Origin of the sequence: Halomonas sp. IOP_31 (assembly GCF_021151495.1) — a bacterium.
Classification (GTDB): Bacteria; Pseudomonadota; Gammaproteobacteria; order Pseudomonadales; family Halomonadaceae; genus Modicisalibacter; species Modicisalibacter zincidurans.
Window position 1 is genome coordinate 1 of sequence record NZ_JAIRBP010000013.1, and the last position, 95,977, is coordinate 95,977.

86 protein-coding genes, 1 pseudogene and 1 riboswitch are annotated in these 95,977 nt (G+C 64.3%); of the genes and pseudogenes, 60 read left to right on the top strand and 27 right to left on the bottom strand.

Annotation, left to right across the window (positions count from 1 at the left end; all coding sequences use genetic code 11):
* The 5 genes and pseudogenes from K7I12_RS08620 to K7I12_RS08640 all read left to right on the top strand — a co-directional run.
* Positions 1 to 328, top strand: a 328-nt coding sequence (locus K7I12_RS08620) for a group II intron maturase-specific domain-containing protein (RefSeq protein ID WP_331460579.1), incomplete at its 5' end; no start/stop codon positions are given.
* Between the two features lie 509 nt (positions 329 to 837).
* Entirely contained in the window at positions 838 to 2,553 is a 1,716-nt protein-coding gene (locus K7I12_RS08625) for a sensor domain-containing diguanylate cyclase (protein WP_231663896.1), read from the top strand.
* An 8-nt stretch (positions 2,554 to 2,561) separates the two neighbouring features.
* A complete protein-coding gene (locus K7I12_RS08630) occupies positions 2,562 to 3,416 on the top strand; it encodes a dienelactone hydrolase family protein (RefSeq protein ID WP_031384288.1) in 855 nt (284 codons plus the stop codon).
* A 186-nt stretch (positions 3,417 to 3,602) separates the two neighbouring features.
* Positions 3,603 to 4,736, top strand: a complete 1,134-nt coding sequence (locus K7I12_RS08635) for a GNAT family N-acetyltransferase (protein ID WP_031384287.1) — start codon at positions 3,603 to 3,605, stop codon at positions 4,734 to 4,736.
* A gap of 27 nt (positions 4,737 to 4,763) precedes the next feature.
* Positions 4,764 to 4,916, top strand: a pseudogene (locus tag K7I12_RS08640) (fructosamine kinase family protein); the annotation flags it as partial.
* 146 nt (positions 4,917 to 5,062) lie between these two features.
* On the opposite strand, the gene K7I12_RS08645 reads toward K7I12_RS08640, so the two are convergent.
* Positions 5,063 to 5,677 (bottom strand): TetR family transcriptional regulator, encoded by a 615-nt coding sequence (locus K7I12_RS08645; RefSeq protein ID WP_231663897.1) that lies wholly within the window; start codon positions 5,675 to 5,677, stop codon positions 5,063 to 5,065.
* Between the two features lie 146 nt (positions 5,678 to 5,823).
* On the opposite strand from K7I12_RS08645, the gene K7I12_RS08650 reads away from it, so the two are divergent.
* The 3 genes from K7I12_RS08650 to K7I12_RS08660 all read left to right on the top strand — a co-directional run bounded on the left by K7I12_RS08650 (position 5,824) and on the right by K7I12_RS08660 (position 12,679).
* Entirely contained in the window at positions 5,824 to 7,122 is a 1,299-nt protein-coding gene (locus K7I12_RS08650) for an efflux RND transporter periplasmic adaptor subunit (RefSeq protein ID WP_231663898.1), read from the top strand.
* Positions 7,119 to 10,301 (top strand): efflux RND transporter permease subunit, encoded by a 3,183-nt coding sequence (locus tag K7I12_RS08655; RefSeq protein WP_231663899.1) that lies wholly within the window; start codon positions 7,119 to 7,121, stop codon positions 10,299 to 10,301. The genes K7I12_RS08650 and K7I12_RS08655 overlap by 4 nt, the downstream gene beginning before the upstream one ends.
* Before the next feature lie 107 nt (positions 10,302 to 10,408).
* Positions 10,409 to 12,679: a mechanosensitive ion channel family protein gene (locus K7I12_RS08660; RefSeq protein ID WP_231663900.1), complete on the top strand. Its 2,271-nt coding sequence runs from the start codon at positions 10,409 to 10,411 to the stop codon at positions 12,677 to 12,679.
* A 20-nt stretch (positions 12,680 to 12,699) separates the two neighbouring features.
* Here the strand turns inward: K7I12_RS08660 and K7I12_RS08665 are convergent, their stop codons facing one another.
* From K7I12_RS08665 to K7I12_RS08695, 7 genes are all read right to left on the bottom strand, one after another.
* Positions 12,700 to 13,119, bottom strand: coding sequence for a hypothetical protein (locus tag K7I12_RS08665; protein ID WP_231663901.1), 420 nt, complete (start codon positions 13,117 to 13,119; stop codon positions 12,700 to 12,702).
* Complete coding sequence (locus tag K7I12_RS08670; protein WP_231663902.1) at positions 13,103 to 13,999, bottom strand: DnaJ domain-containing protein; 897 nt, start codon at positions 13,997 to 13,999, stop codon at positions 13,103 to 13,105. Before K7I12_RS08670 ends, K7I12_RS08665 begins: the two co-directional genes overlap by 17 nt.
* 138 nt (positions 14,000 to 14,137) lie before the next feature.
* On the bottom strand, positions 14,138 to 14,560 hold the full coding sequence (gene cdd / locus K7I12_RS08675) for a cytidine deaminase (protein WP_231663904.1): 423 nt from the start codon (positions 14,558 to 14,560) through the stop codon (positions 14,138 to 14,140).
* Complete coding sequence (gene deoD, locus K7I12_RS08680) at positions 14,557 to 15,285, bottom strand: purine-nucleoside phosphorylase (protein ID WP_231663905.1); 729 nt, start codon at positions 15,283 to 15,285, stop codon at positions 14,557 to 14,559. Before deoD ends, cdd begins: the two co-directional genes overlap by 4 nt.
* Positions 15,286 to 15,395: 110 nt before the next feature.
* A complete protein-coding gene (gene deoA / locus K7I12_RS08685) occupies positions 15,396 to 16,745 on the bottom strand; it encodes a thymidine phosphorylase (protein ID WP_231663906.1) in 1,350 nt (449 codons plus the stop codon).
* The gene (gene deoC / locus K7I12_RS08690; RefSeq protein WP_231663907.1) at positions 16,745 to 17,524 is read right to left on the bottom strand and encodes a deoxyribose-phosphate aldolase; all 780 of its coding nucleotides are present in this window, start codon (positions 17,522 to 17,524) and stop codon (positions 16,745 to 16,747) included. Before deoC ends, deoA begins: the two co-directional genes overlap by 1 nt.
* An 88-nt stretch (positions 17,525 to 17,612) precedes the next feature.
* On the bottom strand, positions 17,613 to 18,875 hold the full coding sequence (locus tag K7I12_RS08695; RefSeq protein ID WP_231663908.1) for a NupC/NupG family nucleoside CNT transporter: 1,263 nt from the start codon (positions 18,873 to 18,875) through the stop codon (positions 17,613 to 17,615).
* Positions 18,876 to 19,121: 246 nt separating this feature from the next.
* Here K7I12_RS08695 and K7I12_RS08700 point away from each other — a divergent pair, with 246 nt between their 5' ends.
* From K7I12_RS08700 to cyoE, 9 genes are all read left to right on the top strand, one after another.
* Positions 19,122 to 21,821 (top strand): heavy metal translocating P-type ATPase, encoded by a 2,700-nt coding sequence (locus tag K7I12_RS08700; RefSeq protein WP_231663909.1) that lies wholly within the window; start codon positions 19,122 to 19,124, stop codon positions 21,819 to 21,821.
* Positions 21,822 to 21,858: 37 nt separating this feature from the next.
* A complete protein-coding gene (locus K7I12_RS08705; protein ID WP_231663910.1) occupies positions 21,859 to 22,617 on the top strand; it encodes a ZIP family metal transporter in 759 nt (252 codons plus the stop codon).
* Between the two features lie 183 nt (positions 22,618 to 22,800).
* Positions 22,801 to 24,339 (top strand): apolipoprotein N-acyltransferase, encoded by a 1,539-nt coding sequence (gene lnt, locus K7I12_RS08710; RefSeq protein WP_231663911.1) that lies wholly within the window; start codon positions 22,801 to 22,803, stop codon positions 24,337 to 24,339.
* A 56-nt stretch (positions 24,340 to 24,395) separates the two neighbouring features.
* Entirely contained in the window at positions 24,396 to 24,917 is a 522-nt protein-coding gene (lspA, locus tag K7I12_RS08715; RefSeq protein ID WP_269438610.1) for a signal peptidase II, read from the top strand.
* Positions 24,918 to 25,270: 353 nt separating this feature from the next.
* Entirely contained in the window at positions 25,271 to 26,188 is a 918-nt protein-coding gene (gene cyoA / locus K7I12_RS08720) for a ubiquinol oxidase subunit II (protein WP_031384268.1), read from the top strand.
* A gap of 4 nt (positions 26,189 to 26,192) precedes the next feature.
* Positions 26,193 to 28,211: a cytochrome o ubiquinol oxidase subunit I gene (gene cyoB / locus K7I12_RS08725; RefSeq protein ID WP_231663914.1), complete on the top strand. Its 2,019-nt coding sequence runs from the start codon at positions 26,193 to 26,195 to the stop codon at positions 28,209 to 28,211.
* A gap of 2 nt (positions 28,212 to 28,213) precedes the next feature.
* Complete coding sequence (gene cyoC, locus K7I12_RS08730; protein WP_231663915.1) at positions 28,214 to 28,834, top strand: cytochrome o ubiquinol oxidase subunit III; 621 nt, start codon at positions 28,214 to 28,216, stop codon at positions 28,832 to 28,834.
* On the top strand, positions 28,831 to 29,163 hold the full coding sequence (gene cyoD / locus K7I12_RS08735) for a cytochrome o ubiquinol oxidase subunit IV (protein ID WP_031384265.1): 333 nt from the start codon (positions 28,831 to 28,833) through the stop codon (positions 29,161 to 29,163). Before cyoC ends, cyoD begins: the two co-directional genes overlap by 4 nt.
* On the top strand, positions 29,156 to 30,064 hold the full coding sequence (cyoE, locus tag K7I12_RS08740; RefSeq protein WP_331460580.1) for a heme o synthase: 909 nt from the start codon (positions 29,156 to 29,158) through the stop codon (positions 30,062 to 30,064). The genes cyoD and cyoE overlap by 8 nt, the downstream gene beginning before the upstream one ends.
* A 144-nt stretch (positions 30,065 to 30,208) precedes the next feature.
* Here the strand turns inward: cyoE and K7I12_RS08745 are convergent, their stop codons facing one another.
* The 5 genes from K7I12_RS08745 to K7I12_RS08765 all read right to left on the bottom strand — a co-directional run bounded on the left by K7I12_RS08745 (position 30,209) and on the right by K7I12_RS08765 (position 35,426).
* Positions 30,209 to 31,261: a L,D-transpeptidase family protein gene (locus K7I12_RS08745; RefSeq protein WP_231663916.1), complete on the bottom strand. Its 1,053-nt coding sequence runs from the start codon at positions 31,259 to 31,261 to the stop codon at positions 30,209 to 30,211.
* A gap of 166 nt (positions 31,262 to 31,427) precedes the next feature.
* Positions 31,428 to 33,332, bottom strand: a complete 1,905-nt coding sequence (gene thiC / locus K7I12_RS08750) for a phosphomethylpyrimidine synthase ThiC (RefSeq protein WP_231663917.1) — start codon at positions 33,330 to 33,332, stop codon at positions 31,428 to 31,430.
* Between the two features lie 69 nt (positions 33,333 to 33,401).
* Positions 33,402 to 33,533: riboswitch (TPP riboswitch) on the bottom strand.
* A gap of 136 nt (positions 33,534 to 33,669) precedes the next feature.
* The gene (locus K7I12_RS08755) at positions 33,670 to 34,614 is read right to left on the bottom strand and encodes a lysophospholipid acyltransferase family protein (protein WP_231663918.1); all 945 of its coding nucleotides are present in this window, start codon (positions 34,612 to 34,614) and stop codon (positions 33,670 to 33,672) included.
* Positions 34,615 to 34,623: 9 nt separating this feature from the next.
* Entirely contained in the window at positions 34,624 to 35,004 is a 381-nt protein-coding gene (locus tag K7I12_RS08760; RefSeq protein WP_231663919.1) for a DUF4870 family protein, read from the bottom strand.
* 38 nt (positions 35,005 to 35,042) lie between these two features.
* Positions 35,043 to 35,426 carry a VOC family protein gene (locus K7I12_RS08765; RefSeq protein WP_031384259.1) on the bottom strand — a complete coding sequence of 128 codons (384 nt, stop codon included), beginning with the start codon at positions 35,424 to 35,426 and terminating at the stop codon, positions 35,043 to 35,045.
* 315 nt (positions 35,427 to 35,741) lie between these two features.
* Here K7I12_RS08765 and K7I12_RS08770 point away from each other — a divergent pair, with 315 nt between their 5' ends.
* Together K7I12_RS08770 and K7I12_RS08775 are read left to right on the top strand one after the other, a co-directional pair.
* Complete coding sequence (locus K7I12_RS08770) at positions 35,742 to 37,145, top strand: MFS transporter (protein WP_231663920.1); 1,404 nt, start codon at positions 35,742 to 35,744, stop codon at positions 37,143 to 37,145.
* A 90-nt stretch (positions 37,146 to 37,235) separates the two neighbouring features.
* Entirely contained in the window at positions 37,236 to 38,015 is a 780-nt protein-coding gene (locus K7I12_RS08775) for an enoyl-CoA hydratase-related protein (protein WP_231663921.1), read from the top strand.
* Positions 38,016 to 38,037: 22 nt separating this feature from the next.
* Here the strand turns inward: K7I12_RS08775 and K7I12_RS08780 are convergent, their stop codons facing one another.
* Positions 38,038 to 38,709, bottom strand: coding sequence for a 2OG-Fe(II) oxygenase (locus K7I12_RS08780; protein WP_231663922.1), 672 nt, complete (start codon positions 38,707 to 38,709; stop codon positions 38,038 to 38,040).
* An 8-nt stretch (positions 38,710 to 38,717) separates the two neighbouring features.
* A complete protein-coding gene (locus K7I12_RS08785) occupies positions 38,718 to 39,353 on the bottom strand; it encodes a CoA pyrophosphatase (protein ID WP_031384255.1) in 636 nt (211 codons plus the stop codon).
* Between the two features lie 89 nt (positions 39,354 to 39,442).
* On the opposite strand from K7I12_RS08785, the gene K7I12_RS08790 reads away from it, so the two are divergent.
* Complete coding sequence (locus tag K7I12_RS08790; protein WP_031384254.1) at positions 39,443 to 40,000, top strand: NUDIX hydrolase; 558 nt, start codon at positions 39,443 to 39,445, stop codon at positions 39,998 to 40,000.
* Between the two features lie 183 nt (positions 40,001 to 40,183).
* Here K7I12_RS08790 and K7I12_RS08795 read toward each other — a convergent pair whose 3' ends face one another.
* Both K7I12_RS08795 and K7I12_RS08800 read right to left on the bottom strand, forming a co-directional pair.
* The gene (locus tag K7I12_RS08795) at positions 40,184 to 40,714 is read right to left on the bottom strand and encodes a TspO/MBR family protein (protein WP_231663924.1); all 531 of its coding nucleotides are present in this window, start codon (positions 40,712 to 40,714) and stop codon (positions 40,184 to 40,186) included.
* Positions 40,711 to 41,022: a Nif3-like dinuclear metal center hexameric protein gene (locus tag K7I12_RS08800; protein ID WP_031384252.1), complete on the bottom strand. Its 312-nt coding sequence runs from the start codon at positions 41,020 to 41,022 to the stop codon at positions 40,711 to 40,713. The genes K7I12_RS08795 and K7I12_RS08800 overlap by 4 nt, the downstream gene beginning before the upstream one ends.
* A 133-nt stretch (positions 41,023 to 41,155) precedes the next feature.
* On the opposite strand from K7I12_RS08800, the gene ftsB reads away from it, so the two are divergent.
* The 12 genes from ftsB to lpxL all read left to right on the top strand — a co-directional run bounded on the left by ftsB (position 41,156) and on the right by lpxL (position 52,646).
* On the top strand, positions 41,156 to 41,482 hold the full coding sequence (gene ftsB / locus K7I12_RS08805; protein WP_031384251.1) for a cell division protein FtsB: 327 nt from the start codon (positions 41,156 to 41,158) through the stop codon (positions 41,480 to 41,482).
* Complete coding sequence (ispD, locus tag K7I12_RS08810; RefSeq protein WP_051907479.1) at positions 41,479 to 42,249, top strand: 2-C-methyl-D-erythritol 4-phosphate cytidylyltransferase; 771 nt, start codon at positions 41,479 to 41,481, stop codon at positions 42,247 to 42,249. The genes ftsB and ispD overlap by 4 nt, the downstream gene beginning before the upstream one ends.
* Positions 42,249 to 42,758: a 2-C-methyl-D-erythritol 2,4-cyclodiphosphate synthase gene (gene ispF, locus K7I12_RS08815; protein WP_031384249.1), complete on the top strand. Its 510-nt coding sequence runs from the start codon at positions 42,249 to 42,251 to the stop codon at positions 42,756 to 42,758. Before ispD ends, ispF begins: the two co-directional genes overlap by 1 nt.
* Complete coding sequence (truD, locus tag K7I12_RS08820) at positions 42,751 to 43,824, top strand: tRNA pseudouridine(13) synthase TruD (protein WP_031384248.1); 1,074 nt, start codon at positions 42,751 to 42,753, stop codon at positions 43,822 to 43,824. Before ispF ends, truD begins: the two co-directional genes overlap by 8 nt.
* A gap of 23 nt (positions 43,825 to 43,847) precedes the next feature.
* Positions 43,848 to 44,603, top strand: coding sequence for a 5'/3'-nucleotidase SurE (gene surE / locus K7I12_RS08825; RefSeq protein ID WP_031384247.1), 756 nt, complete (start codon positions 43,848 to 43,850; stop codon positions 44,601 to 44,603).
* Positions 44,604 to 44,619: 16 nt separating this feature from the next.
* Positions 44,620 to 45,255: a protein-L-isoaspartate(D-aspartate) O-methyltransferase gene (locus K7I12_RS08830; RefSeq protein ID WP_231663925.1), complete on the top strand. Its 636-nt coding sequence runs from the start codon at positions 44,620 to 44,622 to the stop codon at positions 45,253 to 45,255.
* 62 nt (positions 45,256 to 45,317) lie between these two features.
* Positions 45,318 to 46,247 (top strand): DUF368 domain-containing protein, encoded by a 930-nt coding sequence (locus K7I12_RS08835; RefSeq protein ID WP_031384245.1) that lies wholly within the window; start codon positions 45,318 to 45,320, stop codon positions 46,245 to 46,247.
* A 4-nt stretch (positions 46,248 to 46,251) separates the two neighbouring features.
* Positions 46,252 to 47,463, top strand: a complete 1,212-nt coding sequence (locus K7I12_RS08840; RefSeq protein ID WP_231663926.1) for a peptidoglycan DD-metalloendopeptidase family protein — start codon at positions 46,252 to 46,254, stop codon at positions 47,461 to 47,463.
* A 122-nt stretch (positions 47,464 to 47,585) separates the two neighbouring features.
* Complete coding sequence (gene rpoS / locus K7I12_RS08845) at positions 47,586 to 48,557, top strand: RNA polymerase sigma factor RpoS (RefSeq protein ID WP_031384243.1); 972 nt, start codon at positions 47,586 to 47,588, stop codon at positions 48,555 to 48,557.
* 198 nt (positions 48,558 to 48,755) lie between these two features.
* Positions 48,756 to 50,222 (top strand): TolC family outer membrane protein, encoded by a 1,467-nt coding sequence (locus K7I12_RS08850; protein ID WP_031384242.1) that lies wholly within the window; start codon positions 48,756 to 48,758, stop codon positions 50,220 to 50,222.
* 158 nt (positions 50,223 to 50,380) lie between these two features.
* Positions 50,381 to 51,484, top strand: a complete 1,104-nt coding sequence (alr, locus tag K7I12_RS08855) for an alanine racemase (RefSeq protein ID WP_231663927.1) — start codon at positions 50,381 to 50,383, stop codon at positions 51,482 to 51,484.
* 247 nt (positions 51,485 to 51,731) lie between these two features.
* The gene (gene lpxL / locus K7I12_RS08860) at positions 51,732 to 52,646 is read left to right on the top strand and encodes an LpxL/LpxP family Kdo(2)-lipid IV(A) lauroyl/palmitoleoyl acyltransferase (RefSeq protein ID WP_231663928.1); all 915 of its coding nucleotides are present in this window, start codon (positions 51,732 to 51,734) and stop codon (positions 52,644 to 52,646) included.
* Between the two features lie 117 nt (positions 52,647 to 52,763).
* Here the strand turns inward: lpxL and ettA are convergent, their stop codons facing one another.
* The 4 genes from ettA to K7I12_RS08880 form a co-directional block, all read right to left on the bottom strand.
* On the bottom strand, positions 52,764 to 54,425 hold the full coding sequence (gene ettA, locus K7I12_RS08865; RefSeq protein WP_231663929.1) for an energy-dependent translational throttle protein EttA: 1,662 nt from the start codon (positions 54,423 to 54,425) through the stop codon (positions 52,764 to 52,766).
* A gap of 289 nt (positions 54,426 to 54,714) precedes the next feature.
* A complete protein-coding gene (locus K7I12_RS08870) occupies positions 54,715 to 54,921 on the bottom strand; it encodes a PA3496 family putative envelope integrity protein (protein WP_031384238.1) in 207 nt (68 codons plus the stop codon).
* Positions 54,922 to 55,057: 136 nt separating this feature from the next.
* Positions 55,058 to 55,519, bottom strand: a complete 462-nt coding sequence (locus K7I12_RS08875; RefSeq protein ID WP_231663931.1) for a PAS domain-containing protein — start codon at positions 55,517 to 55,519, stop codon at positions 55,058 to 55,060.
* A gap of 237 nt (positions 55,520 to 55,756) precedes the next feature.
* Positions 55,757 to 56,749, bottom strand: a complete 993-nt coding sequence (locus K7I12_RS08880; RefSeq protein ID WP_231663932.1) for a zinc transporter ZntB — start codon at positions 56,747 to 56,749, stop codon at positions 55,757 to 55,759.
* Positions 56,750 to 56,860: 111 nt separating this feature from the next.
* Between K7I12_RS08880 and K7I12_RS08885 the strand changes: the two genes are divergently transcribed.
* On the top strand, positions 56,861 to 57,751 hold the full coding sequence (locus tag K7I12_RS08885) for a DMT family transporter (RefSeq protein WP_231663933.1): 891 nt from the start codon (positions 56,861 to 56,863) through the stop codon (positions 57,749 to 57,751).
* On the opposite strand, the gene K7I12_RS08890 is transcribed toward K7I12_RS08885, so the two are convergent.
* Genes K7I12_RS08890 through K7I12_RS08900 form a run of 3 tightly spaced genes read right to left on the bottom strand, consistent with a single transcriptional unit; the run spans position 57,748 to position 59,017 of the window.
* A complete protein-coding gene (locus K7I12_RS08890; protein WP_031384233.1) occupies positions 57,748 to 58,095 on the bottom strand; it encodes a type II toxin-antitoxin system RelE/ParE family toxin in 348 nt (115 codons plus the stop codon). The two genes, K7I12_RS08885 and K7I12_RS08890, sit on opposite strands and share 4 nt — an antisense overlap.
* Positions 58,092 to 58,355 (bottom strand): type II toxin-antitoxin system Phd/YefM family antitoxin, encoded by a 264-nt coding sequence (locus K7I12_RS08895; RefSeq protein ID WP_031384232.1) that lies wholly within the window; start codon positions 58,353 to 58,355, stop codon positions 58,092 to 58,094. The genes K7I12_RS08890 and K7I12_RS08895 overlap by 4 nt, the downstream gene beginning before the upstream one ends.
* A 41-nt stretch (positions 58,356 to 58,396) precedes the next feature.
* The gene (locus tag K7I12_RS08900) at positions 58,397 to 59,017 is read right to left on the bottom strand and encodes an arylesterase (protein ID WP_442908038.1); all 621 of its coding nucleotides are present in this window, start codon (positions 59,015 to 59,017) and stop codon (positions 58,397 to 58,399) included.
* Between the two features lie 145 nt (positions 59,018 to 59,162).
* Between K7I12_RS08900 and K7I12_RS08905 the strand changes: the two genes are divergently transcribed.
* From K7I12_RS08905 to K7I12_RS09010, 22 genes are all read left to right on the top strand, one after another.
* Positions 59,163 to 59,891, top strand: coding sequence for an ABC transporter ATP-binding protein (locus K7I12_RS08905; RefSeq protein ID WP_031384230.1), 729 nt, complete (start codon positions 59,163 to 59,165; stop codon positions 59,889 to 59,891).
* Positions 59,888 to 62,449 carry an ABC transporter permease gene (locus tag K7I12_RS08910; RefSeq protein WP_231663934.1) on the top strand — a complete coding sequence of 854 codons (2,562 nt, stop codon included), beginning with the start codon at positions 59,888 to 59,890 and terminating at the stop codon, positions 62,447 to 62,449. The genes K7I12_RS08905 and K7I12_RS08910 overlap by 4 nt, the downstream gene beginning before the upstream one ends.
* 75 nt (positions 62,450 to 62,524) lie before the next feature.
* Positions 62,525 to 62,761: an AbrB/MazE/SpoVT family DNA-binding domain-containing protein gene (locus K7I12_RS08915; protein ID WP_031384228.1), complete on the top strand. Its 237-nt coding sequence runs from the start codon at positions 62,525 to 62,527 to the stop codon at positions 62,759 to 62,761.
* On the top strand, positions 62,755 to 63,081 hold the full coding sequence (locus tag K7I12_RS08920) for a type II toxin-antitoxin system PemK/MazF family toxin (RefSeq protein WP_231663935.1): 327 nt from the start codon (positions 62,755 to 62,757) through the stop codon (positions 63,079 to 63,081). The genes K7I12_RS08915 and K7I12_RS08920 overlap by 7 nt, the downstream gene beginning before the upstream one ends.
* A 179-nt stretch (positions 63,082 to 63,260) precedes the next feature.
* Complete coding sequence (glyA, locus tag K7I12_RS08925; RefSeq protein ID WP_231663936.1) at positions 63,261 to 64,523, top strand: serine hydroxymethyltransferase; 1,263 nt, start codon at positions 63,261 to 63,263, stop codon at positions 64,521 to 64,523.
* A gap of 180 nt (positions 64,524 to 64,703) precedes the next feature.
* On the top strand, positions 64,704 to 65,108 hold the full coding sequence (locus K7I12_RS08930; RefSeq protein WP_231663937.1) for a nucleotidyltransferase substrate binding protein: 405 nt from the start codon (positions 64,704 to 64,706) through the stop codon (positions 65,106 to 65,108).
* Positions 65,108 to 65,404 carry a nucleotidyltransferase family protein gene (locus K7I12_RS08935; RefSeq protein WP_231663939.1) on the top strand — a complete coding sequence of 99 codons (297 nt, stop codon included), beginning with the start codon at positions 65,108 to 65,110 and terminating at the stop codon, positions 65,402 to 65,404. Before K7I12_RS08930 ends, K7I12_RS08935 begins: the two co-directional genes overlap by 1 nt.
* A 304-nt stretch (positions 65,405 to 65,708) precedes the next feature.
* Positions 65,709 to 67,502 (top strand): type I secretion system permease/ATPase, encoded by a 1,794-nt coding sequence (locus K7I12_RS08940; RefSeq protein ID WP_231663940.1) that lies wholly within the window; start codon positions 65,709 to 65,711, stop codon positions 67,500 to 67,502.
* Position 67,503: 1 nt separating this feature from the next.
* A complete protein-coding gene (locus K7I12_RS08945; RefSeq protein ID WP_231663967.1) occupies positions 67,504 to 68,871 on the top strand; it encodes an HlyD family type I secretion periplasmic adaptor subunit in 1,368 nt (455 codons plus the stop codon).
* 2 nt (positions 68,872 to 68,873) lie between these two features.
* Positions 68,874 to 70,397, top strand: a complete 1,524-nt coding sequence (locus tag K7I12_RS08950) for a TolC family protein (protein ID WP_231663942.1) — start codon at positions 68,874 to 68,876, stop codon at positions 70,395 to 70,397.
* A 72-nt stretch (positions 70,398 to 70,469) separates the two neighbouring features.
* The gene (locus K7I12_RS08955; protein ID WP_231663943.1) at positions 70,470 to 71,777 is read left to right on the top strand and encodes an undecaprenyl-phosphate glucose phosphotransferase; all 1,308 of its coding nucleotides are present in this window, start codon (positions 70,470 to 70,472) and stop codon (positions 71,775 to 71,777) included.
* A gap of 14 nt (positions 71,778 to 71,791) precedes the next feature.
* Positions 71,792 to 73,258: a mannose-1-phosphate guanylyltransferase/mannose-6-phosphate isomerase gene (locus tag K7I12_RS08960; protein WP_231663944.1), complete on the top strand. Its 1,467-nt coding sequence runs from the start codon at positions 71,792 to 71,794 to the stop codon at positions 73,256 to 73,258.
* A 40-nt stretch (positions 73,259 to 73,298) separates the two neighbouring features.
* On the top strand, positions 73,299 to 74,474 hold the full coding sequence (locus K7I12_RS08965) for a glycosyltransferase (RefSeq protein WP_231663945.1): 1,176 nt from the start codon (positions 73,299 to 73,301) through the stop codon (positions 74,472 to 74,474).
* A 7-nt stretch (positions 74,475 to 74,481) separates the two neighbouring features.
* Positions 74,482 to 75,696 carry a glycosyltransferase family 4 protein gene (locus tag K7I12_RS08970; RefSeq protein WP_231663946.1) on the top strand — a complete coding sequence of 405 codons (1,215 nt, stop codon included), beginning with the start codon at positions 74,482 to 74,484 and terminating at the stop codon, positions 75,694 to 75,696.
* Between the two features lie 31 nt (positions 75,697 to 75,727).
* On the top strand, positions 75,728 to 76,531 hold the full coding sequence (locus K7I12_RS08975; RefSeq protein ID WP_231663947.1) for an ABC transporter permease: 804 nt from the start codon (positions 75,728 to 75,730) through the stop codon (positions 76,529 to 76,531).
* A 154-nt stretch (positions 76,532 to 76,685) separates the two neighbouring features.
* Positions 76,686 to 77,933 carry an ABC transporter ATP-binding protein gene (locus K7I12_RS08980; RefSeq protein ID WP_231663948.1) on the top strand — a complete coding sequence of 416 codons (1,248 nt, stop codon included), beginning with the start codon at positions 76,686 to 76,688 and terminating at the stop codon, positions 77,931 to 77,933.
* Positions 77,930 to 79,492, top strand: a complete 1,563-nt coding sequence (locus K7I12_RS08985) for a class I SAM-dependent methyltransferase (RefSeq protein WP_231663950.1) — start codon at positions 77,930 to 77,932, stop codon at positions 79,490 to 79,492. Before K7I12_RS08980 ends, K7I12_RS08985 begins: the two co-directional genes overlap by 4 nt.
* Complete coding sequence (locus K7I12_RS08990) at positions 79,489 to 80,538, top strand: glycosyltransferase family 4 protein (protein WP_231663951.1); 1,050 nt, start codon at positions 79,489 to 79,491, stop codon at positions 80,536 to 80,538. The genes K7I12_RS08985 and K7I12_RS08990 overlap by 4 nt, the downstream gene beginning before the upstream one ends.
* Positions 80,535 to 83,006 carry a glycosyltransferase family 4 protein gene (locus tag K7I12_RS08995; RefSeq protein WP_231663952.1) on the top strand — a complete coding sequence of 824 codons (2,472 nt, stop codon included), beginning with the start codon at positions 80,535 to 80,537 and terminating at the stop codon, positions 83,004 to 83,006. The genes K7I12_RS08990 and K7I12_RS08995 overlap by 4 nt, the downstream gene beginning before the upstream one ends.
* A 786-nt stretch (positions 83,007 to 83,792) precedes the next feature.
* A complete protein-coding gene (locus K7I12_RS09000) occupies positions 83,793 to 86,618 on the top strand; it encodes a DUF4214 domain-containing protein (protein ID WP_231663953.1) in 2,826 nt (941 codons plus the stop codon).
* Positions 86,619 to 86,790: 172 nt separating this feature from the next.
* Positions 86,791 to 87,588: a SapC family protein gene (locus K7I12_RS09005; protein ID WP_231663954.1), complete on the top strand. Its 798-nt coding sequence runs from the start codon at positions 86,791 to 86,793 to the stop codon at positions 87,586 to 87,588.
* Between the two features lie 170 nt (positions 87,589 to 87,758).
* On the top strand, positions 87,759 to 88,058 hold the full coding sequence (locus tag K7I12_RS09010; protein WP_231663955.1) for a hypothetical protein: 300 nt from the start codon (positions 87,759 to 87,761) through the stop codon (positions 88,056 to 88,058).
* 41 nt (positions 88,059 to 88,099) lie between these two features.
* On the opposite strand, the gene K7I12_RS09015 is transcribed toward K7I12_RS09010, so the two are convergent.
* The 3 genes from K7I12_RS09015 to K7I12_RS09025 all read right to left on the bottom strand — a co-directional run bounded on the left by K7I12_RS09015 (position 88,100) and on the right by K7I12_RS09025 (position 91,003).
* On the bottom strand, positions 88,100 to 89,716 hold the full coding sequence (locus K7I12_RS09015) for a YfjI family protein (protein WP_231663956.1): 1,617 nt from the start codon (positions 89,714 to 89,716) through the stop codon (positions 88,100 to 88,102).
* Positions 89,717 to 89,869: 153 nt separating this feature from the next.
* Positions 89,870 to 90,262, bottom strand: a complete 393-nt coding sequence (locus tag K7I12_RS17670) for a hypothetical protein (protein WP_269438618.1) — start codon at positions 90,260 to 90,262, stop codon at positions 89,870 to 89,872.
* Positions 90,263 to 90,316: 54 nt separating this feature from the next.
* Positions 90,317 to 91,003, bottom strand: coding sequence for a YagK/YfjJ domain-containing protein (locus K7I12_RS09025; RefSeq protein ID WP_231663957.1), 687 nt, complete (start codon positions 91,001 to 91,003; stop codon positions 90,317 to 90,319).
* A 596-nt stretch (positions 91,004 to 91,599) separates the two neighbouring features.
* Between K7I12_RS09025 and K7I12_RS09030 the strand changes: the two genes are divergently transcribed.
* The 5 genes from K7I12_RS09030 (at position 91,600) to K7I12_RS09055 (ending at position 95,884) form a co-directional block, all read left to right on the top strand.
* Positions 91,600 to 91,932: a hypothetical protein gene (locus K7I12_RS09030; RefSeq protein WP_231663958.1), complete on the top strand. Its 333-nt coding sequence runs from the start codon at positions 91,600 to 91,602 to the stop codon at positions 91,930 to 91,932.
* Positions 91,933 to 92,052: 120 nt separating this feature from the next.
* Entirely contained in the window at positions 92,053 to 93,315 is a 1,263-nt protein-coding gene (locus K7I12_RS09040; RefSeq protein ID WP_331460581.1) for a YqaJ viral recombinase family nuclease, read from the top strand.
* Between the two features lie 134 nt (positions 93,316 to 93,449).
* The gene (locus K7I12_RS09045; protein ID WP_231663960.1) at positions 93,450 to 94,448 is read left to right on the top strand and encodes a recombination directionality factor; all 999 of its coding nucleotides are present in this window, start codon (positions 93,450 to 93,452) and stop codon (positions 94,446 to 94,448) included.
* Between the two features lie 155 nt (positions 94,449 to 94,603).
* Positions 94,604 to 95,413 (top strand): DUF932 domain-containing protein, encoded by an 810-nt coding sequence (locus K7I12_RS09050; protein WP_231663961.1) that lies wholly within the window; start codon positions 94,604 to 94,606, stop codon positions 95,411 to 95,413.
* A 21-nt stretch (positions 95,414 to 95,434) separates the two neighbouring features.
* Positions 95,435 to 95,884, top strand: a complete 450-nt coding sequence (locus tag K7I12_RS09055; protein ID WP_231663962.1) for a JAB domain-containing protein — start codon at positions 95,435 to 95,437, stop codon at positions 95,882 to 95,884.
* Positions 95,885 to 95,977 lie beyond the last annotated feature (93 nt).

Consider the following 95,977-nt stretch of genomic DNA (forward strand, 5'->3'; position numbering starts at 1 on the left):
TAGGAAGAGTCTCAGAGCCTTCAAGGACAAGGTGAGAAGCAAGACGCGGCGGACGGAAGGCAAGAGTCTGCGGCAGATCATCGCCTCACTCAATCCTCTGCTAAGAGGCTGGTTCGGCTACTTCCGACACGCCTATCGGACAACGTTCCGGCCGTTGGATGGCTTCATCCGCCGACGGCTTCGCGCCATCCTGCGCAAGCAGGAGAAACGCCCTGGGCGTGGCAACACCGGAACAGACACGCGACGTTGGCCCAATAGGTTCTTCGCCGCTGCCGGGCTTTTCACCCTAGCCGAAGCCTGGCAGCAAGCGAGCCAATCACGATGTTGAAACCATCGACTGGAGAGCCGTGTGCGGGAGAACCGCACGCACGGTTCGGAGGGCGGGGAGGCGAAGCCTTCCCGACCCCTATCTCGATGTGCTCGCGCATGACGCTCCGTGCCGTGCCGGTCTCGGGTTGGCGAAGGCTAAGTCCGGTTCGAGGACTCGGGGCTTGCCTGCTAAGCTTGCGTGTAACGTATCCCGTCGTGCCGGAGCAACCAGCCCATGCAGAGAAACCATGAACACAGGCATTGATCAGGCCCATCGATTGATCGCCGTACGGCCGCGGCCAGGCCTGAAGCGCCGCTAGCCCGGATGTTGCATCAGGTGCCATGATGATCGTGCAGATAATGGGTTTAACAGAGGTTTTTCTGATTGAGCGCCGTACCGGGGTGTGCGGTCGAGTGAGGAAGAATTGTCTGTGGAATCAAAGAGCAAGCGAGAGCGCGAGCGATCTGGTGCTATATTCGGGCTAGCAACGACGCGGTTACAGGGAACTCACGTGGGGGCCGCAACGCATGCCGGCATCGTCATTGCAACTATTGCCGCGCTTCATGGACGCGCTATTGGGTGCATCGCCCGCCGTGGTGTACGCCACCGATCGCGACTGGTGGCTGGGGCGGATGCATTACCTGAGCGTCAATGTTGCCGATCTGTGCGGTCTCGAGCGGCAGGCGCTGCGCGAACGGCCTCAGCTATGGCTCGAGCGGCTCGATGGCGACGCGCGGGACACGCTGTTGGCGCGCCTCGACGAGGCGCGCAGCAATGGCAAGCGCCAGTTGAGCCTGCACTATTCGCTGGCCCACCGCGACGGCAGCGTCTGCCACCTGCAGGACGACATTGTCTTGCACCGTGACGACGCCGGCGAGGTGACCGAACTGGTCGGGTCGCTGATCGATGTCACCGAGCGCCAGGCGCTGCTCGAACGTTTCGCCAAGCTCGGTGAACAGTTGCCCGGGGCGCTCTACCAGTGCCGCTTGAGCGCTGATGGCGAACTCAGTTTTCCGTTCGTCAGCGCCGGGGCCCAGCGTCTGTTCGGGTTGCCGGCGCAGGCCGTCATGAGCGATGCCTCGGCGGCCATCGGACGCGTCCATGGCGACGATCTCGAGGGCCTGTGGCATAGCGTCCATCGCAGTGCCCGGCGGCTGAGCGTCTGGCGCTATGAGTTTCGCTACCGCCATCCCGACGGCCATCCCCGTTGGGTCCAGGGGCGCGCGACCCCGGAGCGTCAGCTCGACACCAGCGTGCTGTGGCACGGTTTCTGCGAGGACGTCACGTTGCGCAAGCAGGCTCAGCTGGCACTGGCCGACAGCGAGCGCCGCTACCGTTTCATCGTCGAGAACGTCAGCGATCTGATCCTGCTGATCGATGCCGACGGCCTGTGCCGCTTCGCCTCGCCCTCGGTCGAACGCATCCTCGGCCATACCCCCGATACGCTGCAATTGTGCGCGCTGCTCGAGCTGTTGCCGCCCGATGATGCGCCGCATGTCCAGCGCCGCATCGCCGAGGCGATAGCCAGCGATCACGGGGCGCAACTCGAGATGCGTGCGCGTCACGCCCGGGGGCACTATGTGTGGCTGGAGGTCGGCTGTTCGCCCTACGTGAACTCGCTGAACGGCCAGCATGACTGGCTGCTGGCCGTCGCCCGCGACATTACCGAGCGCAAGCAGCGCGAGGTCAAGCTGCACGAGTTGTCGACCACCGACAGCTTGACCGGCGCGCTCAATCGCGGGGCCTTCCTGGGCTGCCTGCGCGGCGAGCTGGAGGGGGTGGAGCGTCGTGACACCCGGCTATCGCTGGTGTACTTCGACATCGACCATTTCAAGGCGATCAATGATACCTGGGGCCACGCCGCCGGCGATCTGGTACTTGCCAGCCTGGGGGAGATCTGCCGCAGCACGCTGCGCGCCGACGATCTTTTCGGGCGCATCGGCGGTGAGGAGTTCGCGCTGATGCTGGATGGCCAGTCGCTGGTCGAGGCGGCCATGCTTGCCGAGCGGCTAAGGGGCAAGTTCGAGAGCGTGCGGGTCGAGTTTCACGGCCATTGGCTGAATTTCACCGTCAGCTTCGGGGTTGCCGAGCGCCGCGACGATGAACCGCCTGACGCGCTCATGCATCGTGCGGATATGGGCTTGTACGAAGCCAAGCGCCAGGGTCGCAACCGGGTTCAGCAGGCGCTCGCCGAGCGGCGTGCGGCGCCTGAGCCCGTGCAGTCAGGCAAAGACCATAAATGAGGAAAGCTATGCGTAGCCTGTTCAAGCTGATGTGGTTGCTTCCCGCGCTGGCCCTTGCTCCGCTGGCGATGGCAGAGCAAGCGACCGGCGAAGCGGCCGCCGCACCCACCGTGGCCATCGACCAGGGGCCGCGGGTTCAGGGCGAAATTTTCGAGTACGCGACCGGCGGCAAGACCTACCAGGGCTACCTGGCGCGTAACGCCGCCGACTCGGAGCCGCGCCCGGCGGTGCTGATCGTCCATGAGTGGTGGGGGCTCAACGATTACGTCAAGCAGCGGGCCGACCAACTGGCCGCGCTGGGCTTCGTCGCCCTGGCGGTCGACATGTACGGCAATGGGCAGACCGCCAGCCGCCCCGACCGGGTGCGTGAGTTCTCCAGCCAGGTGATGCAGGATTGGCCGACGGCCCGCGCGAGCCTCGAGGCGGCGATGGCCAAGCTGCGCGAAAATCCGGCGGTCGACGGCGAACACATCGCGGCGATCGGCTACGGTTTCGGCGGCGGCGTGGTGATGAACATGGCGCTGGCCGGCATGCCCATCGACGCCGCGATCAGCTTTTATGGCAGCCCTACCCAGGCGGTTGATCAGCCGCAGCCCTTCGACGGCATCGTCCAGTTGTACAACGGCGCCGAGGATCCGCTGGTCAAGCGCGACGCGCTGAAGATCATGGCCGCCAAGCTCAAGGGTCAGGGCGCGACGGTCAAGGTCGTCAACTACCCGTACGCCAAGCACGCCTTCACCAATCCCGACGCCACCCAGCTAGGCCAGCAGAACGGCCTGCCGCTGGCCTACAATGCCGCGGCGGATGCCGCCTCCTGGCAGGCGGCGTTGCTGGCGCTGGACAAGGCGCTCAACGACAACTGATGCGCGAGGCGTCCGGCTAGCGATACGCCGTTACGATTCCCCCTCTCCCGAATCGCTCGCGCCACCTGGCGGCGGAGTTGGCGTCTGAGCGCGCGTGTCGTGGGGGCCCCTTATCATTGCCGGCGAAACGACAGCCGTGCAGCAAGCGTTCGTTACCAGGCGCAGTGCAGCGACAGGGAGGATGGGATGCAGTGGGAGATCGAAACGATCGCCGCCATGGAACAGGTGTCGGTCACGGATTGGAATGCGCTGGTGCCGGCCGATCAGCCTTTTCTGCGTCACGAATTCCTGCATGCCCTCGAGGCCAGCGAGGCGGTGAGTGCGGCGAGCGGCTGGACGCCGCGACACTTGCTGGTCCGGAGCGGCAGCGCGCTCGTCGCCGCGCTGCCGCGCTATCGCAAGGATCACTCCTATGGCGAATACGTCTTCGACTGGGCCTGGGCGGATGCCTGGGAGCGCGCCGGCGGCGATTACTACCCCAAGGGCCTGACGGCGATCCCCTTCACGCCGGTGCCCGGCCCGCGGCTGCTGCTGGCGCCGGGCATCGAACGCCAGGCGGTGATCGCGGCGCTGGCCGGGCACTGCTGTGACGATGCGCTGTCCAGCTGGCACCTGCTGTTCGCCGAGGACGACGAGGTCGACGCCTGGCTGGCGGTGCGCCCCGAATTGCTCGAGCGCCAGGCGCTACAGTTCCAGTGGCGGGATCGCGGCTTCGGCGACTTCGCGGGCTTTCTCGCCGCGCTGAGCGCCAAACGCCGCAAGGAGGTCAAGCGCGAGCGCCGACGCGTCGCCGAGCAGGGCCTGACCATGCGCCGGCTCTCCGGTCAGGCGATCGACACGGCCGCGCTGGCGCATTTCTATCGCTGCTACCAGATGACCTATTTCGAGCGTGGCCAGCAGCCCTACCTGACGCTGAATTTCTTCCGCCGTCTGCGCGCGACGATGCCCGAGGCGTTGCTGCTGATACAGGCGCGCCACGGCGAGCGACCGGTAGCCGCCGCGCTGTGCCTGCAGGGCAGCGAAACCCTCTACGGGCGCTACTGGGGCAGCGAGGTCGAAGCCGATTGCCTGCATTTCGAAACCTGCTACTACCAGGGCATCGAGCACTGCCTGGCTCACGGCCTGACGCGGTTCGACCCCGGCACCCAGGGCGAGCACAAGCTCAGCCGCGGATTCGCGCCGCGCCGGCTGCGTTCGCTGCACCATATTGCCCATCCCGGCTTTCGCCATGCTGTCGCCCGCTTCTGCGCCGAGGAGCGCGCGCATGTCGCCGCCTATCACCTGGCCGCCGAGGCCCGCCTGCCGTTTCGCCGCGATTGAGCGAGCGCCGCTGCCTGGCCGAGCGACTGGCCGCGCCGGCAGACGCTATTTCAACGCTATCCATTGCTCAACCATCTGCAAGTGTTCGGCGGCGGCTATCGCAGCACGGTGATGCGCAGCATCGCGAACTCGCCTGAGCGCTGGATGGGCTGGCTTGGCCTAGGAGCGCGTCGGACTTGACACTGACCTGCTGCGAATCCCGGCCTTTCGGCCAATTCCATCGATCCATTTCGTTAAATAGCGCGCTATTCGCCTCAATCGATCGATAAATTTGACTCGAAACCCGTGCTTCTCGTGACGATCGGCCAAGCCCGACAGACTCCTAGCTAGCCGGCGTCGTGGCGTATCAACTTGAACAGGGTGTCGACGATCGGCCCGCCGCGTTCGCGCAACGAGTGATTCTGCGGATCACGCAGCCAGTCGTGAAACAACCCGCCGAGACAGCACTGCAGCAGCTCCGTGGCCATCTCCGGCGTTATCGACGCTTCCAGTTGGTCGTATTGCGCGGCCTGCCGGAACTTCTCGCGCATCGCGCCGAAGCATTCGCGGCTCAGCCGGCGCTGCATCTCCAGGGGGTCGATGTCGCTGAAGAATTCGCAACGATGGATAAGGATCGAATGGATGCGCTGATAGCTGGGTTGTTCCAGACGCTGAAAACTCTCGTGACAGGCCAGGCGGATGCATTCCAGGGGCGAGGCGTTGCCATGGGCGGCCTCGATATCCTCGGTGAGTTCCTCGAAGGGTAATCGCACGCGCTCGAGCAGGGCGTGGAACAGATCCGCCTTGTTCTTGAAGTGCCAGTAGACCGCGCCGCGGGTCATGCCGGCGTGACGGGCGATCTGCTCAAGCGAGGTGCGTGCGACGCCCTTGCCGTGAAACAGCGCTTCGGCGGCGTCGAGCAGCGCCTCGCGTGTGGCTTCGGCTTTGGTGCGTCTGGGCATGGCGCTTACGTGCTCTGGGTTCGAAATGGGGGCGCTTTCTTGAAGTCAGTTTAACGTAACGGGCGAGTGTTTACATTCATGGTTGTATGGATGTACTCTTGCCACCATTCATAATCGATTCAAGGGACATTTCAATGGAAGCCGTGATGCTCCGGAGCCACAAGCGGTGGTTCCTGCCGCTCGCGCTCGTCGCTCTCCTGGCCCTGGCGGGGTGTGGGGAGGGTGACTCGGGCGGCCAGGGGAACGCCGCCCAGAACCAACAGTCACCGCCGCGACCCGCTCAGGCCATGACGGTGGCGCCGCGCGACCTGCAGCTCGACAGGCAGTATCCCGCCATGGTGCGCAGCAATCGCGAAGTCACCGTCATGGGACGTGTCGAGGGTATCCTCGAAGAGCGCCATTACCAGGAAGGCAGCCGGGTCGAGAAGGGGGATCTGCTCTATACCATCGAACCCGACTCCTATCAGGCGACGGTGCGCCAGCGTGAGGCCGACGTGCAGAGCGCCGAGGCCGAGGTCTATCGTACCCAGCGCGATGCCGAGCGTTATGAGCGCCTGTACAAGCAGAATTCCGTGAGCCAGCAGCAGCTCGATGACGCCAAAGCTAACCTGCGCTCGGCCCGGGCGACCCTGGCCCAGGCCAAGGCGGCGCTCGATGCGGCCAAGATCGACCTGAGCTACACCGAAGTGCGCGCGCCAGCGAGCGGCATGATCAGTCTCAGCCAGGTCAATGTCGGCAGTCTGGTCCAGCCCCCCGAGGCGTTGGCGACGATCACACCGCTCGATCCGCTGGACGTGCGCTTCTCGCTGCCCGCGATCGATGCCCTGGAATTGCGTCGTCAGCAGCGTCAGACGCCGGATCAAGCGATGGGCGCGGTGCTCACGGCCCCGGGGACCGGCGGAGCGAGCACGGAGCCCAACCAGTTGACCGGGCGCATCGACTTTCTCGGTTCGCGGGTCGACGAGTCCACCAGCACGGTCCAGGCCGAGGCCGAATTCGCCAATCCCGATTATCTCTTCCTGCCGGGCCAGTTCGTTCGCGTGTCGCTGACCGACGTGAAACGCTATGACGTCTTCGCCGTGCCCGCGGTGGCCGTGACCGAAGGACTCAAGGGTCCCCAGGTGCTGATTCTCGACGATCAGGACACCGCGCAGGCGCGCTTCGTCTCGTTGGGCCAGCGCTCCGATGAGTGGCAGATCATCACCGAGGGCCTGCAAAAGGGCGACCGGGTCATCGTCAGCGCCATCGGCAGCATCAGCCCGGGGGACAAGATCAAGCCTCAACCCTTCGATGGCGATCCCGAAACCGGTCAGGGTCAAGGCACCCAGGGCCAGGGCGGTGGCCAGACGGGCAAGGGTCAAGGCCAGGGTGCCGGCCAGAAAGGCGATCAAGCGTCCGGCGGCGACCAGACCTCGACGGATAGCGAGGGCGGAGACAACGGATGAATTTCTCCAGCGTTTTCATCAGGCGGCCGATCTTCGCCACCGTCATCTCGGTGATCATCACGCTCATCGGCATCATGGCGGTGCGGGTATTGCCCATCGAACAATACCCCCAGGTCGTGCCGCCGACGATCAGCGTCTCGACGACCTATCCCGGCGCCAGTGCCCAGACCGTCTCGGATACCGTGGCTTCGACGCTCGCCCAGGAGATCAACGGCACCGAGGACATGATCTACCTGACCTCGTCGAGCTCCGACAGCGGTCAGATGTCGATGAGCGTCTATTTCGAGATCGGTACCGATCCGCAGACGGCCCAGATCAATGTCAACAACCGCGTTCAGCAGGCGTTGTCGCAATTGCCCAGCGAGGTCCAGTCCCAGGGCGTGACGGTGGAGCAGCGCGCTTCCAGCGTGCTGATGTTCGTGGCCATCACGTCCAGCAGCGAGGCCTACGATTCGCTGTACCTGACCAACTACGCCAACATCAATATCACCGATTCGCTCAATCAACTGTCGGGGGTTGGGCAGGCGGAAGTCCTGGGTAGCCAGGAGTTCGCCATGCGCGTCTGGCTCAATCCGGACAAGCTGGCGCAATACGATCTGACACCGGCGGAAGTCTCCGCGGCGATTCGCGCCCAGAACTCGGTGGTGGCGGCCGGTAAGCTGGGCGCGGAGCCGCAGAGCGATCCCACGCCCTATACCTATACGATCACCACGGAAGGCCGCTTCGAGAACGTCGATCAGTTCCGCAACATCGTGCTGCGGACCAACCAGGACGGGTCGTCTCTGCGCCTGAGCGACGTGGCCCGGGTCGAACTGGGCAAGAACAGCTACGGCATTCAGGGGTACGTCAACAACAGCCCGATCGCGCCGATCGCCATCTATCTGCAGCCAGGCGCCAACGCGCTCGACGTGGCGGCCGAGGTGAAGGCGTCGATGGCGGATCTCAAGACCCGCTTCCCGCCGGGCCTGAGTTACGAGATTCCCTATGACACCACGCTGTTCATCGATGCTTCCATCGAATCGGTGGAACAAACCTTCATCGAGGCGCTGCTGCTCGTCGCGGTGATCGTGTTCGTGTTCCTGCAGAGCTGGCGCTCGACGCTGGTGGCGATGTCGGTGGTACCGATCTCGGTAGTAGGTACCTTTGCCGGCATGTACCTGCTCGATTTCTCGATCAACCTGCTTTCGCTTTTCGGCATGATCCTGGCGATCGGTATCGTCGTGGACGACGCGATCGTGGTCATAGAGAACGTCGAGCGCATCATGGAGGAAGACGAGGAGGCGACGCCATTCAGCGCCAGTCTCGAGGCGATGAAGGAAGTGTCCGGCGCGGTCATCGCCACGGCGTTCATCATGTCGGCGGTCTTCGTGCCGGTCGGCTTCATGGGCGGTCTGACGGGACAGATGTACCAGCAGTTCGCGATCACCATCGCCATCTCGGTGGCGATCTCGGCGATCGTGGCATTGACCTTCACGCCGGCGATCAGTGCCCTGTTCCTCAAGAATCAGGCGCGCATCCGGCAAGCGAAGCTGGTGCGGGTCATCAAGAAACCGTTCGATTGGTTCAACAAGGCCTTCGACAAGATCACCGATCTCTTCATGGCCATCACCCACTTCCTGATCCGCCAGCTCTGGCTCGCGGTGGTCGGGCTCGTGGCCGTCGGTGTCATCTCCTGGAGCATCTATGCGCAGTTGCCGAGTGGCTTGCTGCCGACGGAAGACCAGGGCGTGGCGATCGGCTCCGTATCGCTGCCCGCGGGATCCTCCTTCGCCAGGACGGAAACCTACGTACAGAAGCTCAGCCAGCGGCTGCAAGACGAGATTCCCGGCATCAACTACGTGGTGGGCATCCCGGGATTCGATATCCTGTCGAGTTCCGCCAACACGGCCAAGGGCACGATCTTCGTGACCATGAAGCCGTGGGCCGAGCGCGACATCACGGCCGACCAGTTGATCGGCAAGATGATGCAGTTCGGTGCCCAGATACCCGGTGGGCAGACCATGGCCTTCAACATGCCGCCGATCCAAGGGCTATCGCCGACCGGTGGTTTCACGGGCTACCTGCAGTCCTTCGAGGGGGACTCGCCGCAGGAATTGGCCCAGGCCGCCATGAAGGTGATGCAGGCGGCCAATCAGCGTCCAGAGATCGGTCAGGCCTTCTCGACGCTCGACGTCAACGTGCCGTCCTATTCGGCCAAGGTCGACATCGACAAGGTGCGTAGTCTCGGGGTCGATATCGACGATCTCAATACGACCCTGAGCAGTACCTTCGGTAGCTCGTTCGTCAATTACTTCACGCGGTCCAGTCGCAACTTCCAGGTCTACCTGCAGTCGGAGGACGATTTCCGCCGCCATCCCGATGACCTCAGCAAGGTCTATGTGCGCGGTGGTGACGGTCAGCGTATCCCGCTCTCCGAGCTGGTGACGCTGGAGCGCAGCAAGGCGCCGACCACCCTGCAGCGTTACGATACCTATCCGGCGGCACAGTTCTCCGGCGGACCCGCCCCGGGATACAGTTCCGGCCAGGCCGTGCAGGCGATGCAGGAAGTCGTCGATCAGACACTAGGGACGAATTACGCCATGGGCTGGTCCGGTGAGGCCTATCAGCAGGCCAATGTGGCGACGGGGGCGGCGCTGGCGCTGACCTTCGGCGTGATCATGATGTTTTTGATCCTCGCCGCTCAGTACGAAAGCTGGACCCTGCCGCTGGCGGTGGTGTCCGCCGTGCCCTTCGCCTTCATTGGTGCCGTGCTGGCGGTCCAACTGGCCGGCCTGACGACCAGCGTCTATCTGCAGATCGGCTTGCTGGTGGTGGTCGGCCTGGCGGCCAAGAATGCCATCCTGATCGTCGAGTTCGCCGAGCAGCAGCGCAAGCACGAGGGGCTGTCGATCGTCGAGGCCGCGCAGGTGGCGGCTCGCCAGCGTTTCCGGCCGATCGTCATGACCTCGCTGGCGTTCATCGGCGGCACCCTGCCGCTGGCGCTCGCCACCGGTGCCAGTGCCGCCAGCCGCAACCAGATCGGCACGCCGGTGGTCGGCGGGATGATCTCGATCACGCTGCTGGCGACCGTCTTCGTGCCGGCCACCTATGTCCTGATCATGAAAATCTCCCAGGCGCTGTCGCGCTGGGTCGGGCGTGACGTCGACAATGCTCGCACGGAGGTCGGCGAACGCGGTTGATCCGTGAATGATTGCCTCGTCACGCAAAGCCAAGGCCCTCGGGTCTTGGCTTTGTCGTTGACAGGCGTCAGGCTTCGGGATGCCGATGCACAGCCTAGGGAGGTGGCATGTCGTTGAAGCATCTGGGGCGGATGCTGTGTCTGCTGGGCGTCCTGGTGTGCCCCGCCGTGCTGGGCCAAGGGCTGCCCGGGGGCTTCGGGGGTGGGGGAACGTCGGCCGACTCGGCCCCCGATCCCCAGCAGCTGCGGGATTCTCTGGATCGGGTGATCGGCACCCTGGAGAGCGACGCCGGGCGCGGCCAACTGCTCGAGCAGCTCAAGGCCCTGCGCGAGACCACCGGTGCCGCCGCCGAGGAGGGCGAGGGAGAACGCCACCATGGCCTGCTCGGCGCCCTGGCCGATTCGCTCACCGACCTGGGCGAGCAGGCCGAGGCGGGGCAGTCGCCACTGGATATCTGGGGGCGGCGCAGCGAATGGGCGCTGGACGACCTGAGCGACCTGATCGCCGGGATGGGGCGCGGCGAGGCGATCCGCCAGGGCGTCGAGGCGGCGGTTCTCACGGCGATCTGGCTGGGACTGCTGCTTATGCTGATGGCAGCGGGGCGGCTGCTGGCACGACGCTACGACTGGCCGTTGAACCTGCCACCCGAGCCGCGCCCGGCGATGCTGGTGATGCATTTCCTGCGCAAGGTGCTGCCCTGGGCGTTGGCCTTCGGCGCCATGCTGGCCAGTCTTCGCTGGCTGACCCAGCCCAGTCCGGCGCGGGCCAGCGTGCTGGTCATCGCTTACGTGACGCTGTGTGGCCGGCTGTTGTCGACGGTGTTCGACGAGGTGATCTCGGTATTCACCCGCGGGCATCGCCGCGTGGCGGTGGCGGTCCTGCGCCGTCAGGCGCCGCGCCGGCTGTTCGTGATCGGCGCGCTGGCCGCGTTCGGCGACGCGGTCAACAGCGAGCGGTTGACGACGCTACTCGGCGGCGACCTGGCCAGTTGGCTGTCGGTGCTCGCCAACGTGCTCGCCGGGGTGATGAGCGGGGCGCTGGTGATCCGCCTGCGGCGCCCGGTCAAGCATCTGATCCGCAACCGGCCCTACGCCGAGCGTCGCGACCAGAGCTCGCTGCGCGATCTGGCCATTATGCTGGGCAATTACTGGCACATTCCCGCGCTGCTGTTGATCGGCGTCTCGCTGGCGGCGATCTTCGTCTCGGCAGGCGAGGCCGACGGCGCCTTCACCCGGGCGATCCTGGGCGCTGCGCTGCTGGTGCTGACGCTGGTCGTCAGCGGCGGGCTGCGCCGCCATGCCGAGCGGGTCGGCGCGGCCAAGCGCACCTCGCAGTACCGGCGTCGGCTCAAGCGCTTCTTCTCGACCCTGGCGCAGTTTTTGTGCTGGGTGCTGTTCGCCGAGCTGTCGCTGCGCATCTGGGGCTTCTCGCTTTTGGGGATCGGCGACGAGGGCGCGATCAGCGCGCGCATCGGCCAGGCGCTGCTGCGCATCGGACTGACCGTGCTGCTGGCCTGGCTGGTGTGGATCTTCGCCGATACCGCCATCCAGCGGGCGCTGCGCAGCGCCTCTGGCACGCGCGGACGGCGCATCAACAGTACCCGCGCCCAGACCATTACGCCGATGGTCCGCAACGTGGTGTTCTTCACCATTCTGGTGATCGCCTCGATCGTCGGGCTGGCCAATCTCGGCGTCAACGTCACGCCGCTGCTCGCCGGTGCCGGGGTGATCGGCCTGGCGATCGGCTTCGGCGCCCAGACGCTGGTCCAGGACCTGATCACCGGGCTGTTTATCCTCATCGAGGACTCGCTGTCGATCGACGACTTCGTCGATGTCGGCGGGCACATGGGCACGGTCGAGGGGCTCAGCTTGCGCACCGTGCGGCTGCGCGATCTCGACGGCATCGTGCACATCATTCCGTTCAGCCAGATCAAGGGCATCCAGAACTTCGCCCGTGAATTCGGCATCGCCCTGTTGCGCATCCGCATCCCCCACACCATGCCCATCGACGACGCCATCGCGCTGGTCCGCGAGGTCGCCGACGAGCTGCGCCAGGACCCGATGATGCGTCATCACATCTGGTCGGCGCTCGAGCTGCAGGGCATCGAAAGCTTCGACCAGGGCGCGGCGATCCTGCGCGTGCGCATGCGCACCAGCCCGCTGATGCAGTGGGACGTGGCACGGGCCTTCAACCTGCGCCTCAAGCAGCGCATGGACGGCGACGGCATCGAGCTGTCGCTGCCGCGGCTCAGCGTGATGTTCGAGAATCCGCCGTTCGGCGAGGGCGGCCCCGTGCGCGGCCCGTCGGCCGATGCCGCGCGGAGCATGAGCATTCCGGGGGAGACGTCCCGGGCCCAGGAGAGCGAGGCGCCCGAGTAGCTGGGGCGTCTCAAAGCGGCTCAGCCCAGCCAGCGGCCGGCGGCAAAGCCGCCAGCGGCGATCAGGCTGAAACCGGCGATGATCAACCACGGCATCAGGCGTCGCCAGCGCGCCAGCCGCGCCTGACCGGCCACCGCGGCGTCGAGCTTGGCGACCAGCTGGTCGTGACGCGACTGGGCGAGATCGGGCGTCAGCGAGAAGTCGTTGGCCACGTCGCCCCGCCAGTGCGCGCCATGGGTCAGTCCCAGCCGGGCGCGCAACCGGCCCAATTCGCTGAGCATGCCGTGCAGGCCGTCGTAGGCTTCGCGCCGGGCGCCGACGCGCAGCACCGCGGCGGCGTCGGCTTTCAGGGCGCTGTTGTCGCAGGCGTCGATGGCCGCGCCGATCGAGGCGTCGTCGGCGCTCGGTTCGACCCCCAGGCGTTTATACAAATCGCGCATCTTGCATCAAATACTCGTAGGCGTTCTTGATCCGCTGGAAACGCTGCGAGGCGGTCGCCATGCGCCGCTCGCCGTGGCTGTAGAAGCGATCCGGGTGGTGGGTCTGGGCGAGGCGCCGATAGGCCTTCTTGATGTCGCCGCGGGTGGCCCGGGCGTCGAGCCCCAGCACATGCAGCGCGCGCAGCGAGCGATCGCCCGGTGGCGGCCGGTCGTCCCGGTTGCGCTTGCCGCGATCATCGGCCCCGGCACCCTGGCGGCGCCAGTGGCGCTGGTATTCATGCTCCTCGCGCTCCCGACGCTGGCGCTCGTCCTGCTCATGGCGCTGACGCGACTGCTGTTCTCGCTCGCGTTCTCGCTCGCGTTCTCGCTCGCGTTCTCGCTCGCGTTGCGACTGCTGCTGACGGGCGTGTTCGCGAGCCTGCCAGTAATCGGCGCGACTGGGGTCCTCGGGGCTTGCCAAGGGGCGTCCGGCGACCTCCTGGAACAGCTGATTGAAGGCCGCCGGGGCGACGCCCAGCAGATCGGCGAGAAAGCGCAGGATATGGTTGTTGCTGGCGGCCAGCTGGCCGTTGCTGGTGGCCAGGCCGATGGCCTGGCGCAAAAACGCAAACGATTGCTCGTTCCACCAGTCCTTCTGCAGCACTTCGGCAGCCAGCTGGATGGCGCTCATGTCCTGGCCGCCGGCGATTTCGATCAGCGGGTCCAGGGCGTGGCCGTGGCGAAAACCGCTGGCCAGGGTCTCCAGGTAGTGCTTGTCCTCGGGCAGCACGTTGCCCTTGCTGACCATCACCCAGGCCAGCAGCAGCAGGGCCGCGGTGTCCGTCTGGTTGCGGCTCTTGAGCAGCAGCAGTTCGAACGGCGAGAAACGCGCTGAGACCATCGACGACTCCGGGCGGATTGCGGGTTAAGGCGAGCGAATCACGGAAGGCCGAGTATACCCAAGTGCTGCGTTGGATGGGCGGGGCGGCACTGCGCCGATGGTCTCACGCAGCGTCGCCGAAGCCGGTTCGCGGAGGTTTCAGTCGTGCATCGGCGAAGGCTTGCCGATGTTCTCGGGGCCGAACGAGTCGGGCAGCAGGGCGTCCATGGTGTAGCTTTTCAGCCACTGCCCGCGGCCGTCGAGGACGTGGATGCGCGTCGCCGGCGAGGCGAATTCGCGGATCCGCTGTCGGCAGTCGCCGCAGGGCGTGCACAGATGCTCGGCGGGGCCGATCACGTAGAGCGTGTCGATGCGCCGTTCGCCGTTGGCGACCATCGCGGCGATCGCCCCGGCCTCGGCGCACAGCCCCTTGTAGTTGGCGATCTCGACGTTGCAGCCGGCGTAGCGCTGGCCGGAGGCGGTCTCGATCAGCGCGCCCACCGGATGCTCGGAATAGGGGGCGTAGGCCTGGTCGCGGACCGCCAGCAGGCGCTCGACGACGCTCGGGTCGATGGCGCTCATTGCCGATCCTCCCTGTCATCCCTGAGCAGCCCTTCCAGGGTGATCGCCATCATCTCGGCAAAGCCGGTCTGGCGCGCCTGGGCGTCGAGCGCCTCGCCATCGAGGATGTGGTCGGAGACCGTGCACACGGTCAGCGCGCGGGCGCCGAATTCCGCGGCGACGCCGTACAGGCCGGCGGCTTCCATCTCGACGCCGAGAATGCCGAGGCGCTTCAGGGTCTGGAAGAACTCGATATCCGGGGTGTAGAAAAGATCCGCCGAGAACAGATTGCCGACCTTGACCTTGGTGCCACGCTCCCGGGCGGCGTCGACGGCATGCCGGGTCAGCTCGAAATCGGCGATGGCGGCGAAGTCGTGGCCGTTGAAACGCGCGCGGTTGACGCCGGAATCGGTGCACGCGCCCATGCCGACGACGATGTCGTTGACCGCGACGTCGTCGCGCACCGCGCCGCAGGAGCCGACCCGCACCAGGCGCTTGACGCCGTACTCGGTGATCAACTCCTTGGCGTAGATGGACAGCGACGGAATGCCCATGCCGCTGCCCATGACGGATAGCCGGCGTCCTCGGTAGGTGCCGGTGAAGCCGAGCATGTTGCGCACGCGGTTGACGCACTCGACCTCTTCGAGAAACGTCTCGGCGATGAACTGGGCGCGCAGCGGGTCGCCGGGCATCAGCACGGTATCGGCGAAGTCATCCGGCTGGGCGTCGATATGGGGGGTGGGCATGGGGCTTCCTCAGACGGTTCGTGACGCAACGGTGGGCTTGGCGCCAAACGCCGCGGCATCCGGCGCGTTGCCGATGCCGAAGAAATCGAGTACCAGCACGAGGGCGCGTTTCATGAGTATCCTCCGGGTTCGGTTACACGACCGTCGGGGCCGACGATGGCATGGATCAGCAGGCGCGGCGGGGGTGCCGCGCCGAGTTGCATGGCCGTGCGCAGGCTGGCCGCGGCGCGTTCGACGTCGGTCTCGCTGCGCGCGTGGACGACGGCCAGCGGCCGCTCGCCGTCGACACGCTCGCCGAGCGCGGCGATCTCGCTCAACCCTACCGCGTGATCGATCGCCGCGCCGGCCTGACGCCGCCCGCCGCCCAGTTCGACCACCGCCATGCCCAGCGCGCGGGTGTCCATGGCGGCGAGCTGGCCGCTCTCGCCCGCGTAGACCGGACGCACCATCGGCGCCTTGGGCAGGTAATGCTCGCTGCGCTCGACGATGTCCGCCGGGCCGCCGAGCCCGGCGACCATCCCCGCGAAGCGCTCGGCGGCGGTCCCCGAGGCGAGCGCCGTGTCGAGCCGGCTGGTTGCATCGGCATCGTCGCGGGCCAGTCCGCCGGCCTTGAGCATGGCCACAGCCAGCGCGTGGGTCACCCGATACAAGCGGCTGTCGCGTCGTTCGCCGCGCAGCACGGCGAGCGCCTCGGCGACCTCGACGGCGTTGCCGGCGCTGCCCGCCAGCACCTGATCCATGTCGGTGATCAGTGCGCGGGTCGGGGTGCCGGCGCCGGTGGCGATGGTGGCGATCGCCACCGCCAGCTCCTGGGAAGCGGCATGCGTGGGCATAAAGGCACCGCCGCCGGTCTTGACGTCCATCACCAGCGCATCGAGCCCGCAGGCGAGCTTCTTGCCGAGAATCGAGGCGACGATCAGCGGGATCGATTCGACCGTCGCGGTGACGTCGCGCACCGCATAGAAGCGCTTGTCGGCGGTGGCGAGATCGCCGGTCTGGCCGATGATCGCCACGCCGGCGTCCTTGACCAGCTGCCGGAACCGCGCGCTGGAGGGAGTGATATCGTAGCCGGGAATCGACTCGAGCTTGTCCAGCGTGCCGCCGGTGTGACCCAGCCCGCGCCCGGATACCATCGGCACGTGGCCGCCGCAGGCGGCGACCCAGGGGCCGAGGATCAGCGACACCACGTCGCCGACGCCGCCGGTGGAGTGCTTGTCGATCACCGGGCCGGGCAGGTCCATGTCGCGCCAGTCCAGCACCTCGCCCGAGTCGCGTATCGCCTCGGTCAGGGCGATGCGCTCGGCATCGTTCATGTCGTTGAGGAATACCGCCATGGCGAAGGCGCCGATCTGCTCGTCGCCCACGCTGCCGTCGGCGATACCGCTGACGAACTGGCGGATCGCTGACGCGTCGAGGGCCTGGCCGTCGCGCTTGGCGCGGATGATCTCCGAATTGAGCATCAGTAGCCTCCCGATGTCGTCTCGTCGCCGGGCTGGGCGATGTCGAGGATCTCGAGCAGATTGCCGAGCAGGCTCGAGGCACCGAAACGAAAATGCGCGGGGGCGACCCAGGCATCGCCCATCAGCCGCGCCGCCAGATCGAGATACTGGGCGGCGTCGTCGGCGCGGCGCACCCCGCCGGCGGCCTTGAAGCCGACCTCGCGACCGCTGTCGCGGATCGCGGTGAGCATGATCTCGGCGGCCTCGAGGGTGGCGTTGATCGTGACCTTGCCGGTGGAGGTCTTGATGAAGTCGGCGCCGGCGGCGATGGCGACCCGGCTTGCCCGGGCTATCAGCGCGGCATCGGCGAGTTCGCCGCTTTCGATGATCACCTTCAGGCAGCGCGCGCCGCAGGCCGCCTTGCAGGCTTCGACCAGCGCGTAGCCAATCGTTTCGTCGCCGGCCATCAGCGCGCGGTAGGGAAACACCACGTCGACTTCGTCGGCCCCGGCGGCGATCGCCTGGCGGGTTTCGGCCTCGGCGGCGGCGATATCGGCCGCGCCGTGGGGGAAATTGGTTACCGTGGCGATCGCGACCCGGCCGGCCAGTCCGGCATCGGCGAGCGCCTGGCGCGCGGTGGCGATGAACCGCGGGTAGATGCAGACCGCGGCCGGGTGGCCGGCGGGCGTTGCCGCCTGACGGCACAGGGCGACGATCCGCGCATCGGTGTCGTCGTCGTTGAGACTGGTCAGATCCATCAGGGCCAGGGCCCGGCGGGCGACGTCTTGGCGTACTGTCATCGTTAGGTCACCGTTGTAGAAAGAGCGTGCTGGGAACGGTGGCGAACCGAGCGCGCCGGGCGCCCGATCCGCCGACCCCGGCGGTGGTTCAGGCCAGGCTGATGAACAGCCCGGCGATCACCGCGGACATCAGGTTGGACAGCGTGCCGGCGAGCACCGCCAAGAGGCCGAAGCTGGCGATCTCGTGGCGGCGGTTGGGGGCCATGCTGCCCAGCCCGCCAAGCAGGATGGCGATCGACGACAGGTTGGCGAAACCGCACAGCGCGAAGGACAGCACCGCCTGAGTGTGCTCGCTCATCACCTGGCCGGTGGATGCCACCATCTGCTCGCCCTCGATGTAGGGGGCCAGATTGATGAAGGCGACGAACTCGTTGACCACCAGTTTCTGGCCGATGAACGAGCCGGCGACGATGGCCTCGTCCCAGGGAATGCCGAGCAGGAAGGCCAGCGGCGCGAACAGCCAGCCGAGAATCATCTCCAGGCTCAGGCTATCCATGCCGAACCAGCCGCCGATGCCGCCGAGCAGGCCGTTGATCAGTGCGATCAACGCGATGAAGGCGAGCAGCATGGCGCCGACATTGGCGGCCAGCAAAAGCCCCGAGGACGCCCCGCCGGCCGCGGCGTCGAGCACGTTGGAGGGTTTGTCCTCGGCCTCGATCTGCTCGACCTGCTGGGTGTCGTCGTTGGGCTTTTCGGTCTCGGGCATGATCAGCTTGGCGAACAGCAGACCGCCCGGGGCCGCCATGAACGAGGCCGCAACCAGATACTCCATGGGAATGCCCAGCGCGGCATAGCCGCCGAGCACCGAGCCGGCCACCGAGGCCAGTCCGCCGCACATCACCGCGAACAGTTCGGAGCGGGTCATGTTGGCGATGAACGGACGCACCACCAGCGGCGCCTCGGTCTGGCCGACGAAGATATTGGCGGTGGCCGACATCGACTCGGTCCGCGAGGTGCCCAGCACCTTCTGCAACGCGCCGCCGAGAAGGCGGATCACCCACTGCATGATGCCCAGGTAATAGAGCACCGCGATCAGCGACGAGAAGAAGATGATCACCGGCAGTACCTTGATGGCGAAGATGAAGCCCACGCCGCTGCCGGGGTCGGCGAGGCTGCCGAACAGAAAGCTGATGCCGTCGTCGGCGTATTGCACGACCTGGTTGACGGCGTCGGAGATGGTCTTGAGCACTGTCTGGCCAAACGGCACATAGAGCACGAAGGCGCCGATACTGGCCTGGATGACGAAGGCGCCACCCACGGTACGCAGCCGGATGGCGCGTCGGTTGCTGGAAAACAGCAGTGCGATCAGAATCAGTACCGCCATCCCGACCAGGCTCATGATAATGGTCATGGGGCTTCCTTTTGTTAACGTCTTGTCAGCTCGAACGGTTCGTCACGCGTCAATGACGACGAGGCTCGCCCATTAGGCCTCAAAGGAAGTTAAATTTCAGCGTGTAGAGGCATTCAGCAGGCTGTCGGACTCCTTGGATGGCAGCGGCTTTGTCAGTGCGCGCATGGCAGCAAGACGGTACGCCTTGATCCTGTAGCCACTAGAGGGTTTAGAGTCGACTCGATCAATGATTTCGAGGTGATTTTCATGACGGCTGAAGTTGGCAAGCAACCCGACAATACCTACCAGTGGACCGTTCAGGGCATGGACTGTCCAAGCTGCGCCGGCAAGATCCGAGGTGCGGTGGAACGCCTGAAAGGCGTTTCCGACGTTCAGGTTTCGGTGATGAAGGAAACGCTGACGCTTGGGCTGGACACGCAACGAACCTCGACGGAGCAAGTCGAGAAGACTGTCAAGCGGCTTGGCTATGGCGTCCAGTTCAAGCCCGCTGCCGCCGGACAGGACAGTGGTCCGGACGAGAGTCATTCACACGGCAGCTGTGACGGTAGCCACGACCACGCCCACGACCACGCCCACGACCACGACCACGACCACGACCACGACCACGACCACGACCACGACCACGACCACGCCCACTGTCATGGACATGATCACGACCATGACCACGATGTGACGATGGCGACAGCCGAGGAGGCCGATACCGAGGGCGCGCTCAGCTGGAAGGTCGGCGGCATGGACTGTGCCAGTTGCGCGGCGAAAATCCGGGGCGGTGTGGAGAAACTCCCGGGTGTCTCCGATGTCAAGGTGTCGGTGATGAACGAGACGCTCACGCTGAAGCTCGATGAGCAGCAGACCTCGCCGGACAGCGTCGAGAAGTCGGTCAAGCGGCTCGGTTACAGTGTGACGCCGCGCACCGCCACAACCGGTAATGGCTCGAATGGCGCCAGCACCACCGCTGACGAGGGCGCCGCCGAGGCGGCATCGGCACCCCCCAAGCGCTGGTTTCAGCATGGCAAGGGCCGGCTGGTGGTCATGACCGGGGCCGTCCTGCTGGCTGCCGTGGCGGTGCGCCTGGTGGTCTCGGAGTCGCTGGCTTATTGGGGCTTCGTCCTGGCCTGCCTGGTCGGGCTGGTCCCGGTCACGCAGCGTGCCTTCGCTGCCGCGCGCGCGGGCATGCCGTTCACCATCGAAATGCTGATGACCATCGCCGCCGGGGGCGCGCTGTTCATCGGTGCCGCCGAGGAAGCGGCGCTGGTGGTCTTCCTGTTCGCCGTCGGCGAAGTGCTTGAAGGGGTAGCGGCGGATCGCGCCCGCTCGAGCATTCGCGCGCTGGGCGACCTGGTGCCCAAGACGGCGCTGGTCGAAGACGCACAGGGGGCGACCCGCAAGGTCAATGCCGCGAATCTGAAGATCGGTCAGGTCGTCGTCGTGCGACCCGGCGACCGGATTCCCGCCGACGGGCAGATCATCGAAGGAACGTCGTCGATCGATGAATCGCCGGTGACCGGCGAATCGGTGCCCAAGAGCAAGACCACGGACGAGTCGGTGTTTGCCGGATCGATCAACAATGATGCCGTGCTGCGCATCGAGGTTACCAAGGCACCTGAGGACAATACCATCGCGCGGATCATTCGCCTGGTGGAAGAAGCACAGGAAGCCCGTGCGCCCACCGAACGCTTCATTGATCGCTTCAGCCGTATCTATATGCCTGCTGTGGTCGGTGTCGCGATACTCGTTGCGATCATTCCACCGCTGTTTTTCGGCGGCGTCTGGGGGGAATGGGTTTATCGTGCGCTGGCGCTGTTGCTGATCGGCTGCCCGTGTGCGCTGGTGATTTCGGTGCCGGCTTCGATCGCCTCGTCGCTGTCCACCGGGGCACGCCGCGGGCTGTTGATGAAGGGCGGTGCGGTGATCGAGTCCACCGCCAAGGCCAGCCTCGTGACCTTTGACAAGACCGGCACCCTGACCGCCGGGAAGCCGGTCGTTACCGACGTGATGGCGGCATCTGATGACCGCGAAGAAGCCGACGTCATTGCCTTGGCCGCCAGCGTCGAGGCCGGCTCCAGCCATCCACTCGCCGAAGCCGTGTTGAACCATGCCGAAGCGCGTCATATCACGTTTTCGCAAGGGACGGACGCGCGCGTCATCGCCGGCCATGGGGTCGAGGCAAGCGTTGACGGCCATCGCAGCTATGTGGGTTCGCCACGCTACGCCGAAGAGCAGGGTGTCCTGACAGAGGCTCTGAAGGCGCGTCTCGCAGCGTTGGAGGAACAGGGCAAGACCGCCGTGGTGGTGTTCCAGGACGGTGCAATCATCGGGCTGATCGCCATGCGCGACGAGCCGCGTGCCGATGCCGCCCAGGGCATCAAGGACCTCCAGGCGCTGGGCATCCGCTCGGTGATGCTGACCGGGGACAATCCGCGTACCGCCAAGGCCATTGCCGATCCGCTGGGCATCGAGTTCCAGGCGGGGCTGCTGCCTGACGACAAGGTCACGGCAATCAAGGGAATGGTCGCTGCGGACCGGGTGATCATGGTGGGCGACGGGATCAACGACGCACCCGCGCTGGCCACCGCCCACGTCGGCGTGGCCATGGGGTCGGGCACCGATGTCGCCCTGGAAACGGCCGACGGGGCCTTGTTGCGGAATCGCGTGACCGACATAGCGACCATGATTCGTCTGGCTCGCGCCTCCATGAACAACATTCGCCAGAACATCACCATCGCGCTGGGCCTGAAGGCGGTCTTCCTGTTGACGACCATGTTTGGCCTGACCGGGTTGTGGGTAGCCATCATGGCCGATACCGGCGCCACCGTGTTGGTGACACTGAATGCGCTGCGTCTGTTAGGCTTCGAGAATCGACAGGGCCCGACACGCGGCGGTGGAGCCTCCGTCAAGGTGTCGCCGGAAAGCTCGGCCCCGCCCGCTTCGCCGGCAAGCGCTTGAAGGCGGATAGCTAGACATCGAACCAGGGAAGGTGATCATGGATAGCATTTGGATGGTGCTTGGCCTGGCGTTGCTTCCAGCGCTGGGAAACTTCGGTGGCGGGCTGGTTGCAGAGCTCTCGCGGACGACCGGGGGGCGTCTCAATTACGCCCTTCATGGCGCCGCCGGCCTGGTCATTGCGGTGGTGGCGGTGGAGATCATGCCGCGTGTACTGGAGAGCCTCTCAGCCTGGCTGATTGCGCTCTCCTTCGCTCTGGGCGGCATTGCTTATATAGGCATCGAGAAACTCGTCGAGGCCATTCAAGGGCGGCAAGACCAGCAGGGAGATAGCGACCAGACGAGCGTCTGGATGATCTATATCGCCGTGTCCATCGACCTGTTCGGCGACGGCCTGCTGGTCGGAGCGGGGTCGGCGGTCTCGCTGTCGGTTGCCTTGATCCTGGCGGTGGGCCAGGTCCTCGCGGATATTCCCGAGGGCTTCACGGCAATTGCCAACATGAAGGACAAGGGGTTTCCGCGCAGCAAGCGCCTGCTGCTTTCTGCCTCCTTTGCGATTCCCGCTCTCTCGGCAGCCGTCTTTGCCTATTTCGTGCTCAGAAACCAACCGGAGGCGTTCAAGTTCGCGGCACTGACATTCACCGCAGGCCTTCTTACGGTTGCCGCCATCGAGGACATGATATCCGAGGCTCATGAAAGCGTCGACGACACCCACGCCTCGCCGCTGGCTTTCGTGGGTGGCTTCGTGCTGTTCGTTCTGGTCTCAGCGGGCCTGGAAGGGGTCTTGCCACAAGGCTGATGTGCCGCGATGGCGCTGCAGCACGACCAGGGTCGACTGACGCGAAGGTGATGCACTGGCGCAACAGCCCTCGCTGCGACATTACGCAGCCACTCCGGACAGCCGAGCGAATGAGTTGACGGGATTTGATCAAGCGGAGCAGAAGCATGAGTGACAGGATAGGTCTTGTCTGCGGAGGCGAGAATGGCTGACGATAACCGCGCGTTATTCTCTGGCCTCTACACGGGCGTGCGCGACAGGCCGCTGCTGAAAGGGCTGCTGGCACTGCTGGCAGGGGGCAGCCTGCCGCTTGCCTTTGCCCCTGTGGGCTGGGCGTGGTTGGCGGTGATCGCGCTGGCTGCGTTTTTTGCCCTGGCCGCGCAGCCTTCGAGGCGCCAGGCGTTGTGGTCGGCCTATCTCTTCGGCCTTGGTTACTTCGGCGTCGGTGTTTCCTGGGTCTTTGTCAGCATCAGCCAATACGGCAATGGCCCCGTGGTGGCCATGCTGGCCACGGCGGCTTTCGTCTCGCTACTCGCCCTCTTCCCCTGGTTTGCCGTGTATCTCGTGCGCCGCCTGTGTCCTGAAATGGATGGAATGGCGCTGTGGCTAGGGCTGCCGGCGGCATGGGTACTGAGTGAATGGATGCGCACCTGGTTCTTGACCGGCTTTCCCTGGTTGTTTGTCGGCTACAGCCAGTCCGATACTTCACTGGCGCTCATCGCGCCGGTGTTCGGGGTGCTTGGGGTAAGTCTTCTGGTGGCATTGCTCGCCGGCGGGCTTGCCTGGATCGTGCTGGGCCCCAGCCTGCGCCGTGTTACGCTGGTCGGTGGCGTGTTGGCCGCCGTTCTCGCCGGTTTGCAACTGCTGGACCGCGAGTGGACGCAGCCAGCCGGCGAGCCGATCGATGCGGCCCTCTTGCAAGGGAACATGGCGCAAGATAAGAAATGGGACCCGGATTACCGGAATGTCACGCTTGAACGCTATAAGGCGCTTACCGAGCAGCAACTCGGGGCCGATATCGTGATCTGGCCGGAAGCGGCGATTCCGGTATGGTATGACCAGGCCACAGAGTATCTGGCGGGACTCGAGGCACTCGCCGACCAGGCCGGCACATCGCTGATGGTAGGTGTTCCGGTACGCGAGGCGGATGGCCGCAACTACAACGCCGTGGTCAGCCTCTCCGATCCGCCGGGGTTCTACTACAAGCGCCACCTGGTGCCTTTTGGCGAGTATGTACCATTTCGGAACTTGTTGGGGTCGGCCCTCGACGTGCTCGGGGCGCCCATGTCCGATTTCACGCCGGGCCGGGAGGCGCCTGTGCTGCAAGCGGCAGGAGTACCCGTCGGGGCCTTCATCTGCTACGAGGCAATCTTTGGTGCCGAGGTCACCGAGCTGCTGCCCGAAGCGCAGCTGTTGGTGAATATCAGCAACGATGCCTGGTTCGGTCGCTCGCTTGGCCCCCTCCAGCACTTCCAGATGGTGCGCATGCGGGCCATCGAAACCGGACGTGATCTGCTCAGGGCTACCAATACGGGTGTCACTGCAGCCATCAGTCATGAAGGCAAGGTGGTCAAGCGTGCGCCGCAATTCGAAGTGGCCACCCTCAACGCCGAGGTTACGCCGCGCACTGGCGCGACCCCTTACGTGCGTTGGCGTGACTGGCCAGTGCTCGGCCTGATCGCACTCGGACTAGGCGTGCTCCTGGTCAGCCGAATCCGCGGGCATCATCGCTCGGATATATGAGGTTTGCCGCTCCGCGGCGAGCAGGGTCTAGATCTGAATCAGGAGGAAAAGGGGATATGGCCACTTATAGCCAGCAGGCTGCGGAGCAAGGCCGCGAGCCGGGAAGGGCCATGCACTGGCTGTGGCTCTCGCTGCTGCTACTGCTGGTGGACCAGGCAAGCAAGTATCTTGCCAGGGTCATGCTCGCGTATGGAGAAAATGTCCCTGTCACCTCCTTTTTCAACTGGACTCATCGTCATAATCCCGGCGCGGCGTTCAGCTTTCTCGCGAATGCCGGTGGCTGGCAGCAGACGTTTTTAATCGGGCTGGCTCTTGTCATCTCGGTGCTGCTGGTGTACTGGCTTTGGCGCTCACCGCGCATACTGAGTTATCGGCTCGCGCTCAGCGTCATCCTCGGCGGGGCGTTGGGCAATGTCATGGATCGCTTACGCTTGGGCTACGTGGAGGACTTTCTCGACTTTCACTACGCTCATTGGCACTGGCCGTCGTTCAACCTGGCGGACGTGTGGATTGTTGTGGGTGCCATCCTGTTTATCTGGACGGAAATACGGCAATCGCCAGACAAGCGTCGTCGCTGACTCCGTTGCCAATCAGCAGTGGCCCTGATCCAGATCAAAGGATTGCGTGACTGTCAAGGCGCGCAACCCTGCGGCAAATCGTCCCTTCTCATGAGTGCTCGATTCGAGCACAATGTCCGCGTTTCGCGGTGTGTGGGCTAGCATGTCGCTCATGCTTGCCGAGTCCAGTCCACGCCGGATTATCGAGCCAGCGCGTCATTTCTAATCAGCCACTGCCCAGCAGTGCCCAGGCGGTCTGCGGTATGCACCGGACAGGCACCTTGGCAACAACGTCGTGCCGACGGCACGCAAGGGTCGTGTTCCTGGCGCACCTGTTGCCGATGGTCGTCTCCATGCTCTGACGAGGTCGAGAGATGAGGAAAAAGAAATACTCCCCCATTTTAACTAGATTGCCGCTATTGCTGCTGCCAGTGCTGTTGAGTGGCTGTAGCTCGGCGCTGATGGATCCGCAGGGCCCCGTCGGGGAAGCGCAGAAGACACTGATCATCACGGCCTTCTTGCTGATGATGATCGTGGTGATTCCGGTCATCGTGATGACCGTCGTCTTCGGCTGGCGTTACCGCGCCAGCAATCTGGCCGCCAAGTACACGCCGGATTGGGCCCACTCGAACAAGATAGAGATCGTCGTCTGGCTCATACCCAGCGTGATCATCCTGATCCTGGCCATCATTACCTGGAAAACCTCGCACTCGCTGGCGCCACAGAAGCCACTCGGGACAAAGGCCGAGACGCTCGAGATCCAGGCCGTCTCGCTGGATTGGAAGTGGCTGTTCATCTACCCCGAGCAGGATATTGCCACGGTCAACGAGGTGGCCATTCCCGTCGACGTGCCCGTTCACTTCCATGTGTCTTCGGGGTCAGTGATGAATTCGTTCTTCATACCCGCCCTGGGTAGTCAGATCTACGCCATGGCGGGCATGGACAACGACGTCAACCTGATCGCCAGTGAGGCGGGTGTCTATGATGGCAGGTCGTCCAACTACAGCGGCGCCGGCTTCTCGAAGATGCTCTTCGACGCAAGGGCAATGCCCCAGGGAGAGTTCGAAGCCTGGGTCGACAAGGTCAAGCAGGCGCCCAAGTCGCTTACATTCAACGACACGTACCCGACGTTGGCGGAACCGTCAACCAATGTTCCGGTGCTCTATTTTTCCGACGTATCGCCCGAGCTCTATCGCAATATCGTCGAGAGCTTCAAAAACGCTGGACGTGAGGCGGGTGGAAACAACGGCGGTGATGGCGAGGCATCCATGAGCGCGGAGGCAGCGGAGTAACATTATGTTCGGAAAACTGAGTCTTGACGATATTCCCTATGATCAGCCAATCCTCGTGGTCACCGCCATCGTTATCGCGCTTGGTGGCCTGGCTATCCTTGGCGGGCTGACGTACACCAAGCGCTGGAAATGGCTGTGGTCGGAGTGGCTGACCACCGTCGATCACAAGAAGCTCGGTATCATGTACTTCCTGGTGGCCCTGGTCATGCTGCTGCGGGGGTTTGCCGACGCCATCATGATGCGTACCCAGCAGGCCATGGCCGCCGGCGGCGCCGAGGGGTATCTACCTCCCGAGCACTATGATCAGATATTCACCGCCCACGGCGTGATCATGATCTTCTTCGTCGCCATGCCCATGGTCATCGGCCTGATGAACCTGGTGGTGCCGCTGCAGATCGGTGCGCGCGATGTCGCCTTCCCGTTCATGAACAACCTGAGCTTCTGGTTGTTCATCGCCGGTGTGGCGTTGACCATGATCTCGCTGTTCGTCGGTGAGTTCGCCAAGACTGGCTGGCTGGCCTACGCGCCCTTGTCGGGGATCAAGTACAGTCCCGGCGTGGGGGTCGATTACTGGATATGGGGGCTGCAGATATCGGGAATCGGTACCACGCTGACCGGTATCAATTTCTTCGTCACCATTCTCAAGATGCGCACCAAAGGCATGACGCTGTTCCGCATGCCGATCTTCACCTGGACAGCGCTGTCCACCAACGTGCTGATCATTCTGTCCTTCCCGATTCTGACCGCGACCATCGCGTTGCTGACCCTTGATCGTTACCTGGGGATGAATTTCTTCACCAACGACATGGGCGGCAATATAATGATGTACGTCAACCTCATCTGGGCCTGGGGCCACCCTGAGGTGTACATCCTGATTCTGCCGGCGTTCGGGGTGTTCTCCGAGGTCGTCGCGACGTTTACCAAGAAACGCCTGTTCGGCTACACCACCATGGTCTGGGCCACAGCGGTCATTGCCTTTCTGTCGTTCACTGTCTGGTTGCACCACTTCTTCACCATGGGCGCGGGCGCCGATGTCAACTCCTTCTTCGGGATCGCGACGATGATCATCGCCATTCCGACCGGGGTGAAGATCTTCAACTGGCTGTTCACCATGTACCGTGGCCGGCTGTCGTTCACGTCACCGGTGCTGTGGACGATCGGCTTCATCATTACCTTCACCATCGGTGGGATGACCGGTGTGATGCTGTCGATTCCTGCGGCCAACTATGTGCTGCACAACAGCCTGTTCGTCATCGCCCACTTCCATAACGTCATCATCGGTGGCGTGGTGTTCGGCATGATGGCGGGGATGACTTACTGGTTCCCGAAGGCCTTCGGATTCACGCTCAACGAAAAATGGGGCAAGCGTTCCTTCTGGTTCTGGATCACCGGTTTCTATGTGGCCTTCATGCCGCTTTACGTGCTGAGCTTCTTCGGTGCCATGCGTCGCATGCAGTCTTACGCCAATCCCGACTGGCAGCCGTACTTTATCGTGGCCTGGGTGGGGGCGATACTGATCCTGCTGGGCATCGCCTGCACCGCCATCCAGTTCGTCGTGAGTGTTCGCGATCGCAAGAAGAATGTGGATATCACCGGCGACCCGTGGGATGGCCGGACACTCGAGTGGGCGACATCGTCACCGGCGCCGCACTATAACTTCGCGCATCTGCCGCATGTCGAATCTCGCGATGCTTTCTGGGAACTCAAGAAGCACGGCAAGTTCGAGCAGTCAGCACCGCCCTATGAAGATATTCACATGCCCAGAAATACGGCGGCGGGCCCGATCATCGGCGCGTTCAGTATCGCCTTCGGCTTTGCGTTGGTCTGGCATATATGGTGGCTTGTCGGCGTGGGTGCCGCGGGCATGTTCATCGCCTTCATGATGCGGGTCTTCAATGACGACATTGACTACTACATTCCGGCGGCGGAAGTCGAGCGGATCGAGAAAGAGCACCATGCACGACTTGTCAATGCCGGCAGCGATGCCCGTAACGAGGATGATAACCTGGGGGTGCAGGCGTAATCATGGCAACCGATACTCTTAACAAGCACGACGCTCATGCCCAGTCCGGGCATGAGCACCACGATGCCTCAGAGATAAAGCAGTTTGGTTTCTGGGTCTATCTGATGAGCGACCTGGTAATCTTCGGGGTGCTGTTCGCCACCTATGGTGTGCTCTTTTCGGGCACGGCGGGCGGCCCGACACCGGACGAGATCTTCAATCTGCCGTTGATCCTGGTCAACACCCTTCTGCTGCTGGTGAGCAGCTTCACCTTCGGCATGGCGGTGCTGGCGATGAACGCCGACCGTGTATCGCAGGTCAAGGTCTGGCTGGTGGCCACTTTCCTGCTGGGCGCCGGCTTTATCGGCCTGGAACTCTACGAGTTCACGGAGTTGATACTCGAGGGCTTTGGGCCTGATCGCAGCGCTTTCCTGTCGGCCTTCTTCACGCTGGTGGGGACCCATGGTCTGCACGTGACCTTTGGTCTGATCTGGATCCTGGTGATGCTGGTCCAGTTGCAGACCAAGGGCCTGAACGAGATGACACGATCGAGGATCATGTGCCTGAGTCTGTTCTGGCACTTCCTGGATATCGTCTGGATCTGCGTTTTCTCCCTGGTCTATTTGATAGGAGTCCTGATATGAGCGGACAAGCCTCTCACGATCAGCACAGTCATGGCAGTGTGCGTTCTTATGTGATCGGTCTGATCGTTTCTCTCGTGCTGACCGCGATACCGTTCGCGCTCGTCATGACAGGCGCTTTCAGTACCTTGACGACGGTGCTCACCATCCTGGTGACGGCCGTGTTCCAGATCGCGGTGCAGCTGGTGCTGTTCATGCACCTGAACGCCAAGGCGGACGAGGGTTGGAAACTCGCGACATTGGTCTTCACCGTGGCGATCCTGATCCTGATTGTCGGCGGTTCGATATGGATCATGCGCCAATTGCATGCGAACGTGATGCTCGGTGGGTAAGTCGTTTCAGGTGAAAGCCAGGGCGTTTGTTTCCCTCACCAAGCCCGGGATCATCTTCGGCAATCTGATTTCCGTGGCCGGGGGCTTCTTCCTGGCCTCGCAGGGCAACGTGGACTTCGTGCTCCTGTTGGCCACGGTGGTGGGCATTGCGCTGGTGATCGCTTCCGGCTGTGCGTTCAACAACTATATCGATCGCGATATCGACCGGCTGATGGAGCGCACCCAGGACAGGGTACTGGTTCAGGGGCTGGTGTCGCCCCGAGCGACGCTGGTCTTCGCCACGTTGCTGGGGCTGGCCGGCTTCGGTGTGCTGTACATCGGCACCACGCCGACGGCCCTGCTGTTCGCGGCGATCGGCTTCGCGATCTATGTGGGCGCCTACAGCCTCTATCTGAAGCGCCACTCCGAGTACGGTACGTTGATCGGCAGCCTGTCGGGAGCGACACCGCCGGTGGTCGGTTACTGCGCGGTCAGCAACGAGTTCGACCTGGGTGCGCTGACGCTGCTGCTGATCTTCTGCCTGTGGCAGATGCCGCACTCCTACGCGATCGCCATCTTCCGTTTCAAGGACTATCGCGCTGCATCGATTCCGGTGCTGCCGGTCATTCGAGGTGTGCAAACCGCCAAGCACTATATCGCCGGCTATATCGTCGCGTTCCTCGCGGCGACGCTGCTGCTCAGCGTCGCCGGCTATGCGGGCTATGGCTATCTCATCGTCGCCGCGGCGATGGGCGGCTACTGGCTGTACATGGCGCTGGCCGGTTTTCGCACGACCAACGACGAGGCATGGGCGAAGAAGGTCTTCATCTTCTCGATCTTCACCATTACCGCCTTGAGCGTGATGATGGCCATCGATTTCCAGCTACCCGGTGCGCCGGTGTTATGGACCTCGTTACGCTGAGACGCGCATCGCTGACAAGCTATAGCGTCTCCGCACCAGGAGCGTCTCCGTACCAGGAGTGTCTGCGAACGAACCAAGCCACACGCGAGCGTGTGGCTTGGTTCGTGGTGCGCCAGGCATGGCTCACGTCTAATTCGGCGAGGTCTACTCCGGCGGAGTCTGGGCTGAACTGGTTGCCACTTGGCTGTAGAGTGACGCCAGCGGCGGCTCGGGCAGCGGGAAGGGGCGGCCGGCGAGCGACAGTGCGGCGGGCATGCCGTCGGGGGCTTCGAGCTGCTGTTTCAGGCGGCGATAATCGACCAGGAAACGCCGGCCGGCCGCTGCCTGAGTCGCGGCATCCAGGGCTTCGTCGAGGCGTGCATCGGCGTTGTCGGCGCCGGCCTGAGCGGGGTAGACCTCGGGGTAGACCTGGGCATGGAGGATGCCGGCGTTATCCCAGCCGAACTTGACCGGCTGGTTGATCAGGCGCACCGAGGTACCGACCGGGACGCGATAAATCAGATCGGCGATATCCTCCGGCAGCATACGGATACAGCCATGAGAGACGCGCATGCCCACCCCGGCCGGGCGGTTGGTGCCGTGGATCAGATAGCCCGGTATACCGAGGATCATGGCATATTTGCCCAACGGGTTGTCGGGCCCGGCGGGGATGACGGAAGGCAGCTTTTTACCGTTTTTGGCGCTTTCCTCGATGACGCTCTGCGGCGGATACCAGGCGGGATCCTCGACCTTGGCGGTGATCGTCGTGCGGCCGAGCGGGGTTTGCCAGTCCATGCGGCCGATGCCGATGGGATAGGTCTCGACACGGGGCGTCTCGCCCTTCGCGGTGTCCGGATAGTAATACAGCCGCATCTCGGCCAGGTTGATGACGATACCCTCGCGCGGACCCGGCGGGAGGATGAAGCGGGTGGGCACCACCACCTCGGTGCCTTCGCCCGGCACCCAGACATTGGTCTCGGGGTTGGCCAGGACCATGGGGTTGTAGCCGACGCCATTGCGCAGGCCGATATCGATTAGAGTCTCCTCACCGCTGGCCTCGACGGTCCGTATCTGGCCGACGATGTCACTCGATTCGGGCAATGGGTAATGGCCCACCGGCTCGTTGGCCGGGGTCTCTACCTGGGCCATGGTCAGCCGCGACAGCGCCAGCAAACCCACCAGTAGACCGAGCGTCTTGCCGCCTAGTGTCTTGTGCATCCTGATTTCCTTTGTGTGCCGGTAGCCATCCGGTGTGTCATCGCGGGTACGCTATACCAACCCGCGTTCCGGGTCCATGGCAAGGCGCTTCGAGAGTCCGAACCAAAGACGCCGCGCGACTGGTGTGGTCGGCGCGGCGCGGTGTCGTCAGAGGTCGACGCGGCGCTCAGACGTCGCGATAGAGCTCGCCGCCCTGCTCGCGGAATCGCTCGGCTTGTTCTTCCATGCCTTTGATCACCGCTTGCCGGTCGCCGTCCAGGCCGTGTTCGGTTGCATAGTCGCGGACCTCCTGGCTGATCTTCATCGAGCAGAACTTGGGACCGCACATGGAGCAGAAGTGCGCCACCTTGGCCGAGTCCTTGGGCAGGGTCTCGTCGTGGTATTTCCGCGCGGTGTCCGGGTCGAGGCCGAGGTTGAACTGATCCTCCCAGCGGAACTCGAAGCGCGCCTTGGACAAGGCGTTGTCGCGCCTCTGTGCGGCCGGATGACCCTTGGCGAGATCCGCCGCGTGGGCGGCGATCTTGTAGGTGATGATGCCGGTCTTGACGTCGTCCTTGTCGGGCAGGCCCAGGTGCTCCTTGGGCGTGACGTAGCAGAGCATCGCGCAGCCGTACCAGCCGATCATCGCCGCGCCAATGCCGGAGGTGATGTGATCATAGCCCGGGGCGATGTCGGTGGTCAGCGGGCCGAGGGTGTAGAAGGGCGCCTCGTCGCAATACTCGAGCTGCTTGTCCATGTTCTCCTTGATCAGCTGCATGGGCACGTGGCCGGGGCCCTCGATCATCACCTGGACGTCGTGCTGCCAGGCGATGCGGGTCAGCTCGCCCAGGGTCTCGAGCTCGGCGAACTGGGCCTCGTCGTTGGCGTCGGCCACCGAGCCCGGGCGCAGGCCATCGCCCAGCGAGAAGGCGACGTCATAGCGCTTGCAGATCTCGCAGATCTCCTCGAAGTGCTCGTAGAGGAAGCTCTCGCGATGGTGGTAGAGGCACCACTTGGCCATGATCGAGCCGCCGCGGGAGACGATGCCGGTGACGCGCCTGGCGGTGAGCGGCACGTAGCGCAGCAGCACGCCGGCGTGGATGGTGAAGTAGTCGACGCCCTGTTCAGCCTGTTCGATCAGGGTGTCGCGGAAGATTTCCCAGGTCAGGTCCTCGGCTGCACCCTTGACCTTCTCCAGCGCCTGGTAGATCGGTACGGTGCCGATGGGCACCGGGGCATTGCGGATGATCCACTCGCGGGTCTCGTGGATGTTGGCGCCGGTGGACAGATCCATGATGGTGTCGGCACCCCAGCGGATGCCCCAGGTCATCTTGTCGACCTCTTCCTCGATGGAGGAGGTGACCGCCGAGTTGCCCAGATTGCCGTTGATCTTCACCAGGAAGTTGCGGCCGATAATCATCGGCTCGGATTCCGGATGGTTGATGTTGCAGGGAATGATCGCCCGGCCCGCGGCAACCTCATCGCGCACGAATTCCGGGGTGATCTCCTCGGGCAGGCGGGCGCCGAAATTTTCGCCCGGGTGCTGGTGGCCGAGTATCCGTTCGACTTCTTCGGTACCTGCGTACTTTGTAGAGAGTGCTTGCCGGCGCTGGTTCTCGCGAAGGGCAATAAACTCCATTTCCGGGGTGACGATACCTTGACGGGCGTAGTGCAGTTGGGTGACGTTGCGCCCGGGCTTGGCGCGCCGTGGCGTACGCGTCAGGTCGAAGCGCAGCGGGGCCAGCGTCGGGTCGTTGGCGCGGCGGTGGCCATACTCGGAGGTGGGGCCGTCGAGCCGCTCGCTGTCGTCGCGCTCGTCGATCCAGGCGCGGCGTAGCTCGGCAAGGCCTTGGCGCAGGTCGATGTGGGCGTCGGGGTCGGTGTAGGGGCCGGAGGTGTCGTAGACCAGCAGCGGCGGATTGGCTTCATCGACGCCGGAAGTCGTGGTTGGTGCGAGGCTGATCTCACGCAACGGCACGCGGATGTCGGGACGCGTACCCTCGACGTAGATCTTGCGCGATCCGGGCAAGGCCTGGATGGCCGCTTCGTCGACTTGGGCCGTTTCGGCGAGGAAGTGGGTGGTCTTGCTCATGGTGTTCTCCCTTGGGTAGGCGCTGTCAGGGAGGACCGCCGGGAGGACAGAGGCAGGCCGATGGAATCCGGCTGCATGTCGCTTGATCCCTACGCTGGTCCTAGCCAGTTCAGGTTCAACGGGCCCCGCCATGACGCCACGGCGTATTGCCGTGCCATAAGGCGATCTCAGCCGGTTCCACCGGCACCCCGTCAAGCGTGTGCGGGAACGCGCCCGCACAGTCGGCAGTGTGGGTAACGCCGCGGCGCCGGTCAAGCGGTGTGCGAAAGGAAGGCGACCTTCGCGCCGCGTGCGACAGCAAGGCCCGGCATCATGCGCCCCAAGTAGCCGTGCGGGTTCAGCGATAGAGCCGGTGGCGGCGGTAGTCGCTGCGCTGTTGCTGCTCTTCGGGGGTCTTGCGGTAGCGCTTGTATTCCCACTGATACTGCGCCGGATCGAGGGCGATCGCCGCCTCGACGCTGACATTGACGCCGCGTGCGGCGATGGCCTCGTCGGCATCGTAGACGCGCTCGTCGGCGGCGAGGAAATGGATCTCGAACCCCTGTGGCTGGCCTTCGCCGGCTTGTCGGCGGCGGGCCACGCCGGTGACCACTCGGGCCTGGGTGCGCGCCACCAGCTTGGGCAGCAGGGTGCCGGTATAGGCCGGGCGATGAAAGAAATCGGCGAATACCCCGCCCCGCCAGTCGGGCTCCTGGTCGGGCAGGATGCCCACCGCCTCGCTACGCTTGAGCGCCTTGAGCAGCGCGGCGACGCCACGTGAATTGGTGGGCACCAAGGCCGCGCCCATGCGCTCGCGGCCCTGGCGGATCAGCGGATCGAGCTCGGCGATCTTGGGCGGCTCGTACATCGCCGTGAACGGGAAGTGTGCGGACAGCCAGAAGTTGAGGACTTCCCAGTTGCCGAAATGCGGCGCCAGCACGACCACCCCGCGGCCCTCGGCGCGGGCCTCGTCGAGCAGCTCGCGGCCGTGCACGGCCTGGATCGAGGCCTCGACCCGGGCCGGATCGGCCATCCAGGCGAAGCCCAGCTCGAGCATCGTCGCGGTGGAATGACGGAGGCTGTCGCGCGCCAGGTGAGCGCGCCGCGATTCGTCGAACTGGGGGTAGACCTCGCGCAGGTTGATATCGGTCACCTTGCGCTCGCGGGCGCTGAAGCGATAGACCAGCGGCCCCAACCGGCGCGCCAGACGCCACAGCGTGATGGGCCGGGCATGCGACAGCAGGCGCCACAGGGCGGCGATCAAGCGCGCTTGCAAGGCGCTGGGGTCGGTTCGGTCACTCATGCCGTCACGCTACCACAGCCAGGTTTCGATATTGCTCGGCGCGCGCTTTTCCTGAAGGCCCTTGAAGCCCTTGACGCAGCGCACGATCAGCCAGATCGCCAAGCCCAGCATCAGGATCAGACCGATGCCGATCAGCGACAGCAGCGCGGCGACGATGGCATACAGCAGGCCGATCCAGAAGGTGCGGATCTGGTAGCGGTAATGCCCATCCAGCCACGGCGGGCCCTTGCCGCGATACACGTAGGCGATGATCACCCCGACGATCGGCGTGATGCCGGCCACGAAGCCGGCCAGCAGCAACGCGTAGACCACCATGGCCATGGTGGTGTCGGCAGGCTGCGGGGCTTCGTCGGCGAACGTTTCGGGGCTGTCGAAAAGCGGATCGGCCATGACGGATCTCCAGGTCGATGAAGGCGGGGGGATGGAAACTATTGACGATCGGGGCGGCACAGTTCGATCAGGTTGTTGTCAGGATCGCGCAGATACAGCGAGACGATCGGCCCGCCGGCGCCCTGACGGGCCACCGGGCCGGTCTCGACCTGAATGGCCAGGGCATCGAGGTGCGCCTGTACCTCGTCGAGCGGCAGCAGGCTGCGAAAGCAGATGTCCAGGCTGCCGGGCATCGGGCAGCCGGCGCGCGGCGCGATCGAGGTATCGACCGGATGCAGGCGCAGGGCGATGTCGCCGAGCACCAGGTCGACGCGCTCGGCGTCGCGATAGCGCGCCTCCAGCCCCAGCACCCGGGTGTAGAAATCCACCGCCCGGGGGATGTCGGTGACGGTGACGACCAGATGGTCCAGGCCCGCTAGCATTGGCATGTTCCTCATGGGCTTTCATGGCTGCGCAGCCGCCGGTCGGCGACGGCGACCCGGCTTGTTCTCGGTATTCCAGCATACGCTGATACGCGCGTCGCTGTCCCGCGTCACCGAGTGACCAGTGGCATGAATCGCCAACCGCTAATACGCTGTGACAACGGGCGGTGCTGGCCGCGCAAAAATGCTTTGTTGCCGGCAGGCGCCGGCGTATAGTCCCCGCGAAATTGCGCTACTTCCATGACAGCGTTGTCCGTCTGGCGTTCCACATTGGCGTGGCACCGCCGTTACCATCGATCGTGAGGCACCCATTTCATGTCGCCCCAGTTACTGGCCATGGCCCTGGCTCCCCTGTTGGGCCTTTTCATCCTGGGGATTGGCAACGGCTTTCTGGCAACGCTGATCACCCTGCGTCTGGACGCCGCCGGCGCCTCGGCGGTAGTGATCGGCTGGGTCTCGTCGGCGTATTTCATCGGCCTGGCGATCGGTGCGCTGCTCAACGACCGCCTGTTGCTGCGCATCGGCCACATCCGTGCCTATGCCTGCTTCGCCTCGTTGGTGGCGGTGACCGTGCTGCTGGCGGGGTTATGGCTGAATCCCTGGTCGTGGTTCGTGCTGCGGCTGATCGGCGGCTGGGCGACGGTGGGTGTGTATCTGGTCATCGAGAGCTGGCTGCTGACCGCCTCCGATACCCGGGTGCGCGGTCGGCTACTGGCGCTGTACATGATTTCGCTGTATGCCGCCGGGGTGATCGGCCAACTGCTGCTGGGGGTGACCGATGCCGCCGGCGCGCAGGTGCCGTTCATGGTGATCGGGCTGCTGGCGTCGCTGTCGGTGCTGCCGATGGCGATGATTCCGCGGGTCTCGCCGCTGCTCGAGCACGCCGAGCCGCTGCCGCCGTTGCGCCTGATCATGCTCACCCCGACCGGGGTGATGGGCTGCTTCGGCTCGGGATTGGCGGTCGCCGCGCTCTATTCGCTGCTGCCGCTCTACCTGCAGCGCAGCGGATTCAGCGTTCAGCACATCGGCCAGATGATGGCGGTGATGGTGCTCGGCGGCATGTTGCTGCAATACCCCATCGGCCGCTGGTCCGACCGCCATGACCGCCAGCTGGTGCTGATCCTGATCGGCATCGCCAGCCTGGCGCTGTCGCTGGGCGCGCTGTCGCTGGCCGACTGGCCGTGGCTGCTGGCCGGCGTGCTGTTCCTGCTCGGCGGCGGCGTGTTCGCGCTCTATCCGGTGGCGGTGAGCCACGCCGCCGACCGCGCCCCGGCCGGTGCGCTGGTGCGCATGAGCCAGGGGCTGTTGCTGATTAATGCACTGGGTTCGACGCTCAGCCCGCCGTTGATCTCGCCGATCATGGCGACCCTCGGCGACGCCGGGCTGTTCTGGTCGTTGGCCGCGCTGGGCGCGGCGCTGACGCTGTTCTTCACCTGGCGGCGCAGCCGCCGTCCCGCGCCGCTGCCGGTGGCGCCGTTCACGCCCAACCCGCCGCAGACGGTGGTGGGCGCCGAGCTCAGCGTGACCGACGAGCTGGTGCGGGGAGCGATCGATCACGAGCACGCCGAGGATCTGTCGCAGGCGGTGCCCGACGTGGATGTCGCCGCGCCGCTGGTCGGCCCGCCGCCGCCGACTGCCTCGCAACCGCCGCCTGGCGAGCCCGCGCGCGAGGCGCACAGGGCCGAATTCGAGCAAGAGACCGGCGACTGGCGCAGTTAGCGATACCCGAGTAGACCGCCGATAGTGCAATGTCGGGCGCAGCGCGATGCGGTTATGCTGAAGCTGGATACCCCAATCGCGGAGGACGGCATGAGCGAGGCATTGGTTAGCGTCAACGAGCACAGCGGCGTGGCCCGGTTGACGCTGAATCGACCCAAGGCGCTGAACGCGCTGAACAGCGAGTTGCTCGGCGAGCTCGAGCGGGTGCTCGACGACCTGGCCGCACGCGACGACTTGCGCGCGGTGCTGATCACCGGCGCCGGCGACAAGTCCTTCGTCGCCGGGGCGGACATCGCCGAGATGCGCGACAAGAGCCCCGACGAAGCGCGCGACTTCGCCAGCCAGGCGTTGGCGACCTTCAAGCGTCTCGAGCGCCTGCCGGTGCCGGTCGTCGCGCTGGTCAACGGCTTCTGCCTGGGTGGTGGCTGCGAACTGGCGCTGGCCTGCGACTGGGCGGTGGCCAGCGACAACGCGCTGTTCGGCCAGCCCGAGGTGCTGCTCGGGGTGATTCCCGGCTTCGGCGGCACCCAGCGGCTGCCACGGCGTATCGGCCCGGCGATGGCGCTCGATCTGATCACCACCGGGCGCAAGATCGATGCCCAGGAAGCGCTACGCGTCGGCCTGGTCAACCGCGTGGTGCCGCAAGCGGAGCTCGAGACGCTGGCCGAGGAATTGACCCGGCAACTCGGCGCCAACGGGCCGCAGGCGATCCGTGCCGCCAAGCAGGCCATTCACGCCGGCCAGGGTCAGCATCTGGACAGCGCACTGGCGCTGGAAACCAGCCTGTTCGCACTGGGTTTCGCCGGCCCCGAGCAGCGCGAAGGGATGAGTGCTTTCCTGGACAAGCGCCCGCCCGACTTCCAGCGCTGACCCCGCAGCCGTGCCCGGCGGGTCAGCGCGCCGGGTCGATCACCCCGCCCAGCGAGGCGTTGCGGCGAAACCAGCCGGCGATGCTGGTACGCGGATAACGGGTCGGCAGCACCGCGTGCGGTACCCGGTCGGAGAAAAAGCATACCAAGGTGCCGGCTTCGGGACGCACCCGCGCGAGTTCGCGGGTGTCGTCGTGCTCGGCATAGATGGCCATCTCGCCGCCGCCGTCGGACGGCCAGTCGGGGGTCAGATAGAGCACCGTCGAGATCACCCGATTGGCGCGTCCCTGAAAGCTGTCGAGGTGGGTGCGGTAGAAGCTGCCGGGCGGGTAGTGGGCGAAGTGCGCCTCGAACTCGAACAGCCCCAGGTACAGCGCCTGGTTGATCTGCCCCTGCAGCTCGGCCATCAACGCCAGGTAGTCGCGCTGGGCCTGGCTGTCGCGATTCAGCCAATGAATGGCGTCGCCTCGGATATCGCGGCGCAGCCGGTGCGCCTCGCCGCGGCCGATCCCCGCGGTTTGCAAGGCGCGATGTTCGGCGAGCGTGTGGACCTCGGCGTGCAGGGCGCGGCACAGCGCCGGGTCGAAAAAGCGCTCGCCGACGAACCAGCCGTGGTCGACGAGCCGGTCGACCAGCGTCGTCAGCGCGGTACCATCGAGCCCCGAGAGCGGATTGGCGGAATCTGGCGCAAGCATTGGGTGGCCTAAGCGTCGATGTCGGGAATCGTCCGGCGGCGTTCCGGCCGGTAGCGCAGCGGGCTGTCGGGCGGCGCGTGGTCCAGACTCACCGGGCAGCCGAAGCCCTCGGCGAGTAGCTCGACCAGCATCATCGCCGACAGCCCCCAGATGACATGCCCCTCGGCGGGGTAGCTGGGCACGTAGCGCGGTACGCCATCGACCTCGATGACGTCGGTATGGCTGCGCCGATCGTCGAGGAAGAAGCGCAGCGGCACCTCGAAGATGGTATCGAGCTCGCCGAGTTGCGGGCGCAGCGCCAGGTCGGCGGGGATCACCCCGACGAACGGGGTGACGCGGATGCCGTGCAGCGAGATCACGTCGCTCAAGCGGCCGAGCAGACGCACCCGCCCGGGCGCCAGGGCGATCTCTTCCTCGGCCTCGCGCAGCGCGGTGGTCAGCAGGTCCGGGTCCTGGGGTTCGCGCTTGCCGCCGGGAAAGGCCACCTGACCGGCATGCTGCTTGAGATGCCCGGCGCGCCGGGTGAACAGCAGCGTCGGCTCGGCACGCTCGACGATCGGCAGCAACACTGCCGCCCGGGGCAGGGCGAGGCCGACCTTGCGCGGCGTGTGCGCTTGCAGGCGCTCGTGAAGTGTCTCTAACATGGGCGTTCCGAGAATTTAATGTTCTTATTATCCAGCCGGCCAGCCGAAAAAAGAAGGCGTCAAGCGACGTCGTGCCGCCCGAGGAGCCCATGAATTTCTGCAGTCACTGCGGCCAGCCCGTGCGTTTCGCGATCCCCGAGGGCGACGACCGCCCGCGCTATCTGTGCGACACCTGCGGCACCATCCACTATCAGAATCCGCGCATCGTCGCCGGCACGCTGCCGGTGCGCGACGAGCGCGTGCTGCTGTGTCGGCGTGCCATCGCCCCGCGTCACGGTTACTGGACGCTGCCGGCCGGGTTCATGGAAAACGCCGAGACGACCCGCGAGGCGGCGACCCGCGAAACCCGCGAAGAGGCCTGTGCCGAGGTCGAGCTGCAGGATTTGTACACATTGATCAACCTACCGCACATCGACCAGGTCTACATGATCTTTCGTGCCGAGCTCACGGGTGGTTTCGCCGCCGGCCCGGAAAGCCTGGAAGTGGCGATGTTCGCCGAGCACGAGATCCCCTGGGACGCGCTGGCGTTTCCCACCATCGAGCGCACCCTGCGCCATTATTTCAGCGATCGCCGTCAGGGCGACTTTCCGCTGCATGTCAGCGACATCGGCGAGGAAGACCGCGAGCGCTATTTCGGCAGCGCCTGACCACTGAGCTTCTGCGCACTGTCATCGGGAATAAATGGGTTCTTCGCAGATCAGCGTGAAACGTCAAGGCCTCGCTATTGGGAATAAATTGCCTCCCACGCGACCCGGCCTGGATGGCCATTTGGAGCATGGGGCCGGGGATTTTTGTGGGAGGGAACTCGTTCCCGATTGGCGCCGTGCGATTCACCCCAGCAGTTGCGGGTTGAGTTGCCATACGCTGTAGGTCAGCGCCATGGCCAGCGACACCCAGACGAGATAGGGCAACAACAGAAGTCCAGCCAGCGGGCGTACGCGCCAGAAGGCGATGAACATGACGAGGATCATGCTCCACAGCAGGATGACCTCGACAAGGGCCAGCGCCCCCAGGTGCCAGACGAAGAACAGCCAGCTCCATAACGCATTGACGGCGAGCTGGACGAGAAACAGCGCCAGCGCACCCCGCTGCCGGCGCCAGCCGCCTTCACGCCAGACCAGCCACGCAGCGATGCCCATCAGCGCGAAGAGCGTCGTCCATACCGGCCCGAAGGCACCGGCGGGCGGCGCCCAGCTGGGTTGCGCGAGAGCGGCGTAGAACTGCGTGGCATTCACCGAGGCAATGGCGCCGATCCCGGCGGTCATGAAACTGACCGCCAGCCAGCCGGCGAGACCGAGGGTCTGATGACGCCGATGTAAGCGTCTTGCATTTGCCTGAATGCTTCCATATCTATATGTCATATGTCCTCCAGCCGCCACACTTCATAGGCCGGTTCCTCGTAGGGGTGGGCCAGCTTGAGCGCGGCGACCGCGGCGTGGATGCGCTCGTCGCGGCAGACCAGCTCGACCTTGAGCTCGTCGACCCGTTCGAGCTGGCCGACCCGGCCGATATGCGGGTCGGCGCCGCCCATGGGACGAAACTGGCCGGTGCCCCGAGTCTGGAAGCAGCACGCTTCATAATCGCCGATGCGTCCGGCGCCGCTCTCGAACACGGCCTCCTTGACGGCCTCGGCGGCGTCGACGGGGATGAAGAACGCGAGCTTGTACATAAACGTCTCCAGTGGGCTTACGGGTAATGACGAACGCACAGCAAAGCCGATCAGCGATGGGGCCGGGCGTCGGCAATCGCCGCTTCATGATGGCATAATGCCCGGCGATGCCTAAACCGAAACGGATATCCGCATGCTCAAGTGGCTTGGCGTATTGTTGATCGCGCTGCTCGGCCTGCTGCAGTACAGCCTGTGGTTCGGCGAGGGCGGGCTGCGCGAGCTGACACTTATTCGCGCCCGCGCCGATTCGCTGGCGGCGGAGAACGACACCCAGCGGGCGCGCAACGAGCGTCTGGCCGCCGAGGTCGTCGATCTCAAGAATGGCCTCGATGCCATCGAGGAGCGCGCGCGCAGCGACATCGGCATGGTGCGCCAGGACGAGCAGTTCTTCTGGGTGCCTGGCGTCGAGGGCAGCGCTGGTGAGTCGGGCCGGGCCCCGAGCACCGGGAGCGGCTCATGAACGGGACGCCGTTGTGGCTGATCGTGCCGGCCGCCGGCCAGGGGCGGCGGATGGCCGCGGATCGCCCCAAGCAGTATCTGCAACTGGCCGGCCGGCCGGTGCTCGCGCAGACCCTGGCGCGGCTTCATGCGACCTTCCCCACGGCGCGCTTGTTGCTCTGCCTTGACCCCAGGGACGCCTGGTTCGATCCGGCCTGGGTGCCGTTCGCCGACTGGCGGCGCGTCGACGGGGGCGTCGAGCGCGCCGCGAGCGTGGCGCTGGCGCTGACGGCGATCGCCGAGGAGGCCGCTGACGAGGATCTGGTGCTGGTCCACGACGTTGTCCGGCCCTGCGTGCATGGCGACGACCTGACCCGGCTGCATGCCGCGCTGGTCGACGAGCCGATGGGGGCGCTGCTGGCCGTGCCGGTGGCCGACACCATGAAGCGCGCCGATGCCGCCGGCCGGGTCGCGACCACCGAGCCGCGTGACGGGCTGTGGCACGCGCTGACGCCGCAGGGTTTTCGCTATGCGCTGCTGCGTCGGGCACTCGACGAGGCCGGGCGCAGCAGCGTGGCGATCACCGACGAAGCCTCGGCCGTCGAGGCGCTGGGCCTGTCGCCGCGGCTGGTGGCCGGGCGTCGTGACAATCTCAAGATCACCCATCCCGAAGACCTGGGCCTGGCTGAGCAGATCCACGCCGCGCAGATTCTCGCGGCCCAGCACCCGGCGTCCGCCGGCCGCGTGCCGGACGCCGACCACCGCAACCCTGGAGAGACCCGCGCATGATGCGAATCGGCCACGGCTTCGACGTCCATCGCTTCGGCGATGGCGATCATCTGATGATCGGCGGCGTGCGCATCGCCCACGATCACGGCTTCATCGCCCACTCCGACGGCGACGTGCTGCTCCACGCGCTCTGCGATGCGCTGCTCGGCGCCTGTGCGCTGGGCGATATCGGCCACCTGTTTCCCGACGACGACGAGCGCTGGGCCGGCGCCGACAGCCGCGGCCTGCTGCGCGACGTCGTCGCGCGCCTCGCCGCGGCCGGCTGGCGGATCGCCAACGTCGATGCCACGCTGATCGCCCAGGCGCCCAGGCTGGCCCCGCATATCGCCGCCATGCGCGCAGTCATCGCCGAGGACCTGGGCGTGGCGCTCGGCGCGGTCAACGTCAAGGCCACCACCACCGAGCGGCTGGGCTTCACCGGGCGCGGCGAGGGCATCGCCGCCGAGGCGGTGGCGCTGCTCGAAGGCCGCCAGGATGAACGCAACAACGGCGAGCCAGCGCATGGCTGAAGCCGCCGAGACCCCGCGGCCGGGCTGGCCGCCACACTGGCCTTGCGCCCACGGCGGCCCGCTGGCGGCGGGCGACTACCGCGCCAGCCCCGAGGACTTCGTGGTCGAGGAGTGCCTGGATTTCGCCCCCGAGGGCCACGGCGAGCATCTCTGGCTGTGGCTCGAGAAGCGCGACCTGAGCACCGCCGAGCTGGCCCGGCGCCTGGCCCGGGCCTGCGCGGTCACGCCCCGCGACATCGGCTTTTCGGGGATCAAGGACCGTTTCGCGGTGACCCGTCAATGGCTGTCGGTGCATCTGCCGGGACGTGAAGCGCCGGACGATCTCGACGTGCGCCTGGGCGACATGCCGGTCTGCGTGCTGGCCCATGCGCGCCACCCGCGCAAGCTCAAGCGCGGCGTGCATCGTCGCAACCGCTTTTTGTTGCGGCTGAGCGGCCCGATCGTCGCCCATCCCGAGCTCGAGACGCGCTGGCAGCGCCTCGTCGCGGCCGGCGTGCCCAACTATTTCGGTCCCCAGCGCTTCGGTGTCGAGGGCCGTAACCTGACCCGCGCCTGTGGCATACTCGCCAGGGGCTGGCGCAAGCGCGACGACCGTCAGGGAATGATGCTATCGACCGCGCGCAGCTATCTGTTCAACGAGCTGTTGGCGGCGCGCATCCGCGCCGGCGACTGGGCGATGCCGCTGGCCGGCGACGTGGTGATGCTCGACGGCACGCAGAGCCAGTTCGTCGCCGATGCGGACGCCGGGTTGCCGGGCGGCGCGCCGCTGGCCGCGCGCGCCGCGCGGCTCGATCTGCATCCCGCCGGGCCGCTGTGGGGCGCGGGGGTGAGCGAGGCGAGGGCCGAGCCGGCGAACCACGAGCGCCGCCTGGCAAGCGACAATGCCGCGCTGTGCAGCGCTCTTGAGCGCAGCGGCGTGCGCCTGGCCCGGCGCGCGCTGCGCATCCGGCTGATCGAGCCGCGTCTCGAACGCCGTGGCGCGACGCTCGAGATCGATTTCGAATTGCCGCGCGGCGCCTTCGCCACGGCGGTGCTGCGCGAACTGATCGTGCATCCCACGCTGTAGCGTCGGGATATAAAGGAGACACGATGCGTAAATTGCTGCTTTCCAATGACGATGGCGTTCATGCGCCGGGACTCAAGGCGCTCTACGAGGCGCTCAGCGTGCATGCGCGGCTGCGCGTGGTGGCGCCGGATCGCGACAAGAGCGGGGCGAGCAACTCGCTGACCCTGTCGAGGCCGCTGGCGCTTTCGGCCCTCGACAACGGCTTCTACAGCGTCGACGGTACGCCAGCCGACTGCGTCTACCTGGGGGTCAACGGGATATGGGACGAGAAGCCCGACCTGGTGATCTCGGGCATCAACCACGGCGGCAACCTGGGCGACGACGTGCTCTATTCGGGCACCGTGGCGGCGGCGATGGAAGGCCGCAACCTGGGCATGGCGGCGATCGCCGTGTCGCTGGTCGGCGCCCAGCATTTCGAGACCGCCGGGCGGGTCGCGGCAAGCCTGGTGGGCGCGGCGGATACGTTGTCGCTGCCGCCGCGCAGCCTGCTCAACGTCAACGTGCCCGACCTGCCGTGGGAAGAGATCCGCGGCTTTCGCGTCACTCGCATGGGTTATCGCGGTCCGGCGCAGCGGCCGCTCGAGGTCGAGGACCCGCGCGGACGTACCCGCTACTGGATCGCCCCGGTCGGCGAGAACGCCGACGACGGCCCGGACACCGATTTCGCCGCGGTCGAGGCCGGTTACGTGTCGATCACTCCGCTGCACACCGATCTGACCCGGCATGCGGCGATCAGCGATGTACGGGGCTGGCTGGATGCGCTGTCTGGACAGGGGTGAGCTCAGCGGGATCGGCATGACCTCGCAGCGCACCCGCGATCGCATGGTCGCGCGGCTCGCCGAGGCCGGCATCGACGAGCCGCGGGTGCTCGAGGCGATGGCCCGCGAGCCGCGCCATCTGTTTCTTGACGAGGCCCTGGCGCACCGCGCCTATGAGGACTCATCGCTGCCCATCGGTCATGGCCAGACCCTGTCCCAGCCGTGGATGGTGGCGCGAATGAGCGAACTGGTGCTGGCCACCGAACCCGAGCGGGTGCTCGAGATCGGCACCGGCTCGGGCTATCAGACGCTGATTCTGTCGCGGCTGGTGCCGGCGGTCTGGTCGCTTGAGCGCATCCGGGTGCTGCAGGAACGCGCGCGCATGCGACTGGCGCGGCTGAGGGTCCACAATGTGCGGCTACGCTTGACCGACGGCGGTCATGGCTGGCCCCAAGCGGCGCCGTTCGACACCATTCTGCTCACCGCCTGCGCCAGCGAGCTGCCCGATGCGCTGCTGGCGCAACTTGGCGATGGCGGGACGTTGATCGCGCCGATCGAGGACGACGACGGCGAACAGTGGCTGACCCGCGTCGAGCGGCACGGCGAGCGCTACGAATATCAGCGGCTCGAGCGGGTCCGTTTCGTGCCGTTGCTGGAAGGCGTGATTCGTTGACAAGACGTGACTCAAGGAGCCAGCCATCGGCTGGTCGGGTAAAGCATGCAAGGAGTTCATCATTGAAACGAACAGTCTCGCTGTTCTTCAAGGGCGCCGGGATGGGCGCCGCCGATGCGGTACCGGGCGTTTCGGGAGGAACCATCGCCTTTGTCACCGGCATCTACGAAGAACTCATCGACACCATCCGGCGCTTCGGCCCGGACGCCTTGGGCGCCTGGCGTCGCGATGGCGCGCGCGGTCTGACGCGCCATCTCAATCTGGCGTTCTTGATCCCGCTGATGCTGGGCATCGCCATGAGCCTGGTCAGCGTCGCCCACCTGGTCACCTACCTGATGGACAATCAGCCACTGTTGCTCAACGCCTTCTTCTTCGGCCTGGTGCTCGCGTCGGCGGTGGTGGTCACCCGCCATATCGACGGTTGGCGGCTGTGGCATGTGCTGCTACTGGGGCTGGGCGTGCTGCTGGCGCAGCTGTTGCCGGGTCTGATGCCGGCGCTGGGTGGGCTCGGCGCTCTCAAGCTGGTGGTTGCCGGGGCGATTGCCATCAGCGCCATGCTGCTGCCCGGCATATCGGGCAGTTTCCTGTTGCTGAGCATGGGCCTTTACGGCACGGTAATGACGGGCATTAAGAGTCTTGATATAAGCCTGATCCTGCAGTTCGGACTCGGCTGTTTGATCGGGCTGGTGACGTTCTCGCGGCTGCTGGCGTGGCTGTTTCGCCATTACCATGCCGCCACGTTGCAGCTGCTGGCCGGGTTCATTGTCGGCTCGCTGCCGTTGCTCTGGCCATGGCGAGAAATGACGCGTTACCAACTGGGCCCCGAGCAACAGCTCATACCGCTCGACTATCGCTTTCTGTGGCCCCAGGAGTATGCCTCGCTGACCGGTGACCCGGCCCAGTTGTGGTCGGCGCTGGCGCTCATGGCCGTTGGCCTGGTGCTGGTACTGGCGGTGGGCGAACGTTCCACGTCATCCTTCAAGGAGCATTGAATTCATGCGCAAGGCCTTTCTGGTTTCGCTGCTGACCCTGACTGTGGCGGGCTGCGCCTCGTCCGGCAGTGCCCCTCAGGTCAGCGACCTGTCCGTCAGCCGCAATCAGCAACCCAAGCAAGCGGTCACCGTGCAGTCCGGCGATACCCTCTACGGCATCGCCTGGCGCAACAACATGGACTTTCGTGAGCTGGCGCGGATCAACGGCATCTCGCCACCCTATCGTATCGAGCCCGGCCAGACCCTGCGTCTAGACGCCGGGGCCGGCTCCCGGGGTCAGGCGCTGGCGTCCGCGGGGGCGTCGGGTACGCAAGCGAGCGCGATGGGCAACGCGTCCTCTGCCCAGGCGGCTGAACAGAACCCCGACTGGCTGGCCCCGGACACCCAGACGATCGAGCGTAACCGGCGACTGTCCGGCGAACCGCTGGACGGGGGAACGGCATCGCAGGCGCCCAGCAGCCAGGTGCTGGCGGGCGTCGGTGGCGCTGCCGGCCCCGGCCCCATCTACAACTTCGAGAGCCCGGGCGCCGATGGCCAGCTCAGCGAGCGCGAACGTCAGGAGCAGGCCGCTATCGCCCGTGAGCGGGCGCAGCGTGCCGCAACCGAAACCGCGAATACGGCTGACCGTGCCGCGAGCGAAAACTCGGTGGCAACGAGCGACACACAGGCGTCATCTTCCTCGGCTACAACGGACAGCCAGCAGCGTTCGACGCCCGCTGGCCAGAGCGCACCGGGTGCGTCGCAGTCCGGTTCATCGACCTCGGGCGCGACCGACGCCGGCACGGCGGTCGCCGGTGAGGCGAACGAGCCGAACGCGCAGCAGCGCAGCTACTCGCCGGTCGAGAATATTCCCTGGCAATGGCCCGCCGAGGGCGAGGTTGTTGGACGTTTTGGTGATGGATCTAACATCACCGCCGGCATTGATATAGCCGGGCAAAAGGGGCAACCTGTCAAAGCGGCAGGGCCGGGTATCGTGGTCTACGCAGGAGACGGCGTACGTGGCTATGGCAATCTCATTCTTATCAAGCACAACGATCGTTTTCTGAGTGCCTATGCGCACAACGACAGCCTTAAGGTCAAGGAAAACGACGTGGTCAAGGCGGGAGAAGTGATCGCCACCATGGGTAATACCGATGCCGATGGCGTCAAGTTGCACTTTGAGGTACGCAAGGAAGGCCAGCCTCAAGATCCCCTCGAGTACCTGCCATCGCGTTGAGGGGATCGTGATCGCCAACAGGGACGGACGACCGGTAATGCCGGTCGCCCCAGCCAGGCCAGAACAATAATTCGAGCCGGCCGATGGCTGCATTGAACGCAGCAGACAAACGGGGTAGCGACATGAGCATGCTTGAACGGGACCTTCAAGAAGTCGATCTCAACGAAGTGAATGCCGGCGTCGAGGTCGTCGACGACGGCGATGCCAAGCAGGAGGAAGCCTTCGAGAAGGCGCTTAGCCGCGAAGAGAGCAGCTACCACCAAAGCCTCGACGCCACCCAGATCTACCTCAATGAAATCGGGTTTTCCCCGTTGCTGACGCCCGAGCAGGAAGTGCATTTCGGGCGCCTCGCCCAGAAGGGCGATCCCGCCGGGCGGCAACGCATGATCGAGTCCAACCTGCGACTGGTGGTCAAGATCGCCCGACGTTATCTCAATCGCGGCCTGTCGCTACTGGATCTGATCGAGGAGGGCAATCTGGGCCTGATTCGCGCGGTCGAGAAGTTCGACCCCGAGCGCGGTTTTCGTTTTTCGACCTACGCGACCTGGTGGATTCGCCAGACCATCGAACGGGCGCTGATGAACCAGACCCGCACCATCCGCCTGCCGATTCACGTCGTCAAGGAACTCAACATCTACCTGCGCGCCGCCCGCGAGCTGACCCAGAAGCTCGACCACGAGGCGACCGCCGAGGAGATCGCCGAATTCCTCGACAAGCCGGTGGGCGCGGTCAAGCGGATGATGGGACTCAACGAGCGTGTCTCGTCGGTGGATTATCCGCTCGGCGGCGAGAGCGACAAGCCGCTGATCGAGACCCTGGCCGACGAGAACGACAGTGGTCCGGAATCCTCGCTCGTCGATGGAGACGTCAAGCAGCATGTCGACGACTGGCTGGCCGAGCTGACCGACAAGCAGATGGAGGTGGTCGTCCGCCGCTTTGGTCTGCGTGGTCACGAGGCGGCGACGCTCGAGGAGGTCGGCGAGGAGATCGGCCTGACCCGTGAGCGGGTGCGTCAGATCCAGGTCGAGGCGTTGAAGAAGCTGCGCCGCGTGCTGGATAAGCAGGGCCTCTCGCTGGACGCAATCTTCGAGTGAGGCGGAGTTGCCCACAAGAATCGAGGCATCGGCAAGCGCGGGCCCTGGCCCGCGCTTGCCGTTAGGCCGGCCATGCATTCGATGTGACTCTTTATTGTCCTTGGCCAAGCAAGGTACTGTCATTTGCTAAGCAAGCTAACATGCGGCATTGTATGTATAATGTCTGCCGTTATCGCTTGCTATCGAAAGGAAACATCGATGCCGTCACGTTCCGTCTCACTTCCGCACCCGTCGCCGCGGTCGGGCTTTGCCCGGCGGCTATTGTTCGTGCTGGTCGCTTCCGCATTGGGTGCCCAGGCCCAGGCTGCCGATCTCGCCACGATTGCCCGCGATGCCATGAAAAACAATGCCGATCTGGCCTCTTCGCGCGCCACGTTCAAGAGCGTCGAGGAAGCGCGTGATGTCCAGCGTGGCGATCTGTTGCCGCAGGTCAACGCTACCGCCAATGCCGCCAACAACCGCACGTTCGAGAGCCAGACAAGCACTGCGCGCGCCGGGGCGTCGCCCAACGACGATAACTACAATTCGGCAAGTGTCGGTATCGAGGCCACCCAGGCGTTGTTCGATGCGACCAACTGGTACGAATTGCAACGCGCCGAGGAGCAGATCGGCCAGCAGGCGCTGGTGCTGGAGGGCGAGCGCCAGCAGACGCTCTACGACGTTGCCGAGGCGTACTTCAATATCCTTCAGGCGCGCGATATCCTCGCTGCGCGGGTCGCCCAGGAGAAGGCGATCAGTCGTCAGCTCGAGCAGGCCCGCGAGCAGTTCGAGGTCGGCTTGATCGCGATCACCGACGTTAACGAGGCGCAGGCCAGCTATGACCTGGCGCGTGCCCAGCGCATCGCCGCCGAGAGCGATCTGCAGGTCAGCTTCGAGTCGCTCGAGCGGCTTACCGGCAAGCGTTACGACGCCATCAGTACGCTGTCCGAGACATTGCCCATCGAAGTTCCCCAGCCCAGCTCCCGGGATGCCTGGGTGACCCTGGCAATGGACAACAGCCCGATCCTGCTGGCCGCCAACCAGGCCATCAATGTCGCCAATCGCGACGTCGATGTCGCGCGGGCGGGCTACCTGCCGAGTCTCGACGCCTACGCCAGCTACGACTACGCGGACAGCGACAACGAATACCTCGTGGGCGAGAGCTCGGGTGCCGAGATCGGCCTGCGCGGTTCATGGGCGATCTTCAACGGCGGGAGCACCAGTGCCCAGATAAATAGCAATACCTATCAACTCGAGGCCACACAATACGACTTCGAATCGCAGCGTCGCTTGACCATTCAGCAGGTTCGCTCGCTGTACACTCAAGTGGTCAACGACGTCGAGACCGTCGAGGCCCAGCAGCAGGCGATCGTCTCCAATCGCAGCGCCCTGGAGGCCACACGCTCCGGTTACGAGGTAGGCACGCGCAACATCGTCGACGTGCTCGACGCCGAGCAGCGCCTGTATACCGCCCTGGCCAACTATGCCGAGGCGCGCTACAGCTACGTCATCGACCTGTTGGCCTTGCGCCGTGAGTCGGGCATTCTCGAGACCGCGACCTTGCAGGCCCTCAGCGAGTGGCTGCAGACCGGCGAGGAAGTTCGCCTCGCTCTGCCCAACGAAGAGGGCGGTCGCTACAAGGCGATGATGGACATCGGCGAGCCGCCGACGCCACCCAGCGAATAACGGCCGATTTGCCGTAGCCCCAAAGGCCGCCAGAAGCGCGACAATTCAGCGATCATCGCTGGATTGTCGCGCTGTTGAGTTCAGCTGCGTGAAATCATGATTCCGTTAGCAAATAATGGGTCCTTTGAATCCCGAACACGCCGTCTCAGGAGGCTCGCATGGCCCGGCCGCTCCATGCCGATATCGATCTCGACGCGCTTCGCCACAATTATCGCCTGGCACGCGATCTGGCGCCTTCCAGCCAGGCGCTGGCGGTGATCAAGGCCGATGCCTATGGGCATGGCGCCGTGGCCTGTGCCCGGGCGCTCGAGGATCTGGCGCCGGCCTTCGCCGTTGCCAGTCTCGAAGAGGCCGCCGTGTTGCGCGAGGCGGGAATCGCCAAGCCCATCGTGCTGCTCGAGGGAATCTTTGCCCATGACGAGCTCGAACGGGTCGATGCATGGGGATTGTGGCTCGTCGTGCACAGCGAGTGGCAGGTCGCGGCGCTGCTCGATTACCGGCCGCGCCGGCCGATTCCGACCTGGCTCAAGGTCGACTCCGGCATGCACCGGCTGGGCTTCGATCCGGCGCGGGCTAAGGCGCTATGGCAACGCCTTCGCGCCGTGCCCGAGCGGGTCACGGCGCTGCACCTGATGACCCATTTCGCCACCGCCGATGCGCTGGAGCCGGGCTATTTCCAATACCAGCTAGGGATGATCGAGGCGCTGGCGCAGCGACTCGGCGCGCCGACCTGTCTGGCCAACTCGCCGGCGACGCTGGCCTGGCCACAAGCGCATGGCGCCTGGAATCGGCCCGGGGTGATGCTCTACGGCAGCAACCCGCTCGAGGGCGAGAACGATGCCACGCGGGAACTCAGGCCGGTGATGACGCTGCGCTCCGAGTTGATCGCGGTGCGCGAGATCGCCGCCGGCGAGCCGGTGGGTTACGGCGGGCGCTGGCGAGCGCCGCGGCCGTCGCGGATCGGCGTGGTCGCCGCCGGCTATGGCGACGGTTACGATCGCCACGCCGCCGACGGCACCCCGGTGCTGGTCGACGGTCAACGCTGTTCGCTGGCCGGCAAGGTCTCCATGGATATGTTGACGGTGGATATCACCGATTTGCCCGAAGCCGATATCGGTAGCCGCGTGGTGCTCTGGGGCGAGGATGCGGCCAACGGCACGCGGCTGTCGATCGACGAGGTCGCCCGGCACTGCGACACCGTCAGCTACACGCTGCTGACCGGGATCTTGCCACGGGTGTCGCGGCGCTACCGCCAGCTCTGAAGAGGAAACCTGGCGGTCTGGTGGGAGGGGCTCGTTCCCGATGAAGGTGGCACAGGAGCATGGGTCGGGGGCCCTTGTGGGAGGGAACTCGTTCCCGATTGGCGCCGCCAGGCGCCCGGCATGGCCCGGCAGGCACAGTGGCCACCGCTATCGCGAATACATTCGCCCCCATCAACAGGCTGCACTGACGCTCCCCACGCCGATGGGTAAACTAGCCACTTTTCGCAGCATGACGGAAGCGCTTTCCATGACCGATACGACTTCGCCACGCTCCTTGGCCCATCCGCGCTACTGGCCGACCTGGCTATCGATCGGCCTGATGCGCCTGGGCGCCTGGCTGCCCTGGTCGCTCAAGCTGGCCGTCGGCCGGGCCATTGGCTGGTTGGCCTGGCGCTTCGGCAAGCGCCGCCGGCACATCACCGAAACCAACCTGCGGCTGTGTTTTCCCGAGCTCGACGAGCACCAGCGCGCCGGGCTGGTCAAGTCGACCTTTCTGGCCAACGGCATCGGCATTCTCGAGACGGCGACCGGCTGGTGTCGTGACCCCGAGCACCTGCGTCACCGCGTCACCTTCCGTGGTGAAGAGCACATGCACCGGGCGCTCGCCCAGGGCAAGGGCGCGCTGATCATCGGCATTCACTTCTCGACGCTCGACCTGGGCGGCGCGCTGCATTCGCTGTATTTCCCCGCCGACGTGGTCTATCGTCCGCACGACAATGCACTGTTCGAGCGCTTCATGACCCGCGCGCGCTCGCGGATCTTCGGCCAGGCGATCGACCGTCGCGACCTGCGCGGCGTGGTACGGCGCATCAAGGCCGGCCATGCGGTGTGGTATTCGCCGGACCAGGACTTCGGTCGCGATGCCAGCGTGTTCGCGCCGTTCTTCGGCGTCGAGGCGGCGACCGTCAGGCTCACGGCCAAGATCGCCCGCATGACCGGAGCGCCGGTGATGCCGCTGATCTTCCATCGCAACCCCGACGATCGCAGCTACACCCTGGAATACCTGCCGGCGCTGGAAGATTTCCCCAGCGGCGATGAAGTGGCCGACGCGACACGCATCAATGCGGTGATCGAGGCGGCGATCCGCCGCCAACCCGAGCAATACCTGTGGTTGCACCGGCGCTTCAAGACGCGTCCGCGTGGCGAGCCCGGCCTGTATTGACGCGCAGCGTCAATACAGGCCGGGCGCTGTAAGCTATAAGAAACCCCCACGACCCTGAGGTCCGTGGGGTTTTACTTACCGCTATAAGCTTACAGCTTATAGCTCCGGCGAAGCCGGTCAGGCGTCGATGCGCTTGTACTTCATGCGCTTGGGCGTGTCGCTGCCGACGCGCTTCCTGTGATCCGCTTCGTAATCGGTATAGTTGCCCTCGAAGAACACCACCTGCGATTCACCCTCGTAGGCCAGGATGTGCGTGGCGATGCGGTCGAGGAACCAGCGATCGTGAGAGATCACCATGGCGCAGCCGGGGAAGGCGAGCAGCGCCTCTTCCAGGGCGCGCAGGGTCTCGATGTCGAGATCGTTGGACGGCTCGTCGAGCAGCAGCACGTTGGCGCCCTGCTTGAGGGTCTGGGCCAGTTGCAGCCGGCCGCGTTCGCCGCCGGACAGCTCCGACAGGCGCTTCTGCTGATCGTTGCCCTTGAAGTTGAAGCGACCCACGTAGGCCCGCGACGACACTTCATAGCCATTGATGTTGAGCATGTCCTGGCCGCCGGAGACCGCTTCCCACACCGTCTGCTTGTCGTCGAGGGCATCGCGCAGCTGTTCGACATAGGCGATCTGGACCGTATCGCCGAGCACCACCTCGCCGCTGTCGGGGGTCTCGCTTTTGTTGATCATCCGGAACAGCGAGGACTTGCCCGCGCCGTTGCCGCCGACGATGCCGACGATCGCGCCCCTGGGTACCTGGAACGACAGGTTCTCGAACAGCAGCTTGTCGCCGTAGCGCTTGGCGACGTCGTGCAGTTCGATGACCTTGTCGCCGAGCCGCGGGCCGGGTGGGATGTAGATCTCGTTGGTCTCGTTGCGCTTCTGGAAGTCGCCGGACTGCATCTCCTCGAAGCGATTGAGGCGCGCCTTGCTCTTGGCCTGGCGGCCCTTGGCGTTGCTGCGCACCCACTCGAGCTCCTGCTTGATCGCCTTGTTGCGCGAGGCTTCCTGCTTGGCTTCCTGTTCGAGGCGCTTCTCCTTGGCTGCGAGCCAGTCGGAGTAGTTGCCTTCGAAAGGGATGCCCTGGCCGCGGTCGAGTTCGAGAATCCAGCCGGCGACGTTGTCGAGGAAGTAACGGTCGTGGGTGATCGCCACCACGGTACCCGAATAGTTGTGCAAGAAGCGCTCCAGCCAGGCCACCGATTCGGCATCCAGGTGGTTGGTCGGCTCGTCGAGCAGCAGCATGTCGGGATTCGACAACAGCAGCCGGCACAGCGCCACGCGGCGGCGCTCGCCGCCCGAGAGCACGCCGACATTGGCGTCCCAGGGGGGCAGGCGCAGCGCTTCGGCGGCGACTTCGAGCTTGCGCTCCAGGTTGTGGGCGTCGGCGGCCTCGATCAGGTTTTCCAGCCGCGCCTGCTCGGCGGCCAGCGCGTCGAAGTCGGCATCCGGCTCGGCGTAGGCGGCGTAGACGGCGTCGAGTTTTTCCTGCGCCTGCTTGATCTCGCCGACCGCTTCCTCGACGGTTTCGCGCACCGTCTTGTTGTCGTCGAGCTCGGGTTCCTGCGGCAGGTAGCCGACGTTCAGCCCCGGCATCGCCCGAGCTTCACCGTTGTATTCGGTATCGACGCCGGCCATGATCCGCAGCAGGGTCGATTTGCCCGAACCGTTCAGGCCGAGCACGCCGATCTTGGCGCCGGGAAAGAAGGACAGCGAGATATCCTTGAGGATCTCGCGCTTGGGGGGCACGATCTTGCCCACCCGGTTCATGGTGAAGACGTATTGCGCCATGGAAATCCGGTCGGTTGGAAATGAACGATGGGCCTCGATGATAGTGGCGGTCCAGCGGAAAGGCCAGCCAGCCGGTCTTGTGGGAGGCAACTTGTTCCCGATTGGCGCCGTCAGGCGCCCGGTATAGCCCGGCAAGTAAAGCTGCCCACCCGATCGCGAATAGATTCGCTCCCACGCGACCCGGCCCGGATGGCTCATTGGAGCATGGGTCGGGGGTTTTAGTGGGAGGGAACTTGTTCCCGATGGGTGTCAGCTATTCCACCGCCAATGAACCGCTCCCACGCAACGTCTACTCCTCCTCGTCGAGCCCGGTGAACCAGTCATCCTCGATGGCTTTCTTGAGGCGGCGCTCCTCGAGCAGGGCTTCGACCTGGCGGCGTGCGCGCAGGCTGTCGGCGCGACTGGCGCGGGGGCGTGTAAAGTGTTCGTCGTTGACGGCTTCGAAGAAGTCCTGCTCTTCGCTGGCCTGTTCTGCGATGAAGGATTCACGGCTCATGACCACCTACCTCCCTGACGCGGGTAGCTTCCGGGCATCCCGATGATGCCTTGGTCGCTATATAACGCCACCCGGCGCTCTGTACAAGAGGCTGAGGCCAATAAAATCCAGGCGCGTCGTCGTATGTGGGGCGGCCTCACTCGTGGCCGTGTTTCGTCCGTTCTTGCAACTCCTGTTGTTTCAGCCTGAGCGCCTCGAGTTCGGCCAGGGCCTCGGCGAGTTGCGTGACGTCTTTCTGCACGCCGATGAAGTAGGTCAACTGGTCCTGCTCGTCGAACAGCGGGGTAATCGACAGCTCGTTGTAGAACAGCGTGCCGTCCTTGCGATAGTTGCGCAACACCTCGCGGCACGGGCGATGCTCGCTGAGCGCCTGGCGGATGCGCGGCAGGGCGGGTTGATCGCGGTCGTCGTTCTGCAGAAAGCGGCAATCGCGGTAGAGGATCTCGTCGGCGCTGTAGCCGGTCAGGCGCTCGAATCCCTGGTTGACGTAGATCAGGATGGTCTCATCGCCTTCCTGCTCGGCGACCACGATACCGTCGACCGAGGCATCGACGATGCGTTCCAGCAACCGGGCGTCGATCATGGCGGGTCTTTTCATGCGCTTTGCTGTCCTGTGAGGTTGGCGTGCCGCGCGTACGCTGCTACAGAATTAGCATCATGGCCAGAGCGGGCAGGGATTTCAACGCGTTGAGCGTACCGGCCAGTCGCGTCCGGCTCGACCCGCAGCGCGATCTGGGGCATACCGAGAAGAAGTAAGAGGGAAGGTTGAAGAGGGGAGGCTGGAGCGGGAAGGTTGAACTTCCTTCTTCCCTCTTCCCTCTTCCTTCTTCCCTCTTCACCACCAATGCTTGCGCTTGAGCAGCGCCATCACGCCGATGCCCACCGCCACGGTAAGGGTGACGAAAAGCGTGAAACCGAGCGGGCTGTCGGTGCCGGGAATGCCGCCGACGTTGACGCCCAGCAGCCCGGTCAGAAAGCTCAGCGGCAGAAATACCGTGGTGACGATGGCCAGCATGTACATGCGCTTGTTGAGCTGTTCGTTGTGTTCGCTCCATAGCTGTTCCTGGAGAATCAGCGCGCGCTCCTGCATGGCGTTGAAGTCCTCGACGTAGCGCGACAGCTGGTTGGCGCTCTCGCGAATCGACACCTTGCTTTCGTCATCCAGCCACAGCGGGCCCTGAGCGAGCTGCGACAGACAGTCGCGCTGCGGACCCATGAAGCGCCGCAGGGTGATCAGCGGCCGGCGGATGCGGGTCAGCTCGTCGGCGTTGAGGTTGCCGCGGGCGGCGAGCTGGGCGTCCTCGAGCTCGGCCATGCGCTCCTCGAGCTGATGGGTGACATCGCCGACCTGGTCGACCAGCGTCTCGGCCAGCCAGGCGACCAGGTCGGGAACCGACAGCGCGCCTTCGCCGGCATCGATGCGCTCGCGGACCACGTTGACCGCATGCAGGGTGCGTCGACGCAGGGTGATCAGCCGCTTGGGGGTCATCCACACGCGCAGCGAGATCAGGTCGTCGGGGGCCGCGCCCGGGTTGAAGTTGATACCGCGCAGGGTGGTCACCACGCCACGCCCGAAGCGCGCGACCCGGGGCCGGGTATCCGCTTCGAGCAGCGCCTCGATTACCGCCTCCTCGAGCCCGGCCAGCGACCCCAGGTAGTCGGTGACGTCGTCGTGGCGGAAATCCAGGTGCAGCCACAGCGGGGCATTGTCGCTGTCCCAGGCGCGGTGCAGGGCCTCGTTATCGAGCTCTACGCCGCCCCCGCGGCCATCGAGACGGTAGGCGGTGACGAAGGCGCTTTCGACGGCTGTCGGCAATTGACTCGGCATGAACGGTTCCTTGTGGGCGGCGCCCCGGACTCGCCAGCGCTCGGCGGCCCGGCTAGGCTGTTCGCCTCATCCTAATGGAAGCCGCGCCAGGCGTGGAAGCGGGGGAACGAGATGACGCGCGATCAACGGGCGATGCTTTGCGGCGTCGGGGCGGTGGGGCTGTGGTCGACGGTGGCCACCGCCTTCAAGCTGGCGCTGGCCGGCATGACGCCGGCCGAGCTGATGTGGCTTGCCGCGCTGGTTTCGTGGTTGCTGATCGGCGTGCTGATGGTGCGCCGCGGGCAACTGGCCAGCGCCCTGCGCCATGGCTGGCGGACGGCTTTATGGGCCGGGCTGATGAACCCGGTGGCGTATTACCTGACGCTGTTTGCTGCCTACGACCGGCTGCCCGGGCAGGAGGCAATGGCGCTCAACTACACCTGGGCGCTGGCGATGGCGTTTCTCGCCGTGCCGATTCTCGGCCAGCGACTGACCCGTTTCGATGTGCTCGCCGGGCTGATCGCCTACGCCGGGGTGTGGACCATCGCCACCCGCGGGCAGGTGCTCGACGTGGCCTTCGCCGACCCGCTGGGGGTGGCGATGGCGCTGCTCTCGACGCTGCTGTGGGCGCTCTACTGGCTGCTCAACACCCGCGATCATCGCCAGCCGCTGGTGGCGCAATGGCAGAACTTCAGCGTCGGCCTGCCGGTGCTGACCGCCATCGTCGCCTTCGGCCCGGGGTTCAACTGGCACGGCTGGGCGAGCCTCGGCGCGGGCGTCTATGTGGGGCTGTTCGAAATGGGCTTCGCCTTCGTGCTGTGGCAGATGGCGGTGCATCAGGTCTCGCGCACCGCCAAGGTCTCCAACCTGATCTTCCTCTCGCCGCCGGTGTCGTTGCTGCTGCTGCACTTCATCGTCGGCGAGCCGATTCTGGCCTCGACGCTGATCGGCCTGGTGCTGATCCTCGCCGGGCTGGGTCTGCAGCAGTTGCAGAAGGCGCCGCTGCCGGTTTCAGAGCCTTAACGCAGCAATTGATACTCGAACAGCAACTGCTTGAAGTCCTGGCGCTGGTGGGCAAAGAGGTAGATGGAGACCTGGTTTTCCTCGGGCCAGAAGCGATAGATGACCCGATAGTCGTCGACCAGCAGCTCGCGATAATGGTCGACGCCCATTTCCAGGGCGATGCGACAGATACGATAGGTGCCGGGTCTTTGCGACAGCCGCTCCAACGTGCTTGAGAGCAATCGCAGGGAAAGCGCCTGGGCCTGATCGATCGGCATCTCCAGCTTGTCGATCAGAAAGTGCTCACAGGCCTCGAGCGTCGCATCTGCGGTTTGCTCGAAGGTGATCTCGACAGGCGAGTTCACATCGACTCGCCTCTGTCGGCTTCGTGGCGAGCTTCCAGCTTCGCCATGAATTCCTCGGCGCTCATGGTCTTGCCTTCCGCGCGGCTCTTTTCGCCCAGACTCAGCAGCTTGAGCAGGGCAATGGCTTGCTCCCGGCGCTCATGGGCGGCGTAGGATTCGACCACATAGGTCGGCTTGCCCTTCTGGGTGATCACCAGTGGTTCTTGCACATCCAGAGTGGCGGCGTTTTTCTTCAGGTAGCTGATGGTTTCGACACGCATGGCTCGCTTCTCCAGTTGAGTGGTCTTATCTTGGTCTTTTTTTAGTCTTTAGGCAATGTGGCCTCGGCGACGGCCTGCTCGGGCAGCAGCTTCTCCAGCGCCGGCCAGATGTTGTCGAGGACCAGGGGCTGCGCCTCGGCGGTGGGGTGGATGCCGTCGTCCTGCATCAGCGAGTCGTCGAGCGCGATGCCCTTTAGGATGAACGGCACCAGCGGCACGTCGTAGCGCTCGGCGAGGGTGCGGTAGACCCGACTGAAGGCATCGGCGTAGGCTTGCCCGTAGTTGGGCGGAATGCGAATGCCCAGCAGCAGCACTTCGGCGCCGGCCTGCTGGCTGGTCTCGATCATGTCCGCCAGGTTGGCGCGCATTTGCGGCGGCGGCAGGCCGCGCAGGCCGTCGTTGCCGCCGAGCTCGAGCAGAACGATGTCGGGCCGATACTGTCGCAGAAGTTCGGGCAGTCGCGTGGCGCCGCCCGAGGTGGTTTCGCCGCTGATGCTGGCGTTGATCACCTCGATTTCGTCGGCGAGCCGCTCGTCGAGCAGCTGCACCCAGCCCGACTCGCGCTCGATGCCGTAGGCCGCGCTCAGGCTGTCGCCCATCACCAGCAGCTTGGGCGCCGCCATGGCCGGCCCGGCCCAGGCCGCCAACAGCAGCCATAACAACAGCGCCGCCAGCCAGGTACGTTTACCATTGTGGTCGGACCATCGCCCAACCAAGCCTCGCCCAACTATAGATTGCCCAACTATAGATTGCCCAACTATAGATTGCCCAACTATAGATTGCCCAACTACAGGGAACGTTTGTCTCATGTCCAACTCCCAAGCGCGTGAATCATCGGTGTCCTCGGTACCCATTCTACAGGCCCGGGGGCTCAGCAAGCATGTCGACAGCGGCGAGCGCCGGCTGACCATCCTCGATCGGCTCGACATCGGCGTGACGGCCGGCGAGAGCGTGGCGATCCTGGGCAGCTCGGGCTCCGGCAAGTCGACCCTGCTGGGCCTGCTGGCCGGGCTCGACGTGCCCAGCGCGGGGAGTCTCGAGCTGTTCGGCGAGTCGCTGCCGGCGCTCGACGAGGACGGTCGGGCGCGGCTGCGTGCCGGGCGGGTCGGCTTCGTGTTCCAGAATTTCCAGCTGCTGCCGACGCTGACCGCGCTGGAAAACGTGCTGCTGCCGCTGGAACTCGCATCCGATGGCGATCCCGCCGCGCGCGGGCGTGAATGGCTACAACGGGTCGGGCTCGGCGAGCGTCTCGACCATCTGCCCAAGCAGCTGTCCGGCGGCGAGCAGCAGCGCGTCGCTGTGGCGCGGGCCTTCGTCACCCGGCCCGAGCTGGTGTTCGCCGACGAACCCACCGGCAATCTCGATCGCGAGACCGGGCGGACCGTCATCGACCTGCTGTTCACGCTCAACCGCGAGGCCGGCACCACGCTGGTGCTGGTCACCCACGATCATCACCTGGCGCGGCGCTGCGGGCGCTGCCTGCGTCTCGACGCGGGGCGGCTGGTGGCGCTGGATCGCGACGAGGTCGAGGCATGAACGGCATGCTCGGACTCTCGCTCAAGGGGCTGCGCCGCGACCTGCGCGCCAGCGACGTACGGGCGCTGTTCATCGCCCTGGCGCTGGCGGTGGCCGCGTCGACGATGATCGGCTTCTTTCTCGACCGCCTGGATCGCGGCCTGACCCGCCAGGCCGGCCAGCTGATGGGCGGCGACATCAAGCTCGAACAGGGCCAGCCGTTCGACGAGTCGCTCTACCAGACGCTGCGCGACGCCGGGCTGACGCTCGCCGACCAGGTCGACATGGTCTCGATGATCAGCCGTGGCGAGGCCTTCCAGCTGGCCAGTCTCAAGGTGATCGACGACGCCTATCCGCTCTACGGCGAAGTCCGCGTCGACCTCGGAGACGGCCAGATCAGCCAGTTGCCCCGGGGGCCCGAGCCGGGCTCGGTGTGGATCGCGCCGCGCCTCGCCCAGCTGCTCGGCGTGGGCGTCGGCGACAGCGTGCAGGTCGGTCAGGCCGAGCTCACGGTCAGCGGGCTGATCGAGCGCGAACCGGACCAGTCGGCGGGCTTTTCCAGCTTCAACCCGCGACTGATGATGCGCATTGCCGATCTCGATGCCACCGGACTGGTGCGTCCCGGCTCGCGCATCGAGTACGAACTGCTGGCCAGGGGGTCGCCCGAGGCGGTGGCCGGCGTCGACGCGCTGCTCGAGCGTCTCGCCGGCGAGGGCGTCGATGTCGAGGACGTGCGCGACGATCGTCCGCAGCTGGGCAGTGCACTGGAGCGCGCCGAGAAATACCTGAGCCTGGCGGGGCTGGCCGCGGTACTGCTCGCCGGGGTCGCCGTGGCGATGGCCACCCGCCGCTATGTCGACCGCCACCTGGATACCGCTGCGCTGCTGCGCTGCTTCGGCGCCACCCAGTCGCAGCTGTCGAGCCTGTTCGCCTGGCAATTGCTGTGGCTGGCGCTCAGCGCCTCGGCGCTCGGCGCGCTGCTGGGGCTGGCCGGGCAGGCCGGCCTGCTGGCGCTGCTCGCGCAGTTCCTGCCGATGGAGCTACCGCCGCCGGGCATTCTGCCGCTGCTGATGGGCGTGCTCACCGCGCTGGCGGTGCTGGTGGGCTTCGCCGGGCCGACCCTGTTGCGACTCAAGCGGGTCAGCGCGCTCAAGGTACTGCGTCGCGAACTCGACCCGCTGCCCGCCTCGGCGTGGCTGGTGGTGGCGATGGCCAGCCTGGTGTTCGGCGCACTGCTGTGGCTGTATTCCGGCGATCTTGCACTTTCCGCGGCGCTGCTGGTGGGCGGGCTCATCGCCCTGGCGCTGCTGTGGGGGCTGGGCTGGCTGCTGCTCGGCCTGGTATTGCGCCTGGCCGGACGCAGTGGGTCGGGGCAGGGCGCTGCCGGCAGCGGCGGTTTCGCCCAGGCGCTGCGGCTCGGCGCCCGTCAGCTGGCACGGCGGCGTCAGGCGAGCCTCGGCCAGTTGCTGGCGTTCGCCGTGACCTTCGCGGCGATGGCGATTATCACCCTGGTGCGCGGCGACCTGCTGAGCGCCTGGCAGGCGCAGCTGCCCGCGGACACGCCCAACTACTTCGCGATCAATATCCAGCCCGGCGAGCGTGACGGCTTCGTCGAGCTGCTCGATGGCGCGGTGGATGCGCGCACCGCGCTGTACCCGATGGTGCGTGGCCGGCTCACCGCGATCAACGGCGACGAGCCCCGCGAGGTGGTGCCTGAAGAGAACCGCGGCGACAACGCCCTGCAACGCGAGCTCAACCTGACCTGGCGCGCCGACGTCCCCGAGGGCAACCGCGTGGTCGCCGGCGAGTGGTTCGCTGACGATAACGGCGAGCCGGTGGACGGTGATAGCGGACGGCCGGTGCCGATCTCGGTCGAGGACGGCCTGGCCGAACGGCTCGGCGTGGGGCTCGGCGATACCATGAGCTTCACCGTCGGCAGCGACCGGGTCACCGGCGAGATCACCAGCCTGCGCGATCTCGACTGGGACAGCTTCCGGCCCAACTTCTTCGTGATCTTCCCGCCCGGGGTGCTCGAGCGCTACGGCCACAGCTACATCACCGCCTTCAAGCTCGACGCCAGCGAGCACCGCGACCTGCTGAGACGCGTGGTCGAGGCCTATCCCGGCGTGTCGCTGCTCAACGTCGATGCCATTCTCGAACGGGTTCGCGAATTGCTGGCACAGGTCACCCGCGCCGTGGAACTGGTATTGATATTCGTGCTGCTGGCCGGGGTCAGCGTGCTGTACGCCGCGCTCACCGCCAGCCACTCGCTGCGCACCCACGAAAGCGGCCTGCTGCGGGCATTCGGCGCCGGCGACCGGCTGATCTCGCGCATCCAGGGCGTCGAATTCGCCCTGCTGGGGCTGACCAGCGGGCTGATGGGTGCGCTGCTCGCCGAGCTCGCCGCGGCCGGGGTGTATGTCGGCTGGCTGGACCTGGCGCCGCGCCTGCATCTCACGCTGTGGCTGGCGCTGCCGCTGGGCGGGGCGCTGCTGATCGGGCTGATCGGCCACCTGCTGGCGCGCGGGGTGCGCCGGCAGACCCCGATGGCCAGCCTGGGGCTGCTGGGCGAGGCGTGAGGCAAGCATCGGCTACTGGTGGAATCGTCTTCAGCGTAATAACATGGTTATTACGCTGATTGGCCAGGAGGAGCCATGAGAACGACATTGCGTAAGATAGGCAATTCACGCGGTGTGCTGATTCCCGCGCTACTGCTCGATGAGTGCGGTATCGATGGCGAGATCGAGCTGCACCAGGAAAACGGGCGCATCGTCATAGAGCCGATAAAGCCGGCCCGTCAGGGATGGTTCGACGACTATCAGGAACAGCGAGATACCGACGCCTGGCAGGGATTGCCCCCGGATACCGACAGTGACGATTGGGAATGGTGAAACGGCCAGAATCCGTTCGGCGCGGCGATGTCTTCTGGGTGAACCTGGACCCGACCCTGGGCAGCGAGATACGCAAGACCCGGCCCGCGCTGGTCGTCTCGCCCGATGACATGAACGCAGCCTTGCCGCGTGTCATCGTGGCGCCCATCACCAGCAAGGGCCAGCCATTGGGCTGTCGGCCCGAACTGACCTTTCAGGGCAAGCGAGCCCGCATCCTGCTGGACCAGGTGCGCTGTATCGATAAAACCCGCCTGCTGGGTCGGCTGGGCGAGATCGACAAGGCGTTATGGCACCCACTGCTACTGGAAATGTTCGAGTAGATTCGAAAACTGCTAACCGGTGAAAGGTAAGGGCGAGTTCATGACCAACTGGCTATAGCAGAGCTAAACCCAAGGTGAGAAATTCTCGGGTCGGCTTGACCGGCTTTCATGTGAAAGGCCGGGAGCGCTGGGGTATCATGACGCCTGATTTTTTCGCTTTAAGCCGAGGATTATCGCCGATGTTCACCCGTGATATGCAGGTTGCCGGATTCGACGACGCGTTGTGGGATGCGATGCGCAAAGAGGTCGCTCGCCAGGAGGCGCACATCGAGCTGATCGCCTCCGAGAACTACGCCAGCCCGCGCGTCATGCAGGCCCAGGGCACGCAGCTGACCAACAAGTACGCGGAAGGCTATCCCGGCAAGCGCTATTACGGCGGTTGCGAGCACGTCGACGTGGTCGAGCAACTGGCCATCGACTACGCCAAGCAGCTGTTCAACGCCACTTACGTCAACGTCCAGCCGCACTCCGGCTCGCAGGCCAACGCCGCGGTGTTCCAGGCGCTGGTCAAGCCCGGCGACACCGTGCTGGGCATGAGCCTCGACGCCGGCGGCCACCTGACCCACGGCGCCAAGCCCAACTTCTCGGGCAAGCACTACCATGCCGTGCAGTACGGCCTGGGCGAGCACGGCTTGATCGACTACGACCAGGTCGCGCAGTTGGCCCGCGAGCACCAGCCGAAGATGATCATCGCCGGCTTCTCGGCCTATTCACAAATCATCGACTGGGCGAAGTTCCGCGAGATCGCCGACGAAGTGGGCGCGTTCCTGCTGGTCGACATGGCGCACATCGCCGGGCTGGTCGCCGCCGGCGTCTACCCGAGCCCGTTGCCCCACGCCCACGTGGTCACCACCACCACCCACAAGACCCTGCGCGGCCCGCGCGGCGGCCTGATCCTGTCCGCCGAGGACAACGCCGACATCGAGAAGAAGCTGCAGTCGGCGGTCTTCCCGGGCGGCCAGGGCGGCCCCTTGATGCACGTCATCGCCGCCAAGGCGATCTGCTTCAAGGAAGCCATGGACCCAGAGTTCAAGAGCTATCAGCAGCAGGTGGTGAAGAACGCCCAGGCGATGGCCGGGGTGTTCCTCGAGCGTGGCTTCGACGTGGTTTCCGGCGGCACCGAGGATCACCTGTTCCTGCTCTCGCTGGTCAAGCAGGGCCTGACCGGCAAGGACGCCGACGCCGCGCTGGGCCGTGCGCATATCACCGTCAACAAGAACGCCGTGCCCGGCGATCCGCAGAGCCCGTTCGTCACCTCAGGGCTGCGCATCGGCACCCCGGCGGTCACCACCCGCGGCTTCGGCGAGAGCGAATGCCGCGACCTGGCCGGCTGGATCTGCGACATCCTCGACGCCCTGGGCGAGGGCGACTCCAACGTCGCCGAAAGCGAGGTCAAGGCCAAGGTCGATGCGGTCTGCGCGCGCCTGCCGGTATATCGCTGAATGACGTGATACCGTGGCGCTGAGCGGTGTCACTAGTATTCAGGCCATGTCCCTGCAAGAGACATGGCCTTTTTGTCTGACAGCCTGGCAATAGTCCCTTTGCCGGTGGTGCGTAGAATTGGGCAAGATAGGCTGCGATGAACGCTCGGTGCGCTGCGGCAAGCGACATAGGGGGTGGCAATGGCCGACGATATCCGCTGGGAACAGCGTTTTTCAAACTATATCAATGCGCTATCACAGCTTGAGCAGGCTGTCGAAGCATATGGCGATACGGAGCTGGATATCATCAAGGAGGGTGTCATCCAGCGCTTCGAGTTCACGCACGAACTCGCCTGGAAGGTCATGAAGGATTACCTCGAGCATGAAGGTATCCAGAACGTGACTGGGTCGCGCAGCGCGGCCCGCCATGCATTCAACATCGGCCTGCTGCAAGATGGTCAGGTATGGATGGACATGATAGAAACCCGCAATCACACGGTGCATGCCTACCGCCGCAGCATCCTGGAAACCGAGTTCCAGAAGATCGTCGAGCGCTACTATCCAGCATTGAAGCAGTTTCGGGAGATGATGGAGCAATATCGCTGATGTTCGGCTTGTCGGAGAACACGATCGAAGCCATCCGTGGTGCCCTGTCAGCCTGCCCCGGCCTAGAGAAGGCGGTGATCTACGGTTCGCGGGCCAAGGGGACCTTTCGGCCCGGTTCCGATATCGATCTGGTGCTTTATGGCAGCATCTCCGACGAAGACCTGCTCCGGCTACTGAACCGCGTCGATGAGCTCAACACACCCTATCTTTTCGACATCGTTCGCTATCAAGATATCGACAATGATGAGCTGCGTGCGCATATTGCGCGGGTCGGCCAGCGATTCGACACGGCATAGCCCCTACAATCGCTGTGACGACGACTGCAGAGTTCGTTCGTCACTTCCGATTTGCGCGCGCCTGCTGGCATATCGTCAAACCTGGGCGGCATACCATCCGGGCCTCGGCTTAGCGAGGCCCGATCGACTGAATACTCCCGTTTACCCCTAGCTGATCGAGGCGTCGCTTGCGACGCCTCGATCTATTCTATGTCCCCTCTCATGATGCCGGCGAGAATCTGATATCCTTGGCGCCCGGTCGGTTTGGGCTTGGACGCCTGCTGCCGTTACATCCTCTGTTCTTCGTCCTATAGCGAGCGATTGCATGGCCACCCAGAAAGAAGCCACCGATCTGCAGCGCGCCCTCAAGGTGTGTCGCGGATCATTCTTTTCGGTGGGGTTTTTCAGCATGTTCATCAATTTATTGATGCTGGTGCCCCCCTTGTACATGTTGCAGGTCTACGATCGCGTGATCAGTTCGCGCAGCGAAGAAACCCTGTTCATGTTGACCTTGGTCGTGGTGTTCCTGTTCATGGTCATGGGTGGGCTGGAACTGGTGCGCTCGCGGATTCTGATTCGCGTCGGCAATCGTCTGGACAAACTGGTCAATGAGCGCCTTTACAGCGCGATGTTCCGGCGCAGCGTGCTGACCCAAGGCAAGCAGACCGCGCAACCGCTGAGCGACCTGACCAACCTGCGTCAGTTCCTAACCGGCAACGGGCTGTTCGCCTTCTTCGATGCCCCTTGGGTGCCGATCTACCTGGCCGTGCTCTATCTCTTTCACCCCTGGCTGGGCGTTTTCGCCACTGTGGCGGGTGTCGTTCTGCTGGTGTTGGCGATAGCCAACGAGAAGGCCACCAAGACGCTGCTGGCCGAGGCCAATAACGACCATATCAAGGCTCAGGATCTGGCCAATTCCAACCTGCGCAACTCCGAGGTGCTGCATGCCATGGGCATGCTGCCGGGGATCATGGGGCGCTGGGCCGGCAAGCATCACGAATTCCTCTCCAAGCAGTCGCAGGCCAGCGATCGCGCGGGCGCGCTGACCAATGCCTCCAAGGTCCTGCGCATGCTGTTCCAGTCGCTGATCCTCGGCCTGGGTGCATTCTTGGTGCTCCAGGGCGAGATGACGCCGGGCATGATGATCGCCGGCTCGATCCTGATGGGCCGGGCCCTGGCGCCGATCGACCAGATGATCGGCAGCTGGAAGGGCTTCGTCAGTTCGCGCAGCGCCTATCATCGCCTCAACGAACTGCTCGAGCAGATTCCCGACGAGCAGCGCCGCATGTCGCTGCCCACGCCGCGTGGCGACATCGCCATCGAGACCGTCGCCGCCGCGCCGCCGGGGGTGCGCATGGCGACGATTCGCGGCATCAACTTCAGCGTCGACAAGGGCGAACACATCGGCATCATCGGTCCCAGCGCCGCCGGCAAATCCACCCTGGCGCGAGTGCTGTTGGGCATCTGGCCGTCGCAGGTTGGCACGGTACGCCTCGACGGCGCCGATATCGTCCAGTGGAACCGCGACGAACTCGGCCCGCACATCGGCTATCTGCCCCAGGACATCGAGCTGTTCGACGGCACCATCAGCGAAAACATCGCCCGCTTCGGCGAGGTCGATGCCGAGAAGGTCGTGGCCGCTGCCAAGAAGGCCGGCGTACACGAGATGATCCTGCAGTTGCCCAACGGCTACGACACCTATATCAATGCCGCCAGCGGGGCGCTGTCAGGCGGCCAGCGTCAGCGCGTGGGGCTGGCGCGTGCGCTGTATGGCGATCCGGTGCTGGTGGTGCTCGACGAGCCCAACTCCAATCTCGACGATAGCGGCGAGCGGGCGCTGGGCGAATCGATCAAGCAGCTCAAGGCCGAAGGCGTCACGCTGTTCGTGATCAGTCATCGCAATAGCGTACTCAAGCACGTCGACAAGTTGCTGGTGCTCAAGGAGGGCCAGGTCAGCATGTTCGGCCCCCGCGATCAGGTGCTGGCCCAGTTCGCCAAGACGCCGGCGCAAAAGGGCAACAATGCCCTGGGTCGGTCGAATACCGGCCGGCTGACCGCCGTTCAGGGGGCGAACAACCCCGGCAATGCCGACAAGCCGCAATCTCGGGAGCATGAGTAACATGGCAGGCGACAATTCCCGCAGTATCGATATTACGCCGCCTCGGCAGTTGACCTCCGACGAGTCGGCGCCGGCCAGCTCGCTGCCCACCAGCGACAAGAGCTATCGGCGTCTGGGCCTGGCGATTCTGCTGGTCGCCTTCGGCGGCTTCGGCGGCTGGGCGGCCACCGCCGACCTGGCAGTTTCGGTTGTGGCGCCAGGGTCGGTCTCGGTCGAATCGTTCAAGAAGACCATTCAGCACCTGGAGGGCGGCATCGTCGACGAAATCAACGTCGAGGATGGCGACCATGTCGAAGCCGGGGACACCTTGCTGGTGATCGACAAGACCCAGGCGCGCTCGCAGCTCGAGATCTCGCGCTCTCAATATCTGATCAATCGCGCCGCCGAGATCCGCCTGCTCGCCGAGCAGGAAGGCGCCGAGTCGCTGACGTTCCCCGATGAACTGCTCAACAGCGACGCCCAGCGCGTCAAGGAAGTGCTGGCCGTTCAGCGTGCGCTGTTCCAGGCGCGTCGCGGGGCGCTCGAAGGCACCCTCAGTGCCCTCGACGAGCAGATGGCCCAGATGCGCGAGCAGATCGACGGCTTGCAGGGCATGATCGAGGTCAACCAGGCGCGCATGGCGTCGTTGAAGGAAGAGGCCCAGGACTACCGCTCGCTGTTCAAGGAGGGGTTGGGCGACAACCAGCGGCTGCGCGAGCTGGAGCGCCAGGTCATGCAGTTCCAGGGCGAGGTCGCCCAGAATCGCTCCAAGATCGCCGAGCTCAAGTCGCAGATCAGCGAGAACAAGGTCCAGAAGCAGGTCAAGATCCAGGAGTTCCAGAAAGAGATCGGCGAGCAACTGCGCGAGGCCCAGGCCAACATCGCCGATGCCGAGGAGCGCATCACCGCGCTCAGCGATCAGGTCAAGCGCACCACCGTCACCGCCCCGGTGACCGGCACCGTGGTGGGTTTGAAAGTGCACACCGTCGGTGCGGTGATCAAGCCCGGCGATCCGATCATGGAAATCGTCCCGTCCGGCGATAACTTCGTCGTCGAGGCTCGCGTTCCCGATCGCGACATCGATAATATCTATCCCGGGCAATACGCCGAAATCCGCTTCAGCGCCTTCAATCAGCGGCTATCCAACGTCATCGATGGCGAAGTCATCAACGTCAGCGCCGACTCCTTCGAGGACGAAGCCACCGGGGCCAAATACTACAAGGCGCGGGTCAAGGTGACCGACGAGGGCAAGAAGGAGATGACCGAGAACATGCAACTGCTTGCCGGCATGCCCGCCGAAGTGCTGATTCGCACCGGCGAGCGGACGTTCGCCAGCTACATGACCAAACCGATCACCGACATGCTGGCTCGCGCCATGCGGGAGAATTGAGCATGCAACGCCCACGCACGTTCCGCACGGGGCTGCCCGGCCTTTTGCTGATAGGGCAGCTGTTCTCGCCACTGGCCGCCGCTCAAGCGACGTCGATAATGGATGAGGTCGATGCCAGCCTGCCGGCGCTGGACGGGTCGCTGAATGGTTCGCTGAAGGATCAGACAGTCGGCACTGCATCGGCTCCGGCGCCAGGTGACGCACGCAGCGAGGCACTGCCCTCGTTGCCGCGACTGTTCGCTCTGGCGCTCGAGAACGATGCCGACCTGGCCAGCCAACGCTACGATGCCGAGGCCACCGCGCAGCAGGTGCCCATGGCTCAGGCCGGGCTCAAGCCGCAAATATCGGCCAGTGCCGGCTATGCCTACCAGAAGTCGGACAATTACTACACCGACAACCCGGCCTATAATCCCGATAACGAGCTCAGCGGCGCCGGCGACGATTACGAGGCGCGCTATCAAGGTATTACCCGCGACCAGACCTGGCAGGTGCAGCTGACCCAGCCGCTGTTCAGCCTCGAGCGTTGGCGCAAGGTCGACAAGGCCGAGGCGCAGAGCGATGCGGCGCAATTGGAAGTCGCGGTCGCCGAGCGCGACCTGGCGTTGCAGGTCGCGAAAGCCTACCTGGACGCCTTCGTGGCCTCGCGCAAGCTCGGCTTGCTTGCCTCGAAGCAGGAATCGCTGACGCTTCAGGTCAGGCAGGCCCAACGCGCCTACGACCTGGGCGTCGGCGATCGCATCAACTTGCTCGAAGCCCAGTCGCGGCTCGATCAGGCGGTCGCCGATACCGTCAGCGCCGAGAACGAACTCAACAACGCGCTGAGCATGCTGGAGCGCTTGACCGGGCAACTGCCCCAATTCGCCGGTAGCGGCCTGGGCGATCTCGGCGGGCTGACGCTGTCGGGAAGCTGGGACGAGCCCGAGCCCTGGCTCGCGCGCACGGTCAACAACGTCGAAGTCGCCCTGGGCAAGCAGCAGATGGAAATCGCCCGGGCCGACACCGGTGTACGCCGCGCCGGACGCTACCCCGAGCTCAATCTCAATCTTTCGTATTCGGATCGCGCCTCCAACGACCCCTTCCGCGAAAGCAGTGACACCTCGGCCAGCTTGCGCCTGAACGTGCCGATCTATCAGGGTGGTTACACCAGCGCCAGCGTCAAGCAGGGCGAGCTTGCTCAGCAAGCCTCCCAGGCGGGCTACATCAATGCGCTCAAGCTGGCGCGCCAGGAGGTTCGCCAGCGCCTGCGTAGCCTGCAAGGCGATGCGCGTCAGATCGAAGCGCTCAAGCGCTCGATCGAATCCGCCAGCCTGTTCCTGGAGGCCGCCGAAAAGGGCGAACAGCTGGGGCTTCGCGACCTGGTCGACGTGCTGAATGCACGCGCCGATCTCTACGACCTGCGTATCCAATTCGTCGACGTCGTGCGCCAGTACCTGCTCGACCGGTTGAACCTGCAAGCCGCCGTCGGCGATCTGGGTACCCAGGATCTGGTCGACAGCATGGCGCTGCTGTCGCGTGTAAGCGGTTAAAAAGACATGGCGTCGCGAACGAGCAATGAAATGTTGCGTCTGGTCATGCGCGGCTTCGATGCCGCCCTGGCCATGGCTGTCGGCGCCTTCTTCCTGTGGTGTCTGCCCAATCTCGACTATATCTACGGAATCGAATATCCCCTGTTGATCATCGCTGGGGCTCTATTGTTACCCGCGGTAGGTGAGATGTTCGGCCTCTATCAGGCATGGCGTGGTCGCAGCATATTCAGCATGTTCGGTACCTACGTCATCAGTTGGGCGGTCACCGTTCTGCTGATCAGTGCCTTTCTGGTCGTCACGCAGAGCGGCTATATCTATTCGCGCTTATGGATGGCGCTTTCCAGTCTGGGCGTCCTGGCCATCGGCCTGTTGGCGCGGGGGGGGCTGTACGTTTACCTGCGTCGCCTGCGAGCGAGCGGACACAATCTCAAGTCCGTGCTATTCATCGGTCGTCCCGAGAACGTCGACCAGGTGCGCCAGCGGCTGACCGAAATCCCCTATGCGGGCTATCGCATCGACAGACTGATCGTGCACGAGGATGAGGCTCAGGTCCTCAATCAGGTTCGCCTGTTGGTCAACGATTCAGTTTTCAGTCGTACCTTCGACGAGATATGGCTGAGCTATCCACTGAATCACGGCAATACCGTCAAGGCACTGGCCGATCAGTTGATCGCCGTGCCGGTCGACGTGCGCTACTTTCCCGATCTTTCAGATGTGCGATTGCTCAATCATCGCATGACCCAGGTCGCCGACATGTTTTCCATCGATCTCAACTACAGCCCCTTGCGCGGTCCGGCGCGGATTGCCAAGGCGATAGAAGACCGGTTGCTGGGGACGTTGCTGTTCGCGCTCTTCGTGCCGGTCATGCTGCTGATCGCAGCGGTCATCTGGCTAACCATGGGGCGCCCGATATTGTTCAAGCAGTACCGCCACGGCTTGGATGGCAAGCGTTTTCGTATCTACAAGTTTCGTACCATGCACAAGCATGAGACGGGCAGCAGCACCCAGCAGGCTCAGCATCTGGATGGTCGCATTACTCGGCTTGGGTATTGGCTGAGGCGAACCAGTCTTGACGAGCTTCCGCAGTTCTATAACGTATTGCAGGGCCGAATGTCATTGGTCGGGCCCAGGCCCCACGCAATGGATCATAATGCCTTGTACAAGGATATGATCGGTGCTTACATGCAGCGTCATCGCGTCCGGCCGGGGATTACTGGCTGGGCGCAAGTTCACGGCCTGCGTGGTATCACCGAAGATGTCAGCGACATGGAAAAACGTATAGAATATGACCTGTATTACATCAATAACTGGTCGCTGGGATTCGATCTGAAGATACTGTTGCTGACAGTTACGCGGGGATTTGTCAACGACAAACCCTAAATTCAGGAGTTTTCATGATCATACCCGTCATCTTGTCCGGCGGCTCCGGCTCGCGTCTGTGGCCTGTCTCACGCGAGCACTATCCCAAGCAGTTCCTCAAGCTGAACTCCGATACCCACAGCCTGCTGCAGGAAACCGTGCTGCGCCTACGGGGCCTGCCGGATTGTCGGGAACCATTGATCGTCTGCAACGAGCAGCATCGCTTTCTCGTTGCCGAACAGCTCAATAGCCTGGGTGTCGCGCCGGCGCGCATCCTGCTTGAAAAGGAAGGCCGTAATACCGCGCCGGCGCTAGCGCTGGCCGCCATGGCCGCGCTGGAAATCGAGGACGATCCTCAGTTGCTGGTGATGCCGGCCGACCATGTCATCGAACGGCCGGAAGCCTTCCTTGCAGCCGTATCCGATGGTTTTTCCATGGTCGCAAGCGGCAGCCTGGTGACCTTCGGTATCCAACCGGCGGCCGCCAATACGGGGTATGGCTACATTCGCAAGGGTGAGCCGCAGGGAGCGGGCTTCAGCGTATCCGCTTTCGTCGAGAAGCCTGATGCAGAGCGGGCCCAGCAATACCTGGAAAGTGGCGACTACTTGTGGAACAGCGGAATTTTCCTGTTTCGGGCACGCCAATACCTGGCCGAGCTCGCCGAGCACGCGGCGGACATATTGCAGTCTTGTGAAACCGCTTATCACAATCGCAGTGAAGATCTCGATTTTCTACGTGTCGATAACGCTGCCTTTGGTGAATGCCGCAGCGACTCCATCGACTATGCGGTCATGGAGCGTACCCGCCACGCCGCTGTAATCCCCATGGATCCGGGCTGGAATGACATTGGCGCCTGGGATTCTCTGCATGACCTCAAGGCGAAACACGCCAACGCAGAGGGCAATGCGATCCAGGGTGACGTGCTGTTGCATGCATCGCGCAATAACTTCGTGCGCAGCGAATCGCGGCTGGTGGCCGCCGTCGGCGTCGACAACCTGATCATCGTCGAAACCGACGACGCCGTCCTGGTGGCCGATCGCGACCATGCCCAGGACACCAAACAGATCGTCAACATGCTCAAGTCGCGCAAGCGTAGCGAGTGCCACAGTCATCAGCGCGTCTACCGCCCTTGGGGGCACTACCGCACCATGGTGATCAGCGACGGTTTCCAGGTGAAGGAGATCGTCGTCAATCCGGGGCACACGCTCTCGCTGCAAATGCACCATCATCGTGCCGAGCATTGGGTCATCGTCCAGGGGACCGCGCGAGTCACCCAGGGGCAAGGCAACGACGACACGCTGAACAGCTTCCTGCTCTCCGAGGATGAGTCGACCTACATTTCGCTGGGCACCGTGCATCGGCTGGAAAACCCCGGAAAGATTCCGCTGCGACTGATAGAAGTGCAGACCGGCAGTTACCTGGGGGAAGACGATATCGTGCGTTTCGATGACGTCTACGGGAGGGTCGAGACACTCGTGGCCGGTGTCGATGCGAATGCATGAAGTCTCGCTTGAACCGACAGACGTCTCAGACAGTACGACCGTGAATGCCTTGGAATCGCTGCGTGATTCGGCAGCCTCATTGCGCGTGGCCATCGTCCATGACTGGCTGGTTGCTCGTGGCGGGGCGGAAAAGGTGCTCGACGCACTGCTCGAGGCTTTTCCTCAAGCCGCTATTTATACCGTCGTCGACTTTATGCCCGAGGAGATACGCGAACGTATCTCTCGGCACCGTATCCATTGCAGTCTGATACAACGCCTTCCGTTCGCGCGGCGGCATTACCGGCATTATCTGCCGCTGATGCCCTATGCCATCGAGCAGCTCGACCTGCGCGATTTCGATCTGGTCATTTCCTCCAGCCACGCCGTGGCCAAGGGCGTCATGACCCATCCCGGCCAGGCTCACGTGTGCTATTGCCATACGCCGATGCGCTATGTGTGGGATATGAAGGAAGCCTACCTGGCCGATTCCGGGGTCAAGTTTCCGCCGTTGAACTGGCTGATGCGCTATACGCTGCATCGTTTGCGGCAGTGGGATTACATGACGGCCGGCCAGGTCGATCTGTTCATCGCCAACTCGCAGAACGTCGCGCGACGCATTACCAAGTACTACCGGCGCTCGTCGGCCATCGTGCCTCCTCCTGTCGACCTGGATGCGTTCTCGTTTTATCCCGGCCCACGCGAAGGTTATTATCTCACCGCCTCGCGAATGGTCCCCTACAAGCGCCAGGATCTGATCATCGAGGCGTTCCGCCAAACGCCCCAGCGACGCTTGCTGGTAATCGGCGATGGTCCCGAGCGCAAGCGATTGGAGCAACTGGCGCAAGGCGCGGAAAACATCGAGATATTGGGGTATCTACCCATCGACGACTTGCAACAACGGCTGTCGCGCGCGCGCGCATTCGTCTTTGCGGCTGACGAGGATTTCGGCATCGCGCCGCTCGAGGCTCAGGCATGCGGCACGCCGGTCATCGCCTACGGCAGTGGCGGAGCGTGCGAGACCGTGCGTGGCGAGGAAGGCGCAGAACACGCCACGGGCTGTTTCTTCGAGGAACAGACGGTGACCAGCCTGCTGGCGGCCCTCGAGCGTTTCGAAGCGCGCACCTTCGAGGCCGTGGATTGTCTGAGCCAGGCCCGTCGGTTTCGCCACGACGCCTTTTACCATAACCTTCACCAGCAGTTGGCTGGCTGCATGCCGACGCTTGCGTTCAATGACTGAGTCGCCCATGCACGTCATCGTCAATCTGCAACCCCTGCTGAGCCCCTTGACCGGGGTGGGCCATTACACGCGGGAGCTGACCCGTGAATTGGCGAGCCGCCAGCAGACGGCCGGGCCTGTGTCGTCGCTGCTCGGCCTGGCCGGGTTGAGGCTGAGTCCTGTCACTGCCGATCATCCATTGCTGGGTGCCGCCGCTTCGCAGGGCATCGCCGAGCCGGGCAGTGAGAATGCGGCCCGTGCTCGTGTCGGCGCCTGGCAATTCGCCAGGCGGTATCTGCGCAATCCGGTGACGCGGTTTGCCTATCGCCAGGCGTTCGCTCAGCGTCTGCGCGTGCATGCCCTGACCAGCCGGGACGTGCACGACACCCTCTACTGGGAGCCCAATTTCATCCGCCTGCCGTGGCCGGGACGCAGTGTCGTCACGCTTCACGACCTGTCGCATTGTCGCTTTCCCGAATATCACCCCAGGGAGCGAACGGCCTTTTTCAATCGGCATCTGGCCCGGAGTGTCGCCCGCGCGACGCGCATCAACGTGGTATCGCAATTTACCGCCAATGAAGTGATCGATCTGTTCGACGTTCCACCCGAACGGATCGACCTCGTGCCGCCGGGCGTGGCGCCGCGTTTCTTCGACGTCGATTCGGCTCGGCGTGACCGGGTTCGCCAGGTCCATGGATTGCCCGCCCGTTACTGCCTGAGCGTGGGAACGCTCGAGCCGCGCAAGAACCTGACGACGCTACTGCGTGCCTTTCTCAGCTTGCCTCACGAACGCCAGCGCGACTGCCCGCTGTTGGTCGTCGGCATCACCGGATGGGGCGACGAGCAATTGCCGGATGGCACTGCGCGAGCGCTCGAGGAAGGGCGGGTACGTCGGCTCGGTTACGTCAGCGACCAGGACCTGCCGGCGCTGTATGCCAACGCGACGATTTTCGCCTATGTCTCTCGCTACGAGGGCTTCGGCATGCCGGTGATCGAGGCCATGGCGGCCGGCGTTCCGGTACTCACGGCGGACCGGACAGCGACCCGCGAAGTGGCCGGCGAAGCGGCGTTGACGGTTGGGCCGGACGACGTCGAGGCCATTCGCGGCGCCCTGATCCGGCTCCAGGACGACACCGCTCTGGCCCAGCAACTACGGGAAGCAGGGCGACAACGCGCCCAATCCTACACCTGGCAGAAATCGGCCGATGCCCTGGAAGCCTCGTTCCTGCAAGCCACGCGTTAACAAGCCACCCTTTAACTAGCGATACGTCTTCATGCGACAACGCCTTAGCGCTATACGTGCCAGCCTGCCGGTAATTCTGCACCTGACCCGGCAAGACCTTATCGAGCGCCATTCCGGTTCGTTGCTCGGCGCAACCTGGACCTTCATCGCGCCACTGGTCAATATCCTGGTATTCGTGCTGGTCTTTTCGCGCATCATGGGCGCCAAGCTGGAAGGCTTCGGTGCCGAAATCGACCAGTACTCCTACAGCATCTACCTGATCTGCGGGGTACTCGCCTGGACCGCCTTCGCCAACAGCCTCGGCCGCATCACCAACCTCTACAAGGATCAGAGCCACCTGGTCACCAAGGTCAGCGTGTCGCTCCTGGCGTTGCCGCTGTCGGTACTGCTCGCCGAAACCATCGTCTATATCATCAGCATGGGCTTCTTCGTCGGCTTTCTGCTGCTGATCGATTTTCCGCTGTCGGCCTACTGGATCGGGGTACCGGTGATCTTTGGCCTGCAATGCCTGAGCGTCTATGCCGTCGGCCTGAGCCTGGCGATCATGGCGGTCTACCTCAAGGACATCAAGGAAGTCGTCGCCGTGGTGCTGCAGGTCTGGTTCTGGGTCACGCCGATCGTCTACGTCACCCAGATCCTCCCCCCTTGGGTGCTCGGCTGGATGCAGCTCAACCCGTTCTTCACGCTGGTCAACGCCTACCGCGACCTGATCATGTACCAGCGCTTGCCCGAACTGCTGCCGCTCGGCATCTTTACCGCAGTCACCGCGCTGATACTGTGCCTGTCTTTGTGGTTGCTGGGTCGCACCGAACGCGACCTTCGCGACTGCCTCTAAAGCGTCGACTGAAAAATAGGCGAGCGATGCTCAGACAAGGCAAAAATCAGTGAGAAAACGGAGTTTACATGGGGTAAATGAGTATTTTGAGTTGATTTTTAACACCGTATGAGTGAGAGCAGACATTTTTCAGGCACCGCTTAGGGAGAGAGCCATGATCGAAATCCAGGGACTCAGCAAGACCTTCAAGCTCTTTCACCGCCCGCTCGACCGGTTTTTCGAAGCGGTGACCGGCAAGTGCCGGCATACCAGCTACCACGCCCTGAAGGACATCAGCTTCCAGGTCGCGCCCGGCGAGGTGCTCGGCGTGCTGGGGCGTAACGGCGCCGGCAAGTCGACGCTGCTCAAGCTGCTCACCGGGGTGCTACTGCCCGACAGCGGCACGATCCACATCGACGGGCGAATCACCGGTCTGCTCGAGCTGGGCACCGGCTTCAATCCCGAACTCACCGGGCTGCAGAACATCACCGCCAACGGCCTGATGCTGGGCATGAGTCACGAGGAGATCGAAGCCAAGCGCGACACCATCGTCGAGTTCTCCGAGCTCGGCGGCTACATCGACGAGCCGCTGCGCACCTATTCATCCGGCATGTCGATGCGCCTGGCTTTCGCGATTGCCATCCACGCCGACCCGCGCTGTTTTCTGGTCGACGAGGCCCTGTCGGTGGGCGACGGCTACTTCCAGCAGAAATGCATGAAGCGCATTCGTGAATTCAAGAACGGCGGCGGCTCCATCCTGTTCGTTTCGCACGACCTCAACGCCGTGAAGATGCTCTGCGACCGCGCGCTGGTCATCGAAGGCGGGCAACTGGCCTACAACGGCAACGCCGACGACGCCGTCAATCTCTACAACCGCATCATGGCGCGCCAGGCCGAAGAAGAGGAGGGGCGTCACCAGCAGCGCAACGATCGCGCCTACGGAAGCGGCGAGATCAGCGTGATCGACGGCTCGCTGTTCGGCGAAAACAGCCTCAGCAGTACCCTCGCCAGCGGCGAGCGCCTCGAGCTCGACCTGACGCTGGAAGCCCGCGAGGCCGTCGACGACGTCACCCTCGGCGTGCTGATCCGCGATCGCTTCGGCCAGGACATCTTCGGCGTCAACACCTTTCAGCTGGACCAGGCGGTGAGCCTGCAAGCCGGCGAGCGTCAGCAGGCCCGGCTACGCCTCGACGCCAACATCGCCCCCGGCAAGTACACGCTCACCGTGGCGCTGCACAGCCGCGAGCATCATCTCGAGGACTGCTACTGGTGGTGCGACAGCTACCTGCAGTTCGAAGTGGCCGGTTACAAGCAGCATCTCTTTTCCGGCATCTGCCGGCTCCCCACGGACATTCAGATGACTCCGGTCGCCGCGGCCCCGCCAGCGGGCCGACCGACCGAACGCCAGGAAAGCCAGTCATGACCCAGACTTTCGATTCCATCGACAGCCTGATCGGCCGTCTCAAGGCCGTGGCCCGGCAAGTCGAGGCCGACGAAGCCACCACCGAACCGCCGCCGTTCGCCTATCGCGAACGCTTCGGCGAGCTGCTCGACGACACCGTCGATCCGCTGCGCGTCAGCGACCCGCTCAGGCCGCGCCTGGAAGAACTCGTCGCCGCCCGGCATGGCGACGAGATATTCCTGCAGCGCGTCTACCGTACCCTGATGGGCCGCGACGCCGACCACGACGGGCTCAGCCACTATCTCGGCGTTTTGCCCCACGCCGGGCGTCTGTACGTACTCGCCGAGCTGCTGTGTGCCGACGAAGCGCGCGATTACCTGGCGCGTCACGGCGTGACCGTGCCGCGGCGGGGCATGCTCACGCTGCCGTTTCGCCTGGTCGGCCGCCTGGGGCCGCTGGGTCGCGCGTTGCGCCCGCCGATGCGCCTGGCCTATCGGCTGGCGTCGATCGCCGTGCGCCCGCGCATGCGCCTGCTGGAACGCATCGCCTCGCGCGAGGGCCGCGCCGAACGTCGCGACATCCTGATGCGCGACGTGCTGATCGAACTCGACGGCGAACTGCAGCGCCAGCAAACTGCCGGCAACGTGCACGAACAGCGCCTGAAAGCGCACGACGAGCGCTTCGCCGAGCAGGCGGAGTCTGCCCAGCAGCAGAGCCAGCGCATCGACGCGATCGAGCGCCACCAGCCGGCGCTGTGGAGCGCGCTGCAACAGCACCGGCGCGCCGTGGAGCGCCTCGTCGAGCCCCCCGCGGCGGCACCCACGACGCAAGCGGGCGAACAGCTCGACCAGGACCTGCTGGACGCCTACTACCTGGCCTTCGAGGATGCCTGCCGCGGTAGCGAAGCGGCGATCTACGCCCACCTGCGCCAGTACCGGCCGCAATGGGACCAGGCCCTGGAAGTCGGCAATCGCGCGCTCGACCTGGGCTGCGGCCGCGGCGAATGGCTCCAGCTACTCGCCGAGCAGGGCTTCGCGCCGCATGGGGTCGATCTCAACGTCGCCATGATCGATCATTGCCGCGACGCCGGCTTCGAGGTCGAGCACGGCGATATCATTCAGGCATTGCGCCAGCAGGGCACCGACAGCCATGCGCTGATCAGCGCCTTCCACCTCGCCGAGCACCTGCCGTTCGCTGCGCTCTACGCGATGATCGACGAAGCCCAGCGTGTGCTCGCCCCCGGCGGCGTGCTGATCGTCGAGACGCCCAATCCCGAGAACCTGCTGGTGGGCAGCCACACCTTCTATCACGACCCCACGCACCTCAACCCGCTCACCCCCACGGCGATGAGCTTTCTGCTGCGTTACCTGGGTTTCGCCGATGTCGAGGTGCGGCGTTTCAATCCCTACCCGGAAGAGGCCAAGGTGCCCGGCGACGACCCGCTCACCGAGCGTGTCAACGGCCACCTGTGCGGCCCGCAGGACTTCGCCGTGGTTGGCCGCAAGGCCGCGCCCGCCGATGCACGCCTGTTGGAAGCCGCCAGCGGTGACGACACGCCGGCCGAGGAGGCGCAGCCGTGAGAGTGCTGGTTACCGCCAATCTCGTTCCGTTCATGCGCGGCGGCGCCGACTACCATATCGAGGGCGTGACCCGCGCATTGCGCGAGCATGGCCACGAGGTCGAACTGCTCAGGCTGCCGTTTCGCTTCCAGCCCGAAGCCGACATCCAGCGCGCCATGGACTACGCCGAAACGCTGGATTTCACCGCCCCCAACGGCATGGCCATCGACAAGGTCGTCAGCCTGCAGTTTCCCGGCTACGGCGTACAGCATCCCGATCATGTCGTGTGGGTGATGCATCAGCACCGCGCCGTCTATGAGCTTTGGGAAGACGAATCGGGGAAAGACGACCAGGCCAGCGCCGCCCAGCGCGAACTGCGCGATGCTATCCACGCCTACGACAACCGCCACCTGGCGCGCGCCAGCCGGCTGTTCGCCAATTCGCGGCGGGTCGCCGAGCGCCTGGCGCACTACAACGAGCTTACCGCCACGCCGCTGTATCATCCGCCGTTCGATGCCGAGCGCTTCTACTGCGACGAGGACTGGGGCTACGTGTTCTGCCCCAGCCGGCTGGAAAGCCTCAAGCGTCAGGACTTGCTGATCGAGGCCGCGCGCCACCTCAAGAGCCCGGCGCGCATCCTGATCGCCGGCGACGGCGGCCAGCGCGGGCGCTACCAGCAGTTGATCGAGCGCTACCGGCTGCACGACCGCGTGCGCCTCACCGGGCGCTTCAGCGAGGCCGAAAAGCGCGCCTGGTACGCCCATTCGCTGGCGGTATTCTTCGGCCCGCGCGACGAGGACTACGGCTACATCACCCTCGAAGCGATGCTCTCCGGCAAGCCGGTGATCACCTGCGAGGACAGCGGCGGCCCGCGTGAATTCGTCGAACACGACGAAACCGGATGGGTGCTGCCGGCCGAACCCCAAGCGATCGCCGCCGCCATCGACCAGGCCTGGGCCGACCGCGCGCGCAGCGCCGAAATGGGCCGCGCCGGCCAGGCCGCCTACCACCGCGCCGGCATCGGCTGGCAGCAGGTCGTCGCCACGCTGCTCGGGGAGGGAGCATGAAGATCGCCCTCGTCGCGCCCAGTGGCGTGCCGTTTGCCGTCGGCGGGGCCGAAAAGCTGTGGTGGGGCCTGCAGCATCACGTCAACCAGTTGAGCGATCATCAGCTCGAACTGATCAAGCTGCCCAGCGCCGAGCGCAACTTTCCCGAACTGATCGCCAGCTACCGGCGCTTCGCCGAGCTGGACCTGAGCCATTTCGACCGGGTCATTTCCACCAAGTACCCGGCCTGGATGGTCGAACACCCCGACCATCACCTGTACCTGCAGCACACCCTGCGCGGGCTCTACGACACCTACCCCTGGCCGCAGCGCGCCGAACACGCCCCTTTCGAGCCCCAAGCCTGGCCGGGCGAGAAGGGCCGCCAGGCCATTCGCCTGCTGCGCCACCACCCACGGCTCAAGCGCCTGAAGCACCTGCTCGAGGCCACGCCGGAGCGTGCTCAACTGCCCGAGCTGTTCGGCATCGTCCACGCCCTGCTGAACGGCAGCGGCCTGCCCGAGGCCGCCCGCGACGGGTTGTTCGCCTTTCCCGGCCCGCTGACCCGGGCGATCGTCCATCACCTCGACGCCATCGCCCTGGCGCCGAGGGCGATCCGCCGCTACGCCGCCATCTCGCGCAACGTCACCCGTCGCGCCGACTACTTTCCGCGCGGCGTGCCCATCCAGGTGATTCACCACCCCTCGGACCTGCCGGTATTCGAAGGCCGCAATCACGACTATCTGTTCACCGTCAGCCGGCTCGACGGCCCCAAGCGCATCGACCTGTTGCTGCGCGCCTTCTTGCGCAGCGAGGCCGACATCGAGCTGCGCATCGCCGGCACCGGCCCGCAGGAAGCCGAATTGAAGGCGCTCGCCGGCGACGACCCGCGAGTGCGTTTTCTCGGCTTCGTTCGCGACAGCGAGATCGTCGCCCAGTACCGCGACGCGCTCGCCGTGCCGTTTTTGCCATATGACGAGGACTACGGGTTGATCACCGTCGAGGCGATGGGTGCCGGCAAGGCCGTGATCACCTGCGCCGATGCCGGCGGCGTCAATGAATTCGTCGAACACGGCGTCACCGGCTGGAGCGTCGCCCCCAGCGAGCAGGCGTTGGCCAGGGCGCTGAACGAGGCCGCCATGGACCGTGCGCGCACCCGGCAGATGGGCGACAATGCCCGTGTGCGCGTCGCCCACGTCAATTGGCGCCAGACGCTCGATCACCTGCTCGCCGAGGCCCCGGTCGAACGCCCGAGCGACCCGCAGTTTCCTGTCGTCACCGGCATCGGCGGCGGCGCGCACTGGCTGGTGCTCAACACCTTTCCGGTCTATCCGCCGATGGGCGGCGGCCAGAGCCGCATGTTTCACCTCTACCGACATATCGCCAGCGAGCTTGGCGTGCGCGTCACGCTGCTCTCGTTGACCGGCCCCGACGACGAGGAGCGCGAACAGACCATCGCCCCCGGCGTGAGCGAACATCGCGTGCCGCTCAGCCGCGCTCAAGCGCGCCGCCTGCACGATCTGACCCAGGCGCTCGAGGCGCCGGTCGACGACATCGCCGGCATCCACGGCTGGCGCGACAACCCCGCCTTCATCGCCGCGCTCAAGCGTCACGCCGCCCACGCCACGCTGGGGGTATGCGCCCACCCCTACCTCGTCCACGCGCTGTGCGAGCACTTCGACGGCCCCTGGCTGTACGAATCGCACAACGTCGAGCGCGACCTCAAGCAAGCGATCCTCGCTGATGCGCTCAGCCGTGGCGTCGCGGAGGCGCAAGCCGCGCTGGCCGACGTCGAAGCCGCCGAGCGCCGTGCCTGTCAGGAAAGTAGCGAAGTGCTGGCCTGCGCCGAGGGCGACCTGCATCTCTTCCGCGAGCGCTACCAGCTTCCCGCCGACAAGGGGCGGGTGGTGCCTAATTGCGCCGACCTCGCGGCGCTGCCAATGATCGACCTGCCCACCCGGCGGCGCTGGCAGGCGCGGCTCGGCCAGCACCGGCCGGTGGCGCTGTTCCTGGGCAGTTGGCACGGCCCCAACCTGCAGGCCGCGGAATTCATCTGCCGGCGGCTGGCGCCGGCCCACCCGGGGACGATCTTCTATCTTGCCGGCAGCCTCTGCGATCACCCCGGTTTTCGCCATCTGCCGCCCAACGTGCGCGCCCTGGGCCGGGTCGGCGATGCCGAACTGCGCGTGCTGCTGGCCAGCGTCGACGTCGCCTTGAACCCCATGACCAGCGGCTCCGGCAGCAACCTCAAGATGCTCGACTACACTGCCAGCGGCGTGCCGGTGCTTACCACGGCGTTCGGCAACCGCGGGCTGGACTTCGCCGCCGACGCCGTGTGGCTGGCCGAGCTCGAAGCGTTCCCGCGCGCCCTGGGCGAATTGCTCGCCTGCGACGACGCGGCGCGCCAGGCGCGGGTCGCCCGCGCCCGCGAGCGCACCGAGCGCCACTTCGCCTGGGGCTCGGCGGTGCGCGTACTGGCGAGCGTCGTCTGAGGCATTGGCCGGCAAAAGCGATTTTTTGACGAAAGCTAAACGTGTGCAACGCGTTTAGTCCTACAAAACAATTGTTTATTAGCCATGCCGAAAAGCCGATCGGGCGGCGCGCCAAGCGTCGCTTTCGGTATCATTTCCGCTCTATGGCAAAATGACTTACAACCAAAGTAGATCGCTTTTCACCGAGCTTTCGGGTCACCACACGCTGCGCTAAGTTGAATGTGAGTGGCCGCTTCTTTCGCAGGCCGCATGAAGCGATAAGGGTTGAATAGAGGTTTAATGTCGGCAGGAGATTTGCTCACCCCCGCGCTGCAATAAAAACTCACATGAGCTATGCTGTCGCCCCAAGAAAAACAGTGTTTTCTTCAGCCGGATCAGCGCCTTGCGAAGGGCAGGCGAAAGTTGCAAAAAAGTAAGCGTTTACTCTCGCCATGAGCCCGGATATAAGCTAATCTCGCTGTCAGTGGCAGGCTAACGATGACGCCGCCAAGCGCCCCCGAGGCGCATGAACGGTCATTGGCATGTCACGAATAGAAGGCTATTTTGTCGATTGTTCGTTAGCATCGCTCGTTGACTAAGTAGCACGGCGGTCATTACATTAGCCGGTATCCGCATCCGTCGCGGTGGTTCATATGGTGACCGGTCCTAAGGAACAATCGGCACGACACAACAGCAATCACTGGCAATCGGGTGCGGCTCACTGAGCAGAGCTCGAGCGCTCAAGCAGTGTGAACGGTTGGCGTTACTAGGCCGCCAACTTTGTAAACGTTAGGAGACTATAGTCCCATGGCAACACAAGCTAATCTTGACCTGGCCCAGCAACTGTATGTCGCCTACTACGGTCGCCCCGCCGACCCGAAAGGTCTGACTTACTGGGCCGACCAGATCGAAGCCAAAAGTGTGGAAAACGTTGTCAATGCCTTCGGTACGTCCGAGGAATTTGACGCACGCTTCGGTGATCAGACCAACGAGCAGCTGGTCAACAACCTCTACAACCAGATGTTCGGCCGTAACGCCGAGCTGGAAGGTCTGAACTACTATTCCGAGCAGCTGGCTTCCGGCGAGAGCACCTTGGCTGAAATCGCTCTGGACATCGCCAATGGCGCCCAGAACGAAGACGCAACCGCGCTGAGCAACAAGGTGGCTGTGGCTGACGCGTTCACTACCGACATCGACACCACTGAAGAAGTGCTGGCCTACCAGGGTACCGACGCTGCCCAGGCCGCTCGCGACTTCCTGTCCACAGTTGATGAAACCACCGACCCGGCGGCTGTCAATGTCGAGGCCGAACTCGCTGAGTTGGTCAATAACAACGATCAGAATCCTGGCCAGGCCTTCACGCTCACTACAGGTATCGATACCAGCCCGGCATTTGACGGTGGTGCAGGTGACGACACTTACGTTGGCACCGACGCCACCTACACCACTGGTGATGACCTGAACGGTGGCGATGGCAGCGACACGCTGAAGCTGGTGTTCGCTAATGCTAATAGTGCTGCGGTTGACCTCACTTCAATCGAGAACGTCTCGATTCGTGACCTGAATGGCAACACCGTTGACGCGAGTGCCTGGTCGGGTGTTACGTCGCTGACCAACGATCGCTCCAGCGCAGACGTGACCGTCCAGGACATGGCGGCCCTGCCGAGCATCAGTATCGTTCAAGGCAATGGCAGCGACACGATCGTGACCACAACGGCCGACCTGTCCGGTAGTGCAGACGCCCTTACCGTGAACACCACCTCGGCCAACGTCGGCAATGTTCAGGTAAGTAACGCCACGACCACCACTGACACGGTCGAAAAACTGACCATCGTCAACAGCGGTGACAGCGTGATCGGTGCGGTGACAGACACTGTTGGTACCCCCAATCTGGCTGCCCTCACCTCCCTGAGCGTGAGTGGTTCCGGCTCCGTTGATCTGGATAACAGCACCTACAGCGGCCTGACCTCGGTTGACTCGGCAGGCGTCGCGATGGCTCTGGCTGTGGACAACAGTGGTGCTACAGCTGGCACTGACACGTCGATCAGCAGCACTGGCGCTGACGATAGCGTTACCCTGACCGGTGCAAATGGTGCTGCCGGTGACGCGGCTGTCACCAGCGTTTCCCTGGGCGACGGCGATAACACGGTTTCCGTGACTGCCGGCAGCAGCCTGCAGGAAGCTTCGGTCGAGACCGGCGCGGGTGATGACACCATCACTCTCGATGTTTCCGCTGCAACGGTTAACACCAGCACTGCTTCGGTGACTTCCGGCGACGGCGCGGACACGGTGACTGTCACGGCAGACGCCGATGTGGCGCTGACTGCCAACCTTGGTGGCGGTGATGACACCCTGACGATCGACGCCATCAACGCGACCACCGACGTCACTGACGCGATCGACGCGGGCGCTGGCACTGACACCCTGCGGGCTACAAGCACTCAGATGAACACGATCGGTGCTGATGCGGACCAGGTTGCTACTCTGTCGAACTTCGAGCAGATGGCGATCAGCGACGGGTTGGCTGACGATCAAGACCTGACCGCGTTTGGCTTTGATCGCATCACGCTCGAAAGTACCGTTGCTGGTGCTGCCACGGTGACTATGGCGTCCGGTAACACCATTGAATTCGGGTCGTTGGGTGACAACGCCGCTGGTGGTGTGGTTACGGCTGCTGTAGACGGTGCAAGTGACGCGGGTTCCTTCGATGATCAAGTGAATATCGAAGCCAACGTTGACTTCGCCGGCGCGACTGCATTTACCGCTCGGGTGGACACCGCGTTCGTTGAAACGGTGGACGTCAGTGTGACTGATACAGACACCGATACTGCTGGCACCGGCGCTGCCACGGTCACGCTCGACAGCGCTAACCGTGTTGACACGATCAACGTGGCAGCTGATCAAGCGACGACGGTAGCCGAAGGCTCTGCGAACTTCACCGCCCTCAACACCTTCGATGCGTCTGCTTCGAGCGCGGGTGTGACGTTCAGCGGTGCCAACGCTAGCCAAGGCGTGGTGTTCACCGGCGGCACTGGTGCGGATGTTCTCACTGGTAGCGGTTACGCTGACCAGATGAGTGGCGGTGACGGCAAGGACACCCTGTCCGGCGGCGCTGGTAACGACACCATCGACGGTGGCGCAGGTGCGGACACCATCGACGGTGGTGCCGGTAACGACACCATCGACGCGGGTGCAGGCGATGATACCGTCAAGAGCTCCGCAGGTGCCGACAGCATCACGCTGGGTGCCGGGTCCGATACCGTCGTTTACGGCGCGAAAGCGGACTCGTCGAGCGCCAACACCGACACCGTGACTGACTTCACCGCAGGTTCGGACACGCTCAACTTCAAGGCGATCGTCAACGGCGCCGCGTCCTTCAACAGCACGGCTGTTGACGTCTCCGGCGCTGCTGATCTGTCGGCTGCTCTGGACCTGGCGGTCGACGCGCAAGATGCGACCACCAACAGCGCGGTTCGCTTCTTCGAGTGGGACAGCAACACCTATGTGGTAGTGGACAACAACGATGGCGGTGGTACCCCCGCTGACACCGCTGGCTTCACCGACGGCGAAGACATGGTTGTCGAGCTGACCGGTAGCGTGGCAGTCACTGCTGACGAACTTGTCCTCGCCTAATCCCTCCTAGGAGCGGATGCATTCCCCGGTTCGCCGGGGCATGTCAAGGCGATGCTTCGCTGAAAGAACCCCTGGCCTTCGGGCCAGGGGTTTTTCTTTTGGGGCATCAAGATTTGTCTTGCCGTGATGGCTGATAAAATATCCTCAATATCACGTCTCAACCGGAGCTATCATGCCGCAGTGGATCGCCATCTCCCGTACACAGCATGCTGAACACCATTACCAGCCGCGCCAGGGTTATCGGTTCGCCGCCGAACAGCCGGTCGCCTCGATCCTGCTCGCCGAGCTTCCCAAGCTGCTGCCGCACTATGCGCTGGGCTTTATCCAGCAGGGCGAGCAGTACCAGCCGGTGGCCCTGCTGGGCCTCGATGGCCAGACCAACCTCTACGTCGCCCCCAACGGCAAGTGGCTGGGCAGCTACGTGCCCGCCAGCCTGCGCGGCTATCCGTTCACGCTGGCCAATACCGAGGATGGCCAGACGGCGCTGTGCATCGCGCAGGATCACCTGCTGGAGAGCGAGCAGGGCGAGCCCCTGTTCGATGGGGAAGGCCGACTCAACGAGCGCGTGCAGCAGACCCTCAACTTCCTGCAGGAATGCGAGAAGAGTCGCCAGTTGACCCAGCAGGCCGCCAAGGCACTGGGCGATAGTGGCGTGATCGAGCCATGGCCGTTGCAGGTCGAGCGTGGTGAAGGGCAGGAACCGCTCAAGGTGCAGGGGCTGTATCGCATCAATGAGACCGCCCTGAACGAACTCTCCGCCGAGGCATTCGCCAGTCTGCGCAGCCACGGTGCCCTGGCACTGGCCTATGGGCAGCTATTCTCGATGCATCAGCTCTCGCAGCTGACCGAAAGAGCGAAGTTCCACGCAAAGCACCAGGCCCAGCAGCCGGTGGAGAAAGCGCCTTCCGAGCCGCTGGAGTCCCTCTTTGGCGGAGACGACGATGAGATGGTCTTCGATTTCGGGGAGTGATTACGACCTGGGCTACCCTTGGGGTCGCTGTGGGCCCTCGTGTCGATCATTGAGCGCTACTGTCGCTCCCTGACCGCCCCGTGCGGCGCTTTATGCCGCTACCTTCCTTGTTTCCCTACTTACGGCATAAAGGCGGCCCACGGGCCGCTGTAGGCTGCTATCATGGCCCAATGACCGATTTCCCCGATGCCCAGGGCCCCGATACGGCCCCGATCCCTTCCGAGACCCGCGAGGCGCTGCTGGCCACGCTGGCAGGCTACGAGCACCTGCTGTTCGAGTCGATGGGTCAGGCGGATTACGACGCGCTGCGGGCCCTGTATGAGGACTGGGTCGAGCGGCTGGGCGATTCGCCGGAAGCCATCGCGATCTGTGATGCCCTGGACGACTTCATCGATGCCAATGTCGAGGAGGGCGATGCCGAACGGGCCTACTTCGACCTCGTGGCGACTGTGCAACAAGCGGGCGGCTGAGCGCCCGCATGTCAGCTTGATCTTGTCGGATCTCCCTCGGTCTAGCGAAAATCCTCATCAAGGGTAGATTTAGAACGGTAGCCTGTCTGGATCAGGTGTTTGCCTTTCTCTGGGTATTGTTCATCAAACAAGGGTAGCTCCTCCAGATAGTACACTTCCCCGTTCTTGAGCTCCGGCGCTTGAGGGCCAAAGACCGTATCCTTGAAAGTCAGTTGCTTGCTATGGGTTTTTTCTTGGAGATGCCCCAGACGTTTCAAGAGGGTGAGTGCAGCCTTCATCTTGTCTTTCCTGCGCAATTTGGGGTGGGTCTTTTGGGTGATGTCGGAAATCACGAACTGATAAATCCCGTGGGAGTAGTTCGATAGCTTTCGTATATCCTGGACCAAGCGATTGCCAAGGGTCACAATTTCAGGCTCGCCGGCTATGTAGTCTAGATAATGGCGGGAATAGTGGCGGCCCAGACGATAAGCATAGGCCAGCGTTCTGGTTCCTATCTCGCCTTCATAACCTTCGAAGGTATGCAGTACGCCCGCCATGCGTGAGATGTTGTCCATGAGCTTCGAGGCATGGCCCTCGGCATGGTAATAAATCTGGTCGGGAAGCGTTTCTTGCTCGATGCGGCGATACATTTTTTTCCATAAAAGTTTAGCGCTTGCCGAGAAGGTAAGGGCTCGGCGCGGCTTTTTTTGGTCGAGATTTTCAATGGATTCTATTAAAAGCTCACGCAAGCGTTCCTGGAACGGCAGGATGTCGGCATCGGCAAGCTCGTTGGGTAGTTCTGTGCGATGACCCACCTTGGGGGTTGGATAAACAAACAGAAACCGGGCCAAAAAACCGCTGCCATGCGCATCGTCGCCACGCTTTTCCAAGAATCGCTGAATGATTTCCGGCTGGATCATGAGCGAGGCTGTCAGGCGAGCATTGTTCAGGATAAAAGATTCACTGGTGCGCCTGTCGACGGAAATGGATGAGCCGCTCCATAACGCGTTGAACAGGTAAAGATCTTCAAATGCCTTGCCGGTGAAAAGGCTGCCCGCCTCGCTCGACAGTAGGCAGGCGTTGGGAATATTGGCGTGAAGCGCGTAGGTAAGGGCGCTAGGTGTGGTGTTCTCGTAGATCAGGCGATAATCGGTAGGTGGGGTCGGTTTTTCCTTGTCGTGATCGGCCAGACGTTGCTCGAACGTGAGTGTGGACTGATCGTCCTCGAACGCCTTTAGCATCCTTTTGCGCAAGACTTTCTGCTTGTCCTGCCAATTTTTCAATTCTCGCTGATAGTCTCGCTGCCGCTGCTTCAGCTCGATTGCCTTTTCCTCTTGAAGCTCCCGGATCGGGCCAAAAAAACAGCCTTCCAGCGCCGTTTTGCGCTCGCCGCTCCTGGCGGCGACCAACAGCATCAGCGACGTAGGGACACGATGACCGTTGGGGTATTCCACGTCCACCAACCCCTGGCATGCGGTGGCCATTGCGCCCATTGCGACCGACGCCGCCATCTCGGAAGCCACCTGAACGTGATCACTGACGGCTGCCACGGCTGACTCGAACCGGGAATCTTCACGAAAAGTTGGCCAGGCACTGCCGATGGCCGGGATCGCGTACTGCTCGTCGGACAGACTCTGGTTGGCCTCTATTTCGCGAAACACGTCTGATTGATCACTCATGACTGTCTTTATCCGTGCTAATTTTGCAAGAAAACGCAATTCTAGCAGGGATTGAGAGACTGTTTGCTGATTAAAATGAGCCCGTCATGGTTTTGACGGGGAGTGACCGGGGCTGGCGGCGGTCTCGCCGGAGAGGCTTCCTGGCTTGGAAGATTATGCTGGGTAGCCTGGACCCAGCTCCTTGAGCCCCCGTTCCAGCAGGGTCCGGGCGGGGCCCGAGGGGCACCGGCGTCCCTGCTCCCACTCCTGCCAGGTGCGCACGTTGACCCCCAGCCGATAGGCGAAGGCGGCCTGGGTATCGCCCCGTGACCGTCGCAGGCGAATGGCGGCCTGGAGTAGGGCGTGAATGTCCTGGGAGCCGTGCGTCTCGCCCGGCGTTGCCGAGGCCGGGATGGGGGCATGTGTCGTGGGGTCTGTGGCCAGCCTGCTGGAGAAGAGCGGCGCTTCCGGAGGGGGTGGGTTACGCGGAGGCTGGCGATAAGCGGCTACGGTTTGGGGATTGTTCGCTTCGTAATTGCGTAGCCAGCGATCGGCATGACTGTCCATGGGGGATCTCCTGGTAATGGAAAAAGGCACGGTACTGCCGTGCCCTGTCATGGGTTAACTGCGGCTCGTGCCGAACATATGCACGCCTTGTTGGAAGGGCTTGGTGTGCGCCTTGCACAGGTAGCTGAGATTGAAGACCGCTTCTTCCTGGCCCATGAAGTCGTCGCGATGCAGGCAGGCCGTGTAGGGATAGCCCGTGATGGGGTTTTCGCCGACCTGAACCAGGCCTTCGACGTCGCAGGACAGATAACCCAGCGCCCTGGCCCAGGCGCGTGCGATTTGATGATACAGGCCTCGCCCTTCGTATCCGCCGCCTTCCGAGGGCCTCAATCTGCCCAGTTGATAGTAGGCGTCGTAGTTCACGTACATCATGAGGTGGTAATGCGGCTTGTCGCTATTGTACTGCTCCCGGCACCATACATAGCGCAATACCGTGGTGTATTTCGTGCCGGCCTTGACCAGCTCTGCATTCAAATGGCGGAAGAAGGCGCTGAGAACGACATTGTCATTGGTAAGCTCGAAGGCGGGCATCCAGTCTGGAAAGCGTAGATCAATACGAAAGGCCAGCACCCGATTGTAATGCGCAAGCGCGCGGGTTTGTATCAGCAGACTTCGTTCCAGGTAGTTCTCGATCAAGGGGGCCTTATCGTGTTGATTCACTTCAAAGCCCCGATAGTACGAGTCGTAGTAACAGTTTAGTTTGGTGTACAGGGGATGGCGCTTGGGCTGTGATTGAAACATGAATGTTTTCCTTGTGACGCGCAGGAGGAAGCGTCAAGCCTGTGGCATTGACGCGATTATGGATCAGGGGGGATTTGCTTAACGCCCTCAGAAGAGAGGGCGATATCTTGAGAATGCGTCATGGGGTATGGCCCATGGCAGCCTGTAATGGCTGGATCAATCCGCTTTCAGGGATTGAGTGGTTAAGGGGGTTGGTTAAGTTATCAGGTTATCTCTTCAGGGATTAGAGATAAGTAGATTTAGATATATTACTGACCCGTCATGGCAGCCGATCCGCATGCCCCGGAAGGACTGGGGATAATGACGCCAACGCCCCGGGCGTACCGGGGATCGTTGTCGGGCCCGAGCTCTAAAAACTTTCCATTGGCAATGCGTTACGCTGCATGACGCTCATGGGATGCCAACGGTCTGTCAAATAATACGTCATCGCCGGAGTCGCTTTCCGCCCGGGGATAATCCCGGGGTTTTCCGTCAGCCACGTAACGGCACTGACGGCATCCGACATCGATTCAAAAAAATCTCAGCCCTGTATTACCTCCTTGAAGCCGGGAAGCGATGGCTTCGATGACACGTCATTCCCACCTCAGGAGGTTTTCATGACGCTCACATGTCCGAGCTGTGGCTCACCGCGGGTGCGCGCGCGACACCGCGGTCGCAAGGTTGGCGGAGGGATCGGGGGTGCGGCAGGGGCGGCCAGCGGGGCTGCCGGGGCGCTCAGCGGCGCCGAGACGGGAGCCCTGGTGGGTGCCTGGGCCGGGCCGGTCGGCCTGACCGTGGGTAGCCTGGCCGGGGCGATCTTTGGTGGCCTGGTGGGCGGCACGGCGGGCGGTCTCGCCGGTGCCCGTCTGGGCCAGCAACTCGATGCCCGGCTGCTCGATAGCCACCAGTGCCTGGCCTGCGCGCACACCTTCCGTCCTCACGTCGACTAACACCCCTCAGTGGTGAGCCACCGGCTTTCCGCTGTCGTTCATTGCATCCGACTAACGGCCCAGCCCGCTGCCTTCGGGGAGCGGGCCGTTATGCCGTGTTTGTATCTCAGGAGAGAGATCATGACCCAGCCCACGTCACGTCCCACTACGCTGTCCCCAGTTGTCGCGGATGAAGCGGCCCGTTCCGCCCGGCTGCCGGAGAGTACCGATTCGGGAGCTCGAGCCGGTACCGCCGCATCCACCTCCGAGGCCACCGAGTCGCCCAAGTCCTCGTTATCCGCCCGAGCCCAGCCGGGCAGCGTTACCGCCTCGGTCCTCGCGGCCCTCGAGCAGAGCGGGGTGCCGTCGCCAACCTCGACGCCGCTAGGGCGAGCCCCGCGACCGCGTCGCCCTGACGGCCCCCAGCGCCGCTATCGCGATCAGGCCCGGCGCCTGGTCGATACCCGCGCCCTGGATCGCAAGGCCTGGCTGTCGATTCGCCAGAGCGGGATCGGCAGTAGTGACGCCGCCGCGGCGGTGGGCCTCCATCCCTACAAGTCCCCGCTCGAGCTGTGGCTGGAGAAGACCGGCCGTCAGACGGAATCCACCGACCCGGCCCCCGAGGCGCAACTGACCAGCCCGCTGCATTGGGGCCAGGTGCTCGAACCGCTGGTCGCCGAGCACTACGCCCGGCACACCGGCCACCGGGTGCAGCGGGTCAACGCCATCCTGCAGCACGTCGAGCATCCCTGGATGCTCGCCAACCTGGATCGCGAGATCGTCGGCAATGACGCCGTGCAGATCCTCGAGTGCAAGACGGCCGGACTTCACGGCGCCCGACTGTGGAAGAGTGGGGTGCCCGAGTACGTGCAGCTGCAGGTGATGCACCAGTTGGCGGTCACCGGGCAACAGGCCGCCGATGTGGCCGTGCTGCTCGGGGGCCATGAGCTGCAGATCCACCGCATCGCGCGTGACGAGGCGATGATCGCGCAGCTGATCGCCCTGGAACGCCAGTTCTGGGACTGCGTCGAGCGCGATACCCCACCGCCCGCTGATGGCAGCGAGTCGGCGGATCAGGCCCTGCGAAGCCTGTTCCCCCAGGATGACGGCGAGACCGTCGACTTCAGCCATGACGTGGGGCTCAGCCAGGCGTTTGTCGACCTGCAACGGGTGCGCCAGACCCTGGAGGACGCGAAGAAGGAGGAGCTGCGCCTCAAGCACCGCCTGCAGCAGGCCATGGGCACCGCGACGCTGGCGACGTTTCCCTCGGGCAGTCTGAGCTGGAAGCAGACCGCCCCGGTCACGCGACTCGACACCAGGGCCCTGCAGAAAGACCACCCCGGCCTGTGTGCCGACTACCTGAAGACCCATCCCGGCTCACGGCGTTTCGTGGTGCGTCGTTAGCGACGCCCTGCGCTCGCACCCCGCCAACCCATAACCCAACGCTCTCCCGCACACCGAACGCCTCAGTGCGGCTCTCCGGCCGTTCTGGGGCGTTTTGCGTTGGGGGCAACCACTTGAAGAGACAGGAGGTTCCCATGCTCAAGGGACTCGCCATTACCCCGCCGATTCTGGGGCGGATCACCATCGGCAAGGTGGTGGAGAATCACGGCAAGCGTCTGCCGCAGAAGGACGATCAGTTCACCATTACCTCGCAACTGCAGACCCGCGAGGGCTGGCTGCGCCACCCCCTGGATGAAGCCCTGCGCAGCGAGCAGGAGGGCAAGCTGCGGCGTATTCCCATCCGGTTGCTGTTCAACGACCCCGATCTCAACCTGCGCGCCGAGTACGCGCTGTTCGATCGTCAGACCGCACGCCCCCTGTGCGTGGGCGACGGCGAGCAGTGCAAGCGACGCACACGGGAAGGCATGGAGACGCTGCCGTGTCCGGCGCCGGACGCCTGCCCGCTGGCCCAGGGCGGGGCCTGCAAGCCCTACGGACGGCTCAACGTGCTGATTGGCGACGACGATCCGCTGGGCAGCTTCATCTTCCGCACCACGGGCTTCAACTCGATTCGCACCCTGGCGGCGAGGCTTGCCTACTTCAAGGCGATCTCGGGCAACCGGTTGGCGTGCATGCCCCTGGAGCTGCGGCTACGGGGCAAGTCCACCCGCCAGAGCCGTGGCACGCCGATCTTCTACGTCGACATCACCCAGCGCGAGGGCTGGACGCTGGAAGAGACCCTGGCCGAGGCCCAGCGCCTGGATGAGGAACGCCAGCAGACCGGCTTCGACCAGAAAGCCCTGGATAGAGCGGCCAAGGCCGGTTTCGCCAACGGCGCGTTTGAAGACAGCGCCGAGGAGTCCGCCGATGTGGTGGAGGAGTTCTACCCCGATCTCACCGCTGCCCAGGACGCTCCACGAGCAGAAGGGCAGGGCGGCACCACCAGCCAGCCCGTGACCCTGGCCGACAAGCTGCAGGCCAAAAGCCAGCAGCAAGGTAAGGCTGCCCCCAACGAACCTTATAACGGGGAAACAAATGATTCGCAGAATCGCGAGGCTCAGCAATCCCCAGCACGCCAGGCCAAGCGCGCTTGATTCCCACGCCCGTGCAACGCGGGCACCCACTCCATCCCACTCTCACGACCCAAGACCCCGCCATCGCATCAACGCTGCCCGCTGCCCTGGAGGCGCGGGCCGTTATGCCGTGCTCACTCGGTAAGCAATGACTCACACACCCAAGGAGAGACACCATGCGCATTCTCACTCACGACCAACTCCATCGCACCGCCCCCGCCATCTTCGCTCAGGAACCGGATTCCGCCGTCTCCGAGCGGTATGGCTTCGTGCCCACCATCAACGTGGTCGATGCTCTGCAAGCCGAGGGCTGGTATCCGGTAAGGGCTCAACAAACCCATGTCCGCCACGCCGAGCGCCAAAGCGTGGCACGCCATCTGATCCGTTTTCGGCAAGACCCCGACCGCCAGATTGCCGTGGGGGATAGCGTCACCGAACTGGTCCTCACCAACAGCCATGACCGTAGCGCCGCCTTTCAGCTCGATTTGGGGCTGTTCCGGCTGGTGTGCCTCAACGGCATGGTCACCCCGGTGGGCGACGTGGGCGGTATCCGTGTGCGTCACGGTAAACAGATTGTCGATGAAATCCTGGAAGGCTCGATCCAGTTAAGCCACCAAGTACCTCGGATTGCCGAGGGGGTGGAGGCGTTTCAATCCACCCTGGTCAGTCGAGGCGAAGCCCAGCTGTTTGCCGAAGGGGCCTTGTCGCTGCGTTACGGCGACGACTGGGCGCAATCAAGCCCCGTGCAGCCGGGGGATCTACTGGAAGCCCGCCGCAGCGAGGATGCCAACGGCAGCCTGTGGAGCGTGTTCAACCGCACCCAGGAAAACCTCTTCAAGGGCGGGCTGCGTGGCCGGTCTCAATCGGGTCGGGCCACCCGGACTCGGGCCATCAATAGCGTGACCGAAGACGTGCGCTTAAACCGAGCGCTATGGAAGCTCACCGAGCATTTTGCCGCCCTCAAGGGTGCCACCGTTGCCGCCTAATCCCTGATAAGGAGATCGATAATGACCTGCTATACACCGCAAGCCCAGCTGGTGGCCGGGGAAAACCCCGGCACCTACCGCGTTGATGGCGATGTGACCGACGCTCAGCTGTTACACCTCGCCAAGATGATTGCCCACAAGCGGCTACGTAAAGGCAATAAACTGGGCAGCCCTGATGAAGTCCATCGCTGCCTGCAAACCCTGTTGCTCGATTATCCCTACGAGGTGTTTGGGACGTTGCTACTCGATACCCAGCATCGGCTGATTGCCTTTGATGAGCTGTTTCGGGGCACCATCGACTCAGCCAGCGTCTACCCCCGTGAAGTGATCAAACACGCCATTGCGCACAATGCGGCGGCGGTGATCCTTGTTCATAACCACCCTTCGGGCGACCCCGAACCCAGCGATGCCGATCGGCGGATTACACAACGGCTCAAAGAAGCCCTAGCCCGGATATTTCATCAGACATGAAAAAAGCGGCTGAAAATCGGTTATAATTCAAGCTCCTACACAAGAATCAACCGCATCAACCGCCATGACGAAATGTACCATGCCGACCGCCTC

Coding starts and splice junctions, on each gene's coding strand:
- K7I12_RS08625 (WP_231663896.1), top strand. CDS start 838: ATGCCGGCATCGTCATTGCAACTATTGCCGCGCTTCATGGACGCGCTA.
- K7I12_RS08630 (WP_031384288.1), top strand. CDS start 2,562: ATGCGTAGCCTGTTCAAGCTGATGTGGTTGCTTCCCGCGCTGGCCCTT.
- K7I12_RS08635 (WP_031384287.1), top strand. CDS start 3,603: ATGCAGTGGGAGATCGAAACGATCGCCGCCATGGAACAGGTGTCGGTC.
- K7I12_RS08645 (WP_231663897.1), bottom strand. CDS start 5,677: ATGCCCAGACGCACCAAAGCCGAAGCCACACGCGAGGCGCTGCTCGAC.
- K7I12_RS08650 (WP_231663898.1), top strand. CDS start 5,824: ATGCTCCGGAGCCACAAGCGGTGGTTCCTGCCGCTCGCGCTCGTCGCT.
- K7I12_RS08655 (WP_231663899.1), top strand. CDS start 7,119: ATGAATTTCTCCAGCGTTTTCATCAGGCGGCCGATCTTCGCCACCGTC.
- K7I12_RS08660 (WP_231663900.1), top strand. CDS start 10,409: ATGTCGTTGAAGCATCTGGGGCGGATGCTGTGTCTGCTGGGCGTCCTG.
- K7I12_RS08665 (WP_231663901.1), bottom strand. CDS start 13,119: ATGCGCGATTTGTATAAACGCCTGGGGGTCGAACCGAGCGCCGACGAC.
- K7I12_RS08670 (WP_231663902.1), bottom strand. CDS start 13,999: ATGGTCTCAGCGCGTTTCTCGCCGTTCGAACTGCTGCTGCTCAAGAGC.
- cdd (WP_231663904.1), bottom strand. CDS start 14,560: ATGAGCGCCATCGACCCGAGCGTCGTCGAGCGCCTGCTGGCGGTCCGC.
- deoD (WP_231663905.1), bottom strand. CDS start 15,285: ATGCCCACCCCCCATATCGACGCCCAGCCGGATGACTTCGCCGATACC.
- deoA (WP_231663906.1), bottom strand. CDS start 16,745: ATGCTCAATTCGGAGATCATCCGCGCCAAGCGCGACGGCCAGGCCCTC.
- deoC (WP_231663907.1), bottom strand. CDS start 17,524: ATGACAGTACGCCAAGACGTCGCCCGCCGGGCCCTGGCCCTGATGGAT.
- K7I12_RS08695 (WP_231663908.1), bottom strand. CDS start 18,875: ATGACCATTATCATGAGCCTGGTCGGGATGGCGGTACTGATTCTGATC.
- K7I12_RS08700 (WP_231663909.1), top strand. CDS start 19,122: ATGACGGCTGAAGTTGGCAAGCAACCCGACAATACCTACCAGTGGACC.
- K7I12_RS08705 (WP_231663910.1), top strand. CDS start 21,859: ATGGATAGCATTTGGATGGTGCTTGGCCTGGCGTTGCTTCCAGCGCTG.
- lnt (WP_231663911.1), top strand. CDS start 22,801: ATGGCTGACGATAACCGCGCGTTATTCTCTGGCCTCTACACGGGCGTG.
- lspA (WP_269438610.1), top strand. CDS start 24,396: ATGGCCACTTATAGCCAGCAGGCTGCGGAGCAAGGCCGCGAGCCGGGA.
- cyoA (WP_031384268.1), top strand. CDS start 25,271: ATGAGGAAAAAGAAATACTCCCCCATTTTAACTAGATTGCCGCTATTG.
- cyoB (WP_231663914.1), top strand. CDS start 26,193: ATGTTCGGAAAACTGAGTCTTGACGATATTCCCTATGATCAGCCAATC.
- cyoC (WP_231663915.1), top strand. CDS start 28,214: ATGGCAACCGATACTCTTAACAAGCACGACGCTCATGCCCAGTCCGGG.
- cyoD (WP_031384265.1), top strand. CDS start 28,831: ATGAGCGGACAAGCCTCTCACGATCAGCACAGTCATGGCAGTGTGCGT.
- K7I12_RS08745 (WP_231663916.1), bottom strand. CDS start 31,261: ATGCACAAGACACTAGGCGGCAAGACGCTCGGTCTACTGGTGGGTTTG.
- thiC (WP_231663917.1), bottom strand. CDS start 33,332: ATGAGCAAGACCACCCACTTCCTCGCCGAAACGGCCCAAGTCGACGAA.
- K7I12_RS08755 (WP_231663918.1), bottom strand. CDS start 34,614: ATGAGTGACCGAACCGACCCCAGCGCCTTGCAAGCGCGCTTGATCGCC.
- K7I12_RS08760 (WP_231663919.1), bottom strand. CDS start 35,004: ATGGCCGATCCGCTTTTCGACAGCCCCGAAACGTTCGCCGACGAAGCC.
- K7I12_RS08765 (WP_031384259.1), bottom strand. CDS start 35,426: ATGCTAGCGGGCCTGGACCATCTGGTCGTCACCGTCACCGACATCCCC.
- K7I12_RS08770 (WP_231663920.1), top strand. CDS start 35,742: ATGTCGCCCCAGTTACTGGCCATGGCCCTGGCTCCCCTGTTGGGCCTT.
- K7I12_RS08775 (WP_231663921.1), top strand. CDS start 37,236: ATGAGCGAGGCATTGGTTAGCGTCAACGAGCACAGCGGCGTGGCCCGG.
- K7I12_RS08780 (WP_231663922.1), bottom strand. CDS start 38,709: ATGCTTGCGCCAGATTCCGCCAATCCGCTCTCGGGGCTCGATGGTACC.
- K7I12_RS08785 (WP_031384255.1), bottom strand. CDS start 39,353: ATGTTAGAGACACTTCACGAGCGCCTGCAAGCGCACACGCCGCGCAAG.
- K7I12_RS08790 (WP_031384254.1), top strand. CDS start 39,443: ATGAATTTCTGCAGTCACTGCGGCCAGCCCGTGCGTTTCGCGATCCCC.
- K7I12_RS08795 (WP_231663924.1), bottom strand. CDS start 40,714: ATGACATATAGATATGGAAGCATTCAGGCAAATGCAAGACGCTTACAT.
- K7I12_RS08800 (WP_031384252.1), bottom strand. CDS start 41,022: ATGTACAAGCTCGCGTTCTTCATCCCCGTCGACGCCGCCGAGGCCGTC.
- ftsB (WP_031384251.1), top strand. CDS start 41,156: ATGCTCAAGTGGCTTGGCGTATTGTTGATCGCGCTGCTCGGCCTGCTG.
- ispD (WP_051907479.1), top strand. CDS start 41,479: ATGAACGGGACGCCGTTGTGGCTGATCGTGCCGGCCGCCGGCCAGGGG.
- ispF (WP_031384249.1), top strand. CDS start 42,249: ATGCGAATCGGCCACGGCTTCGACGTCCATCGCTTCGGCGATGGCGAT.
- truD (WP_031384248.1), top strand. CDS start 42,751: ATGGCTGAAGCCGCCGAGACCCCGCGGCCGGGCTGGCCGCCACACTGG.
- surE (WP_031384247.1), top strand. CDS start 43,848: ATGCGTAAATTGCTGCTTTCCAATGACGATGGCGTTCATGCGCCGGGA.
- K7I12_RS08830 (WP_231663925.1), top strand. CDS start 44,620: ATGACCTCGCAGCGCACCCGCGATCGCATGGTCGCGCGGCTCGCCGAG.
- K7I12_RS08840 (WP_231663926.1), top strand. CDS start 46,252: ATGCGCAAGGCCTTTCTGGTTTCGCTGCTGACCCTGACTGTGGCGGGC.
- rpoS (WP_031384243.1), top strand. CDS start 47,586: ATGAGCATGCTTGAACGGGACCTTCAAGAAGTCGATCTCAACGAAGTG.
- K7I12_RS08850 (WP_031384242.1), top strand. CDS start 48,756: ATGCCGTCACGTTCCGTCTCACTTCCGCACCCGTCGCCGCGGTCGGGC.
- alr (WP_231663927.1), top strand. CDS start 50,381: ATGGCCCGGCCGCTCCATGCCGATATCGATCTCGACGCGCTTCGCCAC.
- lpxL (WP_231663928.1), top strand. CDS start 51,732: ATGACCGATACGACTTCGCCACGCTCCTTGGCCCATCCGCGCTACTGG.
- ettA (WP_231663929.1), bottom strand. CDS start 54,425: ATGGCGCAATACGTCTTCACCATGAACCGGGTGGGCAAGATCGTGCCC.
- K7I12_RS08870 (WP_031384238.1), bottom strand. CDS start 54,921: ATGAGCCGTGAATCCTTCATCGCAGAACAGGCCAGCGAAGAGCAGGAC.
- K7I12_RS08875 (WP_231663931.1), bottom strand. CDS start 55,519: ATGAAAAGACCCGCCATGATCGACGCCCGGTTGCTGGAACGCATCGTC.
- K7I12_RS08880 (WP_231663932.1), bottom strand. CDS start 56,749: ATGCCGAGTCAATTGCCGACAGCCGTCGAAAGCGCCTTCGTCACCGCC.
- K7I12_RS08885 (WP_231663933.1), top strand. CDS start 56,861: ATGACGCGCGATCAACGGGCGATGCTTTGCGGCGTCGGGGCGGTGGGG.
- K7I12_RS08895 (WP_031384232.1), bottom strand. CDS start 58,355: ATGCGTGTCGAAACCATCAGCTACCTGAAGAAAAACGCCGCCACTCTG.
- K7I12_RS08905 (WP_031384230.1), top strand. CDS start 59,163: ATGTCCAACTCCCAAGCGCGTGAATCATCGGTGTCCTCGGTACCCATT.
- K7I12_RS08910 (WP_231663934.1), top strand. CDS start 59,888: ATGAACGGCATGCTCGGACTCTCGCTCAAGGGGCTGCGCCGCGACCTG.
- K7I12_RS08915 (WP_031384228.1), top strand. CDS start 62,525: ATGAGAACGACATTGCGTAAGATAGGCAATTCACGCGGTGTGCTGATT.
- K7I12_RS08920 (WP_231663935.1), top strand. CDS start 62,755: ATGGTGAAACGGCCAGAATCCGTTCGGCGCGGCGATGTCTTCTGGGTG.
- glyA (WP_231663936.1), top strand. CDS start 63,261: ATGTTCACCCGTGATATGCAGGTTGCCGGATTCGACGACGCGTTGTGG.
- K7I12_RS08930 (WP_231663937.1), top strand. CDS start 64,704: ATGGCCGACGATATCCGCTGGGAACAGCGTTTTTCAAACTATATCAAT.
- K7I12_RS08935 (WP_231663939.1), top strand. CDS start 65,108: ATGTTCGGCTTGTCGGAGAACACGATCGAAGCCATCCGTGGTGCCCTG.
- K7I12_RS08940 (WP_231663940.1), top strand. CDS start 65,709: ATGGCCACCCAGAAAGAAGCCACCGATCTGCAGCGCGCCCTCAAGGTG.
- K7I12_RS08945 (WP_231663967.1), top strand. CDS start 67,504: ATGGCAGGCGACAATTCCCGCAGTATCGATATTACGCCGCCTCGGCAG.
- K7I12_RS08950 (WP_231663942.1), top strand. CDS start 68,874: ATGCAACGCCCACGCACGTTCCGCACGGGGCTGCCCGGCCTTTTGCTG.
- K7I12_RS08955 (WP_231663943.1), top strand. CDS start 70,470: ATGGCTGTCGGCGCCTTCTTCCTGTGGTGTCTGCCCAATCTCGACTAT.
- K7I12_RS08960 (WP_231663944.1), top strand. CDS start 71,792: ATGATCATACCCGTCATCTTGTCCGGCGGCTCCGGCTCGCGTCTGTGG.
- K7I12_RS08970 (WP_231663946.1), top strand. CDS start 74,482: ATGCACGTCATCGTCAATCTGCAACCCCTGCTGAGCCCCTTGACCGGG.
- K7I12_RS08975 (WP_231663947.1), top strand. CDS start 75,728: ATGCGACAACGCCTTAGCGCTATACGTGCCAGCCTGCCGGTAATTCTG.
- K7I12_RS08980 (WP_231663948.1), top strand. CDS start 76,686: ATGATCGAAATCCAGGGACTCAGCAAGACCTTCAAGCTCTTTCACCGC.
- K7I12_RS08985 (WP_231663950.1), top strand. CDS start 77,930: ATGACCCAGACTTTCGATTCCATCGACAGCCTGATCGGCCGTCTCAAG.
- K7I12_RS08995 (WP_231663952.1), top strand. CDS start 80,535: ATGAAGATCGCCCTCGTCGCGCCCAGTGGCGTGCCGTTTGCCGTCGGC.
- K7I12_RS09000 (WP_231663953.1), top strand. CDS start 83,793: ATGGCAACACAAGCTAATCTTGACCTGGCCCAGCAACTGTATGTCGCC.
- K7I12_RS09005 (WP_231663954.1), top strand. CDS start 86,791: ATGCCGCAGTGGATCGCCATCTCCCGTACACAGCATGCTGAACACCAT.
- K7I12_RS09010 (WP_231663955.1), top strand. CDS start 87,759: ATGACCGATTTCCCCGATGCCCAGGGCCCCGATACGGCCCCGATCCCT.
- K7I12_RS09015 (WP_231663956.1), bottom strand. CDS start 89,716: ATGAGTGATCAATCAGACGTGTTTCGCGAAATAGAGGCCAACCAGAGT.
- K7I12_RS17670 (WP_269438618.1), bottom strand. CDS start 90,262: ATGGACAGTCATGCCGATCGCTGGCTACGCAATTACGAAGCGAACAAT.
- K7I12_RS09025 (WP_231663957.1), bottom strand. CDS start 91,003: ATGTTTCAATCACAGCCCAAGCGCCATCCCCTGTACACCAAACTAAAC.
- K7I12_RS09030 (WP_231663958.1), top strand. CDS start 91,600: ATGACGCTCACATGTCCGAGCTGTGGCTCACCGCGGGTGCGCGCGCGA.
- K7I12_RS09040 (WP_331460581.1), top strand. CDS start 92,053: ATGACCCAGCCCACGTCACGTCCCACTACGCTGTCCCCAGTTGTCGCG.
- K7I12_RS09045 (WP_231663960.1), top strand. CDS start 93,450: ATGCTCAAGGGACTCGCCATTACCCCGCCGATTCTGGGGCGGATCACC.
- K7I12_RS09050 (WP_231663961.1), top strand. CDS start 94,604: ATGCGCATTCTCACTCACGACCAACTCCATCGCACCGCCCCCGCCATC.
- K7I12_RS09055 (WP_231663962.1), top strand. CDS start 95,435: ATGACCTGCTATACACCGCAAGCCCAGCTGGTGGCCGGGGAAAACCCC.